This window comes from Longimonas haloalkaliphila (assembly GCF_055379825.1).
The window spans coordinates 3,712,801-3,803,860 of sequence record NZ_AP043948.1 but is presented as its reverse complement, the minus strand read 5'-3'; the positions used below and the strand labels follow the sequence as shown (position 1 = coordinate 3,803,860).

At 59.1% G+C, this 91,060-nt stretch carries 70 protein-coding genes, 3 tRNA genes and 1 pseudogene (1 of these 74 cut by a window edge); 40 read left to right on the top strand and 34 right to left on the bottom strand.

All coding sequences use genetic code 11. From position 1 onward, the window contains the following. The first annotated feature begins 359 nt into the window (after window positions 1–359). Window positions 360–4,703: a PAS domain S-box protein gene (locus tag ACZ48V_RS14940; RefSeq protein WP_464540442.1), complete on the top strand. Its 4,344-nt coding sequence runs from the start codon at window positions 360–362 to the stop codon at window positions 4,701–4,703. A 4-nt stretch (window positions 4,704–4,707) separates the two neighbouring features. Here the strand turns inward: ACZ48V_RS14940 and ACZ48V_RS14935 are convergent, their stop codons facing one another. Beyond that, a complete protein-coding gene (locus tag ACZ48V_RS14935) occupies window positions 4,708–5,463 on the bottom strand; it encodes an SDR family NAD(P)-dependent oxidoreductase (RefSeq protein WP_464540439.1) in 756 nt (251 codons plus the stop codon). Window positions 5,464–5,853: 390 nt separating this feature from the next. On the opposite strand from ACZ48V_RS14935, the gene ACZ48V_RS14930 reads away from it, so the two are divergent. Further along, window positions 5,854–6,819, top strand: coding sequence for a cytochrome-c peroxidase (locus ACZ48V_RS14930; RefSeq protein WP_464543147.1), 966 nt, complete (start codon window positions 5,854–5,856; stop codon window positions 6,817–6,819). 151 nt (window positions 6,820–6,970) lie between these two features. On the opposite strand, the gene ACZ48V_RS14925 is transcribed toward ACZ48V_RS14930, so the two are convergent. The 3 genes from ACZ48V_RS14925 to ACZ48V_RS14915 form a co-directional block, all read right to left on the bottom strand. Next, the gene (locus tag ACZ48V_RS14925) at window positions 6,971–7,849 is read right to left on the bottom strand and encodes an SDR family oxidoreductase (protein ID WP_464540437.1); all 879 of its coding nucleotides are present in this window, start codon (window positions 7,847–7,849) and stop codon (window positions 6,971–6,973) included. Between the two features lie 60 nt (window positions 7,850–7,909). Next, window positions 7,910–8,584, bottom strand: coding sequence for a ribulose-phosphate 3-epimerase (gene rpe, locus ACZ48V_RS14920; protein WP_353562814.1), 675 nt, complete (start codon window positions 8,582–8,584; stop codon window positions 7,910–7,912). 319 nt (window positions 8,585–8,903) lie between these two features. Beyond that, the gene (locus tag ACZ48V_RS14915) at window positions 8,904–9,860 is read right to left on the bottom strand and encodes an aldo/keto reductase (protein WP_464540435.1); all 957 of its coding nucleotides are present in this window, start codon (window positions 9,858–9,860) and stop codon (window positions 8,904–8,906) included. 202 nt (window positions 9,861–10,062) lie between these two features. Here ACZ48V_RS14915 and ACZ48V_RS14910 point away from each other — a divergent pair, with 202 nt between their 5' ends. From ACZ48V_RS14910 to ACZ48V_RS14900, 3 genes are read left to right on the top strand one after another with little or no spacing between them, the layout of a single operon-like run. Next, window positions 10,063–10,323 (top strand): MjaI family restriction endonuclease, encoded by a 261-nt coding sequence (locus ACZ48V_RS14910; protein ID WP_464540433.1) that lies wholly within the window; start codon window positions 10,063–10,065, stop codon window positions 10,321–10,323. After that, the gene (locus ACZ48V_RS14905; protein WP_464538143.1) at window positions 10,320–11,174 is read left to right on the top strand and encodes an IS5 family transposase; all 855 of its coding nucleotides are present in this window, start codon (window positions 10,320–10,322) and stop codon (window positions 11,172–11,174) included. Before ACZ48V_RS14910 ends, ACZ48V_RS14905 begins: the two co-directional genes overlap by 4 nt. Before the next feature lie 6 nt (window positions 11,175–11,180). Continuing rightward, the gene (locus ACZ48V_RS14900; protein ID WP_464543145.1) at window positions 11,181–11,546 is read left to right on the top strand and encodes an MjaI family restriction endonuclease; all 366 of its coding nucleotides are present in this window, start codon (window positions 11,181–11,183) and stop codon (window positions 11,544–11,546) included. An 18-nt stretch (window positions 11,547–11,564) separates the two neighbouring features. Here ACZ48V_RS14900 and ACZ48V_RS14895 read toward each other — a convergent pair whose 3' ends face one another. Beyond that, window positions 11,565–12,629, bottom strand: a complete 1,065-nt coding sequence (locus ACZ48V_RS14895; protein ID WP_464540432.1) for a DNA-methyltransferase — start codon at window positions 12,627–12,629, stop codon at window positions 11,565–11,567. A 223-nt stretch (window positions 12,630–12,852) separates the two neighbouring features. On the opposite strand from ACZ48V_RS14895, the gene ACZ48V_RS14890 reads away from it, so the two are divergent. The 17 genes from ACZ48V_RS14890 to ACZ48V_RS14810 all read left to right on the top strand — a co-directional run bounded on the left by ACZ48V_RS14890 (window position 12,853) and on the right by ACZ48V_RS14810 (window position 34,005). Beyond that, complete coding sequence (locus ACZ48V_RS14890) at window positions 12,853–13,230, top strand: NADH-quinone oxidoreductase subunit A (RefSeq protein ID WP_464540430.1); 378 nt, start codon at window positions 12,853–12,855, stop codon at window positions 13,228–13,230. 398 nt (window positions 13,231–13,628) lie between these two features. Further along, complete coding sequence (locus ACZ48V_RS14885) at window positions 13,629–14,237, top strand: NADH-quinone oxidoreductase subunit B (protein ID WP_464540428.1); 609 nt, start codon at window positions 13,629–13,631, stop codon at window positions 14,235–14,237. 80 nt (window positions 14,238–14,317) lie between these two features. Beyond that, window positions 14,318–15,010, top strand: a complete 693-nt coding sequence (locus tag ACZ48V_RS14880) for an NADH-quinone oxidoreductase subunit C (RefSeq protein ID WP_464540427.1) — start codon at window positions 14,318–14,320, stop codon at window positions 15,008–15,010. Window positions 15,011–15,154: 144 nt separating this feature from the next. Continuing rightward, the gene (gene nuoD / locus ACZ48V_RS14875) at window positions 15,155–16,522 is read left to right on the top strand and encodes an NADH dehydrogenase (quinone) subunit D (protein WP_464540425.1); all 1,368 of its coding nucleotides are present in this window, start codon (window positions 15,155–15,157) and stop codon (window positions 16,520–16,522) included. A 57-nt stretch (window positions 16,523–16,579) separates the two neighbouring features. Then, a complete protein-coding gene (locus ACZ48V_RS14870; RefSeq protein WP_464540422.1) occupies window positions 16,580–17,257 on the top strand; it encodes an NADH-quinone oxidoreductase subunit NuoE family protein in 678 nt (225 codons plus the stop codon). A gap of 38 nt (window positions 17,258–17,295) precedes the next feature. After that, entirely contained in the window at window positions 17,296–17,709 is a 414-nt protein-coding gene (locus ACZ48V_RS14865) for a hypothetical protein (protein ID WP_464540419.1), read from the top strand. Window positions 17,710–17,868: 159 nt separating this feature from the next. After that, complete coding sequence (gene nuoF, locus ACZ48V_RS14860) at window positions 17,869–19,215, top strand: NADH-quinone oxidoreductase subunit NuoF (RefSeq protein WP_464540417.1); 1,347 nt, start codon at window positions 17,869–17,871, stop codon at window positions 19,213–19,215. Between the two features lie 63 nt (window positions 19,216–19,278). Beyond that, a complete protein-coding gene (locus ACZ48V_RS14855; RefSeq protein ID WP_464540415.1) occupies window positions 19,279–19,812 on the top strand; it encodes a DUF4920 domain-containing protein in 534 nt (177 codons plus the stop codon). A gap of 49 nt (window positions 19,813–19,861) precedes the next feature. Beyond that, entirely contained in the window at window positions 19,862–21,607 is a 1,746-nt protein-coding gene (locus tag ACZ48V_RS14850; RefSeq protein ID WP_464540413.1) for an NADH-quinone oxidoreductase subunit G, read from the top strand. Window positions 21,608–22,134: 527 nt separating this feature from the next. Further along, window positions 22,135–25,443, top strand: a complete 3,309-nt coding sequence (locus tag ACZ48V_RS14845; RefSeq protein ID WP_464540411.1) for a CheR family methyltransferase — start codon at window positions 22,135–22,137, stop codon at window positions 25,441–25,443. Between the two features lie 166 nt (window positions 25,444–25,609). Beyond that, a complete protein-coding gene (locus ACZ48V_RS14840) occupies window positions 25,610–25,819 on the top strand; it encodes a DUF4177 domain-containing protein (protein ID WP_464540409.1) in 210 nt (69 codons plus the stop codon). Window positions 25,820–25,903: 84 nt separating this feature from the next. Beyond that, complete coding sequence (locus ACZ48V_RS14835; RefSeq protein ID WP_464540407.1) at window positions 25,904–26,869, top strand: sulfotransferase; 966 nt, start codon at window positions 25,904–25,906, stop codon at window positions 26,867–26,869. 398 nt (window positions 26,870–27,267) lie between these two features. Continuing rightward, window positions 27,268–29,988: a phosphoenolpyruvate carboxylase gene (locus ACZ48V_RS14830; RefSeq protein ID WP_464540406.1), complete on the top strand. Its 2,721-nt coding sequence runs from the start codon at window positions 27,268–27,270 to the stop codon at window positions 29,986–29,988. Window positions 29,989–30,122: 134 nt separating this feature from the next. Then, complete coding sequence (locus ACZ48V_RS14825) at window positions 30,123–31,085, top strand: calcium/sodium antiporter (RefSeq protein WP_464540404.1); 963 nt, start codon at window positions 30,123–30,125, stop codon at window positions 31,083–31,085. Window positions 31,086–31,248: 163 nt separating this feature from the next. Beyond that, complete coding sequence (locus ACZ48V_RS14820) at window positions 31,249–32,001, top strand: YebC/PmpR family DNA-binding transcriptional regulator (RefSeq protein ID WP_464540402.1); 753 nt, start codon at window positions 31,249–31,251, stop codon at window positions 31,999–32,001. A gap of 61 nt (window positions 32,002–32,062) precedes the next feature. Beyond that, on the top strand, window positions 32,063–32,605 hold the full coding sequence (ruvC, locus tag ACZ48V_RS14815) for a crossover junction endodeoxyribonuclease RuvC (RefSeq protein WP_464540401.1): 543 nt from the start codon (window positions 32,063–32,065) through the stop codon (window positions 32,603–32,605). Between the two features lie 452 nt (window positions 32,606–33,057). Beyond that, entirely contained in the window at window positions 33,058–34,005 is a 948-nt protein-coding gene (locus tag ACZ48V_RS14810; protein WP_464540399.1) for an NmrA family NAD(P)-binding protein, read from the top strand. Window positions 34,006–34,223: 218 nt separating this feature from the next. On the opposite strand, the pseudogene ACZ48V_RS14805 reads toward ACZ48V_RS14810, so the two are convergent. The 4 genes and pseudogenes from ACZ48V_RS14805 to ACZ48V_RS14790 all read right to left on the bottom strand — a co-directional run. Next, window positions 34,224–34,457: pseudogene (locus tag ACZ48V_RS14805) on the bottom strand (amino acid permease); the annotation flags it as partial. Between the two features lie 208 nt (window positions 34,458–34,665). Beyond that, window positions 34,666–35,202, bottom strand: a complete 537-nt coding sequence (locus ACZ48V_RS14800) for a DinB family protein (RefSeq protein ID WP_464540397.1) — start codon at window positions 35,200–35,202, stop codon at window positions 34,666–34,668. 146 nt (window positions 35,203–35,348) lie between these two features. Continuing rightward, window positions 35,349–35,597 (bottom strand): hypothetical protein, encoded by a 249-nt coding sequence (locus tag ACZ48V_RS14795; protein ID WP_464540395.1) that lies wholly within the window; start codon window positions 35,595–35,597, stop codon window positions 35,349–35,351. A 68-nt stretch (window positions 35,598–35,665) separates the two neighbouring features. Further along, window positions 35,666–37,021: a M24 family metallopeptidase gene (locus tag ACZ48V_RS14790; protein WP_464540393.1), complete on the bottom strand. Its 1,356-nt coding sequence runs from the start codon at window positions 37,019–37,021 to the stop codon at window positions 35,666–35,668. Window positions 37,022–37,317: 296 nt separating this feature from the next. Between ACZ48V_RS14790 and ACZ48V_RS14785 the strand changes: the two genes are divergently transcribed. The 3 genes from ACZ48V_RS14785 (at window position 37,318) to ACZ48V_RS14775 (ending at window position 39,178) form a co-directional block, all read left to right on the top strand. Then, window positions 37,318–37,971: a YceI family protein gene (locus tag ACZ48V_RS14785; protein WP_464540392.1), complete on the top strand. Its 654-nt coding sequence runs from the start codon at window positions 37,318–37,320 to the stop codon at window positions 37,969–37,971. A gap of 226 nt (window positions 37,972–38,197) precedes the next feature. After that, window positions 38,198–38,866 (top strand): YceI family protein, encoded by a 669-nt coding sequence (locus ACZ48V_RS14780; protein WP_464540390.1) that lies wholly within the window; start codon window positions 38,198–38,200, stop codon window positions 38,864–38,866. 238 nt (window positions 38,867–39,104) lie between these two features. After that, window positions 39,105–39,178: transfer RNA gene (locus ACZ48V_RS14775), tRNA-Ile, on the top strand. Between the two features lie 802 nt (window positions 39,179–39,980). Here the strand turns inward: ACZ48V_RS14775 and pgm are convergent. The 3 genes from pgm to ACZ48V_RS14760 all read right to left on the bottom strand — a co-directional run bounded on the left by pgm (window position 39,981) and on the right by ACZ48V_RS14760 (window position 46,110). Further along, entirely contained in the window at window positions 39,981–41,639 is a 1,659-nt protein-coding gene (gene pgm / locus ACZ48V_RS14770) for a phosphoglucomutase (alpha-D-glucose-1,6-bisphosphate-dependent) (protein ID WP_464540389.1), read from the bottom strand. A gap of 479 nt (window positions 41,640–42,118) precedes the next feature. Continuing rightward, entirely contained in the window at window positions 42,119–43,414 is a 1,296-nt protein-coding gene (locus ACZ48V_RS14765; RefSeq protein WP_464540387.1) for a sulfurtransferase, read from the bottom strand. Between the two features lie 260 nt (window positions 43,415–43,674). Next, complete coding sequence (locus tag ACZ48V_RS14760; protein ID WP_464540386.1) at window positions 43,675–46,110, bottom strand: pyridoxal phosphate-dependent decarboxylase family protein; 2,436 nt, start codon at window positions 46,108–46,110, stop codon at window positions 43,675–43,677. Window positions 46,111–46,539: 429 nt separating this feature from the next. Between ACZ48V_RS14760 and ACZ48V_RS14755 the strand changes: the two genes are divergently transcribed. Continuing rightward, window positions 46,540–47,154, top strand: coding sequence for a sigma-70 family RNA polymerase sigma factor (locus tag ACZ48V_RS14755; protein WP_464540384.1), 615 nt, complete (start codon window positions 46,540–46,542; stop codon window positions 47,152–47,154). A gap of 7 nt (window positions 47,155–47,161) precedes the next feature. Continuing rightward, entirely contained in the window at window positions 47,162–48,067 is a 906-nt protein-coding gene (locus ACZ48V_RS14750; RefSeq protein ID WP_464540383.1) for an anti-sigma factor, read from the top strand. 513 nt (window positions 48,068–48,580) lie between these two features. Here the strand turns inward: ACZ48V_RS14750 and ACZ48V_RS14745 are convergent. The 3 genes from ACZ48V_RS14745 to ACZ48V_RS14735 form a co-directional block, all read right to left on the bottom strand. Further along, entirely contained in the window at window positions 48,581–49,999 is a 1,419-nt protein-coding gene (locus ACZ48V_RS14745) for a hypothetical protein (RefSeq protein WP_464540381.1), read from the bottom strand. A 281-nt stretch (window positions 50,000–50,280) separates the two neighbouring features. Beyond that, on the bottom strand, window positions 50,281–50,784 hold the full coding sequence (locus tag ACZ48V_RS14740) for a hypothetical protein (RefSeq protein ID WP_464540379.1): 504 nt from the start codon (window positions 50,782–50,784) through the stop codon (window positions 50,281–50,283). 197 nt (window positions 50,785–50,981) lie between these two features. Then, window positions 50,982–51,491 (bottom strand): outer membrane beta-barrel protein, encoded by a 510-nt coding sequence (locus tag ACZ48V_RS14735; RefSeq protein WP_464540377.1) that lies wholly within the window; start codon window positions 51,489–51,491, stop codon window positions 50,982–50,984. Between the two features lie 131 nt (window positions 51,492–51,622). Between ACZ48V_RS14735 and ACZ48V_RS14730 the strand changes: the two genes are divergently transcribed. Next, on the top strand, window positions 51,623–53,239 hold the full coding sequence (locus ACZ48V_RS14730; protein WP_464540376.1) for a hypothetical protein: 1,617 nt from the start codon (window positions 51,623–51,625) through the stop codon (window positions 53,237–53,239). A 190-nt stretch (window positions 53,240–53,429) separates the two neighbouring features. Here ACZ48V_RS14730 and ACZ48V_RS14725 read toward each other — a convergent pair whose 3' ends face one another. Both ACZ48V_RS14725 and ACZ48V_RS14720 read right to left on the bottom strand, forming a co-directional pair. Next, on the bottom strand, window positions 53,430–54,077 hold the full coding sequence (locus ACZ48V_RS14725; protein WP_464540375.1) for an MlaC/ttg2D family ABC transporter substrate-binding protein: 648 nt from the start codon (window positions 54,075–54,077) through the stop codon (window positions 53,430–53,432). Between the two features lie 59 nt (window positions 54,078–54,136). Continuing rightward, on the bottom strand, window positions 54,137–55,651 hold the full coding sequence (locus ACZ48V_RS14720; RefSeq protein ID WP_464540373.1) for a TolC family protein: 1,515 nt from the start codon (window positions 55,649–55,651) through the stop codon (window positions 54,137–54,139). Window positions 55,652–55,777: 126 nt separating this feature from the next. Here ACZ48V_RS14720 and ACZ48V_RS14715 point away from each other — a divergent pair, with 126 nt between their 5' ends. After that, window positions 55,778–56,068: a DciA family protein gene (locus tag ACZ48V_RS14715; RefSeq protein ID WP_464540371.1), complete on the top strand. Its 291-nt coding sequence runs from the start codon at window positions 55,778–55,780 to the stop codon at window positions 56,066–56,068. A 131-nt stretch (window positions 56,069–56,199) separates the two neighbouring features. Here ACZ48V_RS14715 and fabF read toward each other — a convergent pair whose 3' ends face one another. The 4 genes from fabF to ACZ48V_RS14695 all read right to left on the bottom strand — a co-directional run bounded on the left by fabF (window position 56,200) and on the right by ACZ48V_RS14695 (window position 61,430). Next, window positions 56,200–57,453 (bottom strand): beta-ketoacyl-ACP synthase II, encoded by a 1,254-nt coding sequence (gene fabF / locus ACZ48V_RS14710; RefSeq protein ID WP_464540369.1) that lies wholly within the window; start codon window positions 57,451–57,453, stop codon window positions 56,200–56,202. A 314-nt stretch (window positions 57,454–57,767) separates the two neighbouring features. Further along, the gene (locus ACZ48V_RS14705; RefSeq protein ID WP_353563500.1) at window positions 57,768–58,007 is read right to left on the bottom strand and encodes an acyl carrier protein; all 240 of its coding nucleotides are present in this window, start codon (window positions 58,005–58,007) and stop codon (window positions 57,768–57,770) included. Between the two features lie 289 nt (window positions 58,008–58,296). Beyond that, window positions 58,297–60,408, bottom strand: a complete 2,112-nt coding sequence (locus tag ACZ48V_RS14700; protein ID WP_464540367.1) for an alpha-ketoacid dehydrogenase subunit alpha/beta — start codon at window positions 60,406–60,408, stop codon at window positions 58,297–58,299. 281 nt (window positions 60,409–60,689) lie between these two features. Further along, a complete protein-coding gene (locus ACZ48V_RS14695) occupies window positions 60,690–61,430 on the bottom strand; it encodes a site-specific integrase (protein WP_464540365.1) in 741 nt (246 codons plus the stop codon). Between the two features lie 524 nt (window positions 61,431–61,954). On the opposite strand from ACZ48V_RS14695, the gene ACZ48V_RS14690 reads away from it, so the two are divergent. After that, window positions 61,955–63,157 carry a BamA/TamA family outer membrane protein gene (locus ACZ48V_RS14690; RefSeq protein ID WP_464540363.1) on the top strand — a complete coding sequence of 401 codons (1,203 nt, stop codon included), beginning with the start codon at window positions 61,955–61,957 and terminating at the stop codon, window positions 63,155–63,157. A gap of 458 nt (window positions 63,158–63,615) precedes the next feature. On the opposite strand, the gene ACZ48V_RS14685 is transcribed toward ACZ48V_RS14690, so the two are convergent. From ACZ48V_RS14685 to ACZ48V_RS14675, 3 genes are all read right to left on the bottom strand, one after another. Continuing rightward, window positions 63,616–63,701, bottom strand: a tRNA-Leu gene (locus ACZ48V_RS14685). Window positions 63,702–63,743: 42 nt separating this feature from the next. Then, window positions 63,744–63,816, bottom strand: a tRNA-Lys gene (locus ACZ48V_RS14680). Between the two features lie 251 nt (window positions 63,817–64,067). Continuing rightward, window positions 64,068–64,517: an inorganic diphosphatase gene (locus ACZ48V_RS14675; RefSeq protein WP_464540361.1), complete on the bottom strand. Its 450-nt coding sequence runs from the start codon at window positions 64,515–64,517 to the stop codon at window positions 64,068–64,070. Window positions 64,518–64,715: 198 nt separating this feature from the next. Here ACZ48V_RS14675 and ACZ48V_RS14670 point away from each other — a divergent pair, with 198 nt between their 5' ends. Continuing rightward, on the top strand, window positions 64,716–66,413 hold the full coding sequence (locus tag ACZ48V_RS14670) for an AbgT family transporter (protein WP_464540359.1): 1,698 nt from the start codon (window positions 64,716–64,718) through the stop codon (window positions 66,411–66,413). Between the two features lie 35 nt (window positions 66,414–66,448). After that, the gene (locus ACZ48V_RS14665) at window positions 66,449–67,552 is read left to right on the top strand and encodes an endonuclease/exonuclease/phosphatase family protein (RefSeq protein ID WP_464540357.1); all 1,104 of its coding nucleotides are present in this window, start codon (window positions 66,449–66,451) and stop codon (window positions 67,550–67,552) included. 58 nt (window positions 67,553–67,610) lie between these two features. Here the strand turns inward: ACZ48V_RS14665 and ACZ48V_RS14660 are convergent, their stop codons facing one another. The 4 genes from ACZ48V_RS14660 to ACZ48V_RS14645 all read right to left on the bottom strand — a co-directional run bounded on the left by ACZ48V_RS14660 (window position 67,611) and on the right by ACZ48V_RS14645 (window position 71,911). After that, window positions 67,611–69,092, bottom strand: coding sequence for an ABC transporter permease/substrate-binding protein (locus tag ACZ48V_RS14660; RefSeq protein ID WP_464540355.1), 1,482 nt, complete (start codon window positions 69,090–69,092; stop codon window positions 67,611–67,613). A gap of 12 nt (window positions 69,093–69,104) precedes the next feature. Further along, window positions 69,105–69,848, bottom strand: coding sequence for an ATP-binding cassette domain-containing protein (locus ACZ48V_RS14655; RefSeq protein WP_464540353.1), 744 nt, complete (start codon window positions 69,846–69,848; stop codon window positions 69,105–69,107). 39 nt (window positions 69,849–69,887) lie between these two features. After that, on the bottom strand, window positions 69,888–71,279 hold the full coding sequence (locus ACZ48V_RS14650; protein WP_464540351.1) for a YfcC family protein: 1,392 nt from the start codon (window positions 71,277–71,279) through the stop codon (window positions 69,888–69,890). A 143-nt stretch (window positions 71,280–71,422) separates the two neighbouring features. Further along, the gene (locus tag ACZ48V_RS14645; RefSeq protein WP_464540349.1) at window positions 71,423–71,911 is read right to left on the bottom strand and encodes a DUF2085 domain-containing protein; all 489 of its coding nucleotides are present in this window, start codon (window positions 71,909–71,911) and stop codon (window positions 71,423–71,425) included. 173 nt (window positions 71,912–72,084) lie between these two features. On the opposite strand from ACZ48V_RS14645, the gene groES reads away from it, so the two are divergent. Then, a complete protein-coding gene (groES, locus tag ACZ48V_RS14640) occupies window positions 72,085–72,375 on the top strand; it encodes a co-chaperone GroES (RefSeq protein WP_464540347.1) in 291 nt (96 codons plus the stop codon). Between the two features lie 111 nt (window positions 72,376–72,486). Further along, window positions 72,487–74,160, top strand: a complete 1,674-nt coding sequence (gene groL / locus ACZ48V_RS14635; RefSeq protein WP_464540345.1) for a chaperonin GroEL — start codon at window positions 72,487–72,489, stop codon at window positions 74,158–74,160. Between the two features lie 153 nt (window positions 74,161–74,313). Here groL and ACZ48V_RS14630 read toward each other — a convergent pair whose 3' ends face one another. Next, complete coding sequence (locus ACZ48V_RS14630) at window positions 74,314–76,101, bottom strand: LVIVD repeat-containing protein (protein WP_464540343.1); 1,788 nt, start codon at window positions 76,099–76,101, stop codon at window positions 74,314–74,316. A gap of 136 nt (window positions 76,102–76,237) precedes the next feature. After that, entirely contained in the window at window positions 76,238–77,077 is an 840-nt protein-coding gene (locus ACZ48V_RS14625) for a DUF305 domain-containing protein (protein ID WP_464540341.1), read from the bottom strand. Window positions 77,078–77,341: 264 nt separating this feature from the next. Between ACZ48V_RS14625 and ACZ48V_RS14620 the strand changes: the two genes are divergently transcribed. After that, window positions 77,342–78,817: an MATE family efflux transporter gene (locus ACZ48V_RS14620; protein WP_464540339.1), complete on the top strand. Its 1,476-nt coding sequence runs from the start codon at window positions 77,342–77,344 to the stop codon at window positions 78,815–78,817. A gap of 58 nt (window positions 78,818–78,875) precedes the next feature. On the opposite strand, the gene ACZ48V_RS14615 is transcribed toward ACZ48V_RS14620, so the two are convergent. The 3 genes from ACZ48V_RS14615 to ACZ48V_RS14605 form a co-directional block, all read right to left on the bottom strand. Beyond that, window positions 78,876–80,090, bottom strand: a complete 1,215-nt coding sequence (locus ACZ48V_RS14615) for an SGNH/GDSL hydrolase family protein (protein ID WP_464540337.1) — start codon at window positions 80,088–80,090, stop codon at window positions 78,876–78,878. A 79-nt stretch (window positions 80,091–80,169) separates the two neighbouring features. Beyond that, window positions 80,170–81,594, bottom strand: a complete 1,425-nt coding sequence (locus tag ACZ48V_RS14610) for an OmpP1/FadL family transporter (protein ID WP_464540335.1) — start codon at window positions 81,592–81,594, stop codon at window positions 80,170–80,172. A gap of 385 nt (window positions 81,595–81,979) precedes the next feature. Further along, window positions 81,980–82,306: a hypothetical protein gene (locus ACZ48V_RS14605; RefSeq protein WP_464540333.1), complete on the bottom strand. Its 327-nt coding sequence runs from the start codon at window positions 82,304–82,306 to the stop codon at window positions 81,980–81,982. A gap of 105 nt (window positions 82,307–82,411) precedes the next feature. Here ACZ48V_RS14605 and ACZ48V_RS14600 point away from each other — a divergent pair, with 105 nt between their 5' ends. From ACZ48V_RS14600 to ACZ48V_RS14590, 3 genes are all read left to right on the top strand, one after another. Then, window positions 82,412–83,452 (top strand): D-alanine--D-alanine ligase family protein, encoded by a 1,041-nt coding sequence (locus tag ACZ48V_RS14600; protein ID WP_464540331.1) that lies wholly within the window; start codon window positions 82,412–82,414, stop codon window positions 83,450–83,452. A gap of 108 nt (window positions 83,453–83,560) precedes the next feature. Next, complete coding sequence (locus ACZ48V_RS14595) at window positions 83,561–84,754, top strand: KamA family radical SAM protein (protein ID WP_464540329.1); 1,194 nt, start codon at window positions 83,561–83,563, stop codon at window positions 84,752–84,754. A 284-nt stretch (window positions 84,755–85,038) separates the two neighbouring features. After that, window positions 85,039–86,544, top strand: a complete 1,506-nt coding sequence (locus tag ACZ48V_RS14590) for a hypothetical protein (RefSeq protein WP_464540327.1) — start codon at window positions 85,039–85,041, stop codon at window positions 86,542–86,544. A gap of 308 nt (window positions 86,545–86,852) precedes the next feature. On the opposite strand, the gene ACZ48V_RS14585 is transcribed toward ACZ48V_RS14590, so the two are convergent. Continuing rightward, a complete protein-coding gene (locus ACZ48V_RS14585) occupies window positions 86,853–88,574 on the bottom strand; it encodes a S8 family peptidase (RefSeq protein WP_464540325.1) in 1,722 nt (573 codons plus the stop codon). Window positions 88,575–88,850: 276 nt separating this feature from the next. Here ACZ48V_RS14585 and lhgO point away from each other — a divergent pair, with 276 nt between their 5' ends. Beyond that, complete coding sequence (gene lhgO / locus ACZ48V_RS14580; RefSeq protein ID WP_464540323.1) at window positions 88,851–90,065, top strand: L-2-hydroxyglutarate oxidase; 1,215 nt, start codon at window positions 88,851–88,853, stop codon at window positions 90,063–90,065. A 102-nt stretch (window positions 90,066–90,167) separates the two neighbouring features. After that, window positions 90,168–91,060, top strand: partial view of a serine hydrolase gene (locus tag ACZ48V_RS14575; protein ID WP_464540321.1) — the 5' portion only. The gene runs 694 nt beyond the window's last position; the window shows 893 of its 1,587 coding nt (coding positions 1–893); its start codon is at window positions 90,168–90,170; its stop codon lies beyond the right edge, outside the window.

Here is a 91,060-nt window from a genome sequence, read left to right as displayed (position 1 = left end):
AGACCCACTACCTCATTTCTTGGCTTGCACGGCGCATCATGCTGAAGGAAATCTTCCGTAAGCCGTCCTCGAGATAGCCGCTTCCCGCAAGATAATCGCTCCTCGTGCAGCAGAGTACTCTGTCTCCCGTGTGCAAGCCCTGTCTGCAAGCATATACCACGTATTCGGAGACGTAGCTTCTTATTGTGCAGGTTGGTTGAATCCTCTGTATGCGTGTTGTATTTATATAATGCGTTTACACACAGTATGCTATTCATACAGTGTGCACGCGCAGTTGTAGCCATGAGGTGCGCTTCCGTTCATGACCATGTAGCTACGGCACCACTGCTCATTGCTTTGACCAGCCCTGACTGTCTCGCATGTCTGCCCAAACAGACCCTGAACGCCTCCGCGCGCTGCAGCGCCATGTACTGCCGACGTCATCGCTGAAGTCGGCCTTGCAACGGATTGCACGGGTAGCAGAGCGCGGAATGCAGGCTACAGCAGTCGCAATCACGCAGATCGGGAAAGACAGTATCACTCTTCTTGCTTGTGAAGGACTCACTGCCGAGCAGCGCCATCAATACGTCGACAACACCTGGGACGTACAGATGGTGGATACACAGGATCGGCTTTTTGTTGAAGACCTGTCTGCCGATAGCCGGTTCGCTGCGCATCCCCTTGTAACAGATACCCCCGAGTTTCGCTTTTTGGGAAGCGCGCCGGTTCGAACGCCAGAAGGATACGTCGTGGGTACGGTAAGTGCACTCGATAGCAAAGCACGGTCTGCGACCGAAACGGACCGCGCCATGCTCCGAGACATTGGTGCAATGGTGGAACATGAATGGACGCATCATGCACCGCCCCATGCGCACACCGACATCCTGGAGAGCATCACCGACGCTTTTTTCGCGCTCGACACCGACTGGCGTTTTACATATGTAAACGCAAAAGCTGAAGAGCTTCTGCAGACCTCACGGGAAGAGCTGGTCGGGGCTAACGTCTGGGACGCCTTTCCTGATGCGGTCGACCTCGACTTCTACACAGCCTATCATGAGGCGGTAGATACACAAGAGAGCGTTCATTTCGAGGCCCACTTTCCGCCGCTTGATGCCTGGTTCCGGGTCAACGCATACCCTTTTGAAGGAGGACTCGCGGTCTATTTCGATGACGTTACGGCACGCAATGAGCTGGAAGAAACGCTGCGCATCCGGGAGGAAGAAGCGCGTCTGCTCTTCGAAGAAAGTCCGGTGCCGATGTTCGTATACGACCCGAATACGTTTCGCTTTATCGATGTCAACGAGGCCGCTACAGCGACCTATGGATACACGCGCGAGGCCTTTCTTAGCATGACGATCTTCGACATTCGCCCGAAGAGCGAAGTCGGAGCGCTAAAAGACTATCTGGCAACCAAGCGCCCCGATGACCTGCGCTCGCCTCCGGGGGTGTGGAGCCACTGTTGTGCAGACGGTTCAACGATCAAAGTGGAGGTCACATCTTCCACGATCACGTTTGAAGAGTCGGAGGCTGTTCTCGTTGCCATAAGCGACATAACCGAGCGCTATGAAGCCCGCGAGCGCTTGGAGGAGCGAGAGGAGGTGCTCTCATCGATCAACGAGAATATAACTGAAGGACTTTACCGTACGGGGGCCAACGGCACGCTTGAGTATGTGAACGATGCATTCGTGCAGATCTTCGGGTACGACTCACGCGAGCAGATGCTGGTCCTCCCAGATCTTACGGTCCTCTATGCCAACGAAGAAGAACGCGAGCGGCTCATTCGGACTACGTACGAAGACGGACACCTGCGTAGCCATGAGGTCAGGTTTCGGCGCGCCGACGGAAGTACCTTCTGGGGGTTGATTAGTGCGAATGCAACCGAGGATGACGAGGGGCGCGTGCTTTACCACGATGGCGCACTGCTTAACATTGATGCACGCAAGCAAGCCGAAGAAGCGCTCCGTCGTCGCGAAGAATATCTGGCCGTCACGCTCGAATCGATCGGGGATGCTGTAATCGCAACCGACACAGAGGGAAAGATCACCGAAATGAACAGGGTCTCGGAACGGCTGACCGGCTGGAAGGCGGAAGAAGCGGAAGGACGCATGCTGTCTACGGTGTTTCAGATCCATAATGCGCACACTGGAGAGCCAGTCGAAAACCCGGTCGAGAAGGTGCTGCGTGAGGGACGTATCGTAGGACTGGCGAATGACACAGTTCTTACTGCGCGCGACGGACAGACGCGTCAGGTGGCTGACAGTGCAGCGCCCATTCGCCTGAAGGAAGAAGGCAAGCTGCTCGGTGTCGTACTGGTCTTCCGCGATGTAACCGAGGAGTACAAACGCCAGGCTGAGATCGAAGCGGAGCGAACCCGGCTCAAGCTGGCGTTGCGGGGCGGCGACCTCGGGTTCTGGGATTGGAATGTGGAGACGGACGAAGTATACTACAGCGATCGGTGGTCTAACATGCTTGGGTACGACCCAGACGCTATCGAACCCACACTCGGCGCGTTCGAAGAGCTGCTGCACCCAGAGGACAGAGACTGCGTCTTCGACGCGTTTCAGCGCCACATCGAGGGAGAAATCAGCTTCGTAGACCTCGAAATTCGGTTGCGTGCCCAAGACGGCTCCTGGCGGTGGATTCTGGAACGGGCGCAGATCGTGGAACGAAACGAAGACGGAAGTCCAAAGCGCATTGCAGGCACCCACCTCGACATTACAGAACGCAAGGAAAGAGAGCGAGCCCTCAAGCGCGCCAACCTGCTCATGGAACAGGCGCAGTCGATTGCCGAAATGGGCAGTAGCGTATGGAACCTTGAGAGTGAGACCGTCACCTTTTCGCCTGAAGCTGCTCGTCTGATCGGGTTAGAAGCAGGTGTCAAGTATCCTTTCGATGCTTTCTTCGAGCTTGTTCATGCCGCCGATCGCCATAAGCTCAAAACGGGGCCGGTGACGACCGACGTCGGTGTGGATACATACGTTGAGTATCAGCTCACGCCACGAGGATCCAACGAGACGCGTTGGATTCGAGGACGCTCACGCATCGAGTCCTACGACAACCAGGGCAACCCAATACGCGTGCTCGGCGTGCTGTTTGACATCACTGCGCAGAAAGAAGCAACCGAACGACTGGCGCATCAGAAGCGCCTGCTGGATACGGTGATCGACAGCCTGCCCGGTACCTTCTTTGTCATTGACGCTGAACGAGGCCAGTTTCTGCGATGGAATGACAATTTTGAGAATGTGAGTGGGTATACGGCTGAGAAGATCTCCGAGCTGCACCCAACCGATTTTTTCAAAGACGAAGACGCGTCGGCGGTTCGCGACACGATTGCCGATGTGCTCCGTAACGGACAAGCCACGCTTCAGGCCGATATGCTATCGGTTTCAGGAAGAGCACGTCCGTACTTCTTCTCTGGGAAGCGCACCGAAATCAATGGACGCCTCTGTGTTGTCGGGGTTGGCATTGACATTACGGAGCGGAAACGCGCCGAGCAGATCATTCTGCGGCGTGAGCAGCGCGTTGAGGCGTTTTACAAGGCGATAAGCCTTCTGGCAACAATCAAGACCAAAGAAGAACTGGCTTCGAAGGTCTGCGATCTGATCACGAATACACTCAAATACCCGATCTGTGCCATCCGCTACGTGCAAGACGATCAGCTTGTGCCCGTTGTGGTGTCAGACCGGTGCGAACAGCTTATGGAGGGCGAACGCCCCACCTATACACTCGATGGTAATCAGGCCGCGGTACAGGCCTATCGTGAGCAAGAAACAGTGCGCTATAACGGAACAGATCCGAACGGTGCTATTGTGGAGCCTGGCTCTGTGAAGGCGTCTGTATACCTGCCAATGGGCGATTACGGAACGATATCGGTTGCCAGTCCGATGCTTGACAGCATCAGCACGTTCGATACAAAATTGCTGGAGATTCTGGCGCACAACGTAGCCAGCATCTTGGAACGTATCCAGCGCGAAGAGGAGATCCGCATAGCGCGTGATGAGGCCGAGGAGATGAATCGTTTGAAGTCGGCGTTCCTTGCCAATATGAGCCATGAGATCCGCACCCCGCTCACCTCTATCATCGGATTCTCCGAAATCCTGCAGGAGGAGTCCGAAGGACCGCGCAAACGCTTTGCCGACCTTATAAACACGAGCAGCCAGCGGCTTATGGAAACGCTGAAGTCCGTGCTCGACCTGTCGAAGTTGGAAGCCGGAGCCCTGAACGTCGTACCCGAATCGGTGCGCGCCGACAAAGAGATAGAGAGCACCATAGAGCTGGCGCAGCCCCGCGCGCAGTCCAGCCACGTTACGCTGGAAGCCCATGGCACCGAAGCACCTGTCCATGCCGAGATCGACAAAAGCGCCCTGCACCGGGTGCTTAACAACATAATCAGCAATGCCATCAAGTTTACGCCTGATGGCGGCCGGGTCGACGTGATGTTAGACGCCACCGACCACGAGATCATCATCCGCGTTCAGGACACCGGGGTGGGCATCAACGAGGCCTTTCTGCCCGAGCTCTTTGAGCCCTTCGTGCAGGAGTCCTCGGGCAACACCCGTGCGTTTGAAGGAAGCGGACTGGGCCTGGCTATCACGAAGCGGCTCGTCGAGATGATGGAGGGCACGATTGCGGTCGAAAGTACCAAAGGAGAAGGCACAACATTCACGGTGCGCTTTCCGCGCTCCCCTTCCAAACAAGATGATCAGGATACGCACGCGGAATGAGCGCTCAGTGCACATAACTTCCGGCGTTCAAGTCGATCGTGGCTCCGGTGGCGTGGTCGGCAGCGCCAGAGAGCAAGAAAGCAGCCATCGGCGCAATGTCTTCGGGCTCGGTCAGGTCGTTCAGCGCGAGGTCGTCGCGCACGATGCCCGGCCCGTACTCGTCAATGAAGTCCTGTGCCATGTCGGTGCGCGTAAACCCCGGGGCAAGCGTAAATGCCTTTACGTTATCCGACCCGGCTCCACGTGCAATCGACCGCGTGAGGGCCACGAGTCCGGCTTTCGAGGCTGCATAAGTCATGTAGTCGAGCGTGTCGCCCCGGAAGGCCGCGCGCGAAGCCACACTCACAATGCGCCCGCCGCCGTTGCTGCGAAAATGCGGCAGCGCATGGCGGCAGAGCAGCTCGGGAGCGCGCAGGTTCACATGCAGGGTGTCTTGCCAGTCCGCGTGCCAGTCGTCGGTCGATGCCTCCAGCGGCATGAGACGCGCCACGCCCGCATTCAGCACCAGCCCGTCAACGCGCCCGTAGGTCGACGCCACCGCATCAAAGAGTGCATCGGTGGCATCGAGGTCGGTCAGGTCAGCCTGAAACGGATGCGCCTCTGGCCCGCAGATCTCAGCCACCTCAAGCGCTGCGTCGGCGCTGCGCCCGTAGTGCACCGCCACGGCAGCGCCAGCGCCAGCACACGCCTTTGCGATGGCCCGCCCGATGCCCCGGCTGGCTCCGGTAACGAGAACAACTTGATCAGAAAGGTCGAGCATAGGGGGGATGCGAACGAATGAGCAAAGCACGAACAATAAGCCGCATCCAACAAACTGATTCTACCGGTGAGGTGCAACCGGTGCGTGCGGAAGGGAGCCCGTGTAAGGATTTTTCCCGCGCGCAGAATAGGGATTCCGGTAGTCCGTGTGGGAGATGGTCTTACAGCAGGCGGCACCGTGCACATGTATCGTGACGGTGGTGCTGGGCCGCACCGTTTGTGGTGCGCTGCTCAACAGCACTCTCACATTCTGATCAGTTAAGGCACGGTTGTGCCGAGGTGAATCATGCGTACCCAATCACCGACATCCTCTACATCTCCCCAGTGGCGCTACGGCCGTCTTGCGCTTATCGTGCTCCTTGCGGCAGCGCCGTTCTTGCTTTTTGGCGCAATGCTCTCGGGCTGCACCTCGGGCGAAGAGACCGACGACGGCATCAACGAGCGGGTGCAGCGCCTGTTTGAGCCGATTCCAGCCGAGGCCGAAGCGCCCGAAGACAACCCGATGACCGAGGCCCGGGTCGACCTGGGGCATAAGCTCTTCTTCGAGCAGAAGCTCTCGCGCTCGGGTAACATTTCGTGTAACACGTGCCATGTTGTAGGTGCGGCAGGCGTCGACAACCGCCGCGTTGCGATTGGCGAGCAAGGGCGCGAAGGGCCGCGTACCAGTCCGACCGTTTACAACGCTGCCTTCCTGGGCATGCAGTTCTGGGACGGGCGCGCTGCTACGCTCGAAGAGCAGGCCAAAGGACCCATCCAGGCCCATGTTGAAATGGACCTGACGCCTGAAGAGGCGGTAAGTCGCCTGCGAAGTACAGGGTACCTGCCGTTCTTCGAGGAGGCGTTTCCCGAAGACGACGACCCGCTCAACTTCGACAATGTGGCACGTGCCATTGCCAGTTTCGAGCGCACGCTCATCACGCCCGGCTCGCCGTTCGACCGCTACCTTGAAGGCGAACGCGACGCGCTGAGTGCGACCCAACTCGCCGGCCTCGAGCTCTTCACCGATACCGGCTGCGCCAGCTGTCACAATGGCGTGCTGCTGGGCGGACAGGGCTTTGCGCGCTTCTCGCACGTAGAGGGGGGCGACGATCGCGGACGCGCTGAGATCACCGGTGACGCAGGCGACGAGTATGTCTTTCGTATCGCGCCGCTGCGCAACGTAGAGCGCACGTATCCCTATTTCCACGACGGCTCGGCTGAAACGCTGGAAGAGGCCGTTTCCATCATGGGCGAAGCACAGCTCGGGCGCACGTTTAACGACAAAGAGGTCGACCAGATGGTCGCCTTCCTGGAATCGCTTACCGGCGATTTTCCGATGGTCCCCTACCCGCAGCTTCCCCGTCAGCGATCTCGGTAGACCGTCTGTAGCAAAGTAGCTTCCGAGGGGCCTGCGGGTCGCTGCATCATCTGCTCAGAACCAGAAACGCCCGCTGCTCCATTATTCCATGATGGAGTCGCGGGCGTCTGGCGTTGCAGGCAATAGCCGCAGATGGTGATAGAAGATGGTGCTACATGTCTGGCGGCTCATAGAGCGTGTCTTCCGGGTTCAGGTCGACCAGCTCCATGCTGCGGTGCCAGAGCTCGGCAGCCGCTTTTTCGTCAAAGGCAGCCACAGCGGGCTTTGTGCGGTTGGTCTCGTCGAAATAGGCGCCTGTTACGCCTTCGACATCGTCGGACGTGGCCAGGTAGAGCGGCCCCTCGGCACCGGTTTCGGGGGAGTTGAAGAACCACTTTACGCGGCGTGCCAGCCACGAGAACACGCCCGGTCCGCGCCAGATGTTGGTGGCTACCACGCCGGGGTGTACGCAGTTCACCGTTACGCCCGTGGGCTTCAGGCGGCGCGCCAGTTCGTTGGTGAAGAGCACCAGCGCGAGCTTTGACTGCATGTATGCGGTAAGGCCTGCATCGCCTTCGCTCATTACGTCGGCATCAAATCGAAGAGCCCCCCGGTGGGCATCTGATCCTACGTTTACGACGCGGGCCTCGCCATGCTCATCGGCGGTGCGGGTGAGCAGCGGGAGCAGCAAGTGCGAGAGGAGAAACGGAGCCAGGTAGTTGACTGCAAAGGTCTCCTCGACGCCCTCGTCGTTGCGATCGGTAGTCTCCTTGAGCACCCCCGCGTTGTTTACCAGCACATCAAGGCGGTCGTACCGATCTTTTACGGTCTGCGCGGCACCGCGAATCGCGTCGAAGTCGGTAAGGTCGGCTGCGATCGTATCGGTAGTATCCGATCCGGTTGAGCGGCGCACCTCTTCCTCGGTGCGCGCTGCCGATTCCTGGGAGCGGCACCACAGAACCACGTGGTAGTTCTTTTGCAGCAGGCCCTCGGCGGTAGCCTTACCGATTCCAGAGTTGGCGCCGGTAACCAGCGCAACGGGCGTATCCATACGTAATGCGGTATAAAGAATACAAGTGCAGAAGCACCGGGGGCAGAGGGATGCGGAGCGCTACACTTCGATCGTGAGGGCTTCGCGAAACGACTGCACGTTCTCTGCGATGGAAGCATCGCCTCCGAAGACAGCGCTTCCGGCCACGAGCACATCGGCCCCGGCCTGCGTGAGCGCCCGTGCGTTGGTCGGCTTCACGCCGCCGTCAACCTGTAGGTACGCATTGGACCCAAGCGCGTTGAGCTGCCGGTGCAGCGTCTGTACGCGGGCCGTGCTCGCGTCGATGAACGACTGCCCGCTAAAGCCCGGGTTGACGGACATCACAAGCACCATGTCAACCATGGGAAGTACAGCGGTGAGCGCGGTGAGCGGTGTACCGGGGTTGAGGGCTACTGCTGCCTGCATGCCCGCATCATGCGTCTGCTGCAGCACCCGGTGCAGGTGCGTGCAGGCTTCCACATGTACGGTGTAGACATCGGCGCCAGCATCGGCAAACGCATCCACAAAGCGCCCGGGCTCTTCCACCATCATGTGCACATCAAGCAGCGCCCCGTGCGCATCAGCAATCGGACGCATGGCGGCCACGATATCGGGACCGATCGTCAGATTTGGTACAAACTGTCCGTCCATCACGTCGAGGTGCAACCAGTTGGCACCGGCGTCGAGGGCGTCGTTGGCTTGATCGTGCAGATGGCCGTAATCAGCGGCGATGATAGAGGGCGCAAGGAGAGCCATGGGGGGCGCAGATGAATGATAAATAACCGGGAGGGAGGTTCACGCTTGCAAGACGCAGTTACGAAGCGCAAGCGTACGAGACAAGCGTACAGGAGCGGGGCACGCGGCTGTGCGGACAGGGTTCGCTATCTTTCCGTGAACCCTGTTCATATCACGAATCCTGTGCACCATATGCTGACGCATTAACTCAAGATCATCAGCCTTTGTTTTCGAACCGTTCGTCTGTTGCTGTTCGATTTTGCCTGTATGAGGGCGTGGTACAGGGCCGTGCTACCTGACCTGCTGTTGCTCTGTTACTGCTAATCGGTGCTAACCGGTGCTACGCGTTCCACAGGCCAGACAGGGAGTACGGACTGTCTGGGCCTGTCCACCCGCTGCCGTCGACGTAGCGCTGTCCGCGATTGAGTGTGGCGATAGCTTGCATGTCGTCGTCGGTGAGCGAAACGCGGGCAGCGGCCAGGTTCTCCTTGATACGACCGGCATGTACCGACTTGGGAATGACGGCGGTGCCGCGGTGAACTGCCCAGCTGATGAGCACCTGTGCGGGCGTTGCACCGTGCTTGTTGGCAATCGCACCGATTGTCTCATCCTCCAGTAGAATCGGCTCGTTATCGGATTTCATGGAGTCGGGGCGGTCGAGCGAGCCAAGCGGGGAATACGCGGTGAGGTGGATGCCATGCTCGGCTGCGAAGTCAAGCATCTCGGGCTGCTGCAGGTAGGGGTGGAGCTCAATCTGATTCATCTCGGGGGCATAGCGCTCCGCATCCCCGATAAGCCCCTGAAGTTTCGGAATGTTGAAGTTCGACACGCCGATGTGCCGTGCGAGGCCGTCATCGACGAGTTCCTCCATAGCGGCCCAGGTGTCAGCGAGGGGCATATCGTCGAGGCCAACGAGTCCGTCAGGCGAATCCGGCATGGTCACGCCGGGTTTGTGCGCAACGGGCCAGTGGATGAGATAGAGATCGATCGCGTCGAGCTGCAGGTCGTTCAGCGTTTGCTTGAGGGCCGGCCGTACGTCCTCGGGAGCGTGGGCGTCGTTCCAGAGCTTAGAGGTGACCCAGACGTCGTTTCGTTCGAGGGGGCCGTCGTTAAACGACTCGGTGAGTGCGCGGCCTACTTCGGCCTCGTTGCCGTAGATGGGGGCGCAGTCGATATGGCGGTACCCTGCGTTGAGGGCAATCTTAACGGCGTTGTAGACCTCGTTGGGGGCCGACTTCCAGGTGCCGAGTCCAACGATCGGCATCTCATCGTCGTTGCGAAAGGAGAGCGTTTCCATGACTGGCTGGGGCATCAGTAAAAAGACAGCGCGTGGTTCCAGGTGGCCATAGCCTGCAGCGCAACGTGTAGTTCCGCATAAAAGGGGAGGGTGGGGTAATTGTAGAGGCTTTATCTTTGTGATAGACAAAAACCTCTGCACGTCATGTTAATATGGTAACACATTGCAAGGTCAATGTATCTCGCAAAAAAGAACCTTCCTGATGGCCAACGACCGGCTGAGCGCAGATGAGTTGTATGATGCTTCCGATTTAGATCCATATGACTTCCCTAAATACACGACACAGCTCTTAAATCTAGCGAATCAGAACAGCCAGGCTACGTGCCCGAAGGTGGTTGGCCAGATGTCTAATTTAATTGAGGAGACGGACGCACATACGTTCGCTGAGTGGAAGAAATGGTACGTGCACCGGCACCCAGATGCAATTCAAACGGCAAAGGAAAAAGTTAAGAACCTGTTTTGATTTCACACGTCGCGAGTGAAAACGAACGGGAGTCCGCCTCGTTTTCGGTGGTGAACAGACGTTTCACCGAAAGCGACACCGAAGCTATGCGCAAAGACTATAGCTCCGATTTGACGGACTCCCAATGGCACAACATTAAAGCGGTTCTCAATACCTCGCGCCACCGCCAACATGACCTGCGCCGCGACATTCTGGATGCGATTTTCTACGTGGTCAAAACGGGATGTCAGTGGCGAATGTTGCCTGGTGGATTTGCGCCGTGGCAGACGGTGTACTACTACTTCCGAACGTGGAAACAGCGCGGCGTAATCGCACGTCTGCTCAGCATAGCCCGGCGAGGCGCACGGCGAGAAGCCGGGCGCGAACCCGAGCCCAGCGTGGTAATTATTGACTGCCAATCGGTTTCGATCACCCGCTCAGGCGGTCTGTGCGGCTTTGACGGCAATAAAAAAGTCAAAGGGCGCAAACGGCACATACTCACGGACACGCAGGGCTGGACGTGGGCCGTCGGCATTCACGCCGCCAATGAGCACGAAAGCCAGCACGCCTTCAAGCTCATTGAACGGGCTGAACAGCGAAGCGAACGTCTTGAAGCGGTCTTCGCTGACAAGGCCTACCGCGGCGATCTCGAAGACGACCTTGAGGAAGCGCTTGGGCTTCGGCTTGAGATCACCGAATCCGACTCCGAAGAGCCGGGCTTCTCCGTCGAGCCGAAGCGCTGGATTGTCGAACGAACACTCGGCTGGTTGGGGGGCTGGCGGCGACTTGCGAAGGAGTACGAGCGCCTGGCCGAGACGAGTGCCGCCATGGTCCGGCTCGCGTCGCTACGATTGGCCCTCAGCCGCCTCTAACGGCATATCAAAACAGATTCTAAGTCGCATATTGAAAAGCTCCGCCAGGCCATCAAAAAGATTGACGAGGAGATGATCGAGGCGTGGCTAAAAGATCTCATCCTGATTAAGACTGCAGAGGGGTTACTCATACAGCGCGCGATCCTTGAGTATTTGTCGGAAGAGAAAAATATATCATGGTCGTTATCTACGCCCGAAGAAGAGGCGAAAGGAGTTGATGGGTATCTTAATGGAGTAGCGGTGTCAATCAAGCCAGAGAGCTATGAAAGTAAGACCTCGGTTCAAAATGAAGAGATTGACGCTGCACGCATCTTCTACAAGAAGACAAGAAAGTATATTCATATTGAGTATGACGAAAGTGCATTTCTGTAAATAGCGGTCCACGAGGTGTCAGGCTACAAAAAGCTCCGTCTGCACGCCATGTGGTTGGTATGCAAATGTATAGCGATTTGGCGAGGGTGTCTGTAGGGTGTCGATATCATACAGAACGATGTCTTTCTCTTGCTTAGTAACGACACCAAACTCGTAAAACCGGTTCGTGTGCTTGCATGAGTCGTCACGCTCTCGGAGGAACTGCCGATGCTGCTCAATGCGGTGGGCATTGTATTGATGGGAGCGTTGTGGAAGCGTGCGAACCGCCTCATCAAACACGGTAGTGAACCCGGCCTCCAGTTCGTAGCCAACCGAATTGCGACGCAGCATAGCAGCAGCAAGCGAGGTGGTGCCTGTTCCCCAGAACGGATCGAGCACCGTGTCGCCAGCAACAGAGTACATGTTGATGAGACGCAGCGGTACCTCTAATGGAAAAGCAGCTGAACGGGCGCGCAGGTCGCTGTGCTTGCTGGACAGCGCCTGTGTGGTGCCACGTACACCGGTCCAAAGGTCCGAGAACCACTGGTTGCGCTCCTCCCAGAAATAAGCACTTTCATATCGATCGTCACGCCGATTTGGGGACACCGTGCGCTTATCTTGCTTCCGAAAGATAAGAATGTGTTCGTGTTCGAGGGTCACGTATGCGCTGGGAGGGATCATGCCGGATCCCATAAACTTGTTGGGCTTGTTGGTTGACTTTCGCCACAAGATGCCCGGCAACTGGTGCAGTCCGAGCGCAGTTACGTCCTCTATAATACGAGCATGATTAGGGTAGAGGCGAAACGTGCCACCTGTTGTACGGGTGGCGTCGCCGATGTTGATGCAGCAGATACCGCCCACTCTAAGCACACGAGCGCACTCCTCCCATACGCTATGCATCGCCTGGTGCATGATGTCGAATGCAGCATCGGGCGTACCGTCTTCCAACGCCTGCTGGCTTTCAGGGGCCCATGAAGCAAACAGGTCGTCCCACATCTCAATCATGGGATACGGGGGCGACGTGACAATGAGATCAACAGAGGCATCGTCGAGCGCCTCCATCCGTGCGGCGTTGTCAATATAGAGTTGGGTTGTGGTTGTCATGGGCAAACTTTAAAACTTCTACTTGGAGAAGGGCCGAGCGCATGCACTCTTCTTACGGGGAGCCGCAACGCAAGGTGCCATTAGAAAATGCCCGGCCGCATGCCTTCTTTACCGGCTTTTCGGAATGCAGGTGCGGGAGCGCGTTGCATCCGACTCCCTGCTTTGGTAGCGTGAACATGCTACAATTCCTTTTGGCATTCCGCCTTTACCGACCCGCGTTTACATGTTTGCCGACTTCATACCACTTTTTGTGATTGTGCTCATCGCGTTGGGGCTCTCCCTTACGCTGTTGGCGGCTGCGTACCTGCTGGGGCCAAGCCGTCCTAACCAGATGAAGCGTACGCCGTACGAGAGTGGGATGGACCCCATCGGGTCGGCCCGCGAACGATATTCGGTGAAGTTCTACCTCGTTGCGATGATCTTCATCGTGTTCGACATTGAGGTGGTGTTCATGTATCCGTGGGCTGTGAGCTTTCACCAGTTCATCGATGCGGGCATCGTGGCTACCGTCGGCGTACTCAGCGTGGTCGGTCTCTTTGTAGCGATCCTTACGCTCGGACTGGTATACGATATCAAGAAAGGCGGGCTGGACTTTGACTGAGCGCTTGTGGCTGAGAACCTGCTTGTACCAACGCACGATGTAGAAAAATGCAAGCGCTACAGGTCGTAATCGATTAACGACCGGCTTATCTGACCGTTGCATAATCGAGATGCAAGGCGTGCTATTCTGATCGAGGCGTGGGGGGCAGTCGGCAGACGCAGCAGTTGCTACTACGTGAAATAGCCCTCCGTTGGCGCAGTTGCTGCGTGTATGAAGCTAGTGCGTGTTAGAAAAGCGCCCACATTGTGCGCTCCTTGCAATAATTTTGGCTGCGTGAGCGCCTATGCCGAAACAGGGGGTGGAGCTTCATCATTACATTTTGTGTGCTGGCAAGGCCATAGTGCCGCCAAGCATGCGCTTCGGGAAGCGCTCTCTTTTCACAGACTCAACGTATTACAATGGCTGGTTCCTCCCCCTTTAGTGGTGGTGAAAACTTCTTCACGACCCGTGTCGACGCTGTAGTCAACTGGGCGCGTTCTAACTCGCTCATGCCTATGCCCATGGGGCTGGCCTGCTGCGCAATCGAGATGATGGCCTTTGCCGGGCCCAAGTATGATGCAGCGCGCTTCGGCAGCGAAGCCATGCGTTTCTCGCCCCGCCAGGCCGACCTGATGATCGTGGCCGGATGGGTATCGTACAAGATGAGCCACGCTATCCGCCGCGTGTGGGATCAGATGGCAGATCCGAAATGGTGCATCGCGATGGGAGCCTGCGCCTCTACGGGCGGGATGCATCGCTGCTACGGCGTCGTACAGGGCTGCGATAACTTCTTGCCTGTAGACGTCTACATTCCCGGGTGCCCGCCGCGTCCTGAAGCTGTGCTGCATGCGCTCATGGACATCCAGGAAAAGGTGCGCAACGAGTATACCATCACGCAAGACTACACGTCGGGGAATCCGTACAAGAACGCCCCGCTGATCCCCGAAAACACCATTCAGTACCCTGGTCAGCTTGAGAAGCCGAAAACGCCTTCAATCCCGACACCGGCCGCGCCCCCTGCGGCGTAAGTTGGATGCCGTACCATCCGCCTCTTGCTCTGACTGCTCTCTCGCCCTGATTGTCTTCCGCTATCGCTGCTGCGCGCTTTATGCCTGATAACGACTCCACATCGTCGCCCGACCCTGAAGTGCTAAAGTTTCACTACACCCCGGCCGATGCGGCTATCTCGGGTAGTGAGGAGAACCCCCATGCAAAATCGACTACCCACTGCCCCGAAACGCTTAACGCACTGGTCGAAGCGTTTGGCGAAGATGCAATCGGGCCGGTTGAAACGTATGCAAACGAGGACACGGTGTACGTCCCGAAAAGCCGGATCGCTGATGTCTGCCGGTTCTTGCGTGAGGAGCAAGGCTTCGTCTACCTGGCGGATCTGGGCGGCATCGACCGGTTCACGCAGGAGGAGCGCTTTGAAGTGTTCTACAACGTCGTGAACATGGATGCGCAGAAGCGCCTCCGAGTGAAGATCCGGGTTGATGAGGACGACCTGCACGTGCCTACGGTAACGTCCGTCTACCGCTCGGCCAACTGGAATGAGCGCGAAGCCTATGACATGCTGGGGCTGATCTTCGACGGGCATCCCGACCTGCGACGCATGTACATGCCCGAAGATTTTGAGTACTATCCGCTGCGCAAGGAATTTCCGCAGCTGGGCGTGCCCGGGTCGCTTCCCCTTCCGCCACAGGCTCCCGATGGCGAGCTGACGATGGATCCGTTTGCTGCGGCGCATGGCTCTAAGCCTGTGAAGAGCTACGAAGAGCCTCCCGTAGAAGATGATGACTGACGCGCTGAACGAGATTCCAACTGTACCCGGTCGTGCGGCGCTTCCCTGATCGCTCCTGCTCGCCCCTGACTGCACGCGGGTACACCCAACGCTACTCGTCAGGCACTCGTTGCCTGCACTCTCCGATTTACCTGTTGCTCTCCTATGGCTGACGCACCGTCCTTTCCTGGTCTTGATTTTGGCGACAAGTTTCGCTTCTGGCCCAAGCACAACGAAAAGATCTACGAGCGGCTTGAAAGCAAGCATGCATGGATCGAAGAGAAACGCGCTGCTGCCGCGCAGGCAGCGGGCGACGGGGCTTCGGGAGATAGTCTTCCGGCAGCGGAGATCGCCAAAGATCCGCTGGAGCACGAGATGATCCTCAATATTGGTCCGCAGCACCCGGCCACACACGGCGTACTGCGCTGCGTGGTGAAGCTCGACGGCGAGACCATCGAGAAGGCCGTGCTTGACATTGGCTACCTGCACCGTGGCATTGAGAAGCTCGCGGAGCACAAGACGTATCAGGAGTTCATGCCGTACACCGACCGCATGGACTACCTCTCACCTTACTCGAACAATGTAGCCTGGTGCCTGGCCGTTGAGAAGCTGGCCAGCATCGAAGTGCCCGAGCGGGCGCAATGGATTCGCATGATCATGTGCGAGCTGGCCCGCATCTCCTCGCATTGCCTCTGGCTCGGGGTAGGACTCATGGATGCCGGCGCCGTCTCAGGGTTTCTGTGGACATTCCAGCAGCGCGAAGATGTCTACTCGATTTTTGACGAGGTCGCTGGGGCGCGCTTCACAGTCAGCCACAGCCGCATCGGCGGTCTGGCCAGCGACATTTCGCCTGAGGCGATCCGGCGCATCCGCGCATTCACCGAGAGCTTCGAGGCCGAGCTTTCGCGCTGGGAAGATTTCCTGAACCGCAATCGCATCTGGATCGATCGCAACAAGGACGTCGGGCGCATCACACGAGAAGAGGCGCTCGAACTTGGCATGACGGGTCCTAACCTGCGCGGCTCGGGCGTGAAGTACGATATCCGCCGCTTCGAGCCGTACCTCAAGTATGATGAGGTAGACTTCAACGTGCCCGTGCGCGAAGAAGGCGACTGCCTGGCGCGCTACTTCCTGCGCATGGAAGAGATGCGCGAGAGCATTCGCATCATTGAGCAGTGTCTCGAACGCATGCCTGAGGGGCCCATTCGCTCCGACGATGCCAAGCAAGCCTACCCTTCTAAAGAGGAGGTTTATTACTCGATGGAGGGCATGATTCACGACTTCATGTATACCGATGTTGGTACGGTCGCTCCGAAAGGAGCTCATGCCTACCACGCCATTGAGAGCCCGAAGGGCGAACTGGGCTTCTACCTCACCTCCGACGGTACCGGCCGCCCGGCACGCATGCGCGTCAACGCCCCCTCATTCACAAACCTGCAGGGCATGGAGTACATTATGGAAGGCTCGCTGGTCGCCGATACGGTCGTGATCATCGGGTCGATGGACCCAGTGATGGGCGAAGCCGACAAGTAATCGAATCTGCATTCCCCTTACGTTACCTGCTGATACCCACCGCATCCCTCTGCCTTTATGTCTCAATTCGACATCCAACGCCCCATCGTTAAGCTGCCCGATCAGCAGCCCGAACAGCAGATTCCTGATGAGGAGCTGGTCTGGACCGAAGACGAGCAGGAGCGCATTGAAACGCGCAAGGCCAAGTACCCCGATCCGAAGTCGGCCATCATGGATGTGCTGTGGATGGCGCAGGAAAAATATGGCTATCTGCCGCCCGAGGCGATCGAGCTGTGCGCCGACACGCTCGACATGGATTACGCCCGGGCCTATGGTGTGGCAACCTTCTACACGCAGTACTACAAGGAGGAGAAAGGAAAATTCGTGCTCGATGTGTGCACGTGCTTCTCTTGCCAGATGATGGGGGGATATGATATTCTGCACTACCTGGAAGAAAAACTCGGCATCCACAAAGGCGAAACGACCGACGATGGACTCTTCACCGTCGAAGAGGTCGAGTGCCTCGGATGCTGCGGTTCAGCCCCGATGATGCAGGTCACCAACGGCCCCTATGTCCACAACCTTACAGAGGAAAAGGTGGACGCGCTGCTTGAAGATCTCAAAGAAGGCAAGATGCCGCCGTTTGTTTCGATGACGCTACCGCAGGATGAAGACGAAATGGGCGGAAACCGACGCTCCGATGCGGAGGCTACTGAAACGTACCAGACGCCCCCGCGCTCTGAAACGATTAAGTAGTTTTTCTCTTGCGATCGTGCACTGCAGCGCCGCCTGATATGAATGCTCCCGATCCACTCTTTGAGGCTTTGACCCGACGCGAACAGGCGACGGTCCAGAAGCAGGGGGTACGCGCCATCGATGCGATGCAGCAGGAGTGGCAGTGGCAAAAGACCTGGCTGCTCAGCCTTAGCGGTGTGATGGCGCTTATGGCGGTGCTACTTCCCGCTGTGCTCATGCACCAATATCTGTCGGGGAGCGGATCGGTCACCGAACTGCAAGCATTGGGCGTGTTCGGCGCCGGTTCGGCCTTCGCAGCCATACAAGGGGCCGGGGCCGTCTACTTCTGGACGCTCTGGCACCAGCGCAACCGCGCCCTCACGCTGCTGCGCACCTGGATGCAGTCCGCCGAAACTGCCTACGGTACGGCGCACGATACATCCCACGGTGCCTCCCTTGCCGCTGAGGAATAACCTGTGTCTTCAGCCGTTGTAGCATCTGCAGGCGCTACAGCATAGCCTTCTGCACGGAGGGTCAGCACGGCTTTCCGTCTCATACATCTGCTTACATCTGTTTCTCAACCACGCAGCTGCAGCGGCCTTTGCTGCACGCAGCCCAATCCCCGAACTGTTATGGAACTGAATACCGGAGCGACCAAAGCGGGCGACTGGCGCAACTACGAGCGCGTCCTGCTGCCCCCTATCCGCGATCTGCACAAGCTGGAGGTCTACGAGAGCAAGGCCAACGGCTACAACCGGCTGCGCGACGTACTTGAGAACGACGACTGGACGCCTGAGTCGGTCACCAACGAGGTGAAAGCGTCGAACCTTCGCGGGCGCGGGGGGGCCGGCTTCCCAACCGGACTGAAGTGGAGCTTCATGCCGGAGCCCGACGACCGGCCTCGCTACCTCGCCTGCAACGCCGACGAGAGCGAGCCGGGCACGTTCAAAGACCGGCAGATCATGGAATACAATCCGCACCTCATGTTCGAGGGCATCCTGATTGCAGGCTATGCCATGCAGCTCGATGCCTGCTACGTGTACGTGCGTGGCGAGTACGCAGACTGGATCCGCCTCATGGAGGATCAGCTGCAGAACGCCTACGACAAGGGATACGTGGGCGACAACATCATGGGCACCGACTTCTCGATGGATATCGTGATCCACAAGGGGGCGGGTGCCTACATCTGCGGCGAAGAGACCAGCCTGATGGAGAGCCTCGAAGGCAAGCGAGGCTACCCGCGCTACAAGCCGCCGTTTCCTGCACAGAAGGGACTGTGGTCCAGTCCTACAACGATTAACAACGTTGAAACGCTCGCCCACGCACCGCTCATCATCGAGAAAGGCGGCGAATGGTTTGCAAACACGGGCGCCGAGGCGCACCCCGGTCCTGTGCTCTACGGCATCAGCGGCCACGTAAATCGACCGGGCGTATACGAGTATCCTACAGGCATGCTCATTACCGACCTCATTGATGAGGTGGCCCAGGGCGTAATTGGAGGAAAGGCCGTGAAAGCAGTCGTGCCCGGAGGGTCATCCGTTCCACCGCTTCGTGGGGACAGCCTTGAAGGCGTTACAATGGACTCAGAGAGCCTCCAAGAGGCAGGCTCAATGCTTGGCACTGGTGGTATGCTTGTGCTCGATGAAGATACCGACATGGTGTCGTACCTGCGCCGTGTAACGCATTTCTACCAGCACGAGAGCTGCGGACAGTGCACCCCGTGCCGTGAAGGTACCGGCTGGCTTGAGGCCATCGTTACGCGTATCGACGAGGGCGAAGGCAACATGCGTGACCTTGACCTTTTGCTCGACCTCTGCGACCAGATGGAAGGCCGCACGATCTGCGCGTTTGCTGATGCAGCAGCCTGGCCAGTGCGAAACACGGTCAACCGCTTCCGCGAAGACTTTGAAGCTAAGTGCAAGCCGTCGATGCACCCTACGGGCGCTGAGCTCTCATCCGGAGCTGCTGCCACAGCCTAAGTGAGCATAGACAAAGATGCACGAGGCCAACATGAGGCAGCAAAAGCTGTCCGGCTGTACCCTATGCACTGTTTTTCCGCTGCCTCCATCCCCTTGCGAGTTACCTCAATGTACACGTTTCGCCTGATGGGTACCCTGCTGGTGGCCCTCCTTCTTTGCACCGCGATTGCCGGCTGTGCCTCAGACACAGAGTCGGCGGCAACCGGCCAGCATTTTGGTACGCCGGTTGACCTGAACGCGCCTATGAGCACCGTTGACATCACCCAGCAGCTGGATGCGCTTGATGGCCAAACGATCGTAGTGGAAGGCCGTATCACACAAGTTTGCCAGAACAAAGGATGCTGGCTTGCGCTTGACAACGGCACAGCGTCTCCGCTTCGTATTGATGTGGCGCGCACAGAACAAGACGCCTACGTATTTACGGTGCCAACCGAGACGCACGGATGGGCTGTAGTGCAGGGCGTACTTGGCCGCATGGAGAACGAGGCTGCCCATGGCCCGGCACGCGAAACCGATTCGCCCGCCAGCAATTCCCTGCCAGTACCCGATTATCACATAGTGGCAAGCGGCGTTTATGTGTTTGACATGGATACGTAAGCCGCCTTGCTCCCGTTGCTTTTGTTGACCCAGCTTCCCGTCACCGGCTATGCCTACTGTTGAAATTGATGGCCACGTCTACGAGTACGACGAAAACCATCACGACAAGCTGCTTCAGTTCTGCCTCGATAAGGGCGTAGAGCTGCCGCACTTCTGTTATCACCCTGCTATGTCGATTCCGGCCAACTGCCGGCAGTGCCTGGTCAAAGTGGGTACGCCCGAACGCGACCGGGGCACTGGCGAGTTGGTCACCGATGAAGAGGGAAACCCGAACATCCAGTTCATGCCCGGGATGCAGACCAGCTGCACCATTGGCCTGCAAGATGGGATGGTCGTAAAGACGCACCGCACGTCGGATGCCGTGCGCGAGGCGCAGAAAGACACACTGGAGTTCTTGCTCATCAATCACCCACTTGACTGCCCCATCTGCGACCAGGCCGGGCACTGCCCGCTGCAGATTCAGGCGTACAAGTACGGTCCTGAAGGGTCGCGCTTCGAGTTTCGTAAGGTGCATAAACCCAAACGTGTCAAACTGGGCCCCCGTGTCACGTTGGACGCGGAGCGCTGCATCAACTGCACGCGCTGCACGCGCTTCACGGACGAAATCTCCGAAAGCGGGCAGCTTACGATCAACAACCGGGGGGTACAGAACTACCCCATTACGGCGCCGGGCAAGGACTTCGACGACGCCTACTCGATGAACACCATTGACCTATGCCCGGTAGGTGCGCTCACCGCGACCGACTTCCGCTTCAAGGCGCGCATCTGGGAGATGAGTTCGTCGCCTTCGATCGTAACGACCAACGCCACCGGCGCAAACTGCGAATACTGGGTGCGCGACAACAAGGTGCTTCGCATCACGCCGCGCCAGAACATGGAGGTGAACGAGTACTGGCTGCCCGACGAAGATCGCATCGTCTACGACCGCTTCAACGACGACCGCCCCGAAGGCCCACAGGTGCGCCGCAACGGCGAACGTGTCAACGCCAGCTGGACGCAAGCCTATGCGAAGGCTGCTGCGCTGCTGGGTTCTGCAGACGGCGACCGCATCCAGTTCCTTGGGTCGGCTTACGCCACTGTCGAAGATAACTACCTGCTCACGCAGCTGGCTGAGCACCTTGGGGCAGAGGCGCCAGTCTACCTGCCACATATCGAACCGGGGGCAGGCGACGACTGGCTCATCACCGACGACAAGACGCCCAATGCGCAAGGCTGTGAACGCCTCGGCATCCAACCTGCCGATGCAGAGCTGCTGCGCACACGCATCCAGAATGGCGACGTCGATGTGCTATACGTGCTTGAAGACGATCCAGTGGCGTCGGAGCTGTGCGAGCTTGGCGACCTGGAAGGGGTGAACGTAATCTTGCACCACTACAACACAACGAACGAGACGCTGCCTGCTGCCAATGTGGCGCTGCCCGCGGCTATGGTTGTGGAAACGGTGGGGACTTACGTAAACCAGGACGGGCGTGCCCAGCGTGTGCGTCCGGCGAAGGCCATTCAGGGCGTGAATCGCACGCTCATGATGGAGATGGGCAAGAGCCGCGAAGACGAACACGGCACTCCGTTCGACCGCTGGCACAACGAGTCGCATCGCATTAACTGCAAGCCCAGCTGGGAGATCTTGCCGCACATTGCTGGTCATGTGAGCCTTGACCTTGACTATGTGAAGGGCCCACAGGCGATCATGGATGAGGTACAGGCGACTGTTGATGCGTTTGACGGTGCCACCTACGAAGCGATGGGGCTCAAGGGCGTGGCACTCGAAGAAGCGTCTGCGGGCGAGCCGGCGTAAGCTCCCCTACATGTAACGAAAATACACATAACCAAAAAGCATACAGTAAAGCGCCCTGTTCGGAGATGGACAGGGCGCTTTCTCGTTTGTACGATGAAGCCATACCCCTAGCAGCATCTGATTCCAAAGAGCACTTCCTGGTAGTAGCCTGCCAGAGATGATTGCTCGGGTACAGAATCTCTCCTGCTTATCCAAGATGGAGATGTCGATAGGATCACGCCCCATTAGTCTTGTCAGAATCAGTCTTGCCAGAGATGTACACTCCGAGAGGTACTGTGTACCCCGGTCGCCGTCATATCTTCCTGCCACTCAGGATGGACCCGGCGAATAATCCTTGTCATGTTATTTCATATATTCGAACATTAACATTAAAAAAGACTTCAATATCATGTATTATCCATTTCTAATCCGCTTTATGTTTGGCGGTGCACGCTCCCTACGTGCTTCTCAATAATTGCGAATGGGTACTCCCCTCATGAACATGAGTACATTTACACGAGACTCATTCTATACGCATAGCGAATATTATGACTACAACTCAGTCCTCTAAAGCTCGGCCTTCCAAAGAAGATGCTACGCCACACCTTCGCGTGGTAGGGATCGGTGCCTCGGCTGGTGGAATTGAGGCTCTGAAGCAGTTCTTTTCAGGACTCTCGGAGGCCCCAGACATGGCCTTTGTCGTCGTTATGCATCTGTCCCCCGATCAGTCAAGCGAGCTGGCGGAGGTGCTACAGCACTGCACGTCGATGCCTGTTCGACAGGTAACGGAGCCTACCGAGATAGAAGCGGGGCACGTCTACGTAGTGGCGCCGGGCCATGCGCTCGATGTGGATGGCACCACGTTGGTCTCGACCGCTTTCGAGAACCCGGCGGGGCGCGTAGCGCCCATTGACCATTTCTTTCGCTCGTTGGCGAAGTCTCCCCTGGAGACGATAGGCGTTATTCTGTCTGGGGCAGGCAGCGACGGAGCAGTAGGCATGCGCGCCATTGCGGCGCAGTGTGGCCTTACAGGAGTGCAGGCGCCTGACGAAGCGGGATACGATAGCATGCCCCGCGCTGCCATTGAGCTCCTCCAGGGGGCCGACTTTGTGCTTCCAGCGGCCCAACTGGCCGAGCGCATTGAGATGGGGAGCAAGACCGTGCATTCGCTTCAGACGGTAGATGCCCCCGATGATCTGGAAACCGACATGCAAGAGACCCTGCGTTCTATTTTTGCTCAGGTGCGTATGCACACGGGGCAGGACTTCAACCGGTACAAACGGCCCACGATGTTGCGGCGCATCCAGCGTCGTATGCAGGTACGGCAGGTGCCCTCATTATCCGCCTATCTCGACCTTATTGAAGAAGAACCCGCCGAAGCACGGCGCCTGCGAAAAGAGTTTTTGATTAGCGTCAGCAGTTTCTTTCGGAATCCAGAGGCGTTTAGTGCCCTCCGCGATCAGGTCCTTCCCGCCATATACGCCAACAAAAATAAGGAAACCCCCATTCGCGTATGGGTGCCGGGCTGTGCGACCGGCGAGGAGGCTTATTCGCTGGCCATTTTGTTGTTGGAAGAGGCCGCCACACACGACATCAATCCCGAACAGATTCAGATCTTTGCGTCGGATCTCGACAAAGAAGCGCTGACCAAGGCTCGTGCCGGACGCTACCCCGCGTCGATTGCGGCCGATGTACCCACGCGCTACCTGAATACCTACTTTTACGATGAAGACGCCTGGTACATCGTCAAAGACATCCTAAGCGAGTGCGTCATCTTTACGCCGCACGACCTGCTGCGGGACCCGCCCTTTTCGAAGCTGGATCTGATCTCGTGCCGCAATCTCCTGATCTACCTGCGGCGCGACCTGCAGACGTCCGTCTTCAAGCTGTTTAACTATGCGCTTAACGACGGCGGCTATCTCTTTCTGGGAAGCTCTGAATCGACCGGTAGTGTAGACGACCTCTTTCGGGTGGTAGACAAGACGCACTGCTTATACCAAAGCACGCGGAATAAAAATAACACTGTTCCCGAACTGCCCACCACATCGTTAGCGCTCACCGAACCGCGTTGGCGAGAGACGCAGCAGACTAATCCGTCTCCGAACAGTTCAACGGCTGCTCAGATTCATCAGCGGATGCTGGCAACCTGCGCCCCGCCCAGTGCAGTGGTCGATAAAAACTACACGATTGTGCATCTCTCGAGGGGCGCGGGGCGCTACCTGGAGCATCCCGCCGGTACCCCCAGCGCCAATATCGTGGAAGTGGTGCGCCCCGAACTGCAGATCAAGCTGCAAACATCGCTGCGCAATGCATTTGCCGACCAAGAAGAGGTCAATACAGCACCGGTTCGGGTCCAACTAAATGGCAGCGTCGAGTGGATACGCCTTTTCGTAGCGCCCTCAAAAGGCACCACGTCTGCGAATGGGACGGCTCTGGTCATGTTTATCAAAGACCCGGTAGCGTCCGACCGTCTCGCTGGAGACACAGAAGCTGAGGTGAGCAGGGACTCTGGAAGCGACGACCTGCGGGAGGAGCTGGCCTGGACGAAGAAGCAGTTGCGTACGACCATTGAGGAGCATGAAACCTCAAAGCAAGAAATGCGAGCGGCAAACGAGGAGCTCCGGTCGATGAATGAAGAGTACAAGTCGATGACCGAAGAGCTGGAAACCAGCAAAGAAGAACTCCAGTCGGTCAACGAAGAGCTCAAAACAGTGAACGCAGAACTCGAAGCCAAGGTCGACGAACTGCATCAAGCCAACAACGACTTAAAGAACCTGATTGTGGCCACCGATATCGGGACGTTGTTTCTGGATACAGCGCTTCGTATCCAACGGTTTACCCCGCCCGTAGAAGACCTGTTCAACATTCAGGGAGAAGATGCGGGCCGCTCTATTGGTGCATTTACACACCGGCTGGAGTACACAGAGTTGGAGGCGGATGCGCGCACCGTCCTCGCGGAACAGACGACCCTTGAGCGTGAGGTGAAAAGCGAAGCCGACCGCTGGTTTCTGATTCGGATTCGTCCCTATCGTACCATCGACGATGCGGTAGAGGGCGTGGTCTTTACATTTATCGACATCACGCATCGAAAAAAATCGGAGCTGAAGCTGAAAGCCGCTACCGACCGCCTGCGCCGGCGAACCGAGCAGGTGCATGCGCTGAACTCGGCCCTCACGGTGGCCGAAGAGCGCGAACGGCAACGGCTGAGCCAGGTGCTGCACGATGACCTGCAGCAGTTGCTGGTGGCAGCGCAGATACGCGTGAATCAACTCCAGGCTGCGAACGAGAACGTCTCGAGCGAAGACGCCAGTGAGATCCTACAGAAAGTGGCCGATGAACTTCAGTCGGCCATCCAAACCACACGGCACCTGTCGTCGGAGTTGATGCCACCCATCGGGGACGAATCGCTCTGCGATGCCCTGCAATGGCTGGCTCTGCACATGAAGAACTCGTACGACCTTGTGGTGGAGCTGGAAGCAGGAACGTCGTGCCCTTCCCTGGAGTCGAGCGTGCACACCCTGCTGTTTCGAACCACACGCGAACTGCTGTTCAACGTGGTCAAGCACGCCGACGTCGACAAAGCCCGTGTCACTGTGACGGTAGATGAGGATGATTCGGTGTTCATTACCGTGAGCGATGAGGGCGCTGGGTTTGATCCGTCTGAGCTTACTGAGGAAACGGAGGGGGGCCAAGGGCTCTTTAGCATCCGTGAGCGACTGGAGATGATAGGCGGTTGGTACGACGTGGAGGCCGAGCCCGGCGCAGGCACGCGCACCACAATCGGCGTGCCCAGCGATGCGGGCACAACACCCTCAGAGGAGGTAACAGAGAACGGAGGGTCTGAAAGTGCAGAATGAGCGTTCGTGTAATGCTACATCCACCTGCATTTTGATGATCACGCTAAGAGCCTGTTTGGGTTTTGGTTTGAAGGCAAGAGGAACCGACGCTGCGCAACGGTTGTGTCTGGGGGAGTCCGCTTCGGGCGGGCCGCACTCTCTCTACTTTTTGGCCTCCGACTTCGCCATGACCGAATACAAGATCGAAGCACGCACGTACTACTCAAAGGTCACCACGAACAAAGACCACATCGTCGAGACCTCGTCTGAGGAAATCCAGGAGCTGCTCGATCGGTACACCGCTGAAGGCTGGCGCCTTGCTTCTACCGACGCCACTTCGTACGGATTTGCTGTCTATGTTTATCTCTACTTCGAGCGTGACACGGCCTCCGACTGACGGAAGCATGTCTGGCAGGAGGTGCCCGCAGATGCTGGATCTGGTCGTGTGCCACGCGCATCCTCATTCTTCTGCCCGCCGCCTATGATGTCCTCACTATCTCCTCTGCGCCGCCGGATCGAACGCCTGACACACCGCGTATCGCCGGTCTGGTGGGCGAACCTGGGGAGGTTTAGTGATCTGCTGGCCCACCGCCTCCCCATGCAATCCCCGCCCATAGTGCTCGTGGCATTTCCGCGGAGCGGATCGAGTTGGCTGGGGCGCCTGCTGGCGTATGCCAAAAACGCCTGCTACCTGCGCGAGCCCATCACGCAAGCGCGCCGCCGCTGGCACCCCGAGGCATTGCACGCCGTCAGCGATGCCGGAGTCCAACAGGCGCCGCGCTACTACCGCCAGTATGCCGACCGCGCCTTTGCTGGATGCCCCTCGTTTTCGTATGCCACCGTACGCGACCCGGGCGACTGGGCGTTGCGTCATCGCCACGAGCGCCGCGTGCTCATCAAAGAAGTCAATCCGTTTGCGGTCGGGTGGATGCGCACGCGCTACGCCCCCACCGTCATTCACCTCGTGCGCCACCCGGTGGCAGTGGCCTTGAGCATGCACCGGCGCGGGTGGACGAGCCAGACGCTGCGCGAATACGTGCACCCCAGTCGCCTTGCGGATAGTCCGCTGAACGCCCGCGCTGTGCCCAACTCGTTCTGGGGACAGATCGGTGCTGTTCAGGGGCTTGCGCACCGTGCTGTGAAGCAGGTCTGCCCAGATGATGCTTATACTACGGTGCAGTACGAAACGCTCTGCACCGATCCCGTAGCTACGGTGCGTGGTCTCTGCGAGCGGGTGGGGCTGTTGTGGGACGATTCGATGACGGCTCTCATCCAGTCGCACAGCGCTGATTCGGGCAGGAACGCACCGGATCCTTACAGCACCACGCGCCAGAGCGCAGCACGGGCATCAGCGTGGAAGAAGGCACCAGCCAAACACATCCACGCCGTGCGAACAGGGTATATGCCGGCGGAGCCAACGGTGTACACAGACTGCTGGGACGAGTAGGCGAATCTCATGGGGTTCTGTTTGAGACAGAGCGCTTTTGTGGGGGCTGCAGATCACCCCGTCCGTTGCTGTGCTCCCCCCTCGTGGTGACAAAAACCGACGTGTGCTTGGGTTGGCTCATATAGTGAATGAAAGCACGGACGTTCTGCTCGCTACCTACTGTGCCTGCATACGCCAGCGGAGCATGTGAAGGTAGTTCATTGCACCGTCTTGACAGCGCGCGCTGCTCGTGCTACCTTCGTGCAATGAAGAACGGTCACAAAAAACCGCCACAGCGGCTCCGTACCCTTTAGCGTCTACTCCTGCAACCCGTCATGTACTTTAGCACGACAGACGACAGCATCCAGCTCCCTAAAATACGGAAGGACTTTGCGTATCTCCAGGACTGTTTTTTGCAGATGCTTCGGGCATCGGGGGAAGACGAAATTGCCGCCCTCTTTGCCGGCGAACGGCATCCGCAATCCCTCGATAACCCGGAGAAGCTCAGCAAGGCCTTTACGCTGAGCTTCCAGCTCATGACGATTGTGGAAGAGAACGCTGCTGTGCAGCTCCGCCGCAAGCTGGAGGACGAGCACGGGCTACCCCGTATCTCAGGCCTCTGGGGACGCACGCTCGACGACTTGCAGTCCAGTGGATTTACGGGCGAAGAGATTGCCGAGCAGCTCCCCAAAATGCGCATCGAGCCCGTATTCACCGCGCACCCGACTGAATCAAAGCGCTCGACTGTGATTGACCAGCTGCGGGAGATCTACCTGCTGATGGTCAAGCGAGAGAATCAGATGTGGTCAGCAAAAGAAGCCGAGCAGATTCGCGAAGACATCCTGGCGGCCATGCAGCGCCTCTGGCTCACCGGACAGGTGTTCCTGGAGAAGCCGTCTATCGGAGATGAGCTTCGCAACGTGCTCCACTACCTGGTCAACGTGTTCCCCCAGGTGCTGCCGATGCTTGACCAGCGCCTCCGCACCGCCTGGAAAGAGACGGGCTTCGACCCGGGGCTAATCGACAGCCGAGAGCAGCTCCCGCAGGTCCAGTTTGGCAACTGGGTGGGCGGCGACCGCGATGGCCATCCCTTCGTGACAGACGAAGTCACCGAGGCGACCCTTTTTGAGCTCCGGAAACATGCGCTTCAACAGCTCAAATCTGAACTGAACGATCTGGCGCAGAAAGTGAGCGTGTCGGCCTTTGAGGTCAACGTTCCTGAATATCTACGTGCGCGTATCGACCAGCTTGCCGAACGCACAGCCGATTCGGCATCGGCCCTCAACAGAAATCCAAGTGAGCCCTGGCGGCAGTATCTCAACCTGATGCAGCAGCGGCTGCCCCTGAAGGACAACGGCGAGCCGATTCGCGAGCCCAGCCCTACGCACCACTACCAATCGGCCGAGGCCGTTCTTGACGACCTCGACCTGTTCACGCAGTCGCTCGATGAAATCGACGCCGCGCTCATCAGCGAGCGTGATGTCGAGCCCGTAGCGCGCAACGTAGAAGCATTCGGGTTTCACCTGGCCGCGCTCGACATCCGGCAGAACAGCAGCTTTCATGATGCGGCGGTGTCGCAACTGCTCGTCGAGGCGGGAATCGAAGACGGAGACCACTTCGCAGACTGGACGGAAGAGCGGCGGCTCCGTTTCCTCAACGAGGAGCTGAAAACGACGCGCCCGTTTGTGCGCCCCACGCAGGACGTCGGCGAAGAGGCCGATGCGGTGCTGTCCTGCTACCGGGTGCTCTACCAGCACATCGAGCGATATGGGAGCGCAGGCCTCGGCTCACTGATTGTAAGCATGACCCGAAGCCTCTCCGATCTGCTCGTCGTCTATCTGCTCTGCCGCGAAGCCGGACTGCTCAAGAAGCACGATGACGAGATGGTTTGCGTGCTTCCGGTGGTGCCTCTGCTGGAGACGATCGACGACCTGGAACGAGGGCCAGAGATTCTGGATGCGTTTCTGAGCCATCCCATCACGAAGCGAAGCCTCAAATACCAGAAGGAGGAGCACGGGCGGCGCCGGTCGCAACAGATTATGGTGGGATACAGCGACAGCAACAAAGACGGGGGCATCCTTGCCAGCCTGTGGAGCCTGAACAAGGCCCAGCGTACATTAAACGATGTCGCGGAAAAACACGACATCCCCCTGCAATTCTTTCACGGGCGCGGCGGCACCATCAGCCGGGGCGCCGGGCCTACCCATCGGTTTATTGCTGGACTGCCGCCCGAGAGCATGCATGGCACCATGCGGCTGACCGAGCAGGGCGAGGTGATTGCCAATAAGTACGCCAACCCCGTTACAGCGCTCTACAATCTGGAGCTCCTGCAGGCCGGCACCACCGGACTCACCCTCGGTGTGTTCGATAAAACCAATGTCGTAGCCGAGTCTTCGCACAACACGCTCGCACCAAACTTGACAACCAGCCGGGACGACCTCGCACAGATTGTCGATCGGTTGTACGCGTACAGCCTGGAAAGCTACCAAGACCTCGTAAAGTCGGATGACTTTGTGCGCTTCTTTGCACAGGCTACGCCCATAGACATCATTGAGAAGAGCCGCATCGGGTCGCGTCCGGCACGGCGTACCGGCCAGCGCACCTTCGACGATCTTCGAGCCATCCCCTGGGTGTTTAGCTGGAGCCAGAGCCGCTACCTTTTGACCGGCTGGTACGGCGTAGGCAGCGCGCTCAAGACGCTGCAGAACGAACACCCGGCGGACTTCAACACGCTCAGCGAGAATGCGATCAACTACATGCCGTTTCGCTACGTGATCACCAACGCGTCGTCGGCCATCGCCCTTGTCGACACAGATATCATGGAGCAGTGGGCCAATTTGGTTGACGATCAGGAGATCGCGGACTACTACCTGAGCGAGATTGTGGATGAGTACCACACCACTCGGAAGATGCTGGAGGCGCTGTATGGCCACGACCTCAGAGAGCGCCGGCCTCGCGTGTACGAGATGATAGATATGCGATCCAAACGCCTGGCCCCCCTGCATCAGCTACAGATCGACCAGGTCAAAACCTGGCGGGCGTTGAATGCACAGGGGAACGAAGAACAAGCCGAATCAATGCTGCCGAATATGCTACTCGTTCTGAACGCTATAAGCAGCGGACTCGGAAGCACGGGATGATCAGTGTGCCGTAAGGCACTGTTTGTCCCAAAGGGAGCAGCCGGAGACCGCTCCTCAATCGCTTGGAGGGTATTGCGGCCTCCAGTCACTAAGCTTGATGTTGCTTTTTTCCACTTGCTTGCCGGAGGTCACCCATGACAGACGTGTTGCTGCTGCTTTTGGGCGTCACCCTGCTCACGGCTGGGGGCGAAGCCCTGATTCGGGGCTCCTTAGCGGCAGCTCAACGCCTGGGCGTATCGCCCCTGCTTAGCGGGCTGATTATCGTAGGATTCGGTACATCAGCGCCAGAACTGGTTGTTTCTGTTGATGCAGCCGTAAACGGACGGCCCGACATTGCAATCGGCAACGTGGTGGGCAGCAACATTGGCAACGTACTCCTAATTTTAGGAATCTGTGCATCGATCACACCGCTCGTGGTGCGACCGCTGGCGCTTCGAAGGGATGCGCTTACGGTCGTGGCCGCAAGCATACTGTTTCTGGTTCTGGTTGGTGGGCATGCGCTTGGGCAGACCGATGCGTTTGTTTTACTATTTGCTCTGTTTGGTTATCTGCTCTGGGCCTACTACACAGAGCGCTCCAGTTCGGCCCTCTCGGGCGAGCTTCACAAGGCCGAGGCCGAAGAACTTTCCGTCGTACCGAAGACGGCAGTCGGAATTGGAGCCGCAGTCCTTTTCGGGTTGCTGCTGCTAATCGGCGGGTCCCAGGCGCTGCTGGCGGGAGCTACAGGAATTGCAAACGCTCTCGGAGTCTCCGAAGCGGTAGTTGGGCTGATTCTCGTAGCGGTTGGCACGTCACTCCCCGAACTTTCGATATCAGTCATTGCTGCAATCCGGCAACACGCCGATGTCGCGGTCGGAAATATACTGGGAAGCAACATATTCAATTTGTTGGGGGTTCTTGGCGTCTCCGCGCTTCTTCAGCCTCTTCCGGTCCATGAACGAATTCTACAGTTTGACCAGTGGGTTATGCTTGGCACAGCACTGCTTCTGGTCGTGTTTCTCTACACAGGCCGCCGCCTAAGCCGGTTGGAAGGCGGGGTGCTGTTAATTGCTTACGGGGTATATGTCGCGCTGAGCTTTACCGGATTTAGTGGCTGATAGTGCGGCGCGTCCTAAGGTCTCCGATTGCGTATTTTGAACAAGACGTGCTTGAAGCCGAAGAGGTCAGCGGTAAGCAGCAGGACCAACGAATCCCCTCCGCATCCTTTTCGTACCCTTTTTATTGCACACCAGCACTCTGTGAACAAACCCGGGCGATGCCATGGCTGGACACAATAAATGGTCGAAGATTAAGCGACAGAAAGCCAAAGAAGACAAAAAGAAGTCGAAGATCTGGGCGCGGCTCTCGCGCGAGATTTCGGTGGCGGCCCGCGAGGGCGGGGGCGACCCCGAGATGAACGCTACGCTCGCCAATGCCATTGAGCGTGCCGAGGCTGAAAACATGGCCAAAGACACCATTGAGCGTGCCATCAAGAGAGGCACAGGCGAGCTTGAAGGACAAGACTACGAGCCGGCCAGCTATGAGGGCTACGCCCCCCACGGTGTGGCGGTCTTCATTGAGGCGATGACCGATAACACGAACCGCACGGTAGCCGACCTACGGCATCTCTTTAGTACCCACAACGGAAACCTGGGCAAAGAGGGATCCGTGGGCTATCTCTTCGAGCAGAAAGGAGAGATCTACGTTCCGGTCGATGCTGCTGACGAGATGCAACTCTTTGAGGTTGTAGTGGAGGCCGGGGCCGAAGATCTGCGTACCGAAGACGATATGTACGTGGTAACGACTCCAGTCGAAACGTTCACCAATGTCGAAGACGCTCTCGAATCGGTCGACATTCCTGTCGACGACGCCGACCTGGTGCGCATTCCCGCGACCACCGTTTCGCTCGATGCCTCCGAGGCCGAGCAAGTGCGCACGCTGGTTGAAAAAGTCGAAGATCACGACGACGTAGATGCGGTGTACACCACGCTCGCCGACGACGGCGAAGCGCTCTCGCTCCACTCCGATGATTAACACTTGCTCGTAGTCCGTCACAGCATCACACGTTGCTCTCCCATCCAGCATATACACCCGCATGATCATCCTTGGCATCGATCCCGGATCCAACTGTACCGGCTATGGCATTATTGAAGTAGACGGGTCTGCCGAGCGTGCACGGGCGCAGGGCGTCATTCGGCTAAACAGTGACACAGCTCACCTCGACCGGCTCAAGCAGATCTACGACGAGGTGGCGGCGCTCATTGATGCGCATACGCCCGAGGTGCTTGCTATTGAGATGCCCGTGTACGGAAAGAACCCGCAGTCGATGCTCAAACTGGGCCGTGCGCAAGCTGCCGCCATGATGGCTGGGCTGAACCACGATCTGGATGTGGTGCAATATACGCCTAAAGAGATCAAGAAGTCGGTGACGGGCAACGGCAACGCCTCGAAACAGCAGGTACGCTACATGATCCATGCGATTCTGGAGATGAACGCCGCCGCCGCCGACATCGCACTCGACGCCTCCGACGCGCTTGCTATTGCACTCTGCCATACGAACCGCCGCTCGCACGGGGCCACCGAACAGTACAGCGGCTGGAACAGCTTTGTAGAGGCCAACCCCGATCGCGTGCAGTAGCAGCATTCGTATAATGGAGTAGGCAGCGTCTGAAAACGCCCCGCAGGCTGCACACGGTCGGAGAAGCACGCCCCTGCAGACAAGATCCAGGGGTAGTGGATAGACGCTAAATGATAAAGCGATTGAATGCAGCAGCTCTTTCTTCTTCGAACCCCCTCTCCCTACGGGTTTCTCCCCCTTGGCCAAGGGGGAGATGTCGGCAGACAGAGGGGGTTTGAGCAGATTGCGATGATGTAAACCACAGGCAATCATTTAACATTGAACCGCTACCGATCCAGGATCCGCATCTCCTCTGGGGTACTCTGGTAAAAGAGCCTATCATCACCCGCACAGATCTATCGCATAGCGCCACTGGCGCATATACATCGCAGTCCGGGGGCGCATGACAGGACGCAAAAACGTCGATATATAAAAACGATGTTTAGCTTTTCGTCTATCCGCTCCGAATCCCTATGGCTAACGTGCAGTCTCCCATCCTCGTGACCACGCCGACGGGCAACATCGGGCGGCGTGTTACCCAGCAGCTGCTCGATGCCGGAGAGCCCACACGGCTCTTCGTGCGCGACCGTAACCGGCTCTCCATCATTGCAGCCACGCAGGCCGAGGTTGTGGAAGGCGACTTGCAGCGTACGAGCGATCTGCGTACGGCGCTCGATGGCGTGCGCGCCGTCTTCTTTCTGGCGCCGCCCAACCTGTCCGCTGAAAGCTTCGGGGCGTGGTACACGCAGCTTGGCAATGCATTTGTCGATGCGCTGCCTGCCGGCGAAGTGCCCCGCATTGTCTTCCTATCGAGCGCGGGCGCCCATCACGAGAATCTGGGACCGATCTCTGCGCTGGGCGCTGTCGAGAACATGCTGTACGAAAAGGCCAAGCATGTCGTAGCGCTACGTCCTGGCTACTTCATGGAAAACTTTCTGGTCAACCTGGCGACGATCGCATCCGAGCGTACAATGTACAACGCGCTTCCCCCTGACCTACCCAACCCGATGGTGGCCACCCGCGACATCGCCGACGTGGCAGTGCGGTGGCTGCGTTCAGGCGACTGGGCCGGGCACGACTGTGTGGGGGTGCATGGGCCGGCCGATTGCACCATGCGCGAAGCCGCCGCCGTGTTCAGCGACGCCCTGGAGTGCCCGGTGCACTACCAGCAGGTATCGCCCGAAGCCGTCGCCGAAACCCTCGTATTTATGGGGGCGAGTCCGGGCACAGCAGCCGACTACGCAAGCATGACGGGCGGACTGGCGCACTACGGAACGGCGTACAAGGCCGAACCCCGTACCAAATCAACCACCACGCCCACCACGCTCAAAACGTTCGCACGCGAAGTGCTGCGTCCCACCTTTCAAGCGCAGGGGCTACGCGCACAGCCAAAGAGTAATGTAGGCCGCCATGTTGGGTAACGCTGCTGGTTCGGCGCACAGGTACAGGGGGATGCGGACGCCATGCATCCCCTTAGAGCCTGTTTTGATTTCTTAATTTGGGCTCCGAGCGGCGGCGCTGGACTGGGGCCGAAGGGCATGCCCCTGGTGCAAATTGCCCCCGATGGCGGCCCGTAGCCCCGGCTACGAACCGCCATCGGGGTCCAATTTTCGCCTCAGCGGCGCTCGCTCTCGCCTGCAAACCAAAACCCAAACAGGCTCCCAGGCATCGCCGTAGCGAGCTCAGAGGTCGGCAGCGCCACGAGCAGCGCGATGCCTGCGCCAATGGCAAACGACAGCGCAGCCGCCGGACCTGCCTGTCCGGCAGCGAGCCCAGGAAAGACAAAGATGCCTGCACCCACCATCGTACCAATGCCGATGGCAAGCGCTTGCGGCAAACCCAGCGTCCGTTCCAGTTCGCCTTGCTGTGACATGGGGAATGGAGGCTACGCGAAGACAACGCGAAGGAGAGCATACGTCCAACGAGTTATGCAGGTAAGAAACATAGCTCCTGCTCCGCTAACGCGTTCCGCAATAAGGCTCTTGCCTACATGTTGTAGATATTGGCAGACAATAGTTGCATGTCCTGTACTTCGGCTTGTGTCGGCATCTCATCGATCTCCAAACAGCTTTTGGAAGGGCTCATTCTGGCGCAGACCAGTCCGCTTCTTTAAGGTTGGAAGGGGGCCAGATGCCAAGTAGACGGCGCACCGTAACGACCTGTCCGAGGTGGTAGGCGTTATGGTCTGCAATGCTCCCGATCTCCTCGGCGTACGTAGTGCCGTGGTAGCCGACCCCGCTGGCGTGGGGAATTGCGCCTGCAATGTCGATAGACGGGTCGTTCACAAGCGCCTTTGCGTCCTGCAGGTCTGCTTGAAACCGATTGAGGCTCCGGGTCCAGGCCGCGTCACTGGGCGGTCCGAGCGTGCCGGGCCAGTAGTCGTCTGGCCACGTAGAGAAGGTATAGTCGGGATCCGTGCAGTACTGTAGGTAGTCGGCCTGTGAACGTCGCATGTGCTCCAGGATCTGCCAGAGCGAATATGCCTCAGGCAGCCCATCAGGCAACACGCCTCGGGCGGAGGCGGGAATATCCCGGAGGATCTCCGTGTGCGACCGGCGAGCCACGGTGGCGTCGAGTTGTGTGGTGAGGAGGGAGCGGAGGGCGTCGGATCCAGCCATAGAAGTTGGTGCGACGAGGATGAGATAGCGTGAGGTAGGATACCCGGTCGAATCCCAATGAAGGTCGATAGAATCCAACCGCAGTTCCAGGGCCGTCGATGCCTGGCACTTCCTGAGAACGGTATCACATTGAAAACAGGCTGCTACTACGCAGCGTCGTCTATATCTTCCACCTGCACAATGTGATCCAGGCGCACTACATCACCGGTGTCGAGACGGATGTACTCGGCGCTGTCGTCGCTGTAGATATCCTCGATGCGCCCGGTGATCGTACGGGTTGTGTTGGGGGGCTCGATGGTGAATTGCGTTTGGGTACCGCGCATCATGCGCAGTCCCAACTCGTCGTACGTAGCACACGCAATGGGCTCGTAGCCGCTTGACCTGCTGTTTGACATAGTGTTTGTGCGTTGGTTGGAAGAGCAGAAGCCCCCGACCTGGTGGCTACGGATTGTTGGCCTAAGGGCTATGGCTGACGTGGAATAAGATACAGTTCCGTCTGGCGCCCGTCGTGGTAGGTGACGCGATCGCCGTCGAAGAATGCATTTTCCTCTACCCGCATCAGGATCTCCTGGTCATCCCACTCTGGGATCGTCACAGCAGCGTTGAGCTCAATAGAGTGTGAGGTGTTTGGGTAGAGCGGGTAGTCGCCCCATCCTGGAACGCCTTCCTGCTGATCCCACAGCCCAATCGTGGGACCGGCACCGTGCCCGTGGTAGCCCAGCGGATGCGTGTAGATCGTGGCATCGATACCTTCATCATCAGCTGCCTGCAGCGCGGCAGCCAGAATCTCATTGCCTGTACGTCCGGGCTCGAACGCATCGGTAAGCAGATCTTGAACGCGGTTGGCTACGTGCAATCCGTCGCGGAAGCCCTCGGGCGCTTCGGTTTCGCCGGGGCGTAGCACGTAGGCGTTGCGCTGCGTATCCGTGTTGAGGCGCAGGTAGGTGATGCCAAGGTCCATGTGGATGAGATCGCCGGGCTGAATCACCGTGTCGCTCGCTGGCCCCGAAAAGTCGCCGTCGTCGCTGTGGGCGGCAGCACGCTGCACCGACACACTCGGATGAAACCAGGCGGTCAGGTTCAGGTCGCGGATGCGCTCGCGGTACCACCACTGCACGTCAGCTGTCGTCGTGATGCCCGGCTGGATCACCGCCTCTGAGAGTCCCTCCTCGATAATCGTATGGGCAAGGCGGTTGATCTGCCGGTAGACCGTCATCTCGTTGGCGGTGCGTGTTTCGAGCCAGCCAATGGAGAGCGCCTCACCCGATACGATCCGCTCGCGATAGGTATCGGAGAGCGCCCGCTCAAATTGGTTCATCTCGCTCGCGGTCATGCCGTCGGCGAGGGCAAACGTCTCGGAGGTGTTCACCGCGATCGTAGCCGGATCGCGTTCGGCAATGACATCAGCAAGACGCGCCCACTGGTTGGGCTGCGCCTCCGGGTCCCACGCGGCCGGAAACAGGTCGCCCACTGCGTAGCGGCTAATGGCGAGCCGTTCGATCCCTTCGCCGGGCCCCTGGTCATGAAAGAGCAACACAGTGCGGCGGCGGGCTGACTGCCAGGTGCCGGGGAGCATCGTGCGAAGCACTGGATCCTCGTTGTACTCCCGCCCGATGACCACCCAGAGCTCCACGTTTTCACGGCGCATCAGAGCAGGAAGCATCGTCTCGAAACGCTCCTCAAGCCAGCGGTCGATCACCTCGGCGCGCTCGCGCATGGGTATGATGGTCGGCGTGGCCCGTTCCTGAGCAGATGCAGGTAAGAGTGAGGAACCGGCGACGAGTAGGACAAAGAAGAACGAGACAGACCGAACGGGCATAGCAGCATCAGGGTGAGGCAAGAACGGGGCGGAAGGCAGGCGTTTACGACTATCAATAACTATCCAACCTGCATGATACAGGATGCGAGGCATTTCTGCCAGTCCGAAGAATCCATGCAGCCGAGGAGGCGCATGATTCCACAGAAGAAAAAGAGATAGCCCGACCCGAGATAATACGCCACCACATGATATAATCTCGCAAAACAATGTTGCAACACTTAAAATGAGGGCACCCTTTGAGCATTGAGTGGTTGTGAGATGCAGACCGTTATTCTGTTGATCAACCTGTTATATCCATGAACAAAAAGCACGCTTTCCCCGCACTTCTTCTCGTTGCCGCGCTCGTATGGGCTGGATTTTCGTGGGCGCCCGCCGACGATCCTGAGCCGGAGCCCGCGGTTACGGAGGCCACAACTGAAGCCGTAACATGGAATCTTGACCCTTTCCATTCTGAAGCCACGTTCTTTGTCCGCTATCTTGGGCTGAGCCGCGTGACGGGCGTCTTCCATGACTTCGACGTTGAACTGACGGCCGATCCCGACGACCTGAGCTCGCTCGAAACCACGGCTACCGTGCAGGTTGGCAGCATCGATACCCGGGTGGAAGACCGCGACGACCACCTGCGCTCCCCCGACTTCTTCGATGCGGAGAGCTTCCCGGAAATGACGTTTGTAAGCAGCGAGGTACTTGACATTGACGGGTCTTCGTTCACGCTCGTGGGTGACCTGACGATCAAAGACGTAACGCGTGAAGTTGAGTTCGATGCCGAACTGCTTGGCACTGCGGTAGGAATGCAGGGCAACGAGCGGGCGGCCTTCACTGCTACGACAGTCATTGACCGGATGGACTACGGCGTAAGCTGGAACGAGCTGACGGATGCCGGTGGCATCATTGTGGGCCACGACGTGACCATCACGCTCGATCTTCAGATGCTGAAAGCCGAAGAGTAAGCTACACCGGTGCAAGATAAAGCACTGCGTTATACGATAGAGGGTGTAACGCACGCCCCGTTCGAGCCACATACTGGCCGAGCGGGGCGTTTTTAGTGGTCTGTGTGCCAGCGTATCCGCTTCCCTGATAGGGCCGCGCGCTGTAAGACACTTTACATATGCGTGTCGCAACATGGGGGCGCTCTCGGTCTCGGATTGTTTTTCCTAACTACTCTTGTATTGCACTATGACGTTGAACCGCACTGCTTTTGCCCTTGCACTAACCGCCGCCCTCCTGATCTGGGCCGGCTTCTCGTTTGGATCGATTGCTCCTGATTCACCGGTTGACCATGGCAACGACCTGGCCCCGTCTCCATCCCTCACCGAAGTCCTGTCATGGAACGTGGACAAAGCGCACTCCGAAGTCACCTTTTCGGTACGTCATCTGGGTATCAGTCGGGTAACGGGTGCCTTCCACGACTTTGACGCGACGGTTGAGGTCGATCCGGACAACCTGCATACGCTGCAGACGGCGGCCACGGTGCAGATTGCGAGCATCGATACCCGCAATGAAGACCGCGACGACCATCTGCGGTCGGACGACTTCTTCGATGCAGTCAGCTACCCGACGATGTCATTTGAGAGCACGGGCATCTCAAACGTAGACGGCTCGACCTTCACGCTTGAAGGCGACCTGACGATTAAAGATGTGACGAAGTCTGTAGCGTTCGATGCAGCGTTTGTCGGCGCAGCGCAGGGTCCGATGGGCAACGAGCGGGCGGCGTTCACTGCAACGACGATCATCGACCGTACTGAGTACGGACTCATGTGGAATCGTCTCACCGAGGCCGGGGGCGTGGTTGTCGGGCACGACGTAACGATCAATCTCGATATCCAGACGGTGAAGAGCGAGTAGCCGTCTCGGATGCGTCGTACACGGCATTGTGTGCTGCGCAACAGGGTGATCTCAGGGTCAGGTGCCGTCTTCTCTTCGGGGGAGGCGGCATCTGATATGTAGAAAGCAAGTCTGACGCAGGAGCCCCTGCCTGACGCAACGGGCCCTCCACAAATGTTCAAAGCGACTCCCGGAACCCAACTCGCCCGAAACCGGTGGCTATAGATAACTATTCTCAAATCAAGTACACAAACGCAACGGGCCCGTAGCTCAGGTGGTTAGAGCAGTCGACTCATAATCGATCGGTCGCAGGTTCAAGTCCTGCCGGGCCCACTATAGTTTCGTCTAAGACCCTGCTTTGTATGGGTTTGCCATTTCAATGGTACAACGTAGGTACAACAAAGTACTCGCGTAAGGCCGCATTTCAGTGACTGGTCTTCCACTAGATGAACTCATCCTCCCTACTGTGGTGGATGCCTTAACTTCTTCACACGCTGCCTGGAGTGCTTGTCCGTCCCCGAACTTTCCGGGGCGGAAGACCCTCACGAAAATAAGCGAGAAGCTATCATAGAAGCAGGCTTATCCGGGCTGCTCTCTGATTCTTGCGCTGTGTGAGAAGCGCTACCTGCGATCGACCCGTTGGCTGCGCATCTTGGACGCTAAAAATCAACGCTGTGGGGCAGCTCCCTGAATCCAGGAAATCCAGGAGTTGGGATGCCTACTTAGAACCTGTTTTGATTTCTTAATTTGGGCTCCGAGCGGCGGCGCTGGACTGGGGCCGAAGGTCATGCCCCTGGTGCAAATTGCCCCCGATGTCGGCCCGTAGCCCCGGCTACGAACCTCCATCGTGATCCAATTTTCGCTTCAGCGGCGCTCGCTCTCGCCTACAAACCAAAACCCAAACAGGCTCTTAGGGTTTGTCTACTCTCTACTCTCGCATGTCTCAGGGGAGGCGCAGAGAGCTCCAGAATGGGCTGTACGCACCGGTACGCCCTATACACGAAAAGGCCCCCTGTATGGAGACCTTCTCGCGTAGGACGATGGCCTGTCCTGTACGGCAGAGGTTGGGAGGGGGCACGGCCGTTCGCATCCCCCTGTACCTGCCCGGGTGGTTGCGATGAGTTGTGTGTAGCGCTTATGCAGTAGCGTCGGCGCTGTCGAAGGCGCGGTTGACAAGCGCCTGGGCGTCGGCGTGGATCTGGTCGAGGTGGGCGCGGCCGTTGAAGCTTTCGCCGTAGATCTTGTAGATGGCTTCGGTACCCGACGGACGCGCTACAAACCATCCGTTCTCGGTTTCGACTTTGAGTCCGCCAATGGCGGCGTCGTTGCCGGGGGCCTGGGTGCGGATGGCCTGGATGGGCTCGCCGGCAAGCTCGTCTTGCTTGACGAGGGCGGGCGTCAGGTTTTTGAGTACGGCCTTCTGCTCGGGGGTGGCGGGCGCATCGATCCGTTCGTAGACCGGGTCGCCAAACTGCTCGGTGAGTTTCTCGTAGCGCTGGCTCGGGTCTTCGCCCGTGCGTGCCATAATCTCGGCGGCCATGAGGCTGGCAATAATGCCGTCTTTGTCGGTGCTCCACACGGTGCCGTCTTTGCGGAGGAAAGAGGCGCCGGCGCTCTCCTCGCCCACAAATCCACAGGTACCGTCGTAGAGCACGTCCACGAACCACTTAAACCCGACCGGCACCTCCGTAATCGGGCGGTCGTAGTGGGCGGCAATGCGGTCGAGCAGGCGGGTGGTTACGACGGTTTTGCCAATGCCCACGTCGCTGGCCCACTGATCGCGGCTGTTGAGCAGCGCATCGGCCATAACACTGAGGTACGCATTCGGTGGCATGAGTCCGCCGCTACCGGTCACAATGCCATGGCGGTCGTGGTCGGTGTCGCACGCAAAGGCGACGTCGTACTGGTCTTTGAGATTGATGAGCGACTGCATGGCGTGTGGTGAGGACGGATCCATGCGTATCTTGCCGTCCCAGTCGAGCGTCATGAACGAAAAGGTGGGGTCGATGTCGGTACGCAGCACCTCCAGCGGCAGGTCGTAGGTGTCGGCGATAGCCTGCCAGTAGTGCACTCCGGCTCCACCCAGCGGGTCAACGGCGAGCGAGAGGCCCGACTCGCGGATGAGCTCCATGTCGAGCACCGCGTCGAGGTCGTCGACATAGCGGCCCATGAAGTCGTACGTGTAGGTGGTGTCGGCACGCAGGGCCTGTTCGTAGCCAATGCGCTGCACGCCGGCAAGCTCGGCATCGAGAAGGTTGTTCGCCCGCGTCTCGATCCAGCTGGTGGCGTTAGGTGTAGCGGGGCCGCCGGTCGGACCGTTGTACTTGATGCCGCCGTCGACGGGCGGGTTGTGCGAGGGGGTAATGATCACGCCATCGGCGAGCCCCTCGGTACGTCCGTCGTTGTAGGTGAGGATGGCGTGCGACACAGCGGGGGTGGGCGTTACGCCATCGTCGGCGGCCATGCGCACGGCCACGTTGTTACCGGCGAACACCTCCAGGCAGGTCGCCTGGGCGGGCGCCGAGAGCGCGTGGGTATCCATGCCCAGAAAGAGGGGGCCGTCGATGCCCGCTTGATTGCGGTAGTCGCATACGGCCTGGGCAATCGCCAGAATGTGATTCTCGTTGAAGGTGTGGTTCAGCGCGGTGCCCCGGTGCCCCGACGTACCAAACGACACGCGCTGTGCGGGCACCGACGGGTCGGGCTCGTTGGCCTGGTAGGCCTGTAGCAGGGCGGGAATATCGGTTAAGACGGATTCGGGAGCGGGCTCTCCGGCAAGCTCATGCGTGCTCATAGGGCGTAGGTCAGATCGGTGAACAAGGGTTCGATAGGATACGCAGCGGCAGCGCAACACTGCACCGGTGCGCGTACAGTAAAACAAGTACAGCGCACACATGCCACTCTACGATGCTACTTTGATACGGGATGCAGCTTCATCATGAGGAGCGCCGCCCGGCGCGGAGGTCTCCAGTGTAGGCGAACGGAGAAGCATTTGCCCCCGGGAAAGGTTTAAGAGCCTGTTTTGATTTCTTAATTTGGGCTCCGAGCGGCGGCGCTGGACTGGGGCCGAAGGTCATGCCCCTGGTGCAAATTGCCCCCGATGTGGGCCCGTAGCCCCGGCTACGAACCGCCATCGGGGTCCAATTTTCGCCGCAGCGGCGCTCGCTCTCGCCTACAAACCAAAACCCAAACAGGCTCTAAAACAGAGGGCTATCGAGTAGTCAAACAGGTACTACTGATCAGGTATTGCTGATCAGGTATTGCTTACGCGGATCAGGCGACTGATGCGGGAATGCCTGTTTCTGAGGGCAGGTTGGCGTTGCTCCACCCGTACCAACCGCCGTCGAAGACGGAGATGCGGGGCCAGCCCATGAGGTAGGCGTTCATAAACGCCTCGCTTCCGCGCCAGCCGGTACCACAGTAGAAGGCGACATGCTTCTCGGGTACGACTCCGGCCTCGGCCCACTTCTGCTCAATCTCCTGAAACTCGCGGGTGGTGTAGTCGAAGTTGCGGTAGTTCTCCATGTGGTAGGCGTCGCTCCCACAGTTGCCGAACACCGCGCCCGGGATGCGTCCTTTTGCTTCGATGTAGTGGTAGCCGCTGCGTTCTCCAATGAACTCCTCCCAGCTCCGCACGCTCACCAGCTCGCCATCGTCGGCGTCGATAAGGGCCTGAGCTTCCGGAATGTCGATCATATACTCGGGACAGAGCGGCACCTCGGCGCCAAAGTCATCGACCGGCGTAGGCTCCACGTCTTCGGTTGAAAGCGGAAGCCCCTCATCCTCCCAGCGGTTGAGTCCGCCGTTCAGCACTTTGACGTCGCCGACGCCTGCATAGAGCATCAGCGCCGCACACCGCATTGCGCCCAGGTGCCCCGCGCTTTGCGCTGGAAAGTCGTGCTCGTATGTCGGAAACGAGAAGCGTCCGTAGCATACCACGGTGGTGTTCTGGTGGATTCCGAGGTCGGCAAGCACCTGCTTGAGTTCCTCGGGCGGACGCCGGTCCCACGTTTCGGGGTCTTCGAGCCAGTTGGTGTTGAGGGGAATCGCGCCGGGGATGTGCCCCTGCTCGTAGTCGGCGCGGTAGTTGTAGTGGGCATGGCACACAACCACATCGTCGCCCCGTACCGCTTCGGGCGTGCCCCCGTTAAGCAGCGTATTGAGCCATTCCGGGTACACCAGCTGCTCATACCGGGCCATGGCGCGCAGCGGGCGCTCCGGATTCGCGGCCCAGTCGTCGTTGAAGTGGTGGTAGGTGTAGAGCTGTTCGAATCCGAGTCGCTCAAACTTGGCGGCGATGGCGTCGACATCGTCGGCGTCGTGGCCATAAATCGTGAGCGGAGCCTTCGGGTCCATCCCTTTGTCTTCGGGGACCTCCACCCAGTCCATGTATTTAGTCCACCGCATGGGCAGGCTCTTGGCGCCGGGCACGTGGCCCCCGCGGGCGGCTCCGTGGCGGGGCCATCCGTTGTACGCGGCCACCGATCGGATGTCGAGCAGGGTATGGGCGGGGGACTGCGCATGATCGGCGAAGGTGTCGGTCGAGATGGTCGAGATGGTCTGGCTCATGCAGCTGCGTGGAAAGCGAAACGAAGAACGAAGAAGAAAAGGGCGGGATGGAGTCTCCGCGAGGCCGGTAAAACGCCTATAAAACAGAGACGACCGTAAAACAGCGTGACGCGCCCATCCTGTGCACCTGTCGTCACAACCCGGTGGGTGCTCTATTGTTTACGATACCTCCATCTCTTTTGCGGACTCGTTGCGTGCGTGGCACAGGCAGGGCGTTACGGGCAGGGCGTCAAGCGAGCAAGGGTCGGGGCATTTACCATTTACAGCGTTGGCACCTCTTCGCCGCGCGCATACAGCCGGGCTAACAGATGCTGAAGCCGTCGCTCGGGCGATTCATGAACGATCCACTGGGGCGAGGCCCCGTCGACCCGGGCAAACAGGTCGCGATGGTCGGTGGCGCTTGCATCCCCCATAACAAATACCGGCACGTGGGCCAGTCCAAGGGTGCGTACGGTGCGTTGCATGACGGGCATGTCGAGATCGTCGGCGGCAAGGAGCACGGCGTCGTAGCCGTTCCAGACGTCGGCCGGGCGGCTGTCGTTGGGCAGGCGCGCGGTGATGTCGAGGCGAGCGGCGGTGGACTCGTGCATCCGCAGCTGCTCGGTGAGCGAGTCGGGGGCGTCGGGGACCGTTTCGATGACGGCGACCGACCGGCGCTCGTCGTCGGATACGGGGCGGGCGGGCAAGACATCGCTCAGGTGTTCGTCGAGAGCCATTTCGTGGAGGAAGGCGGATAGTTGATCAGCAAACGGCGGGTCATGCTGCGACCAGTCGGTGAGAAACGGGTTCATGATGCAGGTGCGCAGCAGCGTGAGCGAGGCGTTGTGCGTGAGCGCATCGTCGAGAAGCGCTGCTGGAAGTACGTCGCGTAAGACGTGCTCATAGGCCTGGGCTTCCACCTCGGTCTTCGACACCAGGAAGTCGTACTGGTTGATGTCGTCGCGCCCATCTACGGTCATGCGGCGCCAGATGCGCTCGGTGTAGGTGTTGAGTGCAGCGATGGAGTTGAAGCCCGAGCGGGGCATCAGCACAAAGCAGTAGCCGACCGTGTCGGGCGTAGCCAGCGGACGCAGCTCAATCCAGCTCTCGTCGGGGAAGTGGCGGTGCATGGCATCGACCAGCGCCTGGTTGACGGCGATGCAGTTCTTCATGAGCTGGCCGTGGCCCTCGGGCGTGAGCGGTACCATGGCCTGCGACAGGTAGCAGCTCACCGCCGCTGCACCGGGGCGCGAGCCTTCGAGCGTCCACTGCCCCAGGAAGCCCCCAAAGCCGGAGCGGTCGTCGTCGGCGAGGTAGGGGGCGGCATACGAGATGGCGTCGCGCACGTGGTAGTCGCGAAAGAGCACAGCACCGGCCGGATACGGAATGTATCCGAACTTGTGCGGGTCGATGGTGATGGAGTCGGCCTCGGCCATGGCGGCAATGCCGTTGTAGACATCTGCATCGACGAGCGCCTTGTCGCCTGTAAGTGCGGCGTCGTCGACCTCGTCGTAGGGCACCACGTCGCCCGCGTCGTCTTTGGGAAGCATCGACGCGAAGTAGCCCCCGAAGGCGGCGTCGCAGTGATGCCAGAACGTGAGGCCGTGGGCGGCAGCCTCTTCGCGGAACGCCTCGATTTTGTGCAGCGGGTCGACGGCGCCCTCCTCAGTGGTGCCGCAGATGCTGACCACGCCCAGCACGGGCTGCCGGTTTTCGGCATGGGTGCGCACCCGTTCTGTGAGGGCATCCATATCGAGGCGGATGCGGTCGTCGGTAGGTATCGTTTCAAGCGCATCCGCACCCAGCCCGACCACGTCGAGGTTCTTCTTCCAGCAGTAGTGCGCGGCCTGCGAGATGAGCACCTTGGGCAGCCGCGCCGGGTCGTCGGGGAAGGTCTGGTTGTAGGAGAGCAGAAACGAGGCGAGTCCGGCCGTACGCACGCTCGGGATGGCCTCCTGAAACGCCTGCGCGGTTGCCCGGTCGGCCTCGGCCAGCTGGGCTTTGATGCGCAGATGCAGGTCGGTGATCTCTCCAATGGGCAGGTTCGAGAGCGCAAACGTCGACAGGTCCTCAAGCGTAGCTGTATCGCCCTGGGCCGTCTTGACCTCCATGCGCGCCATGTGGGCAAAGTCGGTGTGCGTTTCGCCCACGAGCCGCACCGAGAGCGGATAGAGCCGCACGTTGCGGGCCATCCAGAGCGCTTCGAGGTTTGCCACGGTGCCCCCGCTGCACAGGTGCCCCCAGCTAAAGGGCCGGCGGCGCGCGCGAGCATTAGGCGGCAGCTTCTCAGGCAGAAACTCAGGATAGCCGACCATCTCAGCGAGTGCGGTAAAGTACGCCCGCTCCTCGCGCACCGTCTCGGGCGAGACCTCCTCAACCACATTGTTCTGGTTGTAGAGGAGTCCGGCAAAGTAGCCGACGAGCGCGGGTAGCGTGGGGTCGCTCACAATGTGCGCCACCTGGCGCGGCGAGTAGAGCGGGGCCGCACGCTTCAGCTCCGACAGAATCTTAAACAGCTCATCGCGCATCTGCGCTGTCATCGCCGTAAACGCCTCCGAGCGCTTATCATGCTCGGCGATGAGGCGCGGATCGCTCGGATGAAAATTGCGGCGCCAGAACACATGGTCGCGCAGCACTTCAAGCAGAAGCTGTTCCAGCTCGTCCAGGTTCTCGCCTTTGGGTCCAAGAAATGCGGCCTTGTGCAACTGCTCGCTCATAACGCCGGATCGATCTGATTAGAGGCTCAGGGGGATGCGAAAAAGGGGTACCACCATGTACGCTCTATCGCGGATTGGTGTTTGCGTGCTCCGTGCAAGCAAGGCCTTGCAGGCGTTCCGTGCGTGCCAGGGTCTGCAGTTTCGTCGCGTAACGGGGACATCGGCCTTCCACCTGGACCGTGCGCTATGTGGCGTTTCGCGCTTGAATGGTCGGGTTAAGTGCGCTTCCTCTCTATCTTACCCACGCTTCGCAGGGAGGAGGAAGCCGCAGGCCGCGTTCGTTGCATACCGGCCTGAGCGTCTTCAGGCACGGTTGCACCCTATCTTTGCTCTTCCTATTCTGTCGTAGCTATATGCAGCCCCCGTTTTCTCTTAGATGACTTTCCGGTGCGCCTAAACCATCCGGTAGCGTACTAACTTCGTACCTGTATGCAAGACCTCTTCCTTTTACTGATTGGTTTCTTGATAGGCCTGGCGGCCTACTCCAGGGTACAGGAAGCCGAGTGGATGCGTCGTATTCAAGACGGGGATGAAGAGGCGCTCAGAAATCTCTATCGTACGTACAAAAATATCATCTTCGGTCTGTTGCTTTCAATATTGAACGACCGGGAAGAAGCCGAAGACTGCCTGCAAGAGGTGTTCACGCAGGTATGGGAGAAGGCGGACCGGTTTAACCCGGATCGGGGCAAGCCGTACAGTTTTATTGTCACGATTGCGCGCAACAAAGCAATTGACCGCACGCGTTCGAAGGTGTACAAGAACATCCAGCGGCAAGAGCACACTGTCGATGACTTTACGATGGTCCCCGCGGCACGGGGCAACAGTCCATACAAAGATACGGTACTTGGCAACCGGGCAGAACGCCTCCGTGAGGCGCTGCAACAGCTTTCTGAAAAAGAACGTACTGTGATTCAGATTGCCTACTTTGAAGGGCTAAGCCAGTCCGAAATTGCAGAACGTACCGGTATCCCCTTGGGCACGGTAAAGTACCGAACGCGCCAGGGTATGATTAAGCTGCGTGAGATGCTGACGGAGGAAGACTAACGGCGCTATGGAAAACGAAAACGCACATACTGACTTCGAATCGCTCTGTGCGGGGTATGTCCTGGGAGCGCTTGACGAGTCCGAGCAGGCCCGTTTTGAAACGATGCTTGAGGAGGCTTCGACCGAGCAAGAGGCGTTCTACCATGACCTGTGTGACGTGCGCGATGAGTTGGCGCTGGCTGCCGAGCCCGAGTCGCCTTCTGATGCCGTCGAAACGCGTCTTATGGCATCTATTGGCTCTGTACAGGGGGCGTCGTCTTCCAACGCGCAGCCTGATTTTGACGAGCCGTCTGGCGCGCCGTCTGCCTCACAAAACACCGGATCGAGCACTGGACAGAGACCTGATCGTGCGCCAGACCGTGCACCGGACCGTGAGGCGTCACGGCGTGCTTCTTCGCGTTCGACAGGGGCTTACAAGCTGGCTGCTGTGTTGCTTCTGGTGGTATCGACCGGACTGGCATATCTAACGCTTGATCTGCGCAGCACCGTATCTGATCAGCAAGCCGTTATTACGCAGTTGGAGGGTGAGGTCCAACAGCAGCAAGAGCTGCTGACAGTGCTTGCTGCGCGCGAAGCGCGGCTCATAAACATGGGGGGGCTCGATGCCAGTCCTGAGGGCTACGGGAAGATCGTTTGGGCGCCAACAGAGGGGCGGGCAGTCTTGCAGATGGCCAATCTGCCGCCGCCTCCTCAAAATAAAGACTACCAGTTGTGGCTAATCAAAGACGAGCAGGCGCCGATATCGGCTGGGGTGTTTCATTTCGACCAATCACGCCGCGATCTTTTCTTCGTGGTTGACCAGTTCGATGCGGAGCCGTCGCCGTCTGCTAATGCTTTTGCCGTAACACTGGAGCCCGAAGGGGGCATGCCGCAGCCAACAGGAGATATGTTCTTATTAGGCCAGCAGGTCTGAGAACCTGTTTTGATTTCTTGGTAGTGGGTAGACGCTAAGTGATAAGGCTATCAGATACTGCAGGTTTGTCTTGTTCGAACCCCCTCTCCCTTTGGGCTTCTCCCCCTTGTCCAAGGGGGAGATGTCGGTAGACAGAGGGGGTTGAGCCGGATCCGATAGTGTCAGCTACACGACAATCACTTATCATTGAACCGCTACCGATTTCTTAATTTGGGCTCCGGGCAGCGGCGCTCGCTCTCGCCTGCAAACCAAAACTCAAACAGGCTCTGAGGGGGCCGGTAGGGGGAGATAAGGACAGAACCGGAGAAGAGAAAAGCATCATGCAACACAAGGAGCCATTCGGTAAATAGATGAGATACCGTCACGGGCAGAGCGACTGAGGAGGCGTGCTGCGCAAGCAGCTGCCTAAGCAAAGGCGGGTTAACGGTAGCGGTAGCAAAAAGAGAGGGGGCTCTCCTGCAAGAGAACCCCCTCTCTTTAAACATCAGGGCGAATGTGCGAAGCGGCTGAAAGCTACTCAATAATAGCAAGCTCGCCCCGCATCGGCCCATGGAAATTACAGAAGTACGCTACAAGAGCATCAGACAGATCGGCGGTCAGGTTGAAAGAAAGACCGCCCTCATCGTCTGTAATGAGATTCACCGCTGCATCGTCGGAAAAAGAGCCGCTACCGTCATGATTGAGGAGCGTAGTTCCTGCCCCATCGTCAATACCGAAAGGGTGAGCTCCGCCATTCTCAATGACAAACTTGTACCGCATCCCTTCCTGAAGCATGACGGTCGGGTTGCTTTCGTTGAGCGCGACGACATCTTCCTGAGGAGCGCCCTCCACGCTGGTTGCGACGTAAGCATTTGAGCCATCATTGCCCATCGTGATCGTAACGGCACGCAGGTTGGGGTCGCTTGCTTCGAGCGATTCCCCAAACACGCCCAGGATGAGGTAGGTAGTAAGGTCAACGGTGCTCAGATCCTGAGTTGGATCGTGCACGACGAAGAATGCCTCATAGTCGTTGATCAGCTCAAGGTAGGAAATGTCGGTCTCAAACGAGCCGGTGGCGCTTCCCCCATTGCCTACAATCAGCTGCGCAAATACGTCTCCGTTTGGTGTTTCATTGTAAGGCGTGTTATTGGGAGTCGTATCGGGGTCGGCCATATCGTGTGCATGTACGGCGTACTCTTCCCCGTCGAGCGTATTTTCGAGGGTGACGGTGACCGTAGCCAGTCCGGTAGGCCGCTCTGTGATCTCCAGCACTGCATTCAGGTTGCGCGGATGGTTGCCTTGCGTGCCGTCGTATGCAGTTTCGGGGGCTCCAAGAAGTTGCCCTTCATTGAAGGCGTAATCGTAGCTGGCAGAGCGCAGGCTGGATGCGCCTTCCTCCAACGATTCCCCAAATACGCCGAGAATCAGATACGTAGTAAGGTCCACGGTGCTCAGGTCCTGTAGGGGATCATGGACGACAAAGAACGCCTCGTAGTCGCTTACAATTTCCTGGTAGGCAATGTCTGTCTCGTTCGTTGCGCTAACGGATCCCCCGGTTCCTTCGAGCACTTGAGCAAAGACATCGCCATTGGGCGTTTCGTTGTAAGGCGTGTTGTTGGGGGTTGTGCTGGGGTCGGCCATGTCGTGCACGTGTACCGGATAGGCTTCGCCGCTTATGGTGTTTTCGAGCACGACTGTGACCGCAGCGTTTCCATCGTCCATCTCTTCAACGCTGATTTCCGCGCTGAGCGTGCGGTCGTGCGTGCCCCGGTATGCTGTGTCGGGGTCGCCAAGCAGCTGGCCTTCGTTGAAGGCATAGCCAAACGTATCCATTTCCGGGTCTTCAAATCCGGGGTCAACCGGAGAGGAATCGTTGTCGCACCCAGTGAAGACAAAAAGAGAGGTAACGGCCAAGACAACGGCCCATAACATATTTGATTGCGTGTAATCCATTGCTTTGCAGAGTGTTGGTGATAAAAAACCAGCACGGGAAGATTCCCGCTCACCTGACCCTACGAGGTATATCTCGCAGCAGATGGTCTGCTACTCGATTAAACGTTACGGAGCAGTAACCTCCGTGTCGTCCTGCTAATACCACCGGCGGTTGAGAGCTGACCGGCTGGTGCAGGTCGCAAAAAAGCACGCCCCTGGTTAAGGGACGTGCTTCGATAGTGCGGCACACAGTTTGGACTGGGCAAGATGCACAGAGAGGGCATCTTGCCGAGGAAGCGGGGTTACAGCCCGAAGAGCAGTCCGCCACGAATCCCAAAGGCGTTCAGGTTATCGCCCTCCGTGAAGTAGATCGAGTAGCCCAATTCGACGAAGGGGCGGAAGGGGAGCACGCCAAACTGCGCGCCAGCCAGCACGTTGAGACCTGCATCGGTCTGCGTATCGCCATTGCTGATAAAGGAGAACCCGGCGCCAAGTCCGCTATAGGGCGTGAACACCCGGTTGTCAATGCCAAAGGGGAAGAGCAGGTTTACGTTCAGGGTCGAGAACGACCCATCGCCATCGGTAAAGTAATAGTCGTACGTCGGGTTGAGGGTGAAAGGAAGGGCGACTGATGAGATGCGGAGGTCCGCGCCGAGGGCGAGCGTGGCATCGTCGCCATTAATATCGTCCCCCACATCAACGCTGACGCGAGGCCCGAAGGCCAGGCCGACCTGAGCGTCGGCATGTTGAGGGAGGGCCGTACAGAGCAAGAGAGCAAGGGTGGCAGCCAGACAAGTGCGCAGCATAGTAGAAGAGGCAGAGCAAGTTGGAAAACACGAATACCTGAATATCGGAGATAGCAGTCAAAGGTGCAATATTGCCCTACAGGCAACAGTGAATACGCACAGAATCAGTCAGGGACAAGGTCAAAAAAATAGCGCAGCCCGGCAAAAGCCGGTGCTGCGCCCCAGCGTAACAAAGGCTGAATGTCTATTGTGCCTATCTACAGATCAAACAGGACTCCGCCACTTAATCCAAAGGTAGTAGGAGATCCTGTTCCAAAAATAAGTCCAAGTTCAGCCTGTACAAACGGACGAAATCCGTCAAGGTCGAACTCAGCACCGCCTACGCCGGTCAGGCCCAGGTCGGTTGTGCTAAAAGTTACCCCCCCACCACTTGACGATGAACGAAATATCTGCAGTCCCGCCCCAGCGTACGGAGTGATGTCGTTATCATCGAGGTCAAAATCGAATAGCCCGTTTGCTCCTACCGACCATATCGTTCTGCTCACATTTGGGGCAGGATCGCTTGCAAAATAAAAATCAAATTTGGGATTGATACGTACGGGAAAGTCTTCCAGCTCAATACGTACATCGGCGCCAATGTACGGCTCGCTGATATCAGCGACATCAAACCCGACCTTCGGCCCGAGCGAGATTTCGGTCTGTGCCTGGGCCGTAGCCGGAATCAGGAAAAGCGCGAGAAGGAGCGTCGTCCATGTCAATCGTTTCATAACAAGTTGCGTGTTGAGTGATGGAGGGTGAGAACCCCACAAGAAGGGGGGACATTACAACAAGGCGTAATTCACCATGCCATCCGGACATTCTGTTTTTCCGTCGTTTGCCTCTTTACGATCGATCTGCATTGCTGCGTACCTCGATTGCTTTTCTTCTTGTTGTGTGTGGGAACGGAGTCGCGCAGAGCCTGGCTGCCTATCCACCTGAAGGCTATCCACCTGAAGGCCATGCAGCAGAGCGTATGATCCAGGAGAACGAGGCGCCCGCCAGCCTATCAGCCGTCGGGATCGTGTGGACGCCCGGTGGGTCGGATGTGGAGGAGGTGCGTGCACTGCGTATGATGGAGGGGCATGGCATACGCCACGTGCGGGCCACCCGGCCTCCAACGCCCGAGGGGCTGCAGGCCGCGGCGACATTTGGCATTGCCCTCTACGTCGATGTATCTGCGCCGGTGTCGCGCGAGGAGGTCTACTGGGAGCATCCTGCTGTAGCAGGCATCGGGTGGAGTGGGCCGCTCAGCTATAGCGGATGCATACGGTGGGGGCAGATCCGGGCGGGCCTGCCGTCGTCGGTAACGCCGTATGTTGTAGCGCCGGTGACTCCGGACGGCAGTCGCTGCACGTTCGACGAGGCTACGCTGGTGCTCGTGGATGGGCGCATGATGATTCGCCCGTTTGCGCGGTGGCAGGCGTGGACGCAGGCGCATGCCGGGCCGGTCGGTCTCGCAGCGATCGGTATTCCACGATCCGATGCAGCAGAGCCCGGGTGGACGGTACCGCGATCGGCGGAGGCCCAGGCGCGCTACCTGGAAGAACGCCTTGGCCAGGCGCATGCTCGAAGCGTACCCATCACGTTCGTCGCCGGGTGGGATGCAAGCGCAAACCGCGGCCCCGCACGATTTCAACTGACGATCGGCGAGGCGCTCACACCTGCCGGCCAGGTGGCCGTGTCCGCGGTAGAGGAGCGTCCCAGCCCGTTTGCGTTCGCGCCTGGAGAAGACCGTGCGTTCCAAGACAGGATATGGAGTGGGCTTGTTCTCATGGTCTGGGTTGTCCTGTTCGCAACTGCCGGATCGGTGATATACGTGCCAAGTGTGCGGCGGCTGGTGTTGCGGTATCTATCCGCGCATGTTTTCTACTGCGAGTCGGTGCGCGAGGGGCGCGATGCAACAGGGATTGCGGCGGCTCTCATTGGGGGATGCATAGCAGGAGCGCTGTGGGTGGGCAGTGTCGCGGTGCTGAATGAACTTGCTTGGGTTCGGCCCGCGGTCATCGCTGCAGAAACGCTCTCAAGCACGGGGCGCGATCTGGTCGAGACGGCGTGGGCGGCTCCTCTCGCTGTAGCGGCAGTGGGCGTTACGCTGTGGTCGGCGGCGCTTGCGGGATGGGCGGCACTGGTTGCGGCAGGCTCTCGTTGGGGGACTACGAAGCTGTCCTGGAGGCAGGCATTTATGCTCGGTGCATTGCCCTGGTGGGGCGTGCTGCCCTGGATGCTGCTGACGATGGCAGGAGGCACCCTCTATCCAGCAGACGCTCCGCTGCTGCTCCTTGGGGGCGCGCTGATAGGATCGGCATGGACGGTGCTTCGGACCACGTACGACGTGTATCAGACCACACAAGATTGGCTGGCGGGTGCAGCGCTGCTCCTGACGCCCGGAAGTCTGGTGCTGGGGGTATGCGCGGGCTTTCTGTACGTCCATGGCGCCGAACTGGGCTGGCTGGTGCAGGTGCTGCGCTACGCGTAGTGCGCACGTCATGAACCAGTGGGCACAGGCCAGACGCTACGTACAGGTGGGGTATAATACAAGTATACAGAGGCGCATACAGGAGAGCAGATACGCGCGCATCCCCCAGAACCCAAAAGAGGGCGGGGGATGCGCTGGGGGAAGATAAGTAGGGCGGGCCGCCGCTAACGTGGAACGGCTGGTCTGCACACTACCGGGCAGAGGTCTCCTGCTGGTCGCGGTCGCGGCGCTGCTCGAGGCTACCCATGAGCGCGTCGAAGCCGCGACGGCGCATCACGTTCTGAAAGGAACGCGCGTATCCACCGGCAGTGCTCACGCCGTCTACCACAATGTCTTCGGCAAGCCAGGTGCCTTCATCGCGCTTCAGCACGTAGTCGACGGGCGTCTGGGTGCCCTGGTAGCGAGTGATGGTGCGAACAAAGGCGCTGTCGCCTTCTACGTCGATGCGCTCGTACGACACCTCGGAGTTGTACACTTCAAGGTCGCTGAGCGACTGCTGGCGCACCACATCCTGAAAAACGTTTACGAAGTTTGTACGCTGCTCTTCGGAGAGATCGCTCCAGAAGGGGCCGAGCGCTTCGCGTCCCATGGCGCGGAAGTCAATGAATCCGTTGATGAGCGTCATGAGCTCATCGCGCTGCTCGGTTGTGAAGCTATCGGTATCGCCTTCAAGGATCGACTTGATCTCGGCATCCCGGTCCTCAAGCATGGTCTGGATGGCTGCCGCTTCGTCGTCAGACGAAGGGGACTGTGCATGGGCTGTGGCCGGAATAAGCAGTGCCAGCATCAGTGCCAGCGAGAGGACGGATTGCATTCGAGGCGAAAGAGAAGACCACATAGTAGCGTACAGGGTTAGGAGCATAATATCGAGAAGGTAGGTCGATAACGGTGTATATGCTATGGTTCAATAAGCATGCCGCGCTCTGCATCGTGGGTGAGGGTGCCGGCCGTGCGCAGGAGGCGCAAGACCGATACGTTGTAGCGCCGCACGGCTTCGAGATATTCGGCGCGTGCCTCCAGGTTAGCCTGCACGGCACGTACCAGATTCTGGGGGTCGCCAAAGTCGAGGTCGAAGTTGATTTGCTCGGTGCGAAGCCATTCACGCGTGATGCGGACCGATTCATCGAGCGATTCGACCCGCTTTTCGTTGATGCGTACCTGGCGGTAGGCCTCCTCGACCTCGAACCCGATAAAGGTGTCGGCTGCCTCGCGCTGGTACTGCACCTCAGCACGCTCGGCCTTCGCCTGGCGGACGCGTGCGCGTGTCTGATAAAAATTCAGGTTCTGCTGAATGCCAAATCCAGTACGCGTTCCCTGTCCACGAAATGAGTCACCAATGTATGCATTGCGCTGCCGAAACCGGCCCGGTGTAGCAGCGATGCTATACGAGGCCTGCAGGGCGAGTTTGGGATAGTAGTCGGAGCGAGCCACGTCGACGAGAGCATCGCGTGCGGCGAGTCCGGATTCGGCCTGTTTGAACTCAGGGCGGTGGCGCTGCGCGGCGTCCTGGTAGAACGCGAGCGAGTCGCCGAGCACATTGAGCGGGAGGGGCTGCAGGGCGCCGTCAGAGACAGCCAGGGGCGTATCGTCATCAAGCATAAGCTGTCGGCTGAGGGCCGACCGGGCGGTGGCATGCTGTTCATTCACTTCAACGCGCCGGCGCTCGAACTCTTGCTGCGCCAGGTCGAGCTGAAAGAGGTCGGCCTCTTCAACGTCGGGGTTGCCCTCGTCGAGCAGCGTCTGCACTTCGCGACGCGCCTGTCGCAGCAGCGACTCGGCTTCGCCTGTCAGGCGGCGCAGCTCGCTGGTAAGCAGCACGTTTTGATAGAGCTCACCTGCCCGCAGGGCCACCTCCAGGCGCTGTCCGTCAACGGCTGCCTCCTCGACGCGGGCGCCGTGCATGGCGGCTTCGACGGTCCCCGAAAGCTCGCCCCAGGTAAGCACGGGCTGCTGCAGGATGACCTCGAAGCGGTTAAACGGACGCAGGTTTTCGATGCGCCAGTCGTTCTCGACATCTGGGTTCAGGTAGAGCTGGCTGTTGGGCTGCTCGTTGTCATCGGGGATGTCGAGGCTGGGCGCAATGGAATGGGCGGTATTCAGGTTGAAGCGCGTTGCAAAGCGACTGGCGCGCGCCTCGCCGAACCGCGCATCAGCAAAATCGCGCCGCGCCTCGCGCTCCTTGATGTCGGGGCTGGTCTGCAGCGCGCGTTCGATCGTGCTCTGCAGGTTGACTTCTACGGTGTCAGAAGGGACCACAGCCAGCACGGACCCATGGGCTGCCATGGCCGTGCTCGGATGGGCTCCCAAGATTGGATGGGCTCCCAAGAGCAGAGCCAGCGCCATGAGCATGCTGAGAGCAGTGCTGTGGTGCTTCTTGGATATTGGCACGGGGGAAGAAGCGAGTTGGGGCATAAGACGCAAAAGAGACAGCAAGGGAGTAGAGCTATCAGGACAGCCGCCCTGCCTGAGGGAAACGTAACAGGCCCGGCCGCTGTGCATGGTAGTGCTCGTGCATTAGGCCCAACCGATCATAATTCTATGCCGACCGACAATCCAGAACCGCTTGGCAACATCCTACAAGATGTGCTTAAGCGCTTGAACAAGCACGGAAAGATCGACGAAGCTCGGGTGGTGGAGGCGTGGGCTACGCTGGTCGGGCCTCGCGTCAACAACGTGACAGAAAGCGTGTGGATGCAGGGGCGCAAGCTCTTTGTCAAAATACGATCAGCTGCGTGGCGTCAGGAGCTGCACCTGCAGCGTGAGGACTGGCGCACGCGGCTCAATGACGAACTGGGCAAAGACCTGGTACGTGAGATTGTCTTTCGGTAGACGTTACCTGAGATCTGCGGTCTGAGGTCAGGGGGATGCGTAACGCTGGCGCAGTCCCAGACGTCTGCTACAGCCCCGGCAGGAGGTGCACACGTGGCGGCCTGCCGAGGCTGCCTGACGCTGGTGCCTACCTACCCATCGAATGCGCCAAGAACGAGCGAGGTGTTGTGTCCGCCAAAGCCAAAGGCATTGTTGAGGACAACGTTCAGCTCGCGTTCCTGCGGCTCATTGAATGTGTAATTGAGGTCGCATTCAGGGTCGTTCTCCTCAAAATTGATTGTGGGTGGCACCACGTTGTGCTTCAGCGCCTGAATACACGCAATCGCCTCAACCGCTCCGGCAGCGCCAAGCAGGTGTCCCGTCATGCTCTTCGTAGACGACACATTCAGGTCGTAAGCGTGCTCGCCAAAGACTTGCTTGATGGCCGATGTTTCAGCGGCATCCCCCAGCGGTGTAGAGGTGCCATGCGCGTTGATATAGTCGATATCTTCCGGGGTTATCCCGGCATACTCGAGGGCACGGTTTAGCGCCAGACGTACGCCGCCGCCGTCCGGGTCGGGAGCGGTCAGATGGTAGGCATCGGCCGACATCCCGGTGCCGAGGACCTCGGCATGAATGGTGGCGCCGCGTGCCTGTGCGTGCTCGAGGCTCTCGATGAAGAGCGCACCGGCGCCTTCCCCCATCACAAAGCCGTCGCGGTGCTTGTCAAACGGGCGGCTGGCATGGGCCGGATCGTCGTTGCGTGTTGACAGGGCGCGCATCGAAGCAAAGCCAGCAATGCCGAGCTTGGTTACGCAGGCGTCGGTGCCGCCACAGACGGCGCCGTCGATGGTGCCGTCGCGGATGAGGCGAAAGGCATCGGCGATGTTGTGATTGCCGGTAGCACACGCCGATACGATAGCGTGGTTGGGGCCGCGAAAGCCATGCTGAATCGCGATCTGGCCACTGGCAATGTCGGGAATGAGCATGGGGATGAAGAACGGCGATACACGTGTTTCGCCGCTGTCAATGAAATACTCCGTCTGCTCGTGGAACGTCTGCATCCCCCCGATACCGCTGCCATAAACGACGCCGATGCGGTCTTTGGCATCTTGCGACATGGCGTCGCTGTCGAACCCAGCATGTTCGACAGCCTCTGCCGCCGCGACGAGGGCGTACTGGCAGAACGGGTCCATGCGACGGGCTGACTTGGCGTCGAGGTGGTCTTCAATGTCGAAGTCAGGTAGCTCGCAGGCGAAGGTAGTACGTAGGCCGTCGGGGTCGAACGACTCGATGGTTGCGGCTCCGCTTGTGCCTTTGAGGAGGGCATCCCAGAACGTATCGACGGTGAGCCCGATGGGCGTGAGTGCGCCCATGCCCGTAACAACAACTCGGCGGTCAGACATGATGGAGAAAGCAGTTAGTCGTAAAGAGCAAGAGGTAAACGCGCACGGCAGTGGTGGGGCGGCGCGTGTAGGCACCGGCGGCGTAGCGTGCAAGCACAGGGCCTGTGGTACCGAAGCGGTGCAGCAATCCTGTGAATGGCTACAAGCGTAGCATTCTATGGGTTATTCTGTGGGTACGGAAGGCGATAGAGCCCGATAAGCGACCAGGAAGCCGCTCTGAAAAAACATACCCGCCCCACGAACAGCAAACCCGGCGAACCGGCTCGCATGCATGCGAGGGTCGCCGGGCGACTGGTCATACTGCCGAAAAAATGTTACGCCACCTTTTCGGAGAGGTAATCAACAGCATCGCCCACTGTGGCAATCTGCTCGGCGTCTTCGTCGGAGATGGTAAGGTCGAACTCTTTCTCGAACTCCATGATCAGCTCAACGGTGTCGAGCGAATCGGCACCCAGGTCGTTGGTGAATGACGCGTCAGTGGTTACGTCGGCTTCGTCAACGCCGAGCTTTTCGACGATGATATTTTTTACAGTGGACTCGATATCGGTAGCCATAGTTTGTCGTTTGGTTGTGCGTTAAATCAGTGCGAAATAGGTTCCTCGACGGAGGAGAGCCCGTAGCGCAGCCCCGTTATCTGAGGGTGCGCGTAGCGAAAATAGGGGGCATAGCAGGCTGTTAGGGCCCTGCTTCGCCTGTCCGCACCACTACACGGCGCCCGTGTACAAATGGTTTCGGTTGAGCGGGCTGACCGGTGCGGTTGTGGCCGTTTGAACGCATGCAGAGCGCTACAAAAGGCGAGCGTGCAGGGTGAAATGGCGAGGCGGTGAGGCGCTTCCATGAGTGCTAAAAAGCTGCCAGTTCACGAGTGGCCTCCAGCACGTCTTCGTCGCTGGGGAGCACCTCGCGTTCAAGGCTGTGTGCAAACGGAATGTGGGAGAAGGCGCCGGCCACCCGGCGGACAGGCGCATCCAGCTGCTTAAAGGCAAGGTCAGCAATCTGTGCGCTAATCTCGGCTCCGTATCCAACAAACTCATGATCTTCGTAGAGCACGAGCGCGCGATTGGTCTTCGCGACGGATTCGAGGATCGTGTCGGTGTCGAGCGGCACCATGGTGCGCAGGTCAATTACCTCCACATCGATTCCTTCTTTGGCGAGTTCGCGAGCGGCGTTGTTGGCTTTGTGGACCATCATGCCGTACGTGATAATGCTCAGGTCGCTTCCCTCACGCGCAACGCGGGCCTGGCCGAATGGAAGCAGGTACTCTTCAGGCGGCGTGGGTGTGCGTGCTGCAGCCGACCGGTAGAGCGCTTTGTGTTCGAGGAACATGACAGGGTCTTCCATGCGCATGGCCGTCGTAAGCAATCCCTTGGCATCGGCTGCTGTAGAGGGCATGGCAATCTTGATACCCGGCGTGTGCCCAAAGATAGACTCGATATTCTGCGAGTGGCAGAGTCCGCCATGGATGTAGCCTCCGCAGGGCACGCGGATGACCATGGGGCAGCTCCACGTGTTATTGGAGCGGTACCGGAATGGCGCGACCTGATTGCGCAGGTGCTGCATGCCGGGCCAGATGTAGTCGGCAAACTGAATTTCGATAACCGGCCGATAGCCACTGGCTGCCCATCCAACGGCACTGCCAATGATGGAAGCCTCCGCGAGGGGGGCGTTGAAGCAGCGATCTTCGCCGTACAGCCGGGTCAGGTCTTTGGTCGCGGTGAACACGCCGCCCTTGTCTCCGGCAACGTCTTCGCCGTAGACGATGATCTTTTCGTTGCGCGCCATCTCCTCTTTCAGGGCGCGGTTGATCGCATCCACCATAACGATCGGGTCGGCGTCGGGGTCGAGGTCCGACTCGTCGTTGTAGTCGAGCCCCAGATCGCCTTCGAAGAAGACATGCTTGGTCGCTGTTGCGGGATCTGGGTCGGGCTGCTCCTGGGCCCAGCGAGAGGCTTCTTCGACCTGTTCCTTGACGTCGCTCTGCAGCGCGTCGATCTCTTCGGTGGAGAAGATGTTATGCTCGGTGAGCGTGTTGCGCAGGCGCTGGATCGGGTCGATGGCGCGGTCGGACTCCAGCTCCTCGTCGGGGCGGTACTTTGTGTGGTCGTCAGAGGAGGAGTGAGGCAGCAGGCGCACTACGTCGGCCACGAGACATACGGGGCCGCCGCCGTTGCGCATGTGGGTGATGGCGGCATCGGCTGCGCTGGCCATCTCGAAGAAGTCGGTGCCGTCAACACGGATGCGGCTGAGTCCGTCGTATCCAGCGGCCAGCTTATAGGCAGTGCCACCGGCGGTCTGCTCCTCGACCGGAACGGAGATGGCATACTTGTTATCTTGCACCATAAAGAGCACCGGTGCCTGGGCGCGGGTGGCCCAGTTGAGGGCTTCGTGGAAGTCGCCCTGCGAGGTGGCCCCGTCGCCGCACGAAGCATAGACAAAAGCGTCTTCGCCGCGCTGCTGGATGGAGAGCCCGAATCCAACGGCTGGCATGAACTGAGCGCCGACCGAGGAAGAGGTCGTCATCACGTTCAGGTCGCGAAGTCCGAAGTGCTCCGGCATCTGGCGTCCGCCCGAGTGGGGGTCGTTGGCTTTGGCAAGGTGAGCCAGGAACGCATCTTCGGGGCGCATCCCGAGCGAAAGCGTGATGCAGAGGTCCCGGTAGTACATGGCGAACCAGTCGTGGCCGGGTTGGGCATAGAAGCCCACGGCGGCCTGTGCGGCCTCGTGTCCAGAGGCCCCGATATGGAAGTGCCCCTTCCCCTGCTTGAGCAGCGTCATCATCTTTTCATCAAGGCGCCGCGACAGCATCATGGTGCGCAGTACCTGCCGCAGCTCGTCGGGGGAGAAGTCGTGGGGGGTACGGGGCTCCAGGTCGAAGGGGGCCTCATACTGCGGGGTCGACACCGCCTCGGTGGCGGCATGTGCGACATCAGCGATGCGCGGATTGGGATTTGACATGGGCAAAACTCCAGTTCATTCCTACCAATTTCGAATGGACCCGCCAATCATTCAAGGAGAACGTGCCTGTACGCATCCAAAGACGTACGCTAAAGACGCAGGCTGTGCGTGTTGCGGTGTACTGTCTGTGCACCACACTCCCGAACGAAGCGCTTCCGATTACTTCGATTATACGGAAGAACAGGCACTGTAAGGGTGAAAAAGTGCTTAGTTCTTTCAGTATGATAGGTGCTGTGCGTAAGACATTATGGGTAGCACTGACGAGAGACAGGCGCGCGGGGTTATGAATCTGTTTTTGGGCGCGATGCCGTCTCGCCAGTGGGAGAGGAGGGCGGACGCATGTTAAGCGTTTTCATGACCTGTGTAACGACCTGTGTAGCATGCTCAACATCATCGTCGCCGACATCTTTGGTGAGGGGGACGGGTATGCTGGCGGATTCAGGGGCTTCGGGGCCAAATAAGCGGGGATTCGGCGCATCAGTGCGCCGCCTTACACGCTTTACATGGTCGCGCATGCCGGCACGCAGACTTGGCAGCAGCTGCACCACGCGCGAGCTGTCACTATTGGAGATACGCAGGGTTGCGCGGTCCAGGTCAACGTCTTCGGCACGAAGTGCCAGAGCCTGCTCGACATCGATGTTGCACCGAAGCAGAAGGTGCGCAAAGAGGCTGCGAGACGTTGAGGGGTGGGGAAAAGATTCGACCGAATCGGCTTCGTCCTGATCTTCGGCACGTCGAATATCGGTCAGGTAGAACATGACGGCATCAAGTGCCTGGTTACGTTCAGGCTTCGACAGATGGGTCTGTGTTTTGAGGAAATCCATAAACTCCGATACGCTTTCCATCCAGACGGGAGGAATGTCTTGCTTTTCGCAGAATCGGTGGTAGCAGATCGTCCAGACCCCGTATATCTCAGCACGCTGTTCGGGTACGTCGAAGCGAGGGGCAAGCCGACGGATTTTGTCAAGCAGAGCGAGCTCGTCGCTACGAACGTTGATGGTGGGCTTTTCGGAGTCGGCCATGACAGCGGGCAAGCCAGAGAAAAAAGATGCGAAGGATACTGCGCCTGAGCATGTAGCGTATGGTGCTGCATATAGTTAGTATACAAGACAGCACCTTACGGGCGCAACGCACAACGTTAAGTAGACCCACAAAAGAATCTTTGAGGATGTCATTGCGAGGAGCGCCGCGTACACGCATTTTGCTGACTTACTTAGAAAGCTCCCGTTGAGCGGATGCTGGTAGGGAACCTACGGTACTCGCTGTGGGGCACATACCCCGCAACTTGCGTTTGCTACTGCAAAAAAGTCCGTCGGCGTTGCAAATAACTTGCAGCCCACCTTAATGGACCTTTAGAAACGCATACTCCGTATTGTGTTCGTTAGATGCAGCATATCTCTTCTACGTTGCCTAACAAAAGAGCCTTATTGCAGAACGCCTTCTGCAAAGGCTGTGCGTGATCCACTGCCGAGCAACTGCACTGATTCATTCGCGCCTCGCCATACGATCTTGAAAGCATGTTACGCTCCCAACTGCACATAGTGCTATGATCGGGATTCCAGCCAGCAGCATGCGACCTTGCTCTCAGTGGCTGTTATTTCGTGCGGTTACGGTGCTGCTCATCTTGTTTCCTGGCACTGCGCGGGCTGTTGCGGTGGAAGCCAAGGCCGATAACGCGCTTACGGAATTGTTGCCTGCTCCTCACGACACCACGGAGACCAGTTTGTGGGATGCGCTCCCTCTTGCTGGCTCCGACACCACGTCGAACACCAGTTGGTATGCGCTTCCGATCATGTATTACACGCCTGAAACCAGTGTGGGGGGCGGCTTTTCGGCAGGCTACTTCTTTGGAAGTGATCCGGCACGCATATCCAGTATCACATCCGATCTGTCGGCTACCCTGAGTGGCGAGTATGAACTGTCGTTCGACACCGAGTTGTACTTACAGGAGGGGCGCTATCGTCTCTGGACGCAGGTAAATGCCGCGCAGACCCCGACCTCATTCTTTGGCATCGGTCCTGAGAGCGATAGAGATGCTCGTGAATCCTATACACGGCAAATGGTCGATATAAAGCTGCGAGGTGCACAGCGCCTCACGCATGCTTTGCATGTCGGATTGCGCATGCGGATGCGCCACGCGGCTATTACGTCGGTAGACGATGGCGGACTGCTTGATCAGCATACCGTGGCGGGTGCGCGCGGGAGTAGCGTGGTTGGAGCGGGCCCCATTCTGTTTGTGGATACCCGATCGCGCACTTACTACCCGCGAAGTGGACGCTACCTATCGTTGTATGCGCTAATCCATCCATACGTTCGGAACGCCCGAGGCGCATTCACGCGGATTGGAGCAGATGTGCGGCGTTTCCTTCCTGTCGGCACTGACCAGGTGATTGCTCTGCAGGCTTATGGCGAAGCCGTTACGGGTACGCCGCCGTTCGCGCTTCTTCCCAAACTTGGCGGATCCATGCGCATGCGCGGATACCAGAACGCGCGCTTTCGCGACCGGGTGACGGTCACCACGCAGGCTGAGTGGCGGTTTCCAATATGGTGGCGCATCGACGGGGCTGCATTTGCAAGCGTGGGAACCATTGCTCCCCGCATTGCCGAACTCGGCCACAGCGGACTCAAACCCGCAGGAGGAATCGGCCTGCGGTATCAACTGAATGACTCGGGGGTGCACCTGCGGGCCGACTTTGCCGTCAGTCCTGACGGCACCGGGCTTTACCTGACGGGGTCGCCTCCATTTTAGGCAAAGCACGCTACCGCATGGCGCATCACTCGCGAACGTACAGAGGTATGCTGGCGACGTCATTGCATGGAAGACAGTCGTAGAACGCCACAGATCAACTCTTTGTAACGATAAGACGGACCACGTTATGATATCGGCAGCACCGTGTCATGAAGGTGCGTTTCCGGATGTACCCCATTTTGCTGACAGACACGCAGCCTTCTACATATTGCTCGCTTCCAGTTCATTTCCAAGCGCTTGGTCTCTGGTGAGAGACCAGGCGCTTTCTTTTGTATAGTTGCCACATGTATGGTTACCACATTGGAGTAAGGCCGACAAACAGGCGGTCGTTCAAAGGATAGCGCGGTTGCAGAAATGTAAAAATGTAAATCGGAAAGGCGAGATCTTTGCTGACACACTACCAACACAAAAAAGCGTCTTGAAGCCAGAGGCTCCAAGACGCTCATTGCGTTGATGTGTGCCCGAGAGAGGACTCGAACCTCCACGGCCTATAACGGCCACATGGCCCTCAACCATGCGCGTCTACCAATTCCGCCACTCGGGCAATAAGTTCATGCGTACGAAGGTTGCACATCGTACGTACCAGTGACCCCGGCAGGTCTCGAACCTGCGACCCACGGATTAAAAGTCCGTTGCTCTACCAACTGAGCTACGGGGTCATGCGCGACACTGAGCACCAGATGCATCAACCAATATCAACCAACTGTGTCAAAGCCGCTCCGTGCGTGTTGCCTATTACGGTCAGACAATGTAACATCTACAATGATCCGGCGCAACCAGATGTGCCCGGTGCTGCGCCGAGATTTCTTGAAGCGTTTGTGACCTCTGCGTGGAGACGCCGTCGTATTGCGCTTTACATCATGTTGCATTATGCTTTTTACATCATGCGTTCTCGTGGCGGGCCTTTCTCTCACAGTAGGTCCTCCCAGAGCGTGTGCATGGGCTGACGCATCACCAACTGCCCTTCAAGTAGCTTAGGGGCATAGTTGATGAAGCCGTGCACCGTATAGATCTCTGAAGGCGTGCAGTTATAGAGCCACTTGCCCTGTCGTATGCCAGCCCGGTGGTCGGTTGTTAAAAGAAGCGCAACGAGCCCGGTTGGCGCCGTTCCGCGAAAGCAGTCGACCGCCTCATCGTCGCTACCACGTGTGCCAGGAATGTATCCATAGTCAACCGGATAGATCACCGTGGGGTAGTCCGGGTGCGCGGTGCGAGCGGGGCGGTCAATGCAGAGGCCGCGCTCTTCAATCATCGCCTCCCAGCGTATCCACCGAATACGATCAGCGATGAGGGCAGTGTAATCGGTATGGGCAACGACCATAGGCGGGTATGAAGCAAGAAAGTGTGCGTTGTAGAGCATGCCAGAGCGATAGCGACAGGCAGACTCGAAACGGCAACGAAGGAACCGGGGTTGTACGTTCCTGCTATGGAGGGAGGGTGAATGTACTCTGATCATACACGCTGCTTCTGCGTGTATGGATAGCGTGTAACAGAAATGTCCGCTCGGCGCGATGCGGCGCGATGCGGCTTGTGTGTTTTATCCGTTGAACCTGTAGTTATGGAGAACCCTCAATCTGAATCCAGCGATCCTACGGCTGCGCCTAATGCGTCTGCTCCCGACGGCACGCCCCCAGAAAATGGACAGCCCGATGCGTCCAAACCCGATGAGGAAGACGGGTGGATTAACCGTTTTCTGGAAGTGGTGGAGTGGCTTGGGAACGTACTCCCCCATCCGGTTACGCTGTTTGCGTTATTTGCACTTAGCGTGGTGGTGATCAGCGGTATTGCGGAATGGCTGGGCGTCGCTGTCGAAGATCCGCGTCCAGGAGTCGACGAGACGATTGAGGCAATCAGCCTCATGAATGGCGACGGACTGCGCCGCATCGTGGAGAACCTGGTTGAAAACTTCACTTCATTTGCGCCGCTGGGTACGGTGCTCGTAGCGCTCCTCGGGGTGGGGGTAGCGCAGCACTCCGGACTCATCAAGGCCTGTGTGCGCGGTATTGTGCTTACGGCGGCCTCGGCGCGTCCGAGTGGGTCGGGCATCGTCTCGTTTATGCTGGAGCCCCGCCGCCTCGTCACGATCTCCGTCGTATTCACAGGTGTGATCTCCAACACGGCTTCGGAGCTCGGATACGTGGTGCTGGTGCCGCTTGGAGCCATCGTCTTCCTGTCGATGGGGCGCCACCCGCTTGCCGGACTCGCTGCTGCCTTCGCGGGGGTGTCGGGGGGATACAGCGCAAACCTTCTGCTCGGCACAATCGATCCACTTCTTGCCGGACTCACGCAGGAGGCCGCTCAGCTTATCGATGCCGAGTACACGGTGCACGCGGCGGTGAATTACTACTTTATGATCGTAAGCACGTTTATGATCACTGGCCTGGGCACCTGGGTTACGCTGAGTATTGTAGAGCCGCACCTGGGTGAGTACGACCCGACGATGGCCTCTGAGGACTTAAGCGATGATGCACAGCTGGAGCCGTTGTCCGATAACGAAAAGAACGGACTGAAATGGACCGCGCTGGCTGTGCTGGGTATGACTGCGGTGCTTGCGCTTACAATCGTTCCCGAAGGAGGCGTGCTTCGCAACCCCGACACTGGAGAGGTGCTCAACTCGCCCTTCTTGAATGGCATCGTGTCTATCATCTTCATCGCGTTTATCATTCCCGGTTTTGTGTTTGGATACGTGACCGGCTCCATGACCAGCGATCGCGATGTGGTCGACGGCATGGCCGAGGCCATGAGTACGCTGGGGCTGTATATCGTGATCGTGTTCTTTGCTGCGCAGTTTGTCGCGTTCTTCGGGTGGACCAACCTCGGGCAGATCGTGGCCGTAACCGGTGCGCAGTTTCTTGAAGACATCGGACTTACCGGGCCGCTCGTGTTCATCGGGTTCATCTTTGTGTCTGGGTTTGTTAACCTGATGCTGGGGTCGGCCTCCGCCCAGTGGGCCGTTACCGCTCCCATCTTTGTGCCGATGCTCATGCTCACCGGCTATAGCCCCGAGGTGATTCAGGCCGCTTATCGCATCGGCGACTCGGTTACGAACATCATTACGCCTATGATGAGCTACTTCGGCCTCATCCTGGCGTTTGCTGAACGCTACGAGAAGAACATCGGGATCGGCACGGTGATATCAGCCATGCTCCCGTACAGCATCGCGTTCTTGCTTGGTTGGATTGCGCTGTTCTATCTCTGGGTCTTCGGGCTCGGGCTTCCTGTAGGCCCTGAAGCACCAACCTTCTACACGCCGTAATCCGTCGCTCCTCCGGTACGCTACGTTCTGCACGCATGTCGCTCGGTGGCTCCTTCCTGAAAACGCTGTTTACCGGACTGGCCGGGCTGGCAAACGTGGGGCTGATTCTGCTCTTTGCTACAGGCTATGCAAGCGCGTTTCTCCCGCCAGCATGGTTCTGGTGGACGTGGCTGCCGGCCTCGTTGCTTCCTTTCTGGGCGGCGGGGCTGCTTCTGGCGACAGCGGTACATTTTCTGCGTGGTCGGTGGGGATACGCAGCGCTACACGCTGTGCTGCTGGCACTCTTTCTAACGCGCGCTGGCCTGCCCTGGCCCAGCCCTCCCACGAGCCCCGATGCAGCATCGGTGCTCACTGTCATGAGCTTCAACTACACGCCCTTCGACCGCTCTGCAGATCAGCGTCCGCTGCTGCGCAACGAGCTGGGCACTCTGGCCGACACGCATGCGCCCGACCTCATCGCAATGCAGAGCATCCGCGTGTTTCAGCGGCGCGGGCAGCTGGCGTTCTCTGACCAGCTCGACACGCTGGCTACGGCAGGCTATCATGCCGAACCTGAGCAGAACGAAGCCTCCTACCTGGATACACGTGTGCCGCTCCTTCAGCGATCAGGTCCGGTCCTGCACCAGGAGCCCATCGTGCTTCCCGCACAGGAAGACATCGAGCGCCATGTTATGCGCTCGGAGTTGGAGTGGCATGGGCAACCTATCATCGTATACAATGTACATCTGCGCTCCTTTGAGCGAAGCCATGCACTCGACCTGCTCGCGCGCGGACGATACCGGACGGCGTTCCGGGAGCTTGTGGCGGTCTATCGCCGCGACGTGCTGCAACGTACCCGTGAGGCGCGCGAGCTGCGTGCTCTGCTCGATGAGGAGTCACAGCCTACGCTGCTTGTTGGCGACCTAAACGCATCGCCGTTTAACTGGGAGTACCGCCACGTGCGGGGGACATGGATCGACCCGGCGGCCGCGCTCGGGGGAAACTGGTGCTTTACCTGGCATACTCGCTTTCCGCTTGCTCGCATCGACCACGTGCTGGCCAGTAGCCACTGGCAGCCGCATGCCATGCAGGTGGATACGACCCGCATCTCAGATCACTACCCGCTCATCGTGGGGCTCTACCTGCGTGAGGACGCATAACAGCGCATAACAGAAAAGGATGTGTAGCAAGAAGGCTACTTTGTATCACGTTTTTGTATCACGTTCCTGCGTATCCTACTCCACGCTCGGCGATTTCGACGAGTCCGAGCAGGAGCACCGTAAGCAGCGCCGCTGGCAGGGTGCCTTCGAGAATGAGCCCGAGATCGGCGCGACGAATGCCGGTGAGGATCGGCTGGCCGTATCCCCCTGCTCCGATCAGCGCTCCCAGCGTGGCGGTGCCTACGTTGATAACCACAGCAATCTTGATTCCAGCAAAGACCGATGCGGCCGCGAGTGGAAGCTCTACGCGGCGAAGCATGGCCCATGCCGTGAGTCCAAGTGCACGGGCCGACGCAAGCAGCGGCGGGTCGATGTCGCGCAGGCCGGTGTATGTATTCCACACAATCGGGAGCAGGCTGTAGATGACCAGCGCCGTTACGGCGGGCACGTACCCCACGCCCAGCGGCGGCACCATAAGCGCAAGCAGCGCCAGCGACGGCACGGTATAGGTGAGCCCCACGGCCACCAGAATGCCGGGCCCAAGCCACGCCGTTTTTGCAGCTATAATGCCAAGCGGAAGGCTCAGCAGCACGGCCAGCACAAGCGACACCCCGGTAAGCGCCAGATGCTCCTGCGTGCGGGTCCACACGCGACGGGTGCGCGTGTCGGAGGCTCGCGTAGCGGATGGAGCAATGCCCAGTGTGCGCTCGACAAACGCAGCTGCGACCTCGCGCTCGGGGCGTCCCTGCACGGCGGCCTCGGCATTCAGGGCACGCATGGTGTCGGCGGGAAAGCGCCCTTCGAGTGCCTGCAGTGCATCGACTGCCGACGGCGCACGCTCCTGCAGGTCGGCGCGGTAGAGCAGCACCGCCCGGTAGTCCGGAAAGTGGTCCCGGTCATCGCGCAGCACGCGCAGGTTGTAGCGCTCAATCTCGGCATCGGTCGAGTAGAGGTCGATCACGTCGAGCGCTCCGTTGGCAAGCGCACGATAGGCAATGTCGTGGTCGAGTCCCCGTGGATTGAACGGAAGAGCGTACGCCTGCCGCAGCGCGGGCCAGCCGTCGCTGCGCTCCATAAACTCGTTGGTGAACCCGACGCGCAGGTCAGGGTGCTCGCGCAGGTCCGAGATGCGGGCGATGCCACGCGCTTCGGCGTGCTCCGGACGCATTCCCAGCGCATACGTGTTGTTGAAACCAAGCTCGCCGGTCATGCGGATGCCATGGCGGGCCAGCACATCGGGCAGGGCGGCGGGCGTTACGTCGGTATCCGACAGAATCTCCTCGATGAGCGTGCCGGTGTATTCGGGATACGCATCGATGTCGCCGCGCACGAGCGCCTCCCACAGAAAGCGAGACCCGCCCAGCTGCTCGCGGTGTCGGACCGGGCGGCCGGTGTCGCGCAGCGCATGCGTGGCTACCCAGCCCAGCACCACGCTCTCGGTGAATGCCTTTGAGCCCACGGTGAGCGTCGAATCTTGCGCGGCGGCAGGCTCCGCGCTGAGGAAACACAAGAGCAGGGCAAAGCAGAAGGAGCGAAGCATAGCAGAAAGGCTCTACGTATCGAGTGCGGAGGCGAGCGATCGCTGCGCCTGCACAAAGTCAGACACGAAAGAGGACGCAGGATTGTCGAGAAGCGCACGGAAGGGGGCGTGTTGCGCTACGCTTCCCTCCCGTAGCAGCACAATCTGGTCGCCAAAGTAGGCGGCCTCGTGCAGGTTATGGGTAACGAGCACCACGGTCTTGCTGAGCGTCTGGAAGATACGCCGCAGGTCGGTCTGCAGGTCGGCACGGATAAGCGGATCGAGCGCGCCCAGCGGCTCGTCGAGCAGCAGAAGCGGCGGGTCGAGCATGAGCGCACGCATCAGGCTCACGCGCTGCCGCTGCCCGCCCGACAGCTGTGGGGGATGCACCGAAAGGCGCTCTGCCGGCAGCTGCACCAGGTCGACCAGCGTGCGGATGCGCTCCTCGATGCGCGCCGTAGACCAGCCAAGATGGCGGGGCAGAAGCGCCACGTTCTCGCGAGCGCTCAGATGCGGAAAGAGCCCGCCTTCCTGAATGACGTATCCCATGCGGTGGCGCAGCGCACGCATGTCGGAGTCCGCGATGGGGATGCCGTCAACAGCAATCGTCCCCGCATCCGGCTGAATGAGCCCGATGATCAGCCGCAGGAGCGTCGACTTGCCGCATCCGCTGGGACCGATGAGCACGGTCGTCTCCCCCTCCGTTATGCCGAGCGATACATCGTCGACGGCACGGGTCGTGTTGAACGTTTTGGTGACGTTGCGGAGCGTAACCATGGGCAGAGGGGAAGCAGAAACAGGGTTTCGGAGGATGCACTACGCGTAGCCGATCCACACCGCGCCGACGAGCGCGAGGGCACTCAGCACGAGCAGCTTCAGAATGAGCGGTCCGATGAACCGCAGCCAGCGATCGTACGGGATGCCGGCGAGTCCGAGGATGCCCATAAGCACCGGATTGGTCGGCACGATCATGTTCATGAGGCCATCGCCCAGTTGAAAAGCGAGCACACTAATCTGGCGCGATACCCCCAGCAGATCGCCGATTGGCGCCATGAGCGGCATCGTCACGAACGCCTGTCCGCTGCCCGAGGGGATGACCAGGTTCAGCACGCTCTGCACGAAGAGCATGCCCACGGCAGCCACCTCGGCGGTGCCCCACTCCAGCAGCGATGCGCCGGCATACACGACCGTGTGCAGGACCTCCGCATCCTCCATGATAAGCGCGATGGCCCGGGCCACCCCGATGAGCAGGGCCGTTCCGGCAAGTTGAGCCGCGCCTTTTGAAAATGCCTTTGCGGCTGCATCTGCCCCGAGCCGCCCGACCGGAGCCGCCACCAGCGCGAGCACGATAAACAGTCCGCTGAGCTCCGTCAGGTACCAGCCCTGCTGAATGATGCCCCACACCAGCACGCCAAGGCCGGTTAGCGTGACGGCCAAGACACCCCAGTGATGCGTTTGAAGCTTCGGGATCTCCCCCAGGTCGTGCTCCTGCGCGGCGGGTATGTCGTGCACCAGGCTCTGCATCGGGTCTTGTTGGATGCGTTGCGCATAGCGCCACACATGGTGAATACCCACCGCGAGAAACGGGACGATGAGCGCAGCGCGGTATCCCATACCCGAGCCAGGGGCGACATCAGCGACATCCTGCGCTACCAGCAGCGTAAACGGATTGAGCAGGGCCACGCCATACCCGATGCCATAGCCCACGACCATCGTGCCGATAGCTACGATCGCATCCAGCTTCATGGCGAGGCAGAGCGCCACGAGGATGATGGCGAACGGGATGTACTCCTCGGCCATGCCGAAGGTAGCCGAGGCGCCAGCGAACATCGCCATGCCGCCCGTAATGAGCAGCAGAGGCGACTGCCCGAAGCGGTCGAGCACGCGCCCCAGGATTGCGTCGATGGTGCCGGTTTCGCGCACCACCGCCAGCGCGCCGCCTACGATCAGCACAAAGAAGATGATGCCCTGTGCATCGGCCAGTGCTCGGGGGATGACGGTGAACAGCTCGGTGATAGAAGCGCCGCTTTGTTCGTCGAGCGTCTCGAAGGTGCCAGGCACGACCACCTCACGTCCGGCATCGTCGGTAGTCATCTCAAAGGCGCCCGCCGGAATGATATGCGTGGCCGTCCATGCGATAAGCAGAAAGCCGAGAAGGAGCACCAGCGTGTGCGGCACCGAAACGCGTTCGAGCAGTTCGCGGAGCATAGGAGGATAGAAGCTTGACAGAAGAGACGCGTTCGGTGAAGGCTGCGTGCGGCGTTCGGTTCCGGGTTGCAGGTCTGGGAGCAGACAGTTGATGCACCGGCTGGGCCTCCGATTCAGTTTCTGCGTGCCAGTTTCTGCCCGTGTCAGCGCATGTCAGCATGCTCAGGGGCCGTGGTAGAAAACACCAGCGCTGCCACGATAAAGAGTCCAGCCGTGCCGCCAAGCAGGGCGCCTGTCAGGGCACGCGAGAGCGGGATATTTGTCCAGAGTCCAAGCCACGGTCCGGCCCAGTCGATCAGGGCCGGAAGAAGGCCTGCGGCCAGCCATGCGGGATGAATGCGGGGCAGAGTGCGGCGTATCAGTCCCCACCATCCTCCTACCGCCACGCCGATCACAGCCCCGCTGTAGACGCCGATACAGCGGTCGCACACCGCCAACGGGGTACCATCGAGGTGCGGCATACGGGCTGGGATCTGGTGGCAGAAGGGGGCAAACGCCTGCATGAATACCGCCTGCAGGTGGGTTGGCAGCCAGGGAGGAGCCAGGGCGAAAAGCAAGAGAACGAGCGCCGTGATCTGCAACCCAAGCCACCCCCAGCGGGCACGCGCCACGGTGTCAAATGGTGGAGGCATGTTACGTCGGGAAGAGCATATGATCTTACGTTAAAAGGAGCTACAAAACGGAACACCCAGCAAGGGGTCTGGTTCAGCGAAGTGGTATTGTTAGCACTCACCACAGGCGGGTGCTAATAAGAAAACCGATCCATGCTTTACGCTGGTAATCATTCATCAAAGAGGGATCTACTATGGCAAGCATTAAACCACTGGGCGACCGCGTTGTGGTCGAACCCAAACCTGCAGAGGAAAAAACGGACAGCGGCCTTTACATTCCTGATTCTGCTCAGGAGAAGCCGCAGAAAGGCACCGTCGTTGCCATCGGCCCCGGCCGCGTGGAGAACGGCAACAAGATTGACCTGACCGTCTCTGAAGGCGACCAGGTGCTTTATGGGAAGTACTCGGGCACTGAAGTAACCCTCGACGGGAAGGATTTCCTGATCATGCGTGAGAGCGACATCTTTGGTGTCGTAGAAGACTAACCGCGTCTTCAGCGCAGGAAGGTAAATCTTCTTTCCGCGTTCTGTAGCCGCCGGATCTTGCAGGCGGCCCCCAAACTTTGAGTTTACTCAATAACCACCTACCAACGTACTATGGCTAAACAAATTGTATTCGACGCAGAGGCGCGCAACGCGCTGAAAGAAGGCGTTGACAAGCTGGCGCGCGCCGTAAAGGTGACGCTCGGCCCGAAAGGCCGCAACGTCGTAATCGAAAAATCCTTTGGCGCCCCTACTATCACGAAAGACGGTGTATCGGTCGCGAAAGAGATTGAGCTTGAGAAAAAGCTTGAGAATGTCGGCGCACAGATGGTCAAGGAGGTCGCTTCGAAGACCTCGGACGTAGCCGGCGACGGCACGACCACGGCGACCGTTCTCGCCCAGGCGATTGTAACGCAGGGCCTGAAGAGCGTAACCGCCGGGTCGAACCCGATGGATCTGAAGCGCGGCATTGAATCCGCCGTAAAGGCCATTGTGGCTGATCTGCACACGCAGAGTAACCCGGTTGAAGGCAAAGACCGCATCTCGCAGGTCGCTACCATTTCGGCCAACAATGACGACGCCATTGGCGAACTCATTGCGGATGCGTTTGACCGTGTCGGCACCGATGGGGTCATCACGGTTGAAGAAGCCAGCGGCATCGAGACGTATCTCGAAGTCGTGGAAGGCATGCAGTTCGATCGCGGCTACCTGTCGCCGTACTTCGTGACCGATTCCGACGAGATGGAAGCGGTGCTCGAAGATGCATATGTGCTGATCCACGACGACAAGATCAGCAACATGAAGGACCTGCTGCCGATTCTTGAGAAGGCATCGCAGGCTGGCAAGCCGCTGCTCATCATTGCGGAGAACATCGAAGGCGAAGCCCTCGCTACGCTCGTAGTGAACAAGCTGCGCGGTACGCTGAAGGTTGCTGCCGTGAAAGCTCCTGGCTTCGGCGACCGCCGCAAGGCCATGCTCGAAGACATTGGCGTACTCACCGGTGGCACCGTCATCAGTGAGGAGAAAGGCTACCGCCTCGAAAACGCCACGCTCGACTACCTCGGGCAGGCCAACCGCATCACGATCGACAAGGACACCACGACGATCGTGGACGGAGCCGGTCAGGAAGAGCAGATCAGCGCTCGCGCCAACCAGATCCGTCAGCAGATTGACAACTCTTCTTCGGACTACGACCGCGACAAGCTGCAGGAGCGTCTTGCGAAGCTCTCTGGCGGCGTAGCGGTGCTCAAGGTCGGTGCAGCTACCGAGCCTGAGATGAAGGAGAAGAAGGCCCGCGTTGAAGATGCGCTCCACGCCACGCGTGCAGCCATCGAAGAAGGCGTGCTGCCCGGCGGTGGCGTTGCGTACCTGCGTGCGCTGCACACCCTCGATAACCTCGACGTAGAGAATCAGGATCAGGAGATCGGCATCTCGATCGTGCGCCGCGCGCTCGAAGAGCCGCTCCGTCAGATCTCTTCGAACGCCGGAATGGAAGGTTCGATTGTGGTGCAGCGCGTGAAAGAAGGCGAAGGCGACTTCGGCTTCAACGCCCGCACTGAAGAGTACGGCCCGCTGCTTGAGCAGGGCGTCCTCGATCCGACGAAGGTGACGCGCAGCGCACTGGAGAACGCCGGATCGGTTGCCGGACTGCTGCTTACCACCGAATCCGTAATTGCTGACCGTGAGTCGGAAGACGATGACAACGGCGGCGGCGGAGGCGGTGCCCCGGGAGGCGGCGGAATGCCTGCCGGAATGGGCGGAATGGGCGGAATGGGTGGCATGATGTAAAGCCCCTCGTTTCGCGCACACCGCGCGCAACACGGCCCAACAATGAAGCGGCGGCGCTCCTGCTTAGGAGCGTCGCCGCTTCTTTTTTTGATGGGTTTCGTTGATGCGAGGCCAGTACCGACAGAATCTTCTCTGGCTCTGTATGCTTCCTGCCTACATTGAAGCAGCGAGGTCAGAGGCGGCATCAGCGATGGCTTGCACGCGAGCTGGGTCGGTTGTGCCCGACTTTGTGGCTTCGGTCATCTCGGCAGCAAGGGCTGAGAGCGCGTCTCGCTGGGCGCTCGGGTCGGTCATCGCTTCGATGCGATCGAGCTCGTCGGCAACTTCGGTAAGCTGCGACTGCGGAAGGACTTCGTGGCGCTGAGCCTGGTCGAGATAGGCCCGTACGACAGCAAAGTGCGCTGGCCACTCGTTGCGCGGCTGGTGCTGTGGATTGAACTGGTCGTAGCTTACCAGCTTAGCTGCTTCCAACTCGTTTTCGGTGAGATGCTCGCTCGCCTCCAGTTCAAACACGTCGAATCCGCGTGCAATCTCGGTTCCGTAGATGTATCCGTTGTACCAGTACGTGGACCAGTACCCGGCTACGTAGAGCTGGTCGTCGTCCATCGGGCCTCGGTCGAAGAAGGCAATTTCGTACGGGTCGGAGGGATCGGTAAAGTCAAAGACCGACACGCCGCCCTGGTACCAGCCCTGCACTTTGATGTCGCGCCCCGGCACAGGGATCAACGATCCGTTGTGGGCAACGCAATTCTCGGTGCTGGTCTGTGGTACTGGAATCTTGTAGTACCCGGCGTGCTGCATCTCGCCATCTTGGAGATGGAACAGTGCGTTGGCGCCCCAGTCGATCGGGTCGTCGGGGCGGCAGCGTGGTGAGGTGCCGCCTCCCCACTCGTCGGTGAAAAGAACCGACGTGCCGTCGTTGTTGAATGTGGCTGAGTGCCAGAACGCAAAGTTCGAATCCTCCACCTCATCGATGCGCTCGGGGCTGGCGGGATCGGAGATGTCGAGCAGAATGCCGTTGCCTGAGCAGGCTCCCGCTGCAAGTCCTAACTCAGGGTAGATGGTGATGTCGTGGCAGCGGTTCGTAGAGCGCGTCTGCTGCGTGTCCTCGCCGTGGTCGCCTCCAGGCCAGAGTCCATCCGGGTCCCCTGTTTCCTGATCTGCAAACACCCGCGGCTCGCTCACGATACGAGCGGTTTCGGGCGCATCCAGCGGTACCTGGATAACTTCGATCTGGAAAAGTGACGTTTCGGGGTCTTCCGCCGGAGGCAGGTCAGAGCAGCCTTCCAGTTCAGCGCTGTGGCGCACGAAGCTCGTGCCCGACACATATACGTAGAGGTTTTCATCGTCGTGAGGCGAGTCGAGCAAGGTGTGCGTATGCGACCCGCGGCAGGTCTGAACGGCTGCAACCTGCTCCGGCGCCGACACGTCGCTGATGTCGAAGATACGAACGCCGCGAAAGCGCTCCTCATCAACCGCTCCCGAGGTGCCCTGCGGCCCGCAGTCGAGGCGTCCGCGGGCTTGCTCGACGGACATGAACACGAGGTCGCCGTGAATGGAGACGTCGCCCTGGCCGCCCGGACATACGACCGTTGTTTTTAGCTCGGGGGCCTCTGGATTCGAAATGTCGTAGATCATGAACCCACTGAAGTTGCCCACCACAGCGTAGTTGTCGCGAAAGCCCATATCGGAGTTCGCGTAGTTCAAATCGCCGGGATCGTCTGGGTTAATAAAGACATCGGGGCGCGGGTCAGAAGCCAGGATGCGCATGTGCCGGGCGGCTTCTTCGGCATCATACCATCCGGCTTCGAGTCCAATACGTGGATCATCCGGATCCCACCAGATGTCGTCAGCGTCAGCATCTTGGGCGATGGCCGGGGCCGTCAGCGCCAACATCAGTGCAAGCGTGACAAGTCCAAATACGTAGCGAGGCAAGGTCATAGAAACGGGAACGATTAACAGGGAAACGTAAAAGGGTAGAGGGATGCGGGGCGCGCAGGAGCGGCCTCGTCGCGTAATGGGCTAAATGCGGATTGCTGCAGCTGCCTGAAGCTCCGAAAGCCTTTTGAGACCGTTTTTACTCGTACGCAGTGAGCATGCGCTGCATCCGGCGAATCTCAGTGTCTTGGGCAGACTCGACGTGCGATGCGAACAGGTCGATCGTACTCTCTTGCCCCCCTCCGGGCGACTGGTAGAGCTCTTCGACCATGATTACAGCGCCTTCGTGGTGGTAGATCATAAACTCAAGGAAGAGCTGCTCGAAGCGCTCGCCCTCCGCATCAGCCAGCTGCTGCATCTGGTCGGGACTCAGCATCCCAACCATGTCGGAGTGGTCATGCATGGCATGGTCGGCATGTCCGTCATGATCGGAGTCGCTGTGATCGGCGTGCTCATGATCCATCGTGGTTTCAGAACCGCTGTGGTGGGCGCTGTGCTGACTGCTGTGGATGGCGTCGCCCGCAGCACTCTCATGCACGATGGGTGGCAGCGATGGCACCTCGGCATCGCGGTCATTCAGCCACTGTACCATCTGCGCGATTTCGTCGGCCTGAGCCCGTTCGATGCGAAGCGCCAGGCTCCGGAGCCGCTCATCTGCCGTGCGCTCCTCAACCAGCGCTGTCATCTCAAGCGCCTGGGTATGGTGCAGGATCATGTCTTGCATGAACGTGATGTCGGCCTCGGTATGTGCGGGAGTGCCTCGGTCGGTCGTGGTGTCGTATGCGCGGCTCGGTTCGCCCGGCGCACCCGGACGCACCACCGAGGACGAGGTGCCGGCTGTATCCGATACGATAATAGTGCGCACGACGCGGTCCGCGTCGTCCAGGTCGGCCTTCTGCGCGTGCCCTACAGGCGCAAAAACCAGCCCGAGCAGGGCAGCTCCAATGATACCGGTGGTAAAGCGTATAGCAGTAGACATGGCCAGTAAGCGACGGTAAAGAGAGACACAGTAGATTCCATGTGCGTGGTGTAGGGACACATGGTACACGCGTAATGTACAAAGCGTTCGCTTAATCTTCTACTGCTTTAGGGCGCATCGAAAACAGCAGGAGCCCCGTCCATAACATACGTCATCTTCTGAGGCGCTCGCAGCGCGAGATACGCGAGTGGCGGGCAACGTGTAAAGATGTCGGTGTGCAAGCAACCGCCTCCTGCAGCATAGCCGTATGCAATAGATAGCATCATGCCTCGCAACCCCTCTTATCATACCACACGGTTCTACGTGCGCGCTTTGCAAAACCCGGTTCGAGCGCTTCTTCAGCAGGTCGGGCGCTTACTGGCTTATCTGGGGCTGATCGACCGGACCCATGTACGACCCATATCGGATCTGGCATGGCCGCGCATTGTGACGGGCGTGGCGCGCATGTCAAAGGCCACCGCCGACGTGGCGATGGTCGGTATTGCGGTTGGATCTGCAGGCATTGCGGGCATCGGCTACGGCGTGCCATACTGGACACTCGCTTACATGGTGGGCGGAGGCATCGCAGGCGGAACCATCAGCTTGGTATCACAGCGATTCGGGGCGGGCGATCACGCTGGTATTACCACGGCCGTCGTACAGAGTGCGGTGTTGGGCGTGCTTACCACCGTTCCGCTCGTCATAGCCTTCGGAATGTTCACCGAGCCCCTCATCCGGCTGATCGGATCCGGTGAGGAGGCCGTAGCGCACGGCGTAGCGTACCTGACGATCGCCAGCCTCGCGATGCCGTTTGCTGCGCTCAACCTGGTAGGCAGCCGTGCCCTCGTCGGGTCTAACGAGGCATGGATTCCGATGGTCATCCGGGCCGGTGGGGCAGTGGCCAACGTGATCTTCAGCGGCGTGCTGATCTTCGTCTTTGACCTGGGCGTGGTGGGAGCTGCGATTGGTACGGTTGTTGGCGGGGCCTCGGTGACGGTCGTGCTCGCGTGGGGCTTTGTGCGGGGCCGCCTTCCGTTCGTTGGGGCGCTCCCTATTCAGTGGGATGCCCGGGCCGTACTCGGCGAGCGCGATACGGCGCGTCATCTGATACGCGTAGCCACGCCACTGGCCTTGCGTAAGATAGCTCAGGGAGGCGGACGCTTCCCGATGATGGCGATTGTGGCCATGTTTGGCCCTAACGTCGTGGCGGCCTACGTGGTGGCGCTGCGGATGCGCGGACTGATGAACACCCCGGGATGGGGCTTCGGACTGGCATCAAGCAGTCTGGTCGGACAGGCACTGGGGCGTCGAGAAGAGGACACGGCGCGCTCATACGGCGACGATGCACTGCGCTTCACGGTCGCTGTGTATGCGATTGTCGCTGCAGTGGTCTTTATCGCCGCAGAGCCAATCAGCTACGTCTTCGTACAGGATCCTGAAGTGCTGCCTACTACAGCTGCGTTGCTACGCGCTACATGCGTGAGTGTAGTATTGCATGGCATGCTCAACGGAGCCCTCGGTCCGCTGCGCGCAAGCGGCGATACCACCTGGCCGTTTTATGGACAGATTGCCGGGCTCTTTCTGTTTGCGCTTCCTGTAGCCTACGCGGGGGCTGTTACCCCGCTCGCTCTGTGGGGCATATACCTGGCGCTCGTCTTCGAAACCGCTGTTCCGGGCCTGGTAACCTACTACCGCTACCGTAGCGGACGTTGGCTGGCGGTGAACCGGATGTATCGGAGTACTGCGCAGTCGTCGTCATAGGAATGGCTGCGCGGCGTATTTCATCTCTGCATTCGCCGGGAAAGCGTTAGGCACGGCCTTATTGCACCGGTTGCAGGGACGTGCCGTACTGGGCGTTGATCGCCTCGATAGTGGCGTTAGCGACCTGCTGGTGGGTGCTATTGCTGGGATGTACGCCATCAAGTGAGAAGGCGCTTCCGAAAAAGGCCTCCGGATCCTGGAAGTTGGGGAATGGAGGGATATCACCAGCGTCGCGAAGGCCTTGCAAGACTGTGTTTGTTGGCGCATATGCCCAACCACGGCTCTGGGCCTGGGTCTGGATAAATTGGTTATACGCAGCGACCCGCTCTTTCAGCAGCGTGATCTCGCCCTCATCCAGCACGCGTGCATCGTCGGCGCAGTTGAGCGTTACGTTTTCACCAGCAAGCGCGGTAGTAAACAGGTTGAAGAGGCCATAAGAAGCAGGAACGAGGGTGGTCGTACCCTGCTGTGCTGGGCTACAGCTGGCATCTACGTCGAAGGACCCCCAGGCTGAACTCAGTGCGGTGCCGGCGGCGTTAATCTCGTCCTCCAGTGCAAAGTAGGCAGCGCCTGCCGAAAAGTGGGGGATCAGGGTCGGGTCGGCTACGCCGTAGAGCACGCCGCCCTCGGCGCCTGCGTCTTCAAGTGCATCGAGCGCTTCAGTGTAGTCGCTCGTGAACTCACCAACAGATGTGACATTCGCCTCGCTGACCTGCCCGGAAAGGGCCGCGCCCAGCACGTCGTTGTTGCCAATCCACATAGAGACGAACGTGGGTTGGGCCGCTACCGCTGTTTCTACCTGGGTGCGTCCGCCCAGAAAGAGCTGGGTAAGCACATTGCTGTTGGAGCCCTGACCCACGTTCAGCAGGTCGTTTACCGCAGCGCCGGGAACAGCTGTGTTGTTAATCTGGGCAGGGAGTGGGGTGTCGCGTAGCCCACAGGTGTCGTCTTCCCCATCGCCGTCGCGGGCGCCGGTGAGCGGGTTAACAACAGGAGGCGGGCAGCCGGGTGCGTTCAGCAGCGGAGCATCAAACGCAGTCCCCATCTGCTCGGCCAGGAGTACAGGGTAGGCTGCCTGCTGCGTGGCAGGACTAATGCCATTCGACTGGAACCCGGCGGTAATGCTGTTACCGAGCGAGACGTAGCGGTCGAAGAGTTCGTCTTCGACCGGGGGAGGCGTAAGTGTGTCGTCGTCACAGCCAGCAAGCAGCAGCATGCTGCCAATCAGCAGTCCGAGAAACAGGGTGAAATGTCGCGAGCGGAGGGTAAACATAAGTCAGTACTAAAATGGATGCAGCGGGGAAGCGATCAGGAAGAGCCCTGCGGTGCGAAGAGCGTGTAGCGTAAAGCACCTACAGCGACAGCGTGGCCGTAAGTCCAAACAGATGGGCATCGAAACTGTAGAGTCCATTCGTATCGGGACGGCCGTCAACCAGCCCCCGCGTACGTCCTCGACGGTCGTTCTGCCCGAGGTACTGATACGCTGCGTTGAGCTGCAAGAAGTCGGTTGTCTGCCAGCCTACGCCCAGCGTAACGTGGTTACGGTCATCCTCAGGAAGCAGAGGCGTTACGACCTCATCGGGCGCCGCTGCCTGGTTGAAGAGATAGCCTCCCCGTAGGGTTACAGCATCAGTGATCACGTATTCGGCCCCGAGGCGCACCGCGTTGGTGTTGCCATAGTTCTCCTGACGCGTCTGCGTTAGCTCCTCGCGCTCAAACTCAAGCGTAATCTCATCGAAGTCCGACCAGCTGGTCCACTGGTAGTCTGCCATCAGGGTGAGACGATCTGTCGCATCCACGCTCATGCCCAGCACGAGCTGCGCAGGCATCGTGAGCGAGGTTTCGATGTCTTGCTCTACGAAAAGCGCATCTTCGTTCGAGGGGTTGAACTGATTGGCGAGGAGTGCATCGAGAGTCGGGAAGATTGTGACCGGCTGGCCCAGGATGTCGTTCAGCGGGGGAATGGTAGGGATGCCGGTTTCAATCTGTTCGAAGGTAGCCGTGCCCTCATAGTCGAGTTTAACCGGGGTAAGGAACCGGGCGCCCAGTCGAATCCGATCGGTCGCCTTCACTTGCACGCCCAGGTGCCCTCCAAACCCTGTGGCTCCGGAGCCCTCGAGCTTCGAGTCAGCAAACGCAGTATGAAAAGGTACGCCAATCTCCCCAAACGTGATTTCGCTTCCGGGTAGCGGCACGCTTGAAAGGTCAGCAACCTGATTCAGCTCAACATTGCCGATGACGACCGTGGGCCCCCCGCCAATTGAAATGCGATCGGTGAGCTGGTACGATACCGTCGGCTGGATGTAGATGGATTCGACGCTATTGTCGTACCCTTCAAACGCGCCATCGAACGTACGATCCCACTCGGTTGCGAGTCCGTACGGCACAAACACGCCGAGTCCGACAGCGAGATCGGGCGAAACGCTATACGACGCGTACAGGTGCGGCGCAGGAATGGGCGAGTTCTGCAGGTCGGTCGTCTGCCGGGTGATGTCGTCTGTGAACGAGCCGCCTGCTGCGATGAGTGTGGTACCCAGGCTGATCGTCGTGCCGTTGGTACCTGTGAGCGCTGCCGGGTTGAAGAAGATGTCGGAGGCGTCGTTACAGGTGGTGGCAACGCCCGCACCGGCGCGCGCCATAACGCAGCTCCCCTGCTCATATACGCCGAAGCCCTGCGCCCGCGCTGTCTCGGGGATCAGCAGAACGACCATGAGGCCAGTAAGTGCAATGGCAGCAAGTAAGCGCTTCCAATATGGAGGAGTACTACGATGAGTCATAGGGAGGGGGCGTGAGGGTGAGCAATCTAAACGGGACGCGGGGCCCACGGGCCGTGTGAGGTGGGCTCTCAGTGGGCTCTCAAAAGTAGAAAGCGGGAAAGTAGCAAGCGGGCGCTACGGGTAAAGAACGCTACAGATAAAGGCTGTAGATAGACATAGAAGTAGCAGGCACCGGTGCTACGCATAACAGTCTCGTAACGTAGCAGATAGTTAAGTGTATCAAGTGTCCGCCTAAAACGCAACAGAGAATAGGCAAAGCATGCGTGTCGCATCAAATATTCGGACAGTGGAGTCGTTCGCTCCCGTTCCAGTCGCTTCAACGACCAGATAAATACCAGAAGTGGAGCACGCACAGCAAGGCTTATAGCAACGGCTGCAGCAACAGCTATGCAGATCCCGGGTTGATTTCGGGGTCGACATCCGGACTCGCGCCATCGCCCTCAACAGTTTCCTCAACACCGGGGACAATCTCTTCGATCTCTTCTTCGGCGGGTTCGGCTTCGCGTTCGGCAACCGGTACACCTGTAGCTGGGCCGCGGCGCTGATTCTCGATAACAACCAGCGCTGCTGTTTCGGTAGCGTGGCCACCACCAAGAGCCGTCGTTTCGATGACGTGCCACCCATTAGAGAGATGCTCGTTCAGGGAAGCAAGTCCGTGCGTTTCATCACCTGCTATGCGAATGAGAAGCGCTTTCTGTTCGGGCGTATCCATATTGAGTCTGCGAATCGATTATGAGAACACCAGCGACCTGCGCAACCAAGGTACAATACAACAATACCAATGTCTCATTCCCTAAACTGAACTACTGACTGGCCCATGGCTTCTGTGCCTCGTATCGGTCTTGTCTATGACGTATTTGACGCGTACGAATGGTCCGACAGCGATCCGCCCGATGCCGATGCCGAGTTTGAGCCGATGGAGACGGTCGACGCGCTCGCAGATGCGCTGCGCCGCTGCGAAACCGAGCCGGTACGTGTTGGCACAGCACGCGACCTGCAGCAGCAGCTTTGTGAGGGACTCGCGCTCGACGCAGCAATCACCATCGCAGAAGGGCAGGGCACGCGTAACCGCGAGGCGCATGCCCCGATCTTGCTTGAGCTGGCGGGCATCCCACAGTGGGGCTCTGATGCACTCACGCTCTCCATTACGCTCGACAAAGCCTGTACCAAAGACCTTGCTGTGCGATCCGGTGTGCAGACGCCTGCGTGGACGGTGTTCTCGGAAGCCAGCGAAGTTGCGCCGTCGGCTCTTCCCGCGGGCTTTCCGCTCTTTGTGAAGCCGCGCTACGAAGGTACCTCAAAGGGCATCTTGCCTGCGAGCAAGGTAACCTCGATCGAGGCGCTGCGCCAGGAAGTGGAACGACAGACGCATCTCTACCAGCAAGATGTACTTGTGGAGGCGTTTGTAAACGGGGGCGGTGAGTTTACGGTCGCCGTTGTCGGCAACGATCCGCCTGAAGCGCTGCCAGCCCTGCAGCGCGCGGTGGAGCCAACGACAGGCATCGGCGTGCACGCGCTGGAACGGCGGGGTGGCCCCGATCGTGCGTGGTCATACGCCATTGAGGGCACGCTCTCTGAGACGCTCGAAGCGCAACTCGCGCACGACGCTCTGCGCATCTACCAGAAGCTGGAGTGCCGCGACGTAGCCCGAATCGACTTTCGGGTGGATGCAGAGGGAACGCCCTTCTTTCTGGAGATCAATCCGCTGCCGACGTTCGCCCCCGATGGCACATTTGCCATCATCGCTGAGCTTATGAATCGCTCCTATCCAGACTTCCTCGCCGACGTGCTGGCTCGCGGACTGCGCCGCCTGCAGGTGCTTCCGTCCGTCTCAGCCAACCCGGCAATTGAACAATAACTACGTGCCGTGCGCCGCTAGTGCTATAAGAGCACCCCGCATGCACGGCCGGCCCGCCAGCCTACACGCCAACGTCGTCTCTTGTCATCGACCAACCGCCTTGACTGCATGCCTGCTTCCCGTCCTCACATTGCCGCTGGCCGTTCGCCCGAGTGGACAGACTGGCGCTGGCAGATGCGTAACCGCATCAGCACGCTCGACGACCTCTCCGATTGGATCAAGCCCACAGAGGCCGAGCGCAAAGGTATCGTCGACACCGAGCCGATCTTTCGGTGGAACATCACGCCGTACTACGCTGCGCTTATGGATGCAGACGACCCGGCCTGTCCGGTGCGTCGCCAGGTAGTGCCCCACATCGATGAACTACACGACGACCTTGTTGACGAGCTCGATCCGCTACAAGAGGTTGCGCACTCGCCGGTCAAGAATCTGGTGCACAACTACCCCGACCGCGTAGCGTTCTGCGTGACGGCCGAGTGTGCGGTGTACTGCCGCTTTTGCCTGCGCAAACGCATGGTCGGCGACGCGGATTTCTTCTTGCGAACGGGTGAGTTGCAGGAGGCGATCGACTACATTGCGAATACGCCCGCCATTCGCGACGTGCTACTTACCGGCGGCGATCCGCTCACATTCAACGAAGCGCACCTGGAGTGGCTGCTTTCGCGCCTCTATGCGATCGATCACGTCGAGATTGTTCGCTTTGGCACGCGCATGCCCGTGAAGCTTCCGTACCGCATCACCGATGAGCTGTGCCAGGTGCTGGCGCAGTACACCCCGATGTGGGTCAATACCCACTTCAATCATCCCAACGAACTCACGCAAGACGCCGCCGACGCTATCGACCGGCTGCTGCGTGCCGGAATTCCGGTCGGCAACCAGACCGTGCTGATGCGGGGAATCAACGACGACCCGGATACAATGAAAGCGCTGTGCGAGGGACTCGTGGCCATGCGTGTGCGCCCCTATTACCTGTACCAGGCACAGGTTATCGGGGGCACCGGGCATCTGCGCACACCCATTGAAACCGGGATGCACCTGATGCACGAACTGCGCGGGCACACAACCGGATTCGCAATTCCAACTTATGTGCTCGATACGCCCTACGGCAAAGTACCGCTAAACGAATCGTGGGTACGTGGGCGTGCTGGTGACTACGTCGTTATGGAGACCTACAATGGCACAACGTGGGCCGAGCCCAATCCGCTTTACGATGACAAGCCTGCGATGGAGCTCCCTGCCATTCCATATCCCGACGAAGCTGAAACGGTAGCATCTACCGCACAGGCTCCTGCGGCCGTTTAAGTAGTGCCGAAAATGCTTTTCAGGCTGATGGGTGCAACACGCCGGATACAGGGCAAAGAACCTGTATGCTCACCCACGGTAAGGTTTACTCGGTGCTTATTGCATAAAGAGGGCACTTCGCTTGTTGGTGGAACGTAATAATAGATACTAAAATAGACATTGGTCATGCGCAATGGAGCAGACCGGCTCTGCGTGTTGACTTTGCCAACCTCTCCGGATAAATTGCGCTGTTTCGCTTCGTTGCTTTTCATCGGCTGGACGTGCCGCCGACCTCAACTGTACCTATGATTCGAATCGTTCTTGCTGGACTGGCCGTACTCGCAGCCGTGCTGGCGCTTCTGACTGGAGAGTCGTGGCTATACGCAGCAGCAGGCGGAATCGGTGGGGTCGCACTCGGGCTGGGCGTTCACTGGTGGTGGACGACCTACATAGCCCCTGCGTCGCACGGAGACCGCCGCCGAGCGCGTGGCACGTACGACGAATTCGGACTCTCTGAGGTGCGCCCGATGGCACCATCAGAAGACGAAGAAGCAAAAAAGCAATCCGCTCGCTCCTCTCAAAACGGTGCTGATTCTTCCAAAACAAAGGAGAAAGACGCGCCCGTTGCTAAGAAATCGGCTCCCAACAAGCCAGTCCCTGCCGACGAATCAACCGCTGCTCAGGAAACCGCCGAAGATGAGTCCGATGCTGCCGAAGGTGAGCAAGACACGCGTATCACAGCGTTTGTTCGAGCGCTGCGGTACACGTTACATGCCAACACGGTAGCGCTGCTCGTTCAAGAAGAGATGGCCCTGGAGTACCGGATTGCCGGGCTCGATAGTAAGAACGGACATGTGCAGCATACCGGCACATTCTCTACCTCGCATCCTCTCCTCACTGCCGGCATGTCCCGGTCGAAGGTCACGGTTCGTACGCTCAGCGACAACCCGGATCTTCGGAATGCCCTGAATTACTATACGGATGCACGAAGTGCAGACAAAAGGGTAGACAAAGTGGCGTTCGCCCCCATCCAACACGCGCAGCAGTCCGCCACCTACTTTCTGGTGGTAGATGCATCGGAAGACATACCGCTGGACCATCATCATACGCAGCGCCTGATTGCGCGGAGCGCAGAGACGCTGGGTTCGCTGCTTGGATACGACCCCGCAACGCTTCGTCCGTCGGTAACCGCACAGACCAGTCAGCAGTCCGCGAATAGCGCGAATAGCCAGCGTTCATCGTCGAAGCAGCCGGCCTCACCTGCAGCAGAAAAAAGCGAGTCCGCCGAAAGCTCATCCTCGCAATCGTCTTCGGATCAGGGCGACGTGACGGCCGACTCTGTCGATATCACGACGCCATCGCCGAAGGTAGAGCGACAGGGCCCGCGACCGCGGCTTGAGATTATCGCCGAGGAGATGGAGGTAGCTCGTGCCACGGATATCCCATTGGCCTTGGCTCTGGTGCATGTGAACCGCTCTGAAATACTGGCCGAGCAAGGCCAGGATACGGTCGAGGAAGCAGAGGCGCTACTACTTGATGCGCTTGAAGAGATGGCCGCGGGCCAGCGCGTCGAGCGGTTTGGGGAGCTTACATATGGCATCTTCTACCAGGGTACAATCGACGATGTGGAAGCCTGGACGGTGCACGTTCACCAGAAGATGCAGCGTCGCAGTGATCTGTTGAAGGGAGGCGTAAGCATCGGCGTTACGATGATGGGGCCGCGCCATGAACACGCAAAGGCGCTCCGCACCGAAGCGATGAAGGCGCTCCACGAATCGTATAAGTCAGGCGCGCCGGCACTTATCGACTGAACGCGCACGCTGTTCTGAATGTGCGGGGTTCTTCAAGGGGCTCTCGTCAACGCTTCAAGCCGCATCCTTCTGCACAGGGTGCAGGCCTGTCTGAAGTGAGTCCCATTCCAACACAAACACAGGGAGGGCTATAGATGCTGCCGTGGAGGGCGTTACGAAGCGGCTGCGTCGTTGCGAAATTCATATCCAGGGTCCATTTTCAAGGGAGGGCAGGCGTCCTCTCGTTCTCGCCCGCTCCTTCCCCTTCTATACGTCAACCACGTCAACAGAGCACAGGCCTTCGCTATCCGGACTGGTCTTATATTACGTTACGGTTGGCCTACACGCTCGCTGGCCATCTGTACGGCGTTGTACGCGTTGACAATGCCACCTGTCACGGAAAGTGAGCCAAACTGAACCTGGGTACCAGGCATGTCAGGGTTGTCACTGGGCAGCGTGACTTCATGGTCGGCATACGATACCGCCGATTCGAGAATGATTTCGCGTACGTCTTCAGCAGTAAGCGACGGATAGTACGACATCAGCAGGGCAGCTACGCCCGATACCATGGGAGCCGCCATGCTGGTACCACTGTTGAACCGGTACGCGTTGCCGGTGGTTGCGGAGTAGATCTCGGTGCCGGGTGCGAACACGTCGACGGTGGTAGCGCCGTAGTTTGAAAACGAGGCAACCAACTCTTCGTCCATCGTCCATCCCGAGGCGCCGACCTCAATCCAGTGTGCAGCGCGATCGCCGTCTTCATAGAGTGGCGTGGGGAAGTTATTGCCGTCGTCGTTATCAGATGCACTGTTGCCGGCGGCATGGACCATGAGCACACCGAGCGAATCGGCATAGCGCACAGCCGCGTCAACCGCATGCTTCTGTGGGGAGTAGCTCTTGCCAAAGCTCATGTTGATGATGTCGGCGCCGTTGTCGGCGGCATAACGAATGGCGTTGGCAACATCTTTGTCGCGTTCATCGCCGTCGGGGACAGCGCGGAGTGGCATGATTCGAACAGCGGGTGCTACGCCGTCGATACGGAGCGTTGTGTCGCGTGCCGCTCCAACAATGCCTGCTACATGGGTGCCGTGTCCGGGATCGGGGCCATGCACGTCGGGGTTTCCGTAATAGCGCTCCGAAAGATCGTTGTAGTCATCGCCCACGATAGGCCGCGGGTCGAAGTCCGGGTTGTAGCCATACTCGACCTGTGTGGTCATCCGATCGTAGAAATCCTTGATGTCGCTGGGCGTAAGCCCCTGGTCGTAGAAAAACGTCAGGATCTCAAAAGACTGCTGCGCGCCGGGGTCGTTTGCGTCTTCCAGCTGTGCTACATCGGCGGGAGTGACTTCTTCGACATCCAGATAATTGCGCACGTAGCGGAGCACCTGCTGCACGGTTTCGTGGGCCTGGCGTACGTTCTGAAGACGCTGCTGCGCCTCGTCACGATCGCTGTAAAAATCGGTCTGGATGCGGTAGTAGTAGTCCAGCGAGTCACGCCCGGCGGTAGAAAGGGCGGTCGTGTCGGTCGAGGAGACCCAGTCGCTGTACGTGCGGTAGAGCCGCGTTACCTCGTAGGTATCGGCGTCTACGTTCTCGCCGTCTGCGTTGCCCAGAAAGCTCCACCCGTGCAGGTCATCCACATAGCCGTTGCCGTCGTCGTCAGCGCCGGTGTCTGCCACTTCGCCCTCGTTGCGCCAGATCTGCGGGGCGAGTTCATCGTGACCGGTGTCGACTCCCGAGTCGATGATAGCGACCGTTACGGTGCGCTCGGGCCCCCGGTCGGCGAGCAGGGTGGTGTGGGCGCGATAGGTGCTCAGTCCCGGATAGCCATCGGCTTCCGCATCCATATGAAACCAGGCATGGGGGGGACGATCGGGCGTTATGGCAAAGGTGTCAGGCTCCGGTATGGGGACCTCAAGACGGGGCGCGGGCGCTGGGGGCGTGGTGTCGGAGGGGGCTGTGGGCGAGGTGCTGGCGCATCCACCAATCAAAACACCAACAGAAAGAACGAGCAGAAGCGCAGCGGTTGCGCGCTGGAGGGGGGCGGTCATAACAGTAAACGGTGCATGGTAAAACAACAGGCACCGTATGCTACCCGCAGCAGAGCAGGGTGATTCAGGGCCAGAGAGCTGATCCGCCCTTCCGGCGCGCATCAGGTAGTGGCAAGAACACAGCGGGGGAAACGTCGTGCAATTTGAGCACGGTGTACGAATTGCTTCATAGTAGCGCATGCTGCATGCGTCGCTGGCTCATGTCTACGCCACAAGGTCCAGCGTATCTTTGTCTCGTTGCCTTTCCTATTACTCTCTTAATTGTTTACAGTCAGCATGGATACGTACGATATAGTCATCATCGGCGGAGGCATTGTGGGCCTGGCCACCGCTTATCAGCTTACACAGACCCATCCTGAACTGCGATGTGCTATCCTGGAAAAAGAAGATGCCGTTGCAACCCATCAGACCGGACGCAACTCGGGGGTTATCCATTCGGGTGTGTTTTACACACCGGGCTCGCTGAAAGCCGAGAACTGCCGTAAGGGGCGCCAGAAGCTGGTGGCATTCTGTGACAAGCATGGGGTAGACTACGACATGTGCGGCAAGGTGGTCGTGGCCGTGACAGACGATGAGGTGCCTGAACTGGAGCGCATCCAGGAGAAGGGACGCCAAAATCAGATTGAGTGTACACGCATCGGTCCGGAGCGCCTCCACGAACTGGAGCCGCACACGCAGGGGGTGGCTGCCTTGCACGTGCCCAGCGCGGGGATCGTGGACTACATAGGGATGGCACAGGAGCTGGCGGCTCAGGTGAAGGCCCACGGATACGACGTCTACACAGGCGCCGCCGTGAAAGCGCTCGACGTGACGGACGAAGGCGTTGTCTGCCACACCAAAAGCGGTTCGGTACGGGGGCGGCTGGCTGCAAACTGTGCGGGGCTTTACTCAGATAAGATTGCTCGTATGAGTGGGCAGGAGCCGGGGGCGCAGATCGTGCCGTTCCGGGGAGAGTACTACGAGTTGGTGCGCGAGCAGCGCGGGCTGTGTAACAACCTGATCTACCCGGTTCCCAATCCTGATTTCCCGTTCCTGGGTGTGCACTTTACGCGCATGATTGACGACCGTGTTGAATGCGGGCCGAGCGCCGTACTGGCGTTTGCGCGCGAGGGCTATACATTCAGCGACGTCAACTTGAAAGAGCTATGGGAGACAGTTACGTATCCGGGATTCGTTCGGCTGAGTGCCAAACACTGGCGGATGGGCCTCTACGAGATGGCCCAGTCGCTCAGCAAGCAGACCTATGTGCAGGCGGCGCAGCATCTCATTCCTGAAGTGACATCCGATGATCTTATCCCGTCGCCGGCTGGGGTGCGTGCCCAGGCCGTGCGCCGCGACGGATCGCTCGTCGACGACTTCCTTATTCAGGCTACCGACCGCGTGGTGAACGTAATCAACGCCGCGTCGCCCGCGGCTACGGCATCCCTCCAGATCGGTCAGCACATCACCGATACATACCTCACGCCGCGTCTGCAAGCCGTGAGTGCGTAAACACGGGGTGCTACTGTTGATGATGGGCGGGCTGCATCGTAGTATGAAAGCAGCCTCCTGAAAGCGCTTGCTGTCTTTACCATTGCTCAAGACCACCCAAACATGCGTCCTATCCCGATGCCACGTCTGTTACGCACGCCCGCATGCACGCTGTGCTTTGTCTTTCTTGCCCTTGTGCTTGCCGGACCAGCATCGGCGCAAGACGTCGATCTGGACTGGCTGCCGGCTTATATTGAGGAGGGAATGGCAGACTGGGAGATTCCCGGTATGGCCGTGGCTGTGGTTCACAACGACGAAGTCGTCTTTGCTGAGGGATTCGGGGTGCGCTCGCTTAACGAATCCGGAGCAGTCGACGCGCATACGGTTTTTGGCGTAGCATCGACGACGAAAGCAATGACGGCAGCCAGCCTCGCTATGCTGGTAGAGCGTGGCGAGCTCGACTGGGATGCACCGGTGGTGGAATATATGCCGGAGTTTCAGCTGAGCGATCCGTGGGTAACGGCCCAGGTGACGCCGCGCGACCTGCTTACGCACCGTGTCGGGGTGGGGCGTATGACCGGAAACCGGCTGCGTTTCTTGCCCGACCGGGAGCGTTCTGCGATCATCCACCAGATGCGCTACCACGACTTCGAGCAGCCCTTCCGGCAGGGGTTTGTCTATTCGAACGTGATGTACTCGGCGGCTGGCGAGCTCATCCCTGCCATTACTGGCACGTCGTGGGATGACTTCCTTCGCGAGCAGCTGTTCGATCCGTTGGGGATGGAGCGCACCACCACGAGCATCACACAGTTCGACCCCGACGACGAGAACATCGCCGCCCCTCATCAAGAGATCGAAGGCACGGTGCGGCCTATTTCGCCTCGTAACTTCGACAACGTCGGGCCCTCCGCATCCGTCAACACCAGCGTTACTGAAATGGCGCAGTGGATGCGTCTGCATCTGGATACACCCGGCGTATACGAAGGGCGCCGGCTCATTGACGAAGCTCTGATGCG

What these genes read in the sequence shown, in the direction of transcription:
- ACZ48V_RS14605 (WP_464540333.1), bottom strand. Translation starts at nt 82,306, where the DNA reads ATGGATACGCCCGAACAGAAAGCGCTTCTCATTCGCATAGCAGGTGAT.
- ACZ48V_RS14890 (WP_464540430.1), top strand. Translation starts at nt 12,853, where the DNA reads ATGTTTGCCGACTTCATACCACTTTTTGTGATTGTGCTCATCGCGTTG.
- ACZ48V_RS14675 (WP_464540361.1), bottom strand. Translation starts at nt 64,517, where the DNA reads ATGCTCTACAACGCACACTTTCTTGCTTCATACCCGCCTATGGTCGTT.
- ACZ48V_RS14645 (WP_464540349.1), bottom strand. Translation starts at nt 71,911, where the DNA reads ATGCCTCCACCATTTGACACCGTGGCGCGTGCCCGCTGGGGGTGGCTT.
- ACZ48V_RS14755 (WP_464540384.1), top strand. Translation starts at nt 46,540, where the DNA reads ATGCAAGACCTCTTCCTTTTACTGATTGGTTTCTTGATAGGCCTGGCG.
- ACZ48V_RS14595 (WP_464540329.1), top strand. Translation starts at nt 83,561, where the DNA reads ATGCCTGCTTCCCGTCCTCACATTGCCGCTGGCCGTTCGCCCGAGTGG.
- ACZ48V_RS14740 (WP_464540379.1), bottom strand. Translation starts at nt 50,784, where the DNA reads ATGCTGCGCACTTGTCTGGCTGCCACCCTTGCTCTCTTGCTCTGTACG.
- ACZ48V_RS14915 (WP_464540435.1), bottom strand. Translation starts at nt 9,860, where the DNA reads ATGGAAACGCTCTCCTTTCGCAACGACGATGAGATGCCGATCGTTGGA.
- ACZ48V_RS14765 (WP_464540387.1), bottom strand. Translation starts at nt 43,414, where the DNA reads ATGAGCCAGACCATCTCGACCATCTCGACCGACACCTTCGCCGATCAT.
- ACZ48V_RS14925 (WP_464540437.1), bottom strand. Translation starts at nt 7,849, where the DNA reads ATGGATACGCCCGTTGCGCTGGTTACCGGCGCCAACTCTGGAATCGGT.
- ACZ48V_RS14845 (WP_464540411.1), top strand. Translation starts at nt 22,135, where the DNA reads ATGACTACAACTCAGTCCTCTAAAGCTCGGCCTTCCAAAGAAGATGCT.
- ACZ48V_RS14850 (WP_464540413.1), top strand. Translation starts at nt 19,862, where the DNA reads ATGCCTACTGTTGAAATTGATGGCCACGTCTACGAGTACGACGAAAAC.
- ACZ48V_RS14725 (WP_464540375.1), bottom strand. Translation starts at nt 54,077, where the DNA reads ATGTGGTCTTCTCTTTCGCCTCGAATGCAATCCGTCCTCTCGCTGGCA.
- ACZ48V_RS14880 (WP_464540427.1), top strand. Translation starts at nt 14,318, where the DNA reads ATGCCTGATAACGACTCCACATCGTCGCCCGACCCTGAAGTGCTAAAG.
- nuoF (WP_464540417.1), top strand. Translation starts at nt 17,869, where the DNA reads ATGGAACTGAATACCGGAGCGACCAAAGCGGGCGACTGGCGCAACTAC.
- ACZ48V_RS14825 (WP_464540404.1), top strand. Translation starts at nt 30,123, where the DNA reads ATGACAGACGTGTTGCTGCTGCTTTTGGGCGTCACCCTGCTCACGGCT.
- ACZ48V_RS14715 (WP_464540371.1), top strand. Translation starts at nt 55,778, where the DNA reads ATGCCGACCGACAATCCAGAACCGCTTGGCAACATCCTACAAGATGTG.
- ACZ48V_RS14930 (WP_464543147.1), top strand. Translation starts at nt 5,854, where the DNA reads ATGCTCTCGGGCTGCACCTCGGGCGAAGAGACCGACGACGGCATCAAC.
- ACZ48V_RS14705 (WP_353563500.1), bottom strand. Translation starts at nt 58,007, where the DNA reads ATGGCTACCGATATCGAGTCCACTGTAAAAAATATCATCGTCGAAAAG.
- ACZ48V_RS14735 (WP_464540377.1), bottom strand. Translation starts at nt 51,491, where the DNA reads ATGAAACGATTGACATGGACGACGCTCCTTCTCGCGCTTTTCCTGATT.
- ACZ48V_RS14795 (WP_464540395.1), bottom strand. Translation starts at nt 35,597, where the DNA reads ATGTCAAACAGCAGGTCAAGCGGCTACGAGCCCATTGCGTGTGCTACG.
- ACZ48V_RS14935 (WP_464540439.1), bottom strand. Translation starts at nt 5,463, where the DNA reads ATGCTCGACCTTTCTGATCAAGTTGTTCTCGTTACCGGAGCCAGCCGG.
- ACZ48V_RS14600 (WP_464540331.1), top strand. Translation starts at nt 82,412, where the DNA reads ATGGCTTCTGTGCCTCGTATCGGTCTTGTCTATGACGTATTTGACGCG.
- ACZ48V_RS14720 (WP_464540373.1), bottom strand. Translation starts at nt 55,651, where the DNA reads ATGCCCCAACTCGCTTCTTCCCCCGTGCCAATATCCAAGAAGCACCAC.
- ACZ48V_RS14625 (WP_464540341.1), bottom strand. Translation starts at nt 77,077, where the DNA reads ATGTCTACTGCTATACGCTTTACCACCGGTATCATTGGAGCTGCCCTG.
- ACZ48V_RS14885 (WP_464540428.1), top strand. Translation starts at nt 13,629, where the DNA reads ATGGCTGGTTCCTCCCCCTTTAGTGGTGGTGAAAACTTCTTCACGACC.
- ACZ48V_RS14615 (WP_464540337.1), bottom strand. Translation starts at nt 80,090, where the DNA reads ATGTTTACCCTCCGCTCGCGACATTTCACCCTGTTTCTCGGACTGCTG.
- pgm (WP_464540389.1), bottom strand. Translation starts at nt 41,639, where the DNA reads ATGAGCACGCATGAGCTTGCCGGAGAGCCCGCTCCCGAATCCGTCTTA.
- groES (WP_464540347.1), top strand. Translation starts at nt 72,085, where the DNA reads ATGGCAAGCATTAAACCACTGGGCGACCGCGTTGTGGTCGAACCCAAA.
- ACZ48V_RS14790 (WP_464540393.1), bottom strand. Translation starts at nt 37,021, where the DNA reads ATGCCCGTTCGGTCTGTCTCGTTCTTCTTTGTCCTACTCGTCGCCGGT.
- ACZ48V_RS14650 (WP_464540351.1), bottom strand. Translation starts at nt 71,279, where the DNA reads ATGCTCCGCGAACTGCTCGAACGCGTTTCGGTGCCGCACACGCTGGTG.
- ACZ48V_RS14630 (WP_464540343.1), bottom strand. Translation starts at nt 76,101, where the DNA reads ATGACCTTGCCTCGCTACGTATTTGGACTTGTCACGCTTGCACTGATG.
- ACZ48V_RS14780 (WP_464540390.1), top strand. Translation starts at nt 38,198, where the DNA reads ATGACGTTGAACCGCACTGCTTTTGCCCTTGCACTAACCGCCGCCCTC.
- ACZ48V_RS14750 (WP_464540383.1), top strand. Translation starts at nt 47,162, where the DNA reads ATGGAAAACGAAAACGCACATACTGACTTCGAATCGCTCTGTGCGGGG.
- nuoD (WP_464540425.1), top strand. Translation starts at nt 15,155, where the DNA reads ATGGCTGACGCACCGTCCTTTCCTGGTCTTGATTTTGGCGACAAGTTT.
- ACZ48V_RS14700 (WP_464540367.1), bottom strand. Translation starts at nt 60,408, where the DNA reads ATGTCAAATCCCAATCCGCGCATCGCTGATGTCGCACATGCCGCCACC.
- ACZ48V_RS14760 (WP_464540386.1), bottom strand. Translation starts at nt 46,110, where the DNA reads ATGAGCGAGCAGTTGCACAAGGCCGCATTTCTTGGACCCAAAGGCGAG.
- fabF (WP_464540369.1), bottom strand. Translation starts at nt 57,453, where the DNA reads ATGTCTGACCGCCGAGTTGTTGTTACGGGCATGGGCGCACTCACGCCC.
- ACZ48V_RS14870 (WP_464540422.1), top strand. Translation starts at nt 16,580, where the DNA reads ATGTCTCAATTCGACATCCAACGCCCCATCGTTAAGCTGCCCGATCAG.
- ACZ48V_RS14590 (WP_464540327.1), top strand. Translation starts at nt 85,039, where the DNA reads ATGATTCGAATCGTTCTTGCTGGACTGGCCGTACTCGCAGCCGTGCTG.
- ACZ48V_RS14785 (WP_464540392.1), top strand. Translation starts at nt 37,318, where the DNA reads ATGAACAAAAAGCACGCTTTCCCCGCACTTCTTCTCGTTGCCGCGCTC.
- ACZ48V_RS14690 (WP_464540363.1), top strand. Translation starts at nt 61,955, where the DNA reads ATGATCGGGATTCCAGCCAGCAGCATGCGACCTTGCTCTCAGTGGCTG.
- groL (WP_464540345.1), top strand. Translation starts at nt 72,487, where the DNA reads ATGGCTAAACAAATTGTATTCGACGCAGAGGCGCGCAACGCGCTGAAA.
- ACZ48V_RS14830 (WP_464540406.1), top strand. Translation starts at nt 27,268, where the DNA reads ATGCTTCGGGCATCGGGGGAAGACGAAATTGCCGCCCTCTTTGCCGGC.
- ruvC (WP_464540401.1), top strand. Translation starts at nt 32,063, where the DNA reads ATGATCATCCTTGGCATCGATCCCGGATCCAACTGTACCGGCTATGGC.
- ACZ48V_RS14840 (WP_464540409.1), top strand. Translation starts at nt 25,610, where the DNA reads ATGACCGAATACAAGATCGAAGCACGCACGTACTACTCAAAGGTCACC.
- ACZ48V_RS14940 (WP_464540442.1), top strand. Translation starts at nt 360, where the DNA reads ATGTCTGCCCAAACAGACCCTGAACGCCTCCGCGCGCTGCAGCGCCAT.
- ACZ48V_RS14865 (WP_464540419.1), top strand. Translation starts at nt 17,296, where the DNA reads ATGAATGCTCCCGATCCACTCTTTGAGGCTTTGACCCGACGCGAACAG.
- ACZ48V_RS14610 (WP_464540335.1), bottom strand. Translation starts at nt 81,594, where the DNA reads ATGACTCATCGTAGTACTCCTCCATATTGGAAGCGCTTACTTGCTGCC.
- ACZ48V_RS14820 (WP_464540402.1), top strand. Translation starts at nt 31,249, where the DNA reads ATGGCTGGACACAATAAATGGTCGAAGATTAAGCGACAGAAAGCCAAA.
- ACZ48V_RS14810 (WP_464540399.1), top strand. Translation starts at nt 33,058, where the DNA reads ATGGCTAACGTGCAGTCTCCCATCCTCGTGACCACGCCGACGGGCAAC.
- ACZ48V_RS14695 (WP_464540365.1), bottom strand. Translation starts at nt 61,430, where the DNA reads ATGGCCGACTCCGAAAAGCCCACCATCAACGTTCGTAGCGACGAGCTC.
- ACZ48V_RS14745 (WP_464540381.1), bottom strand. Translation starts at nt 49,999, where the DNA reads ATGGATTACACGCAATCAAATATGTTATGGGCCGTTGTCTTGGCCGTT.
- ACZ48V_RS14835 (WP_464540407.1), top strand. Translation starts at nt 25,904, where the DNA reads ATGATGTCCTCACTATCTCCTCTGCGCCGCCGGATCGAACGCCTGACA.
- ACZ48V_RS14895 (WP_464540432.1), bottom strand. Translation starts at nt 12,629, where the DNA reads ATGACAACCACAACCCAACTCTATATTGACAACGCCGCACGGATGGAG.
- ACZ48V_RS14800 (WP_464540397.1), bottom strand. Translation starts at nt 35,202, where the DNA reads ATGGCTGGATCCGACGCCCTCCGCTCCCTCCTCACCACACAACTCGAC.
- ACZ48V_RS14655 (WP_464540353.1), bottom strand. Translation starts at nt 69,848, where the DNA reads ATGGTTACGCTCCGCAACGTCACCAAAACGTTCAACACGACCCGTGCC.
- rpe (WP_353562814.1), bottom strand. Translation starts at nt 8,584, where the DNA reads ATGGCTCTCCTTGCGCCCTCTATCATCGCCGCTGATTACGGCCATCTG.
- ACZ48V_RS14670 (WP_464540359.1), top strand. Translation starts at nt 64,716, where the DNA reads ATGGAGAACCCTCAATCTGAATCCAGCGATCCTACGGCTGCGCCTAAT.
- ACZ48V_RS14855 (WP_464540415.1), top strand. Translation starts at nt 19,279, where the DNA reads ATGCACTGTTTTTCCGCTGCCTCCATCCCCTTGCGAGTTACCTCAATG.
- ACZ48V_RS14910 (WP_464540433.1), top strand. Translation starts at nt 10,063, where the DNA reads ATGGCCAACGACCGGCTGAGCGCAGATGAGTTGTATGATGCTTCCGAT.
- ACZ48V_RS14665 (WP_464540357.1), top strand. Translation starts at nt 66,449, where the DNA reads ATGTCGCTCGGTGGCTCCTTCCTGAAAACGCTGTTTACCGGACTGGCC.
- ACZ48V_RS14620 (WP_464540339.1), top strand. Translation starts at nt 77,342, where the DNA reads ATGCCTCGCAACCCCTCTTATCATACCACACGGTTCTACGTGCGCGCT.
- ACZ48V_RS14660 (WP_464540355.1), bottom strand. Translation starts at nt 69,092, where the DNA reads ATGCTTCGCTCCTTCTGCTTTGCCCTGCTCTTGTGTTTCCTCAGCGCG.
- ACZ48V_RS14585 (WP_464540325.1), bottom strand. Translation starts at nt 88,574, where the DNA reads ATGACCGCCCCCCTCCAGCGCGCAACCGCTGCGCTTCTGCTCGTTCTT.
- lhgO (WP_464540323.1), top strand. Translation starts at nt 88,851, where the DNA reads ATGGATACGTACGATATAGTCATCATCGGCGGAGGCATTGTGGGCCTG.